The 112,860-nt window shown below is 60.2% G+C and carries 110 protein-coding genes and 1 tRNA gene (2 of these 111 only partly in view); 28 read left to right on the top strand and 83 right to left on the bottom strand.

Translation table 11 applies throughout. The annotated features are described in order from the left end of the window. Positions 1 to 481, bottom strand: partial view of a GDP-mannose 4,6-dehydratase gene (gmd, locus tag J3O30_RS04275; RefSeq protein WP_207583038.1) — the start only. 581 nt of this gene lie to the left of the window's left edge; the window shows 481 of its 1,062 coding nt (coding positions 1–481); it begins with the start codon at positions 479 to 481; the stop codon falls past the left edge of the window. Between the two features lie 181 nt (positions 482 to 662). Here gmd and rfbB point away from each other — a divergent pair, with 181 nt between their 5' ends. After that, the gene (rfbB, locus tag J3O30_RS04270) at positions 663 to 1,718 is read left to right on the top strand and encodes a dTDP-glucose 4,6-dehydratase (RefSeq protein ID WP_207583037.1); all 1,056 of its coding nucleotides are present in this window, start codon (positions 663 to 665) and stop codon (positions 1,716 to 1,718) included. 43 nt (positions 1,719 to 1,761) lie between these two features. Here the strand turns inward: rfbB and J3O30_RS04265 are convergent, their stop codons facing one another. The 22 genes from J3O30_RS04265 to rfbA form a co-directional block, all read right to left on the bottom strand. Beyond that, entirely contained in the window at positions 1,762 to 2,733 is a 972-nt protein-coding gene (locus tag J3O30_RS04265) for a hypothetical protein (protein ID WP_207583036.1), read from the bottom strand. Then, positions 2,730 to 3,542, bottom strand: a complete 813-nt coding sequence (locus J3O30_RS04260; protein WP_207583035.1) for a class I SAM-dependent methyltransferase — start codon at positions 3,540 to 3,542, stop codon at positions 2,730 to 2,732. The genes J3O30_RS04265 and J3O30_RS04260 overlap by 4 nt, the downstream gene beginning before the upstream one ends. After that, positions 3,542 to 4,675: a glycosyltransferase gene (locus J3O30_RS04255; protein ID WP_207583034.1), complete on the bottom strand. Its 1,134-nt coding sequence runs from the start codon at positions 4,673 to 4,675 to the stop codon at positions 3,542 to 3,544. Before J3O30_RS04255 ends, J3O30_RS04260 begins: the two co-directional genes overlap by 1 nt. An 11-nt stretch (positions 4,676 to 4,686) precedes the next feature. Further along, on the bottom strand, positions 4,687 to 5,694 hold the full coding sequence (locus tag J3O30_RS04250) for a class I SAM-dependent methyltransferase (protein ID WP_207583033.1): 1,008 nt from the start codon (positions 5,692 to 5,694) through the stop codon (positions 4,687 to 4,689). After that, the gene (locus J3O30_RS04245) at positions 5,691 to 6,569 is read right to left on the bottom strand and encodes a glycosyltransferase family 2 protein (RefSeq protein ID WP_207583032.1); all 879 of its coding nucleotides are present in this window, start codon (positions 6,567 to 6,569) and stop codon (positions 5,691 to 5,693) included. Before J3O30_RS04245 ends, J3O30_RS04250 begins: the two co-directional genes overlap by 4 nt. A 14-nt stretch (positions 6,570 to 6,583) precedes the next feature. Further along, positions 6,584 to 7,570, bottom strand: a complete 987-nt coding sequence (locus J3O30_RS04240; protein WP_207583031.1) for a class I SAM-dependent methyltransferase — start codon at positions 7,568 to 7,570, stop codon at positions 6,584 to 6,586. A gap of 2 nt (positions 7,571 to 7,572) precedes the next feature. After that, positions 7,573 to 8,433, bottom strand: a complete 861-nt coding sequence (locus J3O30_RS04235; RefSeq protein ID WP_207583030.1) for a methyltransferase, TIGR04325 family — start codon at positions 8,431 to 8,433, stop codon at positions 7,573 to 7,575. Between the two features lie 2 nt (positions 8,434 to 8,435). After that, the gene (locus J3O30_RS04230; protein WP_246762716.1) at positions 8,436 to 9,194 is read right to left on the bottom strand and encodes a hypothetical protein; all 759 of its coding nucleotides are present in this window, start codon (positions 9,192 to 9,194) and stop codon (positions 8,436 to 8,438) included. 104 nt (positions 9,195 to 9,298) lie between these two features. Then, positions 9,299 to 9,931, bottom strand: coding sequence for a PIG-L deacetylase family protein (locus J3O30_RS04225; protein WP_207583028.1), 633 nt, complete (start codon positions 9,929 to 9,931; stop codon positions 9,299 to 9,301). Further along, positions 9,928 to 10,629, bottom strand: a complete 702-nt coding sequence (locus tag J3O30_RS04220) for a WbqC family protein (RefSeq protein WP_207583027.1) — start codon at positions 10,627 to 10,629, stop codon at positions 9,928 to 9,930. The genes J3O30_RS04225 and J3O30_RS04220 overlap by 4 nt, the downstream gene beginning before the upstream one ends. Then, positions 10,626 to 11,591 carry a glycosyl transferase gene (locus J3O30_RS04215; RefSeq protein ID WP_207584256.1) on the bottom strand — a complete coding sequence of 322 codons (966 nt, stop codon included), beginning with the start codon at positions 11,589 to 11,591 and terminating at the stop codon, positions 10,626 to 10,628. The genes J3O30_RS04220 and J3O30_RS04215 overlap by 4 nt, the downstream gene beginning before the upstream one ends. After that, positions 11,573 to 12,250, bottom strand: coding sequence for a glycosyltransferase family protein (locus J3O30_RS04210; protein WP_207583026.1), 678 nt, complete (start codon positions 12,248 to 12,250; stop codon positions 11,573 to 11,575). Before J3O30_RS04210 ends, J3O30_RS04215 begins: the two co-directional genes overlap by 19 nt. After that, on the bottom strand, positions 12,247 to 13,263 hold the full coding sequence (locus tag J3O30_RS04205; RefSeq protein WP_207583025.1) for an N-acetylneuraminate synthase family protein: 1,017 nt from the start codon (positions 13,261 to 13,263) through the stop codon (positions 12,247 to 12,249). The genes J3O30_RS04210 and J3O30_RS04205 overlap by 4 nt, the downstream gene beginning before the upstream one ends. A 102-nt stretch (positions 13,264 to 13,365) precedes the next feature. Then, complete coding sequence (locus J3O30_RS04200; protein ID WP_207583024.1) at positions 13,366 to 14,436, bottom strand: radical SAM protein; 1,071 nt, start codon at positions 14,434 to 14,436, stop codon at positions 13,366 to 13,368. Position 14,437: 1 nt separating this feature from the next. Further along, the gene (locus J3O30_RS04195; protein WP_207583023.1) at positions 14,438 to 15,283 is read right to left on the bottom strand and encodes an NAD(P)-dependent oxidoreductase; all 846 of its coding nucleotides are present in this window, start codon (positions 15,281 to 15,283) and stop codon (positions 14,438 to 14,440) included. After that, positions 15,276 to 15,989 carry a nucleotidyltransferase family protein gene (locus J3O30_RS04190; protein ID WP_207583022.1) on the bottom strand — a complete coding sequence of 238 codons (714 nt, stop codon included), beginning with the start codon at positions 15,987 to 15,989 and terminating at the stop codon, positions 15,276 to 15,278. The genes J3O30_RS04195 and J3O30_RS04190 overlap by 8 nt, the downstream gene beginning before the upstream one ends. Further along, positions 15,982 to 16,962: an NAD-dependent 4,6-dehydratase LegB gene (locus tag J3O30_RS04185; RefSeq protein WP_207583021.1), complete on the bottom strand. Its 981-nt coding sequence runs from the start codon at positions 16,960 to 16,962 to the stop codon at positions 15,982 to 15,984. Before J3O30_RS04185 ends, J3O30_RS04190 begins: the two co-directional genes overlap by 8 nt. Next, positions 16,959 to 18,278 carry an ABC transporter ATP-binding protein gene (locus J3O30_RS04180; protein ID WP_207583020.1) on the bottom strand — a complete coding sequence of 440 codons (1,320 nt, stop codon included), beginning with the start codon at positions 18,276 to 18,278 and terminating at the stop codon, positions 16,959 to 16,961. The genes J3O30_RS04185 and J3O30_RS04180 overlap by 4 nt, the downstream gene beginning before the upstream one ends. Further along, a complete protein-coding gene (locus J3O30_RS04175) occupies positions 18,278 to 19,156 on the bottom strand; it encodes an ABC transporter permease (RefSeq protein WP_207583019.1) in 879 nt (292 codons plus the stop codon). The genes J3O30_RS04180 and J3O30_RS04175 overlap by 1 nt, the downstream gene beginning before the upstream one ends. Then, positions 19,153 to 20,259: a DegT/DnrJ/EryC1/StrS family aminotransferase gene (locus J3O30_RS04170; protein ID WP_207583018.1), complete on the bottom strand. Its 1,107-nt coding sequence runs from the start codon at positions 20,257 to 20,259 to the stop codon at positions 19,153 to 19,155. The genes J3O30_RS04175 and J3O30_RS04170 overlap by 4 nt, the downstream gene beginning before the upstream one ends. A gap of 1 nt (position 20,260) precedes the next feature. After that, entirely contained in the window at positions 20,261 to 20,635 is a 375-nt protein-coding gene (locus J3O30_RS04165; RefSeq protein WP_207583017.1) for an FdtA/QdtA family cupin domain-containing protein, read from the bottom strand. Positions 20,636 to 20,658: 23 nt separating this feature from the next. Continuing rightward, on the bottom strand, positions 20,659 to 21,570 hold the full coding sequence (gene rfbA, locus J3O30_RS04160; protein ID WP_207583016.1) for a glucose-1-phosphate thymidylyltransferase RfbA: 912 nt from the start codon (positions 21,568 to 21,570) through the stop codon (positions 20,659 to 20,661). A 253-nt stretch (positions 21,571 to 21,823) separates the two neighbouring features. Between rfbA and J3O30_RS04155 the strand changes: the two genes are divergently transcribed. Beyond that, positions 21,824 to 22,609, top strand: coding sequence for a glycosyltransferase family 2 protein (locus J3O30_RS04155; protein ID WP_207583015.1), 786 nt, complete (start codon positions 21,824 to 21,826; stop codon positions 22,607 to 22,609). 44 nt (positions 22,610 to 22,653) lie between these two features. Here the strand turns inward: J3O30_RS04155 and J3O30_RS04150 are convergent, their stop codons facing one another. From J3O30_RS04150 to J3O30_RS04140, 3 genes are read right to left on the bottom strand one after another with little or no spacing between them, the layout of a single operon-like run. Next, positions 22,654 to 23,457, bottom strand: a complete 804-nt coding sequence (locus J3O30_RS04150) for an anti-sigma factor (RefSeq protein ID WP_207583014.1) — start codon at positions 23,455 to 23,457, stop codon at positions 22,654 to 22,656. Next, the gene (locus J3O30_RS04145) at positions 23,454 to 24,059 is read right to left on the bottom strand and encodes an RNA polymerase sigma factor (RefSeq protein ID WP_207583013.1); all 606 of its coding nucleotides are present in this window, start codon (positions 24,057 to 24,059) and stop codon (positions 23,454 to 23,456) included. Before J3O30_RS04145 ends, J3O30_RS04150 begins: the two co-directional genes overlap by 4 nt. A 45-nt stretch (positions 24,060 to 24,104) precedes the next feature. Further along, positions 24,105 to 24,641 carry a tetratricopeptide repeat protein gene (locus J3O30_RS04140; protein ID WP_207583012.1) on the bottom strand — a complete coding sequence of 179 codons (537 nt, stop codon included), beginning with the start codon at positions 24,639 to 24,641 and terminating at the stop codon, positions 24,105 to 24,107. 169 nt (positions 24,642 to 24,810) lie between these two features. On the opposite strand from J3O30_RS04140, the gene J3O30_RS04135 reads away from it, so the two are divergent. From J3O30_RS04135 to J3O30_RS04125, 3 genes are all read left to right on the top strand, one after another. Beyond that, positions 24,811 to 25,863, top strand: coding sequence for a type III polyketide synthase (locus tag J3O30_RS04135; RefSeq protein WP_207583011.1), 1,053 nt, complete (start codon positions 24,811 to 24,813; stop codon positions 25,861 to 25,863). Continuing rightward, on the top strand, positions 25,860 to 26,363 hold the full coding sequence (locus J3O30_RS04130; RefSeq protein ID WP_207583010.1) for an isoprenylcysteine carboxylmethyltransferase family protein: 504 nt from the start codon (positions 25,860 to 25,862) through the stop codon (positions 26,361 to 26,363). The genes J3O30_RS04135 and J3O30_RS04130 overlap by 4 nt, the downstream gene beginning before the upstream one ends. Positions 26,364 to 26,437: 74 nt before the next feature. Beyond that, entirely contained in the window at positions 26,438 to 27,685 is a 1,248-nt protein-coding gene (locus J3O30_RS04125) for an FAD-binding oxidoreductase (RefSeq protein ID WP_207583009.1), read from the top strand. On the opposite strand, the gene J3O30_RS04120 is transcribed toward J3O30_RS04125, so the two are convergent. The 8 genes from J3O30_RS04120 to J3O30_RS04085 all read right to left on the bottom strand — a co-directional run bounded on the left by J3O30_RS04120 (position 27,675) and on the right by J3O30_RS04085 (position 36,346). Next, the gene (locus J3O30_RS04120; protein WP_207583008.1) at positions 27,675 to 28,214 is read right to left on the bottom strand and encodes a gluconokinase; all 540 of its coding nucleotides are present in this window, start codon (positions 28,212 to 28,214) and stop codon (positions 27,675 to 27,677) included. The genes J3O30_RS04125 and J3O30_RS04120 overlap by 11 nt on opposite strands. 27 nt (positions 28,215 to 28,241) lie before the next feature. After that, positions 28,242 to 29,195 (bottom strand): peptide ABC transporter ATP-binding protein, encoded by a 954-nt coding sequence (locus tag J3O30_RS04115; RefSeq protein ID WP_207583007.1) that lies wholly within the window; start codon positions 29,193 to 29,195, stop codon positions 28,242 to 28,244. Continuing rightward, complete coding sequence (locus J3O30_RS04110; RefSeq protein ID WP_207583006.1) at positions 29,192 to 30,208, bottom strand: ABC transporter ATP-binding protein; 1,017 nt, start codon at positions 30,206 to 30,208, stop codon at positions 29,192 to 29,194. Before J3O30_RS04110 ends, J3O30_RS04115 begins: the two co-directional genes overlap by 4 nt. After that, positions 30,208 to 31,098 carry an ABC transporter permease subunit gene (locus J3O30_RS04105; protein ID WP_207583005.1) on the bottom strand — a complete coding sequence of 297 codons (891 nt, stop codon included), beginning with the start codon at positions 31,096 to 31,098 and terminating at the stop codon, positions 30,208 to 30,210. Before J3O30_RS04105 ends, J3O30_RS04110 begins: the two co-directional genes overlap by 1 nt. A gap of 9 nt (positions 31,099 to 31,107) precedes the next feature. Further along, positions 31,108 to 32,112: an ABC transporter permease subunit gene (locus J3O30_RS04100; protein WP_207583004.1), complete on the bottom strand. Its 1,005-nt coding sequence runs from the start codon at positions 32,110 to 32,112 to the stop codon at positions 31,108 to 31,110. Between the two features lie 86 nt (positions 32,113 to 32,198). After that, entirely contained in the window at positions 32,199 to 33,794 is a 1,596-nt protein-coding gene (locus tag J3O30_RS04095) for an ABC transporter substrate-binding protein (RefSeq protein WP_207583003.1), read from the bottom strand. A 360-nt stretch (positions 33,795 to 34,154) separates the two neighbouring features. Next, on the bottom strand, positions 34,155 to 34,637 hold the full coding sequence (gene rirA, locus J3O30_RS04090) for an iron-responsive transcriptional regulator RirA (protein WP_207583002.1): 483 nt from the start codon (positions 34,635 to 34,637) through the stop codon (positions 34,155 to 34,157). A gap of 212 nt (positions 34,638 to 34,849) precedes the next feature. Beyond that, on the bottom strand, positions 34,850 to 36,346 hold the full coding sequence (locus J3O30_RS04085; protein WP_207583001.1) for a CoA-acylating methylmalonate-semialdehyde dehydrogenase: 1,497 nt from the start codon (positions 36,344 to 36,346) through the stop codon (positions 34,850 to 34,852). Between the two features lie 176 nt (positions 36,347 to 36,522). On the opposite strand from J3O30_RS04085, the gene J3O30_RS04080 reads away from it, so the two are divergent. Then, a complete protein-coding gene (locus J3O30_RS04080; RefSeq protein WP_207583000.1) occupies positions 36,523 to 36,837 on the top strand; it encodes a putative quinol monooxygenase in 315 nt (104 codons plus the stop codon). Beyond that, on the top strand, positions 36,834 to 37,715 hold the full coding sequence (locus J3O30_RS04075; protein ID WP_207582999.1) for a LysR family transcriptional regulator: 882 nt from the start codon (positions 36,834 to 36,836) through the stop codon (positions 37,713 to 37,715). The genes J3O30_RS04080 and J3O30_RS04075 overlap by 4 nt, the downstream gene beginning before the upstream one ends. Here the strand turns inward: J3O30_RS04075 and J3O30_RS04070 are convergent. The 4 genes from J3O30_RS04070 to J3O30_RS04055 all read right to left on the bottom strand — a co-directional run bounded on the left by J3O30_RS04070 (position 37,712) and on the right by J3O30_RS04055 (position 39,118). Then, on the bottom strand, positions 37,712 to 37,879 hold the full coding sequence (locus J3O30_RS04070) for a hypothetical protein (protein ID WP_207582998.1): 168 nt from the start codon (positions 37,877 to 37,879) through the stop codon (positions 37,712 to 37,714). The genes J3O30_RS04075 and J3O30_RS04070 overlap by 4 nt on opposite strands. A gap of 48 nt (positions 37,880 to 37,927) precedes the next feature. Further along, positions 37,928 to 38,365, bottom strand: a complete 438-nt coding sequence (locus tag J3O30_RS04065; RefSeq protein ID WP_207582997.1) for a DUF4174 domain-containing protein — start codon at positions 38,363 to 38,365, stop codon at positions 37,928 to 37,930. A gap of 96 nt (positions 38,366 to 38,461) precedes the next feature. Next, positions 38,462 to 38,538 (bottom strand) — tRNA-His (locus tag J3O30_RS04060). A 130-nt stretch (positions 38,539 to 38,668) separates the two neighbouring features. Continuing rightward, positions 38,669 to 39,118 carry a phasin gene (locus J3O30_RS04055; RefSeq protein WP_207582996.1) on the bottom strand — a complete coding sequence of 150 codons (450 nt, stop codon included), beginning with the start codon at positions 39,116 to 39,118 and terminating at the stop codon, positions 38,669 to 38,671. Positions 39,119 to 39,332: 214 nt separating this feature from the next. On the opposite strand from J3O30_RS04055, the gene J3O30_RS04050 reads away from it, so the two are divergent. Next, a complete protein-coding gene (locus tag J3O30_RS04050; protein ID WP_207582995.1) occupies positions 39,333 to 43,235 on the top strand; it encodes an ATP-binding protein in 3,903 nt (1,300 codons plus the stop codon). A gap of 255 nt (positions 43,236 to 43,490) precedes the next feature. Here the strand turns inward: J3O30_RS04050 and J3O30_RS04045 are convergent, their stop codons facing one another. Further along, complete coding sequence (locus tag J3O30_RS04045) at positions 43,491 to 45,443, bottom strand: acetoacetate--CoA ligase (RefSeq protein ID WP_207582994.1); 1,953 nt, start codon at positions 45,441 to 45,443, stop codon at positions 43,491 to 43,493. Positions 45,444 to 45,682: 239 nt separating this feature from the next. On the opposite strand from J3O30_RS04045, the gene J3O30_RS04040 reads away from it, so the two are divergent. After that, positions 45,683 to 47,575 carry an AsmA-like C-terminal region-containing protein gene (locus J3O30_RS04040; protein WP_207582993.1) on the top strand — a complete coding sequence of 631 codons (1,893 nt, stop codon included), beginning with the start codon at positions 45,683 to 45,685 and terminating at the stop codon, positions 47,573 to 47,575. Positions 47,576 to 47,593: 18 nt separating this feature from the next. Here the strand turns inward: J3O30_RS04040 and J3O30_RS04035 are convergent, their stop codons facing one another. The 5 genes from J3O30_RS04035 to J3O30_RS04015 all read right to left on the bottom strand — a co-directional run bounded on the left by J3O30_RS04035 (position 47,594) and on the right by J3O30_RS04015 (position 53,220). Next, positions 47,594 to 48,412, bottom strand: coding sequence for an ABC transporter permease subunit (locus J3O30_RS04035; RefSeq protein WP_207582992.1), 819 nt, complete (start codon positions 48,410 to 48,412; stop codon positions 47,594 to 47,596). A 3-nt stretch (positions 48,413 to 48,415) separates the two neighbouring features. Next, a complete protein-coding gene (locus J3O30_RS04030) occupies positions 48,416 to 49,327 on the bottom strand; it encodes an ABC transporter permease subunit (RefSeq protein ID WP_207582991.1) in 912 nt (303 codons plus the stop codon). 4 nt (positions 49,328 to 49,331) lie between these two features. Further along, entirely contained in the window at positions 49,332 to 50,474 is a 1,143-nt protein-coding gene (locus J3O30_RS04025) for an ABC transporter ATP-binding protein (protein ID WP_207582990.1), read from the bottom strand. Positions 50,475 to 50,586: 112 nt separating this feature from the next. Next, on the bottom strand, positions 50,587 to 51,684 hold the full coding sequence (locus J3O30_RS04020) for a polyamine ABC transporter substrate-binding protein (RefSeq protein WP_207582989.1): 1,098 nt from the start codon (positions 51,682 to 51,684) through the stop codon (positions 50,587 to 50,589). A gap of 126 nt (positions 51,685 to 51,810) precedes the next feature. Continuing rightward, on the bottom strand, positions 51,811 to 53,220 hold the full coding sequence (locus tag J3O30_RS04015) for an XRE family transcriptional regulator (protein ID WP_207582988.1): 1,410 nt from the start codon (positions 53,218 to 53,220) through the stop codon (positions 51,811 to 51,813). A 190-nt stretch (positions 53,221 to 53,410) separates the two neighbouring features. Between J3O30_RS04015 and aceA the strand changes: the two genes are divergently transcribed. Both aceA and J3O30_RS04005 read left to right on the top strand, forming a co-directional pair. Further along, positions 53,411 to 54,700, top strand: a complete 1,290-nt coding sequence (aceA, locus tag J3O30_RS04010; RefSeq protein ID WP_207582987.1) for an isocitrate lyase — start codon at positions 53,411 to 53,413, stop codon at positions 54,698 to 54,700. A 21-nt stretch (positions 54,701 to 54,721) separates the two neighbouring features. Beyond that, a complete protein-coding gene (locus J3O30_RS04005) occupies positions 54,722 to 54,958 on the top strand; it encodes a hypothetical protein (RefSeq protein ID WP_003570242.1) in 237 nt (78 codons plus the stop codon). A 48-nt stretch (positions 54,959 to 55,006) separates the two neighbouring features. On the opposite strand, the gene J3O30_RS04000 is transcribed toward J3O30_RS04005, so the two are convergent. After that, positions 55,007 to 55,876, bottom strand: coding sequence for a LysR family transcriptional regulator (locus J3O30_RS04000; RefSeq protein ID WP_207582986.1), 870 nt, complete (start codon positions 55,874 to 55,876; stop codon positions 55,007 to 55,009). 89 nt (positions 55,877 to 55,965) lie between these two features. Between J3O30_RS04000 and J3O30_RS03995 the strand changes: the two genes are divergently transcribed. Beyond that, complete coding sequence (locus J3O30_RS03995) at positions 55,966 to 56,223, top strand: hypothetical protein (protein WP_207582985.1); 258 nt, start codon at positions 55,966 to 55,968, stop codon at positions 56,221 to 56,223. Here the strand turns inward: J3O30_RS03995 and J3O30_RS03990 are convergent. The 4 genes from J3O30_RS03990 to J3O30_RS03975 form a co-directional block, all read right to left on the bottom strand. Then, complete coding sequence (locus J3O30_RS03990; RefSeq protein ID WP_207582984.1) at positions 56,196 to 58,037, bottom strand: methyl-accepting chemotaxis protein; 1,842 nt, start codon at positions 58,035 to 58,037, stop codon at positions 56,196 to 56,198. The two genes, J3O30_RS03995 and J3O30_RS03990, sit on opposite strands and share 28 nt — an antisense overlap. A 146-nt stretch (positions 58,038 to 58,183) precedes the next feature. Next, positions 58,184 to 60,715, bottom strand: a complete 2,532-nt coding sequence (locus J3O30_RS03985; RefSeq protein WP_207582983.1) for a HAMP domain-containing methyl-accepting chemotaxis protein — start codon at positions 60,713 to 60,715, stop codon at positions 58,184 to 58,186. Between the two features lie 313 nt (positions 60,716 to 61,028). Further along, positions 61,029 to 61,172, bottom strand: a complete 144-nt coding sequence (locus J3O30_RS03980; RefSeq protein ID WP_207582982.1) for a hypothetical protein — start codon at positions 61,170 to 61,172, stop codon at positions 61,029 to 61,031. Between the two features lie 248 nt (positions 61,173 to 61,420). After that, positions 61,421 to 62,620, bottom strand: a complete 1,200-nt coding sequence (locus J3O30_RS03975; RefSeq protein ID WP_207582981.1) for an NAD(P)/FAD-dependent oxidoreductase — start codon at positions 62,618 to 62,620, stop codon at positions 61,421 to 61,423. Positions 62,621 to 62,727: 107 nt separating this feature from the next. On the opposite strand from J3O30_RS03975, the gene J3O30_RS03970 reads away from it, so the two are divergent. The 5 genes from J3O30_RS03970 to edd all read left to right on the top strand — a co-directional run bounded on the left by J3O30_RS03970 (position 62,728) and on the right by edd (position 69,692). Further along, positions 62,728 to 64,164, top strand: a complete 1,437-nt coding sequence (locus tag J3O30_RS03970; protein WP_207582980.1) for a glutamine synthetase family protein — start codon at positions 62,728 to 62,730, stop codon at positions 64,162 to 64,164. A gap of 9 nt (positions 64,165 to 64,173) precedes the next feature. Further along, on the top strand, positions 64,174 to 65,472 hold the full coding sequence (locus J3O30_RS03965; protein WP_207582979.1) for an FAD-binding oxidoreductase: 1,299 nt from the start codon (positions 64,174 to 64,176) through the stop codon (positions 65,470 to 65,472). Between the two features lie 134 nt (positions 65,473 to 65,606). Further along, positions 65,607 to 67,082 carry a glucose-6-phosphate dehydrogenase gene (zwf, locus tag J3O30_RS03960; protein ID WP_007633233.1) on the top strand — a complete coding sequence of 492 codons (1,476 nt, stop codon included), beginning with the start codon at positions 65,607 to 65,609 and terminating at the stop codon, positions 67,080 to 67,082. A 10-nt stretch (positions 67,083 to 67,092) separates the two neighbouring features. Further along, entirely contained in the window at positions 67,093 to 67,791 is a 699-nt protein-coding gene (gene pgl, locus J3O30_RS03955; protein ID WP_207582978.1) for a 6-phosphogluconolactonase, read from the top strand. A 77-nt stretch (positions 67,792 to 67,868) separates the two neighbouring features. Beyond that, on the top strand, positions 67,869 to 69,692 hold the full coding sequence (gene edd / locus J3O30_RS03950) for a phosphogluconate dehydratase (protein ID WP_207582977.1): 1,824 nt from the start codon (positions 67,869 to 67,871) through the stop codon (positions 69,690 to 69,692). A 22-nt stretch (positions 69,693 to 69,714) separates the two neighbouring features. Here edd and J3O30_RS03945 read toward each other — a convergent pair whose 3' ends face one another. Beyond that, positions 69,715 to 70,608, bottom strand: a complete 894-nt coding sequence (locus J3O30_RS03945) for a LysR family transcriptional regulator (RefSeq protein ID WP_207582976.1) — start codon at positions 70,606 to 70,608, stop codon at positions 69,715 to 69,717. Positions 70,609 to 70,725: 117 nt separating this feature from the next. Here J3O30_RS03945 and J3O30_RS03940 point away from each other — a divergent pair, with 117 nt between their 5' ends. The 4 genes from J3O30_RS03940 (at position 70,726) to J3O30_RS03925 (ending at position 73,508) form a co-directional block, all read left to right on the top strand. Continuing rightward, positions 70,726 to 71,100 (top strand): DUF2255 family protein, encoded by a 375-nt coding sequence (locus tag J3O30_RS03940; RefSeq protein WP_207582975.1) that lies wholly within the window; start codon positions 70,726 to 70,728, stop codon positions 71,098 to 71,100. A gap of 104 nt (positions 71,101 to 71,204) precedes the next feature. After that, positions 71,205 to 71,924, top strand: a complete 720-nt coding sequence (locus J3O30_RS03935) for a carboxymuconolactone decarboxylase family protein (protein WP_207582974.1) — start codon at positions 71,205 to 71,207, stop codon at positions 71,922 to 71,924. A gap of 91 nt (positions 71,925 to 72,015) precedes the next feature. After that, on the top strand, positions 72,016 to 72,999 hold the full coding sequence (locus J3O30_RS03930) for an aldo/keto reductase (RefSeq protein ID WP_207582973.1): 984 nt from the start codon (positions 72,016 to 72,018) through the stop codon (positions 72,997 to 72,999). An 86-nt stretch (positions 73,000 to 73,085) separates the two neighbouring features. Further along, positions 73,086 to 73,508, top strand: a complete 423-nt coding sequence (locus J3O30_RS03925; protein WP_221116072.1) for a helix-turn-helix domain-containing protein — start codon at positions 73,086 to 73,088, stop codon at positions 73,506 to 73,508. Between the two features lie 102 nt (positions 73,509 to 73,610). Here J3O30_RS03925 and J3O30_RS03920 read toward each other — a convergent pair whose 3' ends face one another. Both J3O30_RS03920 and J3O30_RS03915 read right to left on the bottom strand, forming a co-directional pair. Beyond that, positions 73,611 to 74,513: an NADP-dependent oxidoreductase gene (locus tag J3O30_RS03920; protein ID WP_207582972.1), complete on the bottom strand. Its 903-nt coding sequence runs from the start codon at positions 74,511 to 74,513 to the stop codon at positions 73,611 to 73,613. Between the two features lie 492 nt (positions 74,514 to 75,005). Beyond that, positions 75,006 to 75,941, bottom strand: a complete 936-nt coding sequence (locus tag J3O30_RS03915; protein ID WP_207584254.1) for a LysR family transcriptional regulator — start codon at positions 75,939 to 75,941, stop codon at positions 75,006 to 75,008. A gap of 221 nt (positions 75,942 to 76,162) precedes the next feature. Here J3O30_RS03915 and J3O30_RS03910 point away from each other — a divergent pair, with 221 nt between their 5' ends. The 6 genes from J3O30_RS03910 (at position 76,163) to J3O30_RS03885 (ending at position 80,599) form a co-directional block, all read left to right on the top strand. Continuing rightward, positions 76,163 to 76,732 (top strand): flavodoxin family protein, encoded by a 570-nt coding sequence (locus tag J3O30_RS03910; protein ID WP_207584253.1) that lies wholly within the window; start codon positions 76,163 to 76,165, stop codon positions 76,730 to 76,732. A 35-nt stretch (positions 76,733 to 76,767) separates the two neighbouring features. Continuing rightward, positions 76,768 to 77,067, top strand: coding sequence for a superoxide dismutase (locus J3O30_RS03905; protein WP_207582971.1), 300 nt, complete (start codon positions 76,768 to 76,770; stop codon positions 77,065 to 77,067). A 117-nt stretch (positions 77,068 to 77,184) separates the two neighbouring features. After that, positions 77,185 to 78,234, top strand: a complete 1,050-nt coding sequence (locus J3O30_RS03900) for an NAD(P)-dependent alcohol dehydrogenase (protein WP_207582970.1) — start codon at positions 77,185 to 77,187, stop codon at positions 78,232 to 78,234. 11 nt (positions 78,235 to 78,245) lie between these two features. Then, positions 78,246 to 78,935, top strand: coding sequence for a type 1 glutamine amidotransferase domain-containing protein (locus J3O30_RS03895; protein ID WP_207582969.1), 690 nt, complete (start codon positions 78,246 to 78,248; stop codon positions 78,933 to 78,935). Positions 78,936 to 79,124: 189 nt separating this feature from the next. Beyond that, the gene (locus J3O30_RS03890; protein ID WP_207582968.1) at positions 79,125 to 79,592 is read left to right on the top strand and encodes a lipocalin-like domain-containing protein; all 468 of its coding nucleotides are present in this window, start codon (positions 79,125 to 79,127) and stop codon (positions 79,590 to 79,592) included. Beyond that, the gene (locus tag J3O30_RS03885; protein WP_207582967.1) at positions 79,589 to 80,599 is read left to right on the top strand and encodes an amidohydrolase family protein; all 1,011 of its coding nucleotides are present in this window, start codon (positions 79,589 to 79,591) and stop codon (positions 80,597 to 80,599) included. The genes J3O30_RS03890 and J3O30_RS03885 overlap by 4 nt, the downstream gene beginning before the upstream one ends. Before the next feature lie 270 nt (positions 80,600 to 80,869). Here J3O30_RS03885 and J3O30_RS03880 read toward each other — a convergent pair whose 3' ends face one another. The 6 genes from J3O30_RS03880 to J3O30_RS03855 all read right to left on the bottom strand — a co-directional run bounded on the left by J3O30_RS03880 (position 80,870) and on the right by J3O30_RS03855 (position 87,922). After that, entirely contained in the window at positions 80,870 to 81,223 is a 354-nt protein-coding gene (locus J3O30_RS03880; RefSeq protein ID WP_207582966.1) for a hypothetical protein, read from the bottom strand. A gap of 176 nt (positions 81,224 to 81,399) precedes the next feature. Continuing rightward, the gene (gene ugpC / locus J3O30_RS03875; protein WP_207582965.1) at positions 81,400 to 82,488 is read right to left on the bottom strand and encodes a sn-glycerol-3-phosphate ABC transporter ATP-binding protein UgpC; all 1,089 of its coding nucleotides are present in this window, start codon (positions 82,486 to 82,488) and stop codon (positions 81,400 to 81,402) included. Between the two features lie 19 nt (positions 82,489 to 82,507). Further along, the gene (locus J3O30_RS03870; RefSeq protein WP_207582964.1) at positions 82,508 to 84,160 is read right to left on the bottom strand and encodes an alpha-glucosidase; all 1,653 of its coding nucleotides are present in this window, start codon (positions 84,158 to 84,160) and stop codon (positions 82,508 to 82,510) included. A gap of 34 nt (positions 84,161 to 84,194) precedes the next feature. Then, positions 84,195 to 85,358, bottom strand: coding sequence for a carbohydrate ABC transporter permease (locus J3O30_RS03865; RefSeq protein ID WP_207582963.1), 1,164 nt, complete (start codon positions 85,356 to 85,358; stop codon positions 84,195 to 84,197). A gap of 1 nt (position 85,359) precedes the next feature. Then, on the bottom strand, positions 85,360 to 86,373 hold the full coding sequence (locus J3O30_RS03860; protein ID WP_207582962.1) for a sugar ABC transporter permease: 1,014 nt from the start codon (positions 86,371 to 86,373) through the stop codon (positions 85,360 to 85,362). A 187-nt stretch (positions 86,374 to 86,560) separates the two neighbouring features. After that, a complete protein-coding gene (locus J3O30_RS03855; RefSeq protein ID WP_207582961.1) occupies positions 86,561 to 87,922 on the bottom strand; it encodes an ABC transporter substrate-binding protein in 1,362 nt (453 codons plus the stop codon). Between the two features lie 298 nt (positions 87,923 to 88,220). On the opposite strand from J3O30_RS03855, the gene J3O30_RS03850 reads away from it, so the two are divergent. Next, positions 88,221 to 89,249 (top strand): substrate-binding domain-containing protein, encoded by a 1,029-nt coding sequence (locus J3O30_RS03850; RefSeq protein WP_207582960.1) that lies wholly within the window; start codon positions 88,221 to 88,223, stop codon positions 89,247 to 89,249. Here J3O30_RS03850 and folD read toward each other — a convergent pair whose 3' ends face one another. The 25 genes from folD to J3O30_RS03725 form a co-directional block, all read right to left on the bottom strand. After that, positions 89,250 to 90,149: a bifunctional methylenetetrahydrofolate dehydrogenase/methenyltetrahydrofolate cyclohydrolase FolD gene (folD, locus tag J3O30_RS03845; RefSeq protein ID WP_207582959.1), complete on the bottom strand. Its 900-nt coding sequence runs from the start codon at positions 90,147 to 90,149 to the stop codon at positions 89,250 to 89,252. It lies immediately after the preceding gene. A gap of 120 nt (positions 90,150 to 90,269) precedes the next feature. Continuing rightward, positions 90,270 to 92,069: a succinoglycan biosynthesis protein exop gene (locus J3O30_RS03840; RefSeq protein ID WP_207582958.1), complete on the bottom strand. Its 1,800-nt coding sequence runs from the start codon at positions 92,067 to 92,069 to the stop codon at positions 90,270 to 90,272. A gap of 191 nt (positions 92,070 to 92,260) precedes the next feature. Next, entirely contained in the window at positions 92,261 to 93,100 is an 840-nt protein-coding gene (locus J3O30_RS03835; RefSeq protein WP_207582957.1) for a WecB/TagA/CpsF family glycosyltransferase, read from the bottom strand. A gap of 290 nt (positions 93,101 to 93,390) precedes the next feature. Then, positions 93,391 to 93,930 carry a hypothetical protein gene (locus J3O30_RS03830; protein WP_207582956.1) on the bottom strand — a complete coding sequence of 180 codons (540 nt, stop codon included), beginning with the start codon at positions 93,928 to 93,930 and terminating at the stop codon, positions 93,391 to 93,393. After that, a complete protein-coding gene (locus J3O30_RS03825; protein ID WP_207582955.1) occupies positions 93,930 to 94,295 on the bottom strand; it encodes a hypothetical protein in 366 nt (121 codons plus the stop codon). Before J3O30_RS03825 ends, J3O30_RS03830 begins: the two co-directional genes overlap by 1 nt. Before the next feature lie 123 nt (positions 94,296 to 94,418). Beyond that, positions 94,419 to 94,982: a rod-binding protein gene (locus J3O30_RS03820; protein WP_207582954.1), complete on the bottom strand. Its 564-nt coding sequence runs from the start codon at positions 94,980 to 94,982 to the stop codon at positions 94,419 to 94,421. A gap of 31 nt (positions 94,983 to 95,013) precedes the next feature. After that, a complete protein-coding gene (locus tag J3O30_RS03815; protein WP_207582953.1) occupies positions 95,014 to 95,427 on the bottom strand; it encodes a hypothetical protein in 414 nt (137 codons plus the stop codon). A 7-nt stretch (positions 95,428 to 95,434) separates the two neighbouring features. Continuing rightward, on the bottom strand, positions 95,435 to 96,187 hold the full coding sequence (gene fliR / locus J3O30_RS03810) for a flagellar biosynthetic protein FliR (protein ID WP_207582952.1): 753 nt from the start codon (positions 96,185 to 96,187) through the stop codon (positions 95,435 to 95,437). Then, on the bottom strand, positions 96,184 to 98,271 hold the full coding sequence (gene flhA, locus J3O30_RS03805) for a flagellar biosynthesis protein FlhA (protein WP_207582951.1): 2,088 nt from the start codon (positions 98,269 to 98,271) through the stop codon (positions 96,184 to 96,186). Before flhA ends, fliR begins: the two co-directional genes overlap by 4 nt. A gap of 88 nt (positions 98,272 to 98,359) precedes the next feature. Continuing rightward, the gene (gene fliQ, locus J3O30_RS03800) at positions 98,360 to 98,626 is read right to left on the bottom strand and encodes a flagellar biosynthesis protein FliQ (RefSeq protein WP_009992823.1); all 267 of its coding nucleotides are present in this window, start codon (positions 98,624 to 98,626) and stop codon (positions 98,360 to 98,362) included. A gap of 89 nt (positions 98,627 to 98,715) precedes the next feature. After that, positions 98,716 to 99,168 carry a flagellar hook assembly protein FlgD gene (gene flgD, locus J3O30_RS03795; protein WP_207582950.1) on the bottom strand — a complete coding sequence of 151 codons (453 nt, stop codon included), beginning with the start codon at positions 99,166 to 99,168 and terminating at the stop codon, positions 98,716 to 98,718. Next, on the bottom strand, positions 99,159 to 99,608 hold the full coding sequence (gene flbT / locus J3O30_RS03790; RefSeq protein WP_007633262.1) for a flagellar biosynthesis repressor FlbT: 450 nt from the start codon (positions 99,606 to 99,608) through the stop codon (positions 99,159 to 99,161). The genes flgD and flbT overlap by 10 nt, the downstream gene beginning before the upstream one ends. Next, positions 99,605 to 99,952 carry a flagellar biosynthesis regulator FlaF gene (gene flaF, locus J3O30_RS03785; RefSeq protein ID WP_164006557.1) on the bottom strand — a complete coding sequence of 116 codons (348 nt, stop codon included), beginning with the start codon at positions 99,950 to 99,952 and terminating at the stop codon, positions 99,605 to 99,607. Before flaF ends, flbT begins: the two co-directional genes overlap by 4 nt. A 36-nt stretch (positions 99,953 to 99,988) precedes the next feature. Then, on the bottom strand, positions 99,989 to 101,041 hold the full coding sequence (locus J3O30_RS03780; RefSeq protein ID WP_207582949.1) for a flagellar hook-associated family protein: 1,053 nt from the start codon (positions 101,039 to 101,041) through the stop codon (positions 99,989 to 99,991). A gap of 3 nt (positions 101,042 to 101,044) precedes the next feature. Continuing rightward, a complete protein-coding gene (gene flgK, locus J3O30_RS03775; protein WP_207582948.1) occupies positions 101,045 to 102,532 on the bottom strand; it encodes a flagellar hook-associated protein FlgK in 1,488 nt (495 codons plus the stop codon). 19 nt (positions 102,533 to 102,551) lie between these two features. Beyond that, positions 102,552 to 103,853, bottom strand: a complete 1,302-nt coding sequence (locus tag J3O30_RS03770) for a flagellar hook protein FlgE (RefSeq protein WP_207582947.1) — start codon at positions 103,851 to 103,853, stop codon at positions 102,552 to 102,554. A gap of 126 nt (positions 103,854 to 103,979) precedes the next feature. Continuing rightward, positions 103,980 to 104,651: a winged helix-turn-helix domain-containing protein gene (locus J3O30_RS03765; protein WP_007633267.1), complete on the bottom strand. Its 672-nt coding sequence runs from the start codon at positions 104,649 to 104,651 to the stop codon at positions 103,980 to 103,982. Between the two features lie 280 nt (positions 104,652 to 104,931). Continuing rightward, complete coding sequence (locus J3O30_RS03760; RefSeq protein ID WP_207582946.1) at positions 104,932 to 105,489, bottom strand: lytic transglycosylase domain-containing protein; 558 nt, start codon at positions 105,487 to 105,489, stop codon at positions 104,932 to 104,934. Then, the gene (locus J3O30_RS03755; protein ID WP_207582945.1) at positions 105,437 to 106,885 is read right to left on the bottom strand and encodes a flagellar hook-length control protein FliK; all 1,449 of its coding nucleotides are present in this window, start codon (positions 106,883 to 106,885) and stop codon (positions 105,437 to 105,439) included. Before J3O30_RS03755 ends, J3O30_RS03760 begins: the two co-directional genes overlap by 53 nt. Next, positions 106,882 to 108,177 carry a chemotaxis protein MotC gene (gene motC, locus J3O30_RS03750; protein ID WP_207582944.1) on the bottom strand — a complete coding sequence of 432 codons (1,296 nt, stop codon included), beginning with the start codon at positions 108,175 to 108,177 and terminating at the stop codon, positions 106,882 to 106,884. Before motC ends, J3O30_RS03755 begins: the two co-directional genes overlap by 4 nt. Before the next feature lie 4 nt (positions 108,178 to 108,181). Beyond that, positions 108,182 to 109,519: a MotB family protein gene (locus J3O30_RS03745; RefSeq protein ID WP_207582943.1), complete on the bottom strand. Its 1,338-nt coding sequence runs from the start codon at positions 109,517 to 109,519 to the stop codon at positions 108,182 to 108,184. After that, positions 109,516 to 110,145 carry a hypothetical protein gene (locus tag J3O30_RS03740; RefSeq protein WP_207582942.1) on the bottom strand — a complete coding sequence of 210 codons (630 nt, stop codon included), beginning with the start codon at positions 110,143 to 110,145 and terminating at the stop codon, positions 109,516 to 109,518. Before J3O30_RS03740 ends, J3O30_RS03745 begins: the two co-directional genes overlap by 4 nt. Before the next feature lie 201 nt (positions 110,146 to 110,346). Further along, positions 110,347 to 111,309 (bottom strand): flagellin, encoded by a 963-nt coding sequence (locus tag J3O30_RS03735; RefSeq protein ID WP_207582941.1) that lies wholly within the window; start codon positions 111,307 to 111,309, stop codon positions 110,347 to 110,349. Between the two features lie 300 nt (positions 111,310 to 111,609). Next, positions 111,610 to 112,521: a flagellin gene (locus J3O30_RS03730; protein ID WP_207582940.1), complete on the bottom strand. Its 912-nt coding sequence runs from the start codon at positions 112,519 to 112,521 to the stop codon at positions 111,610 to 111,612. Positions 112,522 to 112,767: 246 nt separating this feature from the next. Then, positions 112,768 to 112,860, bottom strand: partial view of a flagellin gene (locus J3O30_RS03725; protein ID WP_207582939.1) — the 3' end only. Its footprint extends 816 nt past the window's final position; only the last 93 of its 909 coding nucleotides appear in the window; its start codon lies off the right edge, out of view — the gene reads right to left on this strand; its stop codon occupies positions 112,768 to 112,770.

Genomic DNA, 112,860 nt, shown 5'->3' with positions numbered 1-112,860 from the left:
TGGCTGCGGCATAGGGAGAACGCGGGTAAAACGGCGTCTTCTCGTTCTGAGGCACTTCCTGCACAAGACCGTAGAGTTCCGATGTCGATGCCTGGTAGAACCGGGTCTTTCCCTCGAGCCCCAGAATACGGATCGCCTCGAGCAGTCTCAACGTCCCGATACCATCGGCATCCGCGGTGTATTCCGGCGTTTCGAAGCTGACACCCACGTGGCTTTGTGCGGCAAGATTGTAGATTTCGTCGGGCTGCGTCTGCTGCACGATCCGCAGCAGGTTGGTCGAGTCAATCATATCGCCATAGTGGAGGATAAAGCGTGGATGTTCCTCGTGCGGATCCTGGTAGATATGCTCGATGCGGCCAGTATTAAAAGACGATGACCGGCGCTTGATACCATGCACCGTATAGCCTTTGCTCAGAAGCAATTCGGCCAAATAGGCACCATCCTGACCAGTCACCCCAGTGATAAGCGCGGTTTTTGTCATTTTTTACGTCGTCTTTCGATGCAATCTTCGGGATGTGTTTATGGAAACGGCCGAACCAGCGCAACCCCTATGTAACCGAGCTAAGCAAGCGAAATGAGCATTGCGGATCTCTGCGGTTGACGTGGGGCTGGCACAATGAGACTAGAGTTTTCCAAATTATCAGAACTCCAAGGGGGAAAATATGATCCTGGTGACGGGGGGAGCCGGTTTCATCGGTGCGAATTTCGTACTCGATTGGCTTGCGCTTCATGATGAACCGATCGTCAACCTCGATGTGCTGACGTATGCCGGCAACCTGGAGAATCTCGCCTCCATCTGGCACGACCCGCGCCATCTGTTCGTCAAAGGCAGCATCGCAGACTATGATCTGATTGAAGAATTGCTCGGCTCCCATCGTCCTCGCGCAATCCTGAATTTCGCTGCCGAAAGTCACGTCGATCGATCGATCCACGGGCCTGAAGAATTTATCCAGACGAATATCGTCGGCACTTTTCGCCTGTTGGAGGTTATCCGCGGATTTCTTGCCTCACAGGATGAAGCCTTCCGAAACGGCTTCCGTTTTCTTCACGTGTCGACGGACGAAGTCTACGGTTCGCTTGCCCCGGCGGAGGCGGCCTTCAACGAACATCGCAAATACGAACCCAACAGCCCTTATTCCGCAAGCAAGGCAGCGAGTGACCATCTGGTTCGCGCCTATCATCACACCTATGGCCTGCCTGCTCTGACGACGAACTGCTCGAACAACTATGGTCCCCATCATTTTCCCGAGAAGCTTATTCCCCTGGTCATTCACAATGCCCTCTCGGGGAAACAGATTCCAATCTACGGCGACGGGATGCAGGTCCGCGACTGGCTCTTCGTCAAAGACCATTGCAGCGCAATCCGGCGCGTTCTCGAGAATGGTAAGGTTGGAGAGACCTATAATGTCGGCGGCAGAAACGAGCTGACCAATCTATCGGTGGTCCATACGCTCTGCGAGATCCTCGACGAATTGAGGCCCCTGCCACACGGGGCAAGCTATAAAGCGCAGATCTCGTTCGTACGGGATCGGCCTGGTCACGACCGCCGTTACGCCATCGATGCGGCCAAGATCGAGCGGGAACTGAACTGGCGTCCGAGCGAGACCTTCGAGACAGGCATTCGCAAGACCGTCGAATGGTATCTCGCCAACGAAGCCTGGGTGAAAAACGTCACAAGCGGTAGCTACCGCCAATGGATCGACCGCCAGTATCAGTAAGCCAACCGACGCCCTTGATCTTCGTCCCTCAAGCTGCGCTGTCTCAATAGCGCAGGAGACGATGCAGGGCGCGCTTGACTGCGAACGGAATGTAGCGCTGCGCCCATCTACGCCTCGCGACAGCCGCGGCCTCGCGAAGCCCGCCAGAGAAGCCCGGAGAGATCGTTCTTATTTCCGAAAGCGTCCGCATGAGCGCCGCCTCATAGGCTGCATAGACAGCTTCGGGCTCCCTGCAGACCGAAGTGTAGAATGAAGAGAGCCTGTCGAAACCACCACCTGCCAGCAACTGAAACTGATGAAAATGATAGAAGATCAACGGCATGCCTTCGACCAACACCCCGCCTAAAGTCTGCTCGGCGAAATGCAGCTTCTCATAGTTCCAAGGCGCAATTCCCGCTCCTGGATGCGCGATAATGTGGCACTTCGGATACAGGATAGGCCACTCATCCAGATATTTCTGGTCGCCCATTTTGCCGTCTTCGAGGCGATAGTAGCACCACTCAATGCACTGCTCGCGCCAACGAGCAAGGCAACGCATCCCCTCTTCGTCGCGCCGGAAGCTCACCCATTCCACACAAAAACGGCCGTTCACTTCCCTGTCCTGGAGCCGGGGAGCAAAACGATGCTCGATGATTGCGATCGAACTGTCGCCGATTTCCTCCAGGATTGGACGGATCGGCGAATAGAACAGTAGGTCGGAGTCGAGATAGGTGATGAAATTAATCTCTGGATAATGATCCAGCACGAAGGTCGGCAGGCACGGAGACAGGGTCCAGCAATATTCAGCGACGCCGCGTGATTTCTTAGCCTCCAGGAGCTCCGGCGTCTCCAGATCGGCGAGTGGGATACAGGTGATGTAGGATCTGTTGGAGGCGATCAGTATCTCCTGCGCCTTCTGATCCATGCAGAGCACAAAAACATGTGCGTCTGGGCACCACTGGACGAGGCTCTCCATCATCGCCATCCCCTTGATGAGATAGCCGCTGTCGAAAAGAGTACAGAAATAATTCGTCATAGCTGGGATTGTTTCCTGCACAAATAGGTGCGGTTTGCATTGCCCGTGCTGTAGTCGCGCGGATCCGCGCTCTCGTTCAGCGTAAAGGTTGACTGCACTTCCAGGCCATGAACCCGAAAACTGTCCAAGAGATCCGGCTCGGAAAAATGGATCTCTATGGTCTCGACGCCATAGGCCTGCTTACGGAAATACTTGGTCGGCTGTCCATAGACGACCGGAGTGCGGTGAAAAATGACGTATTCTTTGGCGACGCGGGCGCTCTCGGCAATCGCCGCTTTATAATCGGGAATATGCAGGAGGCAGCATCCCGAAACCACGACATCAAACGCATCATTCTGATAGCTGAGCCGCGTTGCATCCTCCACATCGAATGACAGTGCTGGATAGATTCTGCGCGCCATATCGATGAATGCATGGGAATAATCGCAGCCGCTATACCGCAACGGCAAGCCATTCACTTCCAAAACCTCGGAGTAATATCCGCTGGAACAACCGATTTCGAGCAATGAACCGGCAGCCGGGAGATTGTCGATCCTACGCAGCGCAGCGGCAAAAACATCGAATACATCAATGGAAGCGCCGCCGCGATATTCCTTCAACTGGCGCTCGACGAGCTCTCTTTGGCGTGCAGGCAGATCACTCGCTTTCCAGGATGCGGCAAGGCGCGAGCTTTCGCTGTCTCGCCGAGCTGAATCGATCTCGATGTAGTGCGAGGACACCGATGCCGCTGGCAGCAGCTGTTCACGCAATCGCTTCAACCGGCGCTTCAACACCGGAAAGCGGTTGAGAGTCGTATGAATAAATGACATCAGCCCCGCTCCTCCAAATGTCTCTCGAGGATCGGCATCAACTCGTTCATTCTCGTCTTGTAAGTGTGGTCCTTCAGTGTCCTAGCCTGACCGGCCTTCGCGATAAGATCAGCCTCGTCGGGGTGCTTTATATAATAGCGTATGAGTTCCGCGGCTTCCTCAGGGCTGGAATAGGCGACGACTTCCTTGCCGATCTCGAAAATCTCACCAAGGTTGTCTTTCCTGTCGGTTATAAGCAGCGATCCGACCCCCGTCGCCTCGTAAAGCCGCATGTTATTGGCATTGTTTTCGGCAACGTTGATATGCCGGTTGACCGTGATCCGGCTGCGGGCCAGCGCGCGATACATGTCCGGACCCCACACTTCACCGTTATGACGTTTCCGAATTGCAGATGAGCGCGGAAGCGTCCTGGCGCCGTAGCCGAAAAACTGTATCGGCGTGGTATCCGCAAGATGTTCGAGCAGCGGGATCGCTTTGCCATGATGACGGCTTATGCCGCCGACGAAACTCACTGGCACGTCGCGTGGGACATTCCCGAGGATATCGAGCACCCGGGTGTCGAAGCCGATCCGAAAGTATTCAGATCTTATGCCCATCTCGCGGAAACGGGGCACGAAATGGGGAAAGGACGTCAGAATGAGATCATAGGGACGCAGAAAGCCGTCCGGCGGCAACGGACAGGCGATCTGGCCGACGATGAGTGGCACGGTCTTTTTCAGCTCCATCAATGCGTGAGGCGGAAAAAAGCTGAGATCCTGACAATAAAGCACATCGGGCTTGAATGCGCGCACCCGCGCCATCGCAACCTCCAACAGGCCAGGAAGCGCCGCCAGCCGTGCACCGATATAGGGCAATCTGAAAAACCGGTGGGGCAGTTTCATCGCCCATGGGCTGAATGGTTCGTTGTTCTCTTGCGCCCAGGCCGATTGAAGCGGAACACAATTGCCGATGATATCGAGGACATCGCAACCCTGGGCCTTCAGGTGACGGGAATAGAAATCGGACGTGCCGAACGCTGCCTCGAGCAGAGAATCCGTCTGCCTCTGGGAGGAAGCCGACCTCAAATCCCGATTGCGACGATAGTGCGTCCTCAGAAATCGGGAATAGTAGGTATCGAACACGGCAATCCGCATGACGCTAAATCCTAGTTCTTTGCCGCGGAAAGTCGGAGTTCGACCAAGAGACTATCGCCCTGCCCCATTGCGTCCAGAGCCCGGTTTCCAAAGCCCATCATGACACCGGCAAGGCGTGCACCGCGCGAAACAGCAACGTTGCGAACCTTTTGAATAAAGCTCGGTGGCTTCTGAGAATTGCCACTTTCCGACCAGGTATTGGACGCCTTTCCTTCCTGTCGCTGCTCTCCGGAGGTCCTGAGCTGAAGCACCGACCAGAGATTGGGGGTGATCGTCCTGATACGCCCGACATCGTAACCGGATTTCCGGGCAAGTAGAGCAAAAGAAGTTCGATTGAAATGGTTCTGGTGGTAGGGAATGTGCCAGTTGATCCACCGCTCCTTCCACAATTTGCGGTGAAAGGAACCCGTGTTCGGGAAAGCCAGTATGACGCGTCCACCGATGTTGAGACGATCCTTCAGAGCCGCAAGCATCGCGAGCGGATCAGGCACATGTTCGATGACTTGGTTCAGCACGATGAGATCGAACTTCTCATCGGGGAACGGCACGTCATAGATGTTGCCGATATGAACGCGTAAGGCATATTTGTCGGCGATCGTCCGAACGTTCGGATCAGCCTCGACCCCCCAGCATTCGACGCCGAGCGTGCGCATCTCCAGAAGAGAGAGACACGAGCCGCAGCCGATATCCAGCACCTTTTGCCCCCGCTTGGCAACATAATGTCCCTGGTTGTCGGTACCGGCTATCCATCGACGAAATCCGGCGAGCGGTCTTTCGACGAGCGCAGCCTCTTTTTCCAGCGCATCAAAATCGATCTCCCGACGGGGATAATAATTGCTGTAAAGCGCAGGGAGATCTTCTTCCGTCAGCCGTGGCGCAGTCGACATGTGACCGCACGAAACGCATCGGTCTATCGAGTAGACGCCTGGGCAGCCGTATCGATCATCGCTGATGTGCTCGATAAAGGTTTGCATTTTCGATCCGCACGCGATGCACTGCTGATGCTGGCCGCCGCTCATATCGTTCCTTCCTTTCGTTTCGCCAATGACCTCCACGTCGAAAACGCGCGGCTGCACGAGAAATGCGCCATACGGATCGGCGCAGTCATGCGTTGCACCGGTGACCCGACAAGCGAGTAAAAAATAAGACGCTGAACCACGTTGTGAGCCGAACGCCTGCCAAACAACCGCTTTCGCCATGAAAGGCTGGACGCGTCGTTTCCATATACCGGAGGCGAATAGACGATTGCTCTGCTGCTGACAACCAACGGCACTCCGGCACGCGCGAAGCGCATAGCGATTTCGTAGTCAGCCATGTAATGCGGCAGAAGGTGCGGACGCATGCGGCCATGTCTCCGAAACAGGAGCGCCGGGTAAAGCGTTCCTCGGCCACTCAATGCATCGACGCGATATTGGCTGTCAGGCGACCGTTTTTCCGTTTCGCTCAATTCCGAAAGCAGATCCCAGACGGCAAGCCGATTGATGTTGACCTTCGCCCCAATACTGACAAGGGGCGGATCCAGCCCCTCTTCATGGATGACACTTCCGACTGCAGCCCCGCCATTTTCTTTAGACACTTGCACCAGGGTTTCGACGAAATTGTCGTCAAACCAGGTATCGTTGTTCAGAAACAGGATGTAGTCAGCCGGTTGGCAGGCGGGAAGCACATGTTTCAGTCCTTCCTCCATGGCGCCGCCCCACCAGAGATTACCGTCCCCTCGAATTTCGGTCACATCCCTCTGCGATTGCAGGTATTCTGCGGTTCCATCGGTCGAACCGTCGTTGACGACTATGATCCTCAATTTCGCTGCAATGCCTTGAGCACGCAGAGAAGCAAGGACACGCCTTGTGTGTTCGAGACGATTGAAAACCGGGATCAGGACATACACGATCATTTCAGCGTGAGTACCTATTGCTTTTGAAACAGGACAAGATGCGTTTGACCGACCAGCTTGTCTTTGGCACTCTGAAAGGACGTTGCCATTTGCATTTCCGTTATCTTCTCGCCGAGCCTCTTTAATTCGACATCACGCTCATTCTGATAGCCAAACAATCGATAAAGGACGCGATCGAGAAAACTCGGCTTCCGCGGCGGAGGCGGAGGAGCAAGGAAATTGCCTAAATAGGATCTATAATGCGCAAAGCGAAGAGGCTCTTGATGGACCTGCTCCAACTGGAGAGAGAAGAGGGCTTCCATCTTCTTGAACGCTTTCTTCGAAAACCCCATTACATGGTGTGGGGGCATATCGAGGAGGACTTTTTCGGCCTCTGTGAAATATCCTTCCGGATCAGGCACTGCGAACAACAGGTAGCCACCCGGCCTTAAAAGCCGCAGAGACTGTTCAATGAATTCACGTGGCGCAGGCAAATGCTCCAGGACCTCGAAAGCCGAAACAACGTCGAAACTGCCTTCACCCAGCGTCGCCATCTCCTCGCTCGTAACGTCCAGGCCGATGGCTTTGCAATCGGCAATCGCCTGCGGGTTGAATTCCAGGCCCTTCACCTCGTAGCGATTCTTGATTCGAACGAGGAAATGGCCCTGACCGCAGCCGACCTCCAACACGCTCTTTATCCCGTCTAGGCCGGCGAGAATTTGCGCCGCGACGTCAAACTCCCATTTGTCCTTCTCGTAGTACCAGGAAAAACGGCTCGAAAGTTCATTATAAAACTCACCGTCTCCGGCCAGCGTCGTCGCCGGATCGAAAAATCTAAGGTCACAGTCGAAACACCGAAACTGATGCGCTACGCCCTCAATGCCAAGCCGACTGAACGGTTCAAAGCCAAACCCCTTCTGCCAATCGGCTTTCAACGCGTCCACGTCGAACCAGCGATGCAAGCCGATTTGCTTTCCCGCACACAATGGGCAGGATTGGGAATGCTTTTGCAACGAACTCATAGTTAATTCTCGCTGATTATGGGCGACTGCAGGGCAATATCGTATTGCGAACCGGTCAGGACGAACAAATAACCGGACTCCTGCAGGCTCCGATTTTCTCGATCATTTTCGACCGTGGAACAGGACGCCGGAAATTTTGAAACTAGCGTGTAGTTCGACGCCATGTAATTCAAAAACTTGGATTCACTGAAAATCCATGTCGGTATGACGGCCGAGAATATATCGGCCGAAACATATTGGCGCGTGAGGACGTCGTTTAAGCGGCCTGAAAACAGCGTTCTGTCAAATACGACCATCGGAACCTTTGAGGCTTTTATGGCCTCCAGCATATCGTAAGGCCTCTCGACGTATTGAAGGGAACTAGAGAAAAGGACTACATCCGGGATCTCCGTCGCCAAGGCTTCGCGCATATCAGAACAGAAGCTGACTTGGCTATCTCGGAATAGATGTTTTCCTTGTTCAACAAATGTCTGTTGCTCAACGATCACCCAGCTCACCTGAGACACGGCCTGCAGGAAGGGCCGGTTTTGGAAATAAGTCGTCCCGAGGCCACCCCCGAAATCAAGAACGTTAAGCGCCGCGCGCGCACGTGAGGCCCATAATAGGGCAGTTGCGATCGGGAAGGCATATTGTCTGGTCTCGAACGTAATCGAATCGCGTTCGTAAGCCTTGCGTCCGTTCAAGACTTCGGTCGTGCCATAAGCAACTCTTTGGGCGATGTTCGGATCCGAATAGCCAGCCAAGCCCGCCTCTGCTTCTTCCCAGGTGGTGAACTCACCGATGTACCCAGTTTGGGTTTGAAGGCCAGATGGACGTCGATGCTTAAGAAACCGGCGCACCAGCGAAGAAAGACGAGCGCGCATTATCACTGCACCTTGTCTGGCGAGAGCAGCAGTTTCAGCGGAATCCTTTCGAATTCATCGAGCTCGCCACCTATGCCTCCATTTATTATCCGGACGCCATTGGCGGAGGCAATCATCCCCAGCCTGCGATATTGGCGCCAGAGGCGGGCAAGGCTTTGGAATGTGTCGTAGTTGGAAGACAGGATCTTTCCATCTGATGTCACCGAGTAATCCATGTCGGCCTGTGCCTTCAAATCGAAGGCATAGGTATAATATCCGCTCCTCCAACTGTCGTGATCGACGCCAAGCAGGATGATATTCTTGAAGCCCATATGCAAGGCGATCATCAAAGCCAACACTGGCACCGAATCGATTCGGGGGATCGGCTTCGCGATATCGATGATGGATGTGTCGGTGACTTCGTCAATATTCGTGCGAAGGGCCACGTAACGCACTTTCCGGCCGGCAAAAAGATTGCGCTCGGCGACGATGCCAGCTTCAGTCTCATTGAGAAACAGTTCTGCCTCACCAATATTTTCATGCATCTCAGTGAACCAGCGCGCGACCTGATCTTCAGTCATGGTGCCATATGTAATCTGTGGAACGATGTGATATTTCGGTGCGAAGCGCATAAAATGGCCATGAAGATAGCCATTTGACACGCTTATAACGGTTTCACCCTCAAGCACCGTCAGATCCAGAGATTTCACGCTCGGACCATTGGCCAATATGAAACAGCGCCGGCCTTGATGGCATCCCGCTAGTTCTTCGTTGGCTCTCAAGGCCTCCAGCATCGGTTTCGAGAGCTGAACCCGCTGTCTGTGCCTCCGCCTCAATTCATGCACACCGTATGGAAGCAGCATAGAGGCGAGAGTCATTATTTTCCTCACGGCTGCAGCCACTTCACGACCTCGAAGACTTCGGCGTATTTTACACCGATGCGCTGGCCGGCGTTCTCGGCTTCATTGCGGAAGAAGCTCACCCATTTCCGCCCCGTGCGCTCCATCTCGGATTCGTGGGCAAGGATTGCCTTTTCCTTCTGGTCCCAATGGGAGGTGATGTCGACGTAGAAATTCCCCCTGAAATCCACCGTCGAATGATACCAGTTGCTGCGGTACATCAAGAGGCGGGGTACGTGGCGGCAGCTGTGCAGCGATGCGCGCGACAGGGCCAGATGATCATGGTGGATGTCGCCGACCCAGTGGGTATAGACCATATCGATCTTCAGATCCTGCACGAGCTTGAGGATCTCGATATTCAGCGGATCGACGAATTCGATCTGGAGCGTTTTGAACTCGCCGCAAAACATTTTCTGGACGCCGAGAATTTCCATCGCCGCATCCGCTTCCGCTCTGGCGACCTCGCTGCTGCGCACGGACTGATCATACTGGTTTGAAAAGCCCGATACGGTCGCGACATAGACGTAAACCGTGTCGCCGTTTGCAGCATGGCGTGCCAGTGCACCGCCACAGCCCAGTTCCACGTCGTCAAAATGGGCACCGATCGCGAGAATATTCATTTGCAACTCCAGAGCAGGTCACGCGTGCCTGCAATACCACAATTCAGCAGTGTGTCGAGGATGCTGAGATAGGGCATGAACTCGCCGAAGGGCTGTGGATAAACCGGATGGACGAAATGCTGCCATTCGATCTCAATTCCGGCTGCCTCGAACACATCCGGCCGCATATAGTCGCGCGCCCCCAGGCCTGAGAGATAACGTGTTGCTCCCACTTTGCGCAGCAGTTCGACAAGCAATTCGTTCCTATGCCCTTCCGGACTTAATGTGCTCGATCGCACCGTCGGCATCGTGATTTCAAGCATATCCAGAATACCTTCCAGGAAATGCATGTTGAAATCGGCCAGCAGCTCGAACCGCTTGCCGTAGAGGGCTTCGATGCGGGGAAAGACTTCGCTCCAACCGGCGGACTTTCGATAGTTTTCGCGAAGCAGCGAAAGGTTCTGGTCTATCCATCCGGTGCCGGGCGCCAGTTCCACCGCATTGATTGCAGTGCCCAAACTCGGCTTTCTGATGCCGACGGTGAGCCACCGATCGCCTTGCGCCGTCTTTATCTTGTCACGATGCGTCCAGCTTTTGCTCGTACCATGGACGAACTGCACATGGTCCAGAACGATATAGAGGTTGGCGTTCAGGAACCGCTGAAAAAAGCCGAGATATGAAGCAAAATCCGGCTGATGAATAACCGCCGTGATGGTCATGCAGCCAATCTCTCCAGCAAATCGGCAACACGCCCGACCCCGCCAAGACCAACCTTGGTCATGGCGATCTCGCTCATGGCCCTGATGGGAATTGCCGTTTCCAGAATACCGAGATCGAATGCCGAGTGATGCCCGGCAAAAAACGCCGCTCCCAGCTTCTCAAGCGCATGTCCGACGGGGATTTCAAAAGGCTCGTTGGCGATCACCACACAGGGCAGCCCAGCCGCGCAGGCCTCGAATGGGGTAATGCCGCCACCGGTAATCGCCAGATCATGTCGATGCATCTCCGCGGCCAGCGACGGCACCTGGTTGAGTAGCGTGAACCGGCCCGGTGACGCGGCCGAGATGACTTCTTCAAGTTCCGCCATGTGCTGGAAGCTCGGGCCCGTGACGATGGTGACGGCAAACGGCTTGTCCCTCAGCCATTTGGCGACACGGGCGGTCACGCCGTAGGTATCGGCGCCTCCGAGCGTCACAAGTATCGATGCGAGGCTTTGCCGAAGCCTGCGAAACGCCGCGATTTCAGGATTGAGGATCATGTACTCCAATCCCAGCCGAACATCCTTGCCCTTGAGATACTCGGTCTTTTCAAACATCAGAGCGCAGATGTTGATGTCTGCAAGTTCTGCGCCGTCACCACGATCGTCGAAGGTAACAAGCCTGACGCCCAAACGCTTGATCGCCTCGCTGTGGGATCGCTGCGTGTCGAGGCGGTCGTTAATCCAGACTGGAGCCGCTGCGGCGGGTTCGAGGAAGCTGTTCTCCCATCCCGTCACCGAGGCGAGATCGTAAAGCCCCACGTCAAAGCCGCGCTCGCGGATGATCTTCAGCGAGTTCGGATGATCGTTCGCCAGAAATCGGACCGGACGACCGCGCGCGCGCAGTTCGGCTGCGAGCGTCAAAGACCGGAACAGATGGCCCATGCCGCGTGTATGCGAGCTCTCTATGCAGAAGACGAACATAGCCTGATCGCTTCTTCCGTGCCAAGCCAACCCTCGTTCGCCAGTGCGGCGAGCGCACAAGCGCGTTTCCAATCCTCCTCCGTGTCCACCGTCAGACGCAGGCTCGGAGAGATTTTGGTTGGGGGAACATCGAGTTGGCCGATATTGAACAACTCCGGTTGGTCGGTGAAGTACTCGTTCACGTGCTCGCGATGGTGCGGCAACTTTCCCTCGCGATGACTGCGTGACAGCGCTTCGAGCGTAAATATCTCAGCGCCCACGCCAATCGGCAGCTGGCCGAACGCATGCGTATAGTCGTATCTCTGCCTCTGATGCAGATCGATAAGCCTTTCGAGCTCCTCGATATCCGTGAAAGGATTATCTGCGGTCAATCGAACGATGTCAGACATTCCAAATGATTTCGCGCATTGGAAATAGCGATCGAGGACGTCGGTTTCGTCGCCGCGAAAGCAGCTGACGCTGCGCTCAAGGCACCAGGCGTCAATAGCATCGTTCTCGACGGCCGATGATGTCGCTACGACAATCCTGGCCGGCCGCTTCAACATCTGAAGCCTGCCCAGGACATGGCCAAGAAGCGGCCTGCCGGAAATGTCGCGAAGCACCTTTCCCGGCAACCGGGTCGAGCCCATTCGTGCCTGGATAATTATCCCAAGCGTCACGCCAGATCGCTCCACTGCAGCAGCGAGTCGACCTCAAGGTCTCGAGCGACCCTCCGCCCGACAAGGTCTTCAAAGTGTTTGGGTTCAATGCCTCTACCGGGACGCTTCACGGCAATATCGCCGGCCGAAATGATGTCGCCGGCCGTTAGCGAGCGTTGCAGAACGACGCTCTTGCGGTTGTTGAGTCTTGTCGTTGCTTCGCTTGCGGCCGGCTCCTTGCGTCCGCTGCCACGCATGATTTCGAAAGCCCTGATTGCCTCGACCAGCCACTTCATCTCCGCTGGATCGGCGGAAAGCATGTGGTCGGGGCCGTCGGCGTTCTTATCGTAGGTGAAGTGGCGTTCTATCACCCGTGCGCCCATCGCCGCAGCGCAAAGACTGGCGACCGGCGTCAACGTGTGGTCGGAATAACCGACGTCCAGGTCGGGAAAGGTCTGCATCATAGTCTGCATTGCCAGCAGATTCACATTCTCGGGATGGGTGGGATAGCTGGTAATGGCATGCAGCAGAATAAGTTTATCGTTACCCGCCGCCTTGATCGTCTCGACGGATTCGCGCACCTCGTCGAGAGTGCTCATTCCGGTCGACAGCAGGATTGGCTTCCCGGTCTTAGCCAAATAGCGGAGAAAGGGAAGGTTTACCGCGTCGTCGGATCCGACCTTGTGAGCACCTACGCCACACTTTTCCAGCAAATCCACGTCGCTTTCATGGGATGGCGATGAAAACCAGTCCAGTCCGTGGCTCTCGGCATAACGGAAGACAGCTTCATGCAGCTCGTGTCCGATTTCATACTTGCGGAAGAGTTCAAACTGGGAGGTAACGCCGGTATTTTCCATATCGAACATCGCATGCCGGCTTGAAAGCGTTTCAGCCTTGTAAGTCTGAAGCTTCACCGCGTCCACGCCGGACGACTTCGCCTCGTCGATCAGCTGTCTTGCCTGATCAAAAGTCGTAAAATTCCCGCCGATCTCGGCGATGATGTAACACCGGTCAGGTCGGTAGTTCCGGAACATCTGCTACTCCTGCAATGCGCTATGCAGCCGGCATGCGACTAGTGGTAGCGCAGCTCAGTCGGCTCTGTGCGACGTCATCCCGCGCCAACTCCGGCTGCTTCTCTATTTTCCGATTTCCTGAGCCCGGTCGACGTAATTTCGGACGATCACTTTCCGGCCGCAGATTTCGGTCGGCTCATCATCCGTCAGGCGAGGCAGGTAGCAACGGCGGCATACTTCGCTTTTCAAGAAGCCCTGCGGTTCTTTGTGCAAGGCGCGGACCGCATTCATTTTTTCGCCGTGCCAAATCTGATGGACCGTCTCGGCATTGGCATCGCCGATGACCTCGCGATTTTCCTCGTCGTTCGAGCACTTCATTACAAGCCCATCGGCGCCAATAACGAGGCGCTGATATTGCTGTGGGCAGGTGAAGTTATCAAGATATTGAACGTCTGAATCGTTTCCGAGATAGTCGATCAGCGGATTAAAGGCCACAAGATCGACATAAGGCGCAAGGGTCTCGTAATAGAGATCAGGATTTTCCCGGATCGCCGGCCAGATGCCCTGCACCTTGATAACAGGACGATGGAGACCGCGCTCCTCCTTGTACTTCTTTATGTCCTTGATCTTGTCGAGTAGAGCCTGGAACTTGATTGGCTTGCGTATCTTCTCGTAGGTCTCACCGGTGCCGTCGATCGAAATAGTAATCCAGTCGATGCCGGCATCGACGAGCTCAGCGAAATAGTCCCTGTTGAGTTTGAAGCCGTGCGTGAGGGTCGAGACTTCCTTGATCCCGTGATCCTTGGCGTAGCGCACGCAGTCGGCGAAGCGCTTGTGCAGCGTAGCTTCGCCGCGCAGCGACAGACGGATCGCAGGAACCTTGCCGCCGATCTCATCGATGATGCGGCAATAGAGATCCCAGTCCATCCGGGTCGTGTTGACGTTTTTCTTGAACTCGTCGCTGATCGTGTAGCACATCGGGCAACGCAGATTGCAGATCGACGCCAGCTCGAGATCGACCAACAGCGGGTAATCCGAAACCTGCTGGTTCAGGGCATATTCCGACCATTTGCGACGGTAGTCCGCGTATTCGGCTTCCCACCCTTCGCCACGGAATCTGTCGAACGCGGCTTCGCGCTCGTCCGTGTCCATCGAGTAGTTGCCCTTGTTGATCGGAACGTAACGCTCGTTCAATTTACGACTCCTTCATCATCGCGCGGATCCCGGCCGGCAGATCCCATTCCGGCCACCATCCAAGAATGGCACGAGCCCGCGCAATATCGGCCCGCACGTCAGGTATTTCATTCCGCCGAACAGCGCAAGACGACACCACAGGTAGATGAGTGCCGGCGGTCTCCTGCAAGATATCGATTATTTCCTGCACCGAATGCGATGTCCCGGAGCCGATATTAATGCAATGATAGCCTTCCAAAACGTCCATCGCCTTGGCAAAGGCGCTCAGCACATCGTCAACGAATACATAGTCACGCCGCGGGCTCAGATCCAGAACCTTTATTTCCTGCTTCGCCCTTATCTGCTCCAGAAGCATAGGGATCAGAAATTCGGGCCGCTGCCCAGCGCCATATATATTGAAAAGGCGCAATACCACCACTGGTATCTGCTCGTGTGTGGCAGCAAACTCACAGAGTTGTTCGGCAAGGTGTTTGGAAAGTGCGTAGGGATTGTTCGGCCTGGCCGGATCGCTTTCGTGGATCGGCAGTCGCTCCGGCACCCCATAAACATAGGCACTTGCGAATATGAGCTTGGCCTTATGTCGCTTGCACCAGTTCAAAGCATGTTGCGTACCAAGCACATTGGCAGCCATGAAGCTCGGGCCCTGTGTCCAGCTATCCGGCACAAATGTCCTGCCGGCAAGATGAAACAGCGTGCGCGCCGCCGGCAGTTCCTGCCAGAGGCGTTCTTCGGCTATGTCGCCGTGCGTTCGGTCAAGCGCAAGCACGTCAACGCCGGCCTGTTCAAGCCGCTCGACCAGACGCTTGCCGAGAAAACCGCCCGCACCGGTGACGATGGCATCAACCATTCAAGAACCTGGATTTCATGGTTTCGAACTGCTCGATCGCCAATGCATAATCGTCGGGGCGTCCGATATCGAGCCAATAGCCTTGAAAATCGCGCACCGTGGCCGGCTTGTCTGCCGCAAGGAGATCGAGCATCAGCTGGTCAAAGCCGTAAGCGCCGCGTTGCGGTATGTGCTCTACTGCCCTCGAAGACACCATGTAGACGCCCATGCTGACCTTATACTCGGCCGTCGGCTTCTCCCGGAAGCCGGTCAGGCGTCCTGCCTCGCTGGTATCAAGAACGCCGTAATCTATGCGATGCTGACGTGTTTTGGACGAGATTGTGAATATATTGCCGTCGCGGACATGACCGTCATGAAAATCGGCATAATTCAGGTCCGTCAGGATGTCTCCGTTCATCACCAGAAAATTATCAGGCAGATCCTTGATCAACCGTAGCGGACCCATCGTACCAAGCGGCTCGTCCTCCAGCGAATAGTCGATGCGTACGCCCCACTTGTCCCCATCCTGGAAAAACGCCTTGATCAATTCGGCCTGATGGTTGACGGCAAGCGTGATGTGCTGAAAGCCGCGTGATATCAGCTGACGGATGATCACCTCAAGAATAGGATAATCGCCGATCGGCATCAGAGGTTTTGGAAGGACGACGGTATAGGGCCGCAACCGCGTTCCCATTCCCCCCGCCAGAATGACTGCGCGCCTAGACATTGAAAATATCCGCCTTATACCGCGCCAGATTCTGCGGCTGACGCAGCCATTCGATCGTTGCCTTCAAACCATCTTCCAAGCTGTAACGCGGCGAAAATCCCGTCAGAGACTTGATCAGGCTGTTGTCACAGCACAAGCGTTCCACTTCACTGTTTGCCGGACGCAAACGCTGCTCGTCGCATTCGATCTCTACGCTGACGCCAATGATGTCGGCGATGAGCTGAACGGTTTCGCCGATCGATATCTCGCTGCCGGAGCCGATATTGACCGTCTGGCCGACGGCTTGGTCGCAAGCGGCGAGTGCCAAAAAGCCGTCGCACGTATCCTGCACGTAATTGAAATCCCGCGTCGGTGAGAGCGCGCCGAGTTTCAACGACGTTCGTCCGCTCAGAAGCTGCGAAATCACGGTCGGAATAACCGCCCTTGCAGATTGTCTCGGGCCGAACGTGTTGAAAGGCCGTGCGATCGTCACCGGCAGATCAAAGCTCGAATGGTAGCTGTAGGCAATCGCATCGGCACCGATCTTGGAAGCCGAATAGGGCGACTGCGCCTGCAGGGGATGGCTTTCGCTGATCGGCACAAAACGCGCCGTCCCGTAGACCTCGCTCGTCGATGTCTGGATCACTCTTCCCACGCCGGCGTCGAGAGCCCCTTGAAGAACGTTCAGCGTCCCATGCACATTGGTATCGATGTAGCTCGACGGGGCCTGATAGGAATAGGGTATAGCGATCAGAGCGGCGAGATGGAAAACCGTATCGACGCCTTTGGCGACGGAGCGCATCTGCGCCGGATCGCGGACGTCTCCAAGGATCACCTCGAATTGGCCGCGGTATTCAGACTGGTCAAGCCAACCCCAGCTGGAAAACGAGTTGTACTGGCAAAGGGCGCGAACTTCGACGCCCGACCTGACCAGCGTCTCGATAAGATGAGAGCCGATAAATCCATCCGCCCCAGTGACAAGCGCTCTCTTCATTTCAAAACACCTTCAGAATTGCGCAGGAAGAGCTTTTCTATCTCCCAGGGCAATTGGATCGCCGAAATCGACGGCTTTCGTTGCTGGCCCAGCATCTGGATAATTCCGACATTGTCCTCCACGTCGAACCGGATACCCTCGGCGACGGAATAGATCGAGAACCGGCTCGATATGCCCAATCGCACGTAAAAGGTGCCCGTGTTGAGGAGATATCCGGGAAATCTGACGCGAGCTTTGTAATAGCCGGCTGGCCGGGTATCCAGGCGCCCGACGTCGAGCTCGGGATCGGAAAGGCTGATGAGGGGGGTATAGCCGTCCTCCATCATGATCTGCATTCCGACCGAGAGGCCAGAGAGCGGCTCCCTCAACTCGTATTCGACCTCGACAGAGAAATCCTTCGATAGCTCCAACGTTCCGGAAAGCTCGCCTTGAGAATTCAACACCGAAACACGGCAAATGACTGCCTTTCCGTCGACGTCCTCGGGATTGACCGAGTAACTTGCCGTGCCCCCGAATTCCGGGCGATCGAGATAGGCCTTTATCACATCCGCGGTATCGCCCATCGCAGCAACTTTTCCATCAGCCATCAGAATCGATTTCGGGCAGATGCTGCTGATCGCTGTCATGTTGTGGCTGACGAAGATTATCGTTCGGCCGGCCTTGGTGACCTCCTGCATGCGTCCCATGCATTTGTTCTGGAAGTTGACGTCGCCGACGGCCAATACCTCGTCGACCAAGAGTATTTCCGGCTCGAGATGCGCCGCGACGGAGAAGGCCAGGCGGACATACATGCCGGACGAATACCGCTTCACCGGCGTGTCGATGAATTCGCCGATCTCCGCAAACTCGACAATTTCGTCGAATTTCGACCTAACCTCGGCACGGCTCATCCCGAGGATGGCGCCATTCAGATAGACGTTCTCCCGACCGGTGAGTTCCGGATGAAATCCCGTACCTACTTCAAGGAGGCTGGCAATTCTGCCTCGTATACCGATGAAGCCCGAATTCGGCATGGTGATACGCGACATCACCTTCAACAGTGTGGATTTTCCGGCTCCGTTCCTGCCGATAATCCCGACGATCTCGCCGTGCCCGACCTCGAAAGAGACATCATCCAACGCGTGGAAGATGTCTCCCTTGAGTCGCGACTGCGCGCCGCGGTCGGACGTCTGGTCGGATAGGGAAACGTTCGGATCCGGAAGGTTGCGCCACTTCGCCCACCAGCTCTGAAGGTCGCGATAGAGGGTGCCGTGATTGATCACGCCGAGACGATACAGCTTGCTGACGTGCTCCGCTCGAATAACGATATCGTGCATCAGACGGTATCCATCGCGTTGGCTTCCGCCCGCGAGAAAAGTGCCAGCCCGCATAGAGTGATTGCGATAGTCACTGCGAGATTGGCGAGACAAAGACCGACGGGCAAGGCGGGAGCGTCGAATAGCGCCCAGCGGAAGGTTTGAACCGGCGTCGTCATTGGATTGAGGTAATAGAACCAATGATACCGTTCCGGGATCTGGCTGAAGGGGTACACAATCGGCGTACCATACATCCAGAGTTGCGTCATGAACCCGACGGCGTAGACGAGATCGCGAAAACGGACCGTGAGAGCAGAAACCACAAGCCCGGCACCAATGCCCAGCACGGCGATATAGAGAAGCACCAGCGGCGTCAGAAACAGGAACCAATAGTTCAGGGCCAGATCGGGATTGGCAATTTTCAGGACAATGGAAACCGTCAACAAGAGGAGGAACTGGATCGCAAAGGCGACAAGGCCGCTCATCGCAACGGATAGCGGCACCACAAGCCTCGGAAAATAAACCTTGCCGAACAGATTGGCGTTCTTCGAGAAGACTTCAGAGTTGTTGGTCAGACAGGCAGAAAAATAACTCCAGATGATCGTGCCCGACATGTAAAACAGAAAGGGCGGAAGGCCATCCGTGGAAAGATTAGCGATTTTTCCAAACACAACATAATAGGTCATCGCCGTCAGCGACGGTTGGATGATGTACCAGATGGGTCCGAGAATGGTCTGTTTGTAAAATGTGGTGAAATCCCGCTTGAAAAACATCCAGACGAGATCGCGATATCGCCAGACAAGGCCGAGATCCGGCCTATTGCCCTTGGAAGGCTTGATAACGATATCCCAATCGTCATCCGCACGTGCCGAGGCCGGTCCTTTCAGGTGCTCTGTCATGCCGCCAACTTCAGCTTTTCCGGGAGCGCAGCGAGAAGGCTGCAGACACGCTCGATCTCATCGCTGCTATGCCCGGCGGAAATAGGCAGGCTCAGCTCGGTGGCATGCAGTTCATCGGCAATGGGATAATCGCCGGAAAGAATGCCTTGCATTGCCTTCTGCCTATGCGGTGCAATCGGATAATGTATCTCGGTCTTGACACCGTTATCGAGCAGCCACTGACGCAATTCGTCGCGGGCGGGGTGCCGTATCCCGAAGATATGAAATACGTCATACTCGGCAGGTCGACGAAGCGGCTGCGCGAGCCATTTGGGCAGATTGGCAAAATAGATACCGGCCAGGGCCCGTTTATGTTCAGTCACCTCATCGAGGTGACGCAGTTTGACCCGCAGGAATGCCGCCTGCATCTCATCAAGCCTGGAATTTACACCGATATAGACGTTCTCATATTTTTTCTTCGAGCCGTAATTGCGCATGTGTCTGAGGCGATCTGCAAATTCGTCATCATCCGTGACGATCGCGCCCGCATCTCCGAGAGCTCCAAGATTCTTGGTCGGATAGAAGCTGAAGCAGCCGGCGATTCCAAAGGTGCCGGTCAGCTTGCCGTCATAGCGCGCGCCATGAGACTGCGCGCAATCTTCGATCACCTTGAGACCATGTTCGCTCGCAAACGCCGCGATCTCGGTCATCCGGCAGGCTTTGCCGAAAAGATGCGTCACGCAGATTGCCTGCGTGTTGCGTGTGAGCGCAGCGGGAAGGCGCGCCGGATCTATATTGAAGGTTTCGCGTTCGGGCTCCACCAGAACGGGTTTGTGGCCCGCGCGAAGAATTGCCAGGATGGTGGCTATATAGGTATTGGAGGCAACCATGATCTCGCTGCCTTTCGGCAGATCGAGCGCTTCAATCGACAGGATCAGCGCATCCAGACCATTGGCCACGCTGATGCAATGTTTGCTTTCCGCAAAGGCGGCGAATTCGACCTCGAACGAGGAGACCTCGTTGCCAAGTATGTACCACCCGGAACGAATGACACGGGAAGCAACCGCTTCCAACTCTTCCATCAGCGCGCGGTTGGCCTGCGCAAGACTTTCATACTCAATCATCTCAGAGCCGCTCATAAGGGGTGTCGATGTAGTCGTCCTTATCATATCCGCGAGAGGCAAAAACGAGCAGGATCGAACCGGGACCGAACGTCATTTCGTGCCAGTCCCTTGGCTCTACCAACAGGCACTGGTCCGGTGACGACAAGGTGATCTCTTCCCGGGCTTTTCCATCGTCCATCAAAACCATCACGCTTCCCGAAAGCGCGACCAACGCCTGCCGAGTCTGGTGATGACGATGGCCGCCGCGTGTATATCCGTCGGCTCCATAGATCCAGAAGCTCCGGACGACCGGAAATGGCAGTATTCCCTCCATGACGGTCAGCGCGCCTCGTCCGTCGGACATCGTCTTTAACGTAAGCAGGGTAAAAGCAGACAAGATTGGTTTCCAGTTTTGCCGGTTCAGCCGGTTGGGAAATGCGGAGCTGGTTCCCTCACCAGGCTGATGAGGTATCGACCGTAAGAGCTCTTTTCAAGTGGAGCTGCCAGCCTTAGCAACTGCTCGGCATCTATGTATTCCAAATGAAAGGCGATTTCTTCGGGGCAGGCTATCTTCAGCCCCTGGCGCCGCTCGATGGTGGCAATGAACTGACTGGCTTCAAGGAGTGAATCATGCGTGCCCGTATCAAGCCAGGCATGCCCCCTTCCCAGGACGGCAACATTCAGCCTGCCGGCCGACAAATAATGCCGATTGATATCGGTAATTTCGGTTTCACCGCGCGGCGAGGGTTTCAAGCCGGCAGCAATGTCGACCACGTCATTGTCGTAGAAATATAAACCCGTCACCGCATAAGATGAGCGGGGTCTGGACGGCTTTTCCTCCAGGGTGAGGACTTTGCCCTGACCGTCAAATTCCACTACCCCATACCGGTCGGGATCGTGGACTTTATACGCGAAGATCGTCGCTTCGTCCGATTTCTCGGAAGCCGCGGATAAATCATGCGTCAGGAGGTTGCCGTAAAAAATATTGTCTCCAAGCACGAGGGCGGTTGCCTCTCGCCCGATGAATTCCCTGCCGATCGAGAATGCCTGCGGAATGCCTTCCGGCGCGGCCTGCACGGCATATTGAAGATTCAATCCCCATTGGGCGCCGTCACCCAGCAACTGTTCAAAACGCGGCGTGTCCTGCGGCGTAGAGATAATCAGGATATCCCGGATACCTGCAAGCATCAGCGTTGATAGGGGATAGTAGATCATCGGTTTGTCAAAAACCGGAAGAAGTTGCTTCGAAATAGCGAGGGTCGCGGGATGGAGCCGAGTGCCCGAGCCCCCGGCGAGCAAGATGCCCTTGCGCAGCTTTTTCTTCGAAGACAAGAGACCTCCTGCAATTTGGTAATCTGCGCGCATTCACGAGCCTGTCGTGATGACGATCGCTGTTCGACACTGCTCACTACAGATAGATCGATCAGCATGCAATGCACTTACCGAGACGGGAAGTAGCCCAATCGCTGATCAATCCAGCATTGATCGAGGATAATGTGCGGTACCGGATTGCGACGCCGCCTTTCTATCTGCTACGGGTTGGCCAGATTTCGCCCCTCAGAATGTGAGCAAGACACCCGTTAAAATGGCTGCTGACACTGCCGATCCACGCACTCCCCGGATAAGCCTTATCACTGTTTGCTGGAACGCCGAGCAGACCATTGCCGATACGTTGCGGTCCATCGACATGCAAACCTACCGCGATTTCGAGCACGTCATCGTCGACGGTGGCTCAAGCGATTCCACGCTCGCCATCATTGCTTCGGCGCCGGCGGACAACCGCCGCGTACTTTCGGGACGGGACGGGGGTATCTATGAGGCCATGAACAAGGGGATTGGCCTTGCGAGCGGCGACATCATCGGATTCTTGAATGCGGACGACACTTTCGAGAGCAGCGACTCCCTCGAAACCGTGGCGGCCACGCTGGACGATGAAGCCTATGACGGCTGCTATGGCGATCTCATCTATGTTTCCAACCAGCATACCGATCGCACAGTCCGTTATTGGAAATCCTGTCCGTTTGAACCCGGTTCTTTTGGACGCGGCTGGTGTCCGCCGCATCCGACATTCTATGTTCGACGTCACATCTATGACCGGTTTGGGACGTTCGATCTGCGTTATCGGCTGGCAGCCGACGTCGAGCTGATGATGCGATTTCTGGAAGTCGCGCGCATCAAAACCATTTATATCCCCCGCGTGTTGGTCAGGATGCGCTTGGGGGGCGCCACAAACAAAAACGTCCAAAACATATCGCGTCAGAACAAGGAAGTGCTGCGTGCCCTTGCTGACCACGGCTTCAGTGTCTCGACTCCAATGTTCTGGGCATCGAAGCTAGTGAACCGCCTCGGCCAGTTCCTCACACGAAATTGATAGCAGGATTTATCACGTCCAATATCAGGCCGGGCCAATCGCGGTCAGACCGTAACCCTCCCCCGCACCCCCTCCGCAATCGCCGTCATCCGATCCGCCGCCGCATGTCCGATCAGCATGAAGGCGTGCGTTTCGTTCGACCAGTAGACGACATTCATGCCCTTGCGGTTTTCGAGGTCCGGCGCCTTGGGGCCTGCATCTGATCTGACGATGCAGAGTGCCATCGGGCCGGTTTCCGGGTCGAGATAGGCGATCTGGGCGAGCGGTTTGCCGTCATATTGCAGCAGCAAAGCGCGTTTGAAGTCGATGCCCGGAAGCGAGACGGCTTCGGGAGACAGCGACAGGCCGAGCTTTTCGTCGAGGGATCCGAGTTGGGCGGTCTGGACGTCTCTGGCGGGAACGGGGCCAGCCAGCGTTTCCGGCGTATAGAGGGAGATATAGTCGGCGACCACGGCGCGCCATTCGCTGTTTTCGTCCCTTGCCGAAAAGCCTTTGCCGATGCCGATGAAAGCGCGGTCGATGGCGATGCCGGCAATCAGCGAGGCGGCAAGCGCGCCGAGGAAGTGGCGACGGGTGGCGAATATGGGTGCGGAGCCGGATTTTGCGCGCTCTTGCACGGGGATGGCGGCGAGCATCGTCTCCAGTTTCTGGCGCGGGGCCCGCGACAGCAGTGGGGCAAAGGCCCGCTCGAAGGGCAGGCTGGCGCGCGCCAGGAATTCCAGCCGTTCGGCGACGCTCTCGTCTTCATTCACCAGGGTTTCGATGCGCGCGGCCTCTTCGGCCGTCAATTCGCCGTCGATGAAGGCGGTCAGCTCCTCGTCAGAGGGAATGATTTGCTTCGTGTTCATTGCCGTCCCCCTTCCAGGCCATCGCCTGAGAGCTTGGCGCGGGCAGCCGCCAGCCGGCTCATCACTGTTCCGATCGGAATATCCAATATGCTTGCCACCTCGCGATAGGAAAGCCCTTCGACATAGGCGAGGAAAACCACCGTCCTCTGTGCTTCGGGCAGGGCATTGACCCGTTTCAGCACCTGACCGGCCATCACCTGCGTTTCGGTGGCATGTGCGCCGTCGAAGGTCAGCGTCTCCCGGGCATCGACGAAACCCTGGCCCTGGCGCACCCTGCGGGAACGGATCTCGTTCAGCCAGATCGAATGCAGGATCGAAAACAGCCAGCGGTCGAGACGGGTGCCGGGGACGAACTGATCGGCGCGTTCCAGCGCGCGAACACAGGTCGCCTGCACCAGGTCGTCGGCGACATCACGCTGATGCGAGAGAACAAGACCATAACGCCAGAGCCTTGCCAGATTTTCCGTCAGGCCGCTCCTGATATCCGCTTCGCTGGCGATGGCCGCCTCCGCCGATCCTGCATTTTTCGGAACCGCCGGACGAACCGGCGATTCCATTCTCGCGCGACTATAGGCAGGAAATGAGGTAGGCGCGACAGACATTCTCACATGCCTTTCTCTGTTCCGTTTCCCGCCGGTGCCTGCCAATCAGATCTTCGACGGGTCGATGATGGCGGCGTTCAGATCCTGATATTCCTCACAAGCGGTGCCGCAGATCGCCTTGATGGTGCTCAACTGATCCTTGGCGAGGTCGAGCTGACCCTTGATGACATAGGCTTCGCCGAGATATTCGCGGACCTTGGCGTATTGCGGGTCCATCTTCACCGACTTGAGGTAGTAGGAGATGCCCTCGTCGGTGCGGCCGAGCTTGCGGGTGGCATAACCGCGATAGTTCAGCACCTCGGCCGTGTTCTGGTCCTTGACCGTGTCGAGCATGGCAAGCGCCTCCTCATAGCGGCCAGTCTTGGCCAGCGAATAGGCGTAGTCGGTGCGGTTCTCGTCCGAGACGTTGGCGCTCTGCTGCTTGACGCATTTCTTGGTCTTCTGGTCGTAGATCTCACCCTTCTTGCAGGTTGGCATCGTGCTGCTGTCATTGCCGGCTGCAAAGACCGGGCCGGAGAAAACGGAAGCGGCAAGGCAGCCGCCGAGAATGAGGGAAGCAGTACGGACTGTCATGATCGTCATGGGAAAACTCCTCGAAAGTGACGTTGCGAGGAGAAAACACCGCTGCCCCGAGCTTTATTCGGCAGCCTCTCTATTTTCTCCATCACGGCTTCGTGAAGCCACCGAGGCCGAATAAATCGTCGAAACCGCGTGTTCTCAGCGTTACGCCGGGAACGACAAGGAGAATTTAGTGACCGATACCGTAAAACTCGTCAGCCTCGCCGTCGCCGCACCCGAACATGTCATTTTCCAGAAAGAGGCGGTCGAAGCCTCCGGCCGGCTGTTTGCCGACCGTTTCGAGGATTTTCGCCATCTTGCCCGCGTCTTCGACAGCGCCGGTATTCAGAAGCGCCATGCGGCACGTCCGCTTGCCTGGTTCGACGAACCGCATGGCTGGCAGGATCGGATGGAGGCCTATGCGGAGGTGGCGGGCGGGCTCTTCGTTGAGGCCGCCAGCTCGGCACTGCATCGGGCCGGGCTGACGGCCAGGGATGTCGACTGTGTGGTTACGGTCTCCTCCACCGGTTTTACGACGCCGAGCCTCGACGCGCAGATGGCCCGCCGGATGGGCTTCAGGGCCGATATCGAGCGCGTGCCGGTCTTCGGGCTCGGCTGTGCTGCCGGCGTGTCGGGCTTTGCGATCGCCTCGCGGCAGGCGCGGAGCCGGCCGGGCGCCGTCGTGCTGTTCGTCTCGATCGAGCTTTGCACGCTTGCCTTCCGGCTGGACGAACTGACCCGGCCGAACATCATCGCGACAGCGCTGTTCGGCGACGGCGCTGCCGCCTGCGTGCTGCGGTCGGGCGGAGGCGGGATGGCGGAAGTGGAATCGACCGGCGAACACCTCTTCCCCGATACGCTCGACATCATGGGCTGGAAGATCGACGACGGTGGCTTCGGCATCGTGCTGGCGCAATCGCTGCCACCCTTTGCCGAGCGCGAGCTTGGTCCGGCGGTGAGCGCCATTCTGGCGCGAAACGGGCTGAAACCGGCAGATATCGACCGCTTCATATGCCATCCCGGCGGAACGAAAGTGCTGGCAGCGATGGAGAGCGCGCTTTCGCTGGCGCCCGGCTCGCTCGATCACGAGCGTGCGGTGCTTGCCGACTACGGCAACATGTCGTCGCCGACCATCCTGTTCGTGCTGGAACGGGCGATCCGTGCCGGGTTGCCGGCGCGCGCGGCGATGATTGCCATGGGCCCAGGCTTTTCGGCCAGCTGCGTGACGCTCAGGAGGACGGCATGATGTGGCCGTCGATCGCGCTGCTTACCTTCGTGACGCTGCAGCGGCTGGCGGAGCTCGCGCTCGCCCGGCGCAACACCGCCGCCCTGCTCGCCAAGGGCGCCAGAGAGGTCGCGGCGGAGCACTATCCCGTCATGGTGGCGCTGCATACAGCCTGGATTGTCGGGCTCTGGCTGCTTGCTTCAGGCAGGCCGGTCGAGCCCTTCTGGTTTGCCGTGTTCATGGCGCTGCAGGCGCTGCGGCTCTGGGTGCTGGCAACGCTGAAGGGCCGCTGGACGACGCGCATTATCGTCCTGCCCGGCGCGCCGCTCATAACATCGGGACCCTATCGCTTCTTTCAGCATCCGAACTACGCGATCGTCGTCGGCGAGATCGCCGCCCTTCCGCTGGCCTTCGGACTGCCGTTTTACGCGATCGGCTTTTCGCTTCTCAACGCCCTTGTCCTCTATATCCGCGTGAAGGCTGAAAATGCCGCACTGAAAAGCGCAATGATTTTGAAATGAATGCGATTTTTCGTTTGCGCGGCGGTATCCGCACGGGCATTTTCACCCGATAAACAAAGCGGAATGCAGGGGAAATGACGAAGAACGCAATCGTGCTCGGCGCCGGCATCGTCGGGGTGTCGGCGGCCATCCATCTTCAGCGGCGCGGCCGGCAGGTGACGCTGATCGACCGCAAGGATCCGGGCAGCGAGACCTCCTTCGGCAATGCCGGCCTGATCCAGCGCGAAGGCGTCATGCCTTACGGCTTTCCCCAGCAGCTCGGGCTTCTGCTGCGTTATGCACTGAATAACCGCACCGACGCGCATTATCACCTGCGCACGCTGCCGAGCCAGGTCGGCTTTCTCGCCCGCTACTGGTGGAATTCCAATGCGCGGCGCCACGCGGTCATCACCCGGGCCTATGCGCCGCTGATCGAAAATTCAATTGCCGAACATAAGGATCTGGTCGAGGCGGCGCAGGCCGAAGCGCTGATCCGCAAGGACGGCTGGATGAAGATCTTCCGGACTGAGGCCAAGCGTGACCAGGCCCTGGCGGAGGCCGCACTTTGGCAGAATGAATTCGGGGTGGAATATGACAGCCTGACCTCGGCCGATATCGCCCGCATGGAACCGGATATAACAGGCGATTTCGCCGGCGGCATCCACTGGCGCGACCCCTGGTCGGTGCTCGACCCGCATGCGCTGACATCGGCCTATCGCCGCTATTTCGAAAGCCTCGGCGGCCGGTTCGTCAAAGGCGACGCCGCCTCGCTCGGCCAGTTCGGCTCCGGCTGGAAGATCATGACTGCGGAAGGCCCCCTCGAAGCCGACGATGCAGTTCTGGCGCTTGGTCCCTGGGCGGCGGTTGCGACGCGCCGGCTCGGCTATTCCTTGCCGCTCGGCGTCAAACGCGGCTATCACATGCATTATGCCACCAAGGGCAATGCCGTTCTCAACAACTGGATGCTCGATGCCGAACGCGGCTATCTCATGGCGCCGATGCGCCGCGGCATCCGTCTGACGACGGGCGCGGAGTTCGCAACGCTCGATGCGCCAAAGACGCCGGTCCAGCTCGACCGGGCCGAGGCCGTGGCCCGCACGATTTTCCCGCTCGGAGAGAGGCTCGATCCCGAACCCTGGATGGGTGCCCGCCCCTGCACGCCGGATATGATGCCGATCATCGGCAAGGCGCCGCGCCATCAGGGACTGTGGTTCGCCTTCGGCCATGCCCATCACGGGCTGACGCTCGGACCGGTGACCGGCCGCGTGCTTGCCGAACTCATTACCGGCGAGGCGCCGTTCATTGATATTGCCGCCTATTCGCCGCAGCGCTTCAAGCCGTGATACCGAGGGCTGCAAGACCTTCGAGGGCCGTGGCCGAGATGCCGTCGATCGTGTCGTCGATATCGACGGTGACGACGCCATGCTCGCCGGTCGGCGCTTCGAGCGTCGCCAGCTGGCTTTCGAGCAGCGACACCGGCATGAAATGGCCCTTGCGCTCGCCCATCCGTTTCGTCAGCAATTGCCTGGAGCCTTCGAGATAGACGAAGAAGAGATTGCCGCCGGCAGCAGCTCGCAGCCTGTCGCGATAGATGCGTTTCAGCGCCGAGCAGGAGACGATGATGCCCTCGCCTTTCTCAAGCGAGGCCTTCATGTCTTCGCCGATGCGGTCGAGCCAGGGCATCCGGTCCTCGTCGGTCAGCGGAATGCCCTTCGACATCTTCTCGACATTGGCGGCGGGATGCAGCGCATCGCCTTCGACGAAGGCCAGGTGCAAGGCTCCCGCGAGCTTTTCGCCGACGGAGGATTTGCCGCAGCCGCTGACCCCCATGACGATGATTGCATGGGGCCTGCTCGTCTGCTCACCCGGCATGTTTCCTCCTAAAACTTGACTTTCCACTCAATCGAGCGGGAAGTGACAGGCATATTGTTGTGCACCCTCGCCGCTTAGTTCAGGCGAGACCTGGCGGCAATAATCCTGCGCCTTCCAGCAGCGTGGATTGAAATGGCAGCCCGACGGAGGTTTCAGCGGCGAAGGCAGTTCGCCCTGCAGGCGGATGCGGTTCTTGGCGCGGTCGGGGTCGGCGATCGGTGTCGCCGATAGCAAGGCTGCCGTATAGGGATGGCGCGGCCTGGCGAAGACCTCGGCGGCGGGACCGGTTTCCACCGGCCGGCCGAGATACATCACCATCACCTCGTCGGCGATGTGATGGACGACGGACAGGCCATGCGAGATAAAGAGATAGGCAAGTCCCATCTCCTTCTGCAGATCCATCAGCAGGTTCAGCACCTGCGCCTGGATCGAGAGGTCAAGCGCCGATACCGGTTCGTCGAGCACCAGCACCTTCGGCCGTAGCATCAAAGCGCGGGCAATGGCGATGCGTTGGCGCTGGCCGCCGGAGAACATATGGGGATAGCGGCCGTGATGCTCGGGACGCAAGCCGACGCGGGCCATCATCTCCTCCACCTTGCGGCGGCGCGCGGCGGCGTTGAGATCAGTGTTGATCTTCAGCGGCTCTTCGAGGATCGAGCCAACCTTCTGGCGCGGATTGAGCGAGCCGTAAGGATTCTGGAAGACGATTTGAACCTGGCTGCGCAGGCTGCGGTCGCCGACATGGGCGGGCTTGCCGTCAATCAGCAATTCGCCCGACGTCGGGTTCTCGATCATGGTGACCAGGCGAGCGAGCGTCGACTTGCCACAGCCGGATTCGCCGACGACGGCTAGCGTCTTGCCGGAATGGAGGCTGAAGCTGACGCCGTTCAGCGCCCTGACGGTGGCATCGGCTTTGAAGAGCCCGCGATTGACGGTGTAGAAGCGGGCGAGATCCCTGCCCTCGAGAACAGCGCCCGTCATACGAGATCTCCTGCAGTTTCAACGGCCATGATGCCGGGATGCCCGAGCGGCTTGCCGTCCTTCAAAGGATAATTGCACAGCGCCAGCCCAAGCTCCGGCCCCTGACGGACGACACCGCGGTCACATTCGACCGTGGCGTAGCCGCAGCGCGGCGCGAAAAGACAGCCGGTCGGGCGGCCGTGCTGACCGGGAACGACACCGGCGATCGAGGGAAGACGCTGGCCGACTTCTGCGCGTTCCGGCAGGGCGGCGAGCAGGGCTGCGGTATACGGATGATGCGGATCGCGGAACAGCGCCTTCACCGGCTGCTCCTCGACCTTCTGGCCGGCATATTGCACCTGCACACGCTCGGCGGTTTCGGCAACGACACCCATGTCGTGGGTGATCAGCACCAACGCCATTCCCTGCTCTTTCTGTAGACGCACGAGCAGATCGAGGATTTGCGCCTGGATCGTCACGTCGAGCGCGGTTGTCGGCTCGTCGGCGATCAGAAGCTTCGGATTGCAGGCGAGTGCCATGGCGATCATGACGCGCTGGCTCATGCCGCCCGACATCTGATGCGGGAAGTTCGACAGCCGGTCTTCCGGCGCCGGAATTCCGACCAGGTTCAGGAGTTCGATCGAGCGTTCGCGGCGCTCCTTGCGGTTGAGGCCCATGTGAACGCGCAGGGTCTCGCCGAGCTGGAATCCGACCGTGAAGCACGGATTGAGGCTCGACATCGGCTCCTGGAAGATCATCGCCATGTCCTTGCCGACGATCCTGCGGCGCTGGCGGCCGGAAATACCGCGCAGATCCTGGCCGTCGAACTGCATGCGGTCGGCGGTAATCTTCGCCGTCCAGGGCAGAAGCCCCATCAGCGCGAGCATGGCGACAGATTTGCCCGAGCCGGATTCACCGACGACCGACAGGATCTCGCCCTTGTCGCAGGCAAGCGATACGCGGTCGACGGCGCGGAAGAGACCGGACGACGTCTGGAATTCGACGGTCAGATTTTCAATCTCGAGGAGCGGCATCACGACCTCTTCAGCTTGGGGTCAAGCGCATCGCGCAGGCCGTCACCCATCAGATTGATGGCGAGAACGGTGATGAGGATGGCAAGACCCGGGAATGTTACCACCCACCAGGCGCGCGAGATGAACTCGCGGGATTCGGCCAGCATCGTGCCCCATTCGGGTGTCGGCGGCTGGGCGCCCATGCCGAGAAAGCCGAGGGCGGCGGCATCAAGGATCGCCGCCGAGAAGGCGAGCGTCGCCTGGACGATCAGCGGCCCGAGACAGTTCGGCAGGATGGTCTTGAACATCAGGCGGAAGGTGCCGGCCCCGGCGACACGCGAGGCGATCACATATTCCTTCTCGCGCTCCGATATGACCGAGGCGCGCGTCAGCCGCACGAAATGCGGCTGGTTGACCAGCGAAATCGCGATCATCGCATTGGTAAGTCCAGGCCCGAGCACGGCAACCAACACGAGGGCGAGCAGCAGCGACGGGAAGGCCAGGATGATATCCATCAGGCGCATGATCGCCGTATCGACCTTGCCGCGGAAATATCCGGCGACGAGGCCGATCAGCACGCCTGAAATGACCGAAAGCGTGACGACGACGACGCCGATGAAGAGCGAGAAGCGCGCGCCGTATATCAGTCGCGACAAAATATCGCGGCCGACGGCATCCGTTCCGAGCGGGAAGGAGATGCTGCCGCCCTCCATCCAGGATGGCACGGCCAGCAGCACCTGACGGTTCTGCTCATTCGGTTCATGTGGTGCAAAGAGCGGCGCGAGGACGGCGACGACCAGGATGATGGTAAAAACCACGAGGCCGATGACGGCGCCCTTATTGCGGGAGAAATAGTGCCAGAATTCCGCGAGAGCGGATGGCTGGCCGGTTTTGATGGTGACGGTGCTCATGAACCGCTCCTAATGACGAATGCGCGGATTGATGAATCCGTAGAGGACATCAACAATCAGATTGACCATCATGATAACGCCGGCGATCAAAAGAAGGCCGCCCTGGACCACGGCGTAATCGCGCTTGAAGACGGAATCGACCATCCATTTGCCGATGCCCGGCCAGGAGAAGATCGTTTCGGTGAGGATGGCGCCAGCAAGGAGAACGCCGATCTGCAGACCGATGGTGGTGATGACCGGGATCATCGCATTGCGCAGCGCGTGCACGCCGACGACGCGCAGCGGCTTCAGTCCCTTCGAACGCGCGGTGCGGACATAGTCCTCACCCAGAACCTCGAGCATCGCCGAGCGCGTCTGGCGGGCGATGACGGCAAGCGGAATGGTCGCCAGCACGATGGTCGGCAGAATGAGGTAGCTGACGGCGGAGGAAAACGCCCCTTTCTGGCCTGACAGCAGGCTGTCGACAAGCATGAAGCCGGTGACCGGCTTGAAGAAATACATCAGCGAGATGCGGCCGGAAACGGGCGTCCAGCCGAGATAGCCGGAGAAGAAGATGATGAGGAGCAGGCCCCACCAGAAAATCGGCATGGAATAGCCGATCAGGGCAACACCCATCACACTCTGATCGAACCACGTGCCTCGCTTGACGGCGGCAAAGATACCGGCGGGCACGCCAAGACAGACGGCGAGGATGATGGCGCAGAGCGAAAGTTCCAGCGTCGCCGGAAACAGCGTCAGGAATTCACCGAGAACGGGCCGCTTGGTGACGATCGAGGTGCCGAGATCGCCATGCAGCAGTTTTCCGAGATAATCGAAATACTGCACATACACAGGCCGGTCGAAGCCGAGATCATGCATGATCTGGGCATGACGCTCCGGCGCCATGACGCGCTCACCCGACAGAAGCATGACGGGGTCGCCGGGAAGCATGCGGATGAAGGAGAAGGCAATGAGGGAAACGCCGAGGAATGTCGGGATCAGCACCGCAAGGCGGCCGATGAAAAAACGCAACATGGCAGATGTCCAATAGTTTCCGGCGGTCAGGAGATCCTGACCGCCGGCTGCGCCCAGCTCTGCCGGGCATTCTTACATTATTCTGGTTATTCGGAAACGTCGACGCCGTCGAAGCGGTGAATGCCGAGCGGATCCATGAAGAAGCCGGAGACCTTCTTGCTCATCGGAACGAAGACGAGCGAGTGATCGAGGGTCGCCCAGGGAGCTTCCTTCTTGAAGATCAGCTGCGCCTGCTCATAGGCCTTGGTGCGCTCGCCGACATCGGCGGTCAGCTTGGCCTTGGTCATCAGTTCGTCGTATTCCTTGTTGCACCACTGAGCGCGGTTATTGCCGCCGACGGCGTCGCAGCCGAGCAGCGTATCCATGAAGTTATCCGGGTCGCCGTTGTCGCCGGTCCAGCCGAGGATGACGGCGCCGTCACGCTTCACGTCGGAGGAGAGCTTCAGATATTCGGCCCATTCATGGGTGACGATCTCGACCTTGACGCCGGCCTTGGCGAAATCAGCCTGCATCAGTTCAGCGGCACGGCGCGCATTCAGCATGTAGGGACGCGAAACCGGCATTGCCCAGATCTTCATGCTGAGATCCTTGACGCCGGCATCGGCAAGAGCCTTCTTGGCAGCGTCCGGATCATACTTGTCGTCCTGAACAGCGTCGTTATAGGACCACATCGTCGGCGGGATCGGGTTCTTGGCAACGGCCGCGGCACCCTGGAAGACGGCATCGATGATCGCCTGCTTGTTGATCGCCATGTTGAGGGCGCGGCGAACTTCCGGCTTGTCGAACGGGGCCATCTGCGTGTTGTAGGCGAGGAAGCCGACATTGAGACCGGCCTGTTCCATCACCGTCAGTTTGTCATCCTTCTTCAGTTCGGGAACGTCGGCTGCATTCGGATAGGGGATCAGCTGGCATTCGCCGGCCTTCAGCTTCTGGGCGCGGACAGCCGCGTCGGAGGTGATGGCGAAAACCAGATCGTCGATCTTTTCCTTGCCCTTAAAATAGGTTTCGTTGGCCTTGTAGCGGATGACGGCATCCGGCTGGTAGGCGACGAAGGTGAACGGACCCGTGCCGAGCGGCTGTTGGTTGAGCTGCGCCATCTTGCCGTCGGCTGCGAGCTTGTCGGCATATTCCTTGGAAACGATCGAGGCGAAGTCCATGGCAAGATCGGCGAGGAACGGCGCCTCGGGATGGTTGAGCGTGAACTTGACGGTGAGGTCATCGACCTTCTCAACGGACTTGATCAGATCCGGGAAGCCCATGCCGGCTGCGTATTCGTAGGAACCGCCTTCGACATACTTGTTCCACGGATTGTCGGATTTCAGCTGGCGCTCGAAGGAGAACACGACGTCGTCGGCGTTGAAATCGCGGGTCGGCGTGAAGAAGTCGGTGGTCTGGTACTTGACGCCGGGATGAAGCTTGAAGGTGTATTGCGTGCCGTCGGCCGAAACGCTCCAGCTGTCAGCCAGGCCGGGCTCGATCTCTGTACCGCCATGCTTGAATTCGACGAGGCGGCTATAGACCGTGCGCGACGACGCGTCGAAGGTCGTGCCTGCCGTATAGAGGCTCGGGTCGAAGCCTTCCGGCGAGCCCTCGGAGCAATAAACAAGGGTCTTGGACCAGGCCGACGTCGCCATGACCGAAATCAGGGCCGTCGCTGCCAGCATGACAGAGATCTTTTTCATAATATTGTTTCCCGGTTGTTCTTTTTTGATGTCTGGAGACCGCAGATTGGCATCCCGGTCGACGGTCGATGGAACGACATTTATCTACTGAAAGCAACGGGCTACGGAGAAAATTTTTCCAGTTGGACAATTTTAGAAATTTTCCGTCTAAAATCAGCCTCATTCGGAAATATTCGGATAAAAATATCCCGAATTTCGTCGTATTTTGGATAATTGCGCCTCTTAAGCGTGTCGCGATCGATCGGATTCGCTCCCCACGCGAGGATGTTTATCTCTTGCGAGCCGGTGAGACGCACCAAAATGAAAAACCGCGATTGCCGGGGCAACCGCGGTTTCACAACTCTGTCCTGCTCTCTAAATTCAGGCGGCGGGTGCAATGATCGCAGGTTTGCGATATGGCCGCTCGCCGGTAATTCCGAGCAGGAAATTGATCTGCGGACGCGCCTTGACGAGGTCATCGATGGAATATTCCGAAAGCACGGCGAAGAAGGCATTGAGCGCCTTGCGCAGCGCCGAATTCAGGCCGCAGCTGTCGACCAGCGGGCATTCGACAACACCGTCATCCTCGAAGCATTCGGCCATGGCGAAACTGTCTTCCGTCACCCGAACGACGTCGAAGAGCGTAATGTCTGCCGCCGGCTTACCCAAGCGCACGCCGCCATTGCGACCGCGCACGGTTTCGACCAGGCCCGCCTTGTTCAGCGGCTGGAGGATCTTGAAAAGAAACAGTTCGGAAACGCCGTAAGCCCTGGCGATTTCTGGAATCCGGCTTAGGTGCCCGTCATTGGCAGCACAATACATCAACATGCGAACCGCATAGTTGGTCTGCTTCGTCAACCGCATGCCGATCTCCTGACTCGTGCCTGTTCGGACCTATATAGGCGGTTTGGTAGTTTTGAACAATTCCAAAATATGAAATTTGCATTCAGCTTATGAGGCCATTTGCCGCGACGTCGAATCCTGCTCCGGATTGGGTGCCAAATTTCAATCCCAACAGATCGAACAAAACGGGGGCCAAAAAGGCCCCCGAATTGCAGATCGATCTATCGGTCAGGTCACCTCATCGTCGGCATGACGAATTCGGCGCCGCTCTTGATGCCGGAGGGCCAGCGGGCGGTGACGGTCTTGGTCTTCGTCCAGAACTTGATCGAATCCGTGCCGTGCTGGTTGAGGTCGCCGAAGCTCGAGGCCTTCCAGCCGCCGAAGGAGTGATAGGCGAGCGGAACCGGGATCGGAACGTTGATACCGATCATGCCGATATTGATGCGCGAGGCGAAATCGCGGGCGGCATCGCCGTCACGGGTGTAGATCGCGACGCCGTTGCCGTATTCGTGCTTCATCGGCAGCGACAGCGCCTCCTCGTAGTTCTGGGCGCGAACGACGGAGAGAACCGGTCCAAAAATCTCGGTCTTGTAGATGTCCATCTCGGGCGTGACGTGATCGAACAGGCAGCCGCCGACGAAGTAGCCGTCTTCATAACCCTGGAGCTTGAAATCGCGGCCGTCGACGAGGAGCTTGGCGCCTTCCTCGACGCCGCGGTCGATAAGGCCGCGAACACGGTTATAAGCGTCCTTGGTGACGAGCGGGCCCAAGTCGGCCTGGTCGTCGGTGTAGGGGCCGATGCGCAGCGATTCGATCTTCGGGATCAGCTTTTCGACGAGGCGGTTGGCGGTGTCCTCGCCGACCGGAACGGCAACCGAGATCGCCATGCAGCGCTCGCCGGCCGAGCCGTAGCCTGCGCCCATCAGCGCGTTGACCGCCTGATCCATATCGGCGTCCGGCATGATGATCATGTGGTTCTTGGCGCCGCCGAAGCACTGGGCGCGCTTGCCGTTCATCGCCGCAGTGCCGTAGACGTAGCGGGCAATCGGCGTCGAGCCGACGAAGGAGACGGCGCCGATATCCGGATCGCTGAGGATCGCATCGACGGCACCCTTGTCGCCATTGACGACATTGAGGATGCCGGCCGGCAGGCCGGCCTCGATCATCAGTTCGGCAAGACGGATCGGCAGGGAAGGATCACGCTCGGAGGGCTTCAGGATGAAGGCGTTGCCGCAGGCAATCGCCGGCGCAAACATCCACATCGGGATCATGCCGGGGAAATTGAAGGGGGTGATGCCGGCGCCGATGCCGACCGGCTGGCGGATCGAATACATGTCGATCGCCGGCCCGGCACCCTCGGTGAACTCACCCTTGGAGAGATGCGGAATGCCGCAGACGAATTCGCAGACTTCGAGGCCGCGGATGACGTCGCCCTTGGCATCCTCGATCGTTTTGCCGTGCTCCCTGGAGAGCATTTCGGCAAGCTCGTCCATGTGTTTGTTCAGGAGTTCGACGAACTTGAAGAAGACGCGGGCGCGGCGCTGCGGATTGGTGGCGGCCCATTTCGGCTGCGCAGCCTTGGCGTTTTCGACGGCGGCGCGCAATTCCTCGGCGCTTGCGAGTGCGACCGTCGCCTGCACTTCGCCCGTTGCCGGATTGTAGACATTGCTGACGCGGCCGCTGGTGCCGGCAACCTGCTTGCCGCCGATGAAATGACCGATCTCATGCATGGGATGTTCCTCCTGTTTTTGGATGACCCACAATCGCACTTCAATTTGCACAAATCAATGCGCTGATATAAGTAACCGTTGTGCGTATATTATAGCTCTGCCGTTATGTGCGACGCTGCTGCTCCGAACTTGGAACGGTGTGCGGACAAGTCAAACCCGAGGGGAGGACAAAACCGATGCGCCGGGAACCTGTCGTCAGAATGGCAGAGCTGGAGATCGATCCGGACATGCTGGAAGCCTACCGCGTATTGCTCACCGAAGAAATCGAGGCCTCCGTCGCGCTGGAAGACGGCGTAATTTCGCTCAGCGCTGTTTCCATCAGGGACAATCCAAACCGGATCCGAATTCTCGAGGTCTATGCCGACCAGCAGGCCTACGAGGCCCATCTGCAAACACCGCATTTCCTCAAATACAAGACCGCGACGGCCGGCATGGTGACATCGCTGACGCTGATCGAGGTCGATCCGATCGCAATGCGGGCCAAGCCATGAACTGGGACGATGTCCGGATTTTCCTCGCGGTCGCCCGCACCGGGCAGATCCTTGCCGCCTCCAAGCGGCTGGGGCTCAACCACGCCACGCTCTCGCGTCGACTGACGTCGCTGGAAGAGGCGCTGAAGACCCGGCTTTTCATCCGTCGCACCAATGGCTGCGAGTTGACGGCCGAAGGCGAAGTGTTCCTGGCATCGGCAGAGCGGATGGAAACGGAAATGCTCGCTGCGCAGGCCAAGCTCGGCCACACCGATACGGCGATCGCCGGGACGGTGCGCGTCGGCGCGCCGGATGGGTTCGGTGTTTCCTTTCTTGCGCCGCGCATGGGCCGGCTGATCGAGCGCCATCCGGCGCTGAAGATCCAGCTTGTACCGGTGCCGCGCTCCTTTTCGCTGTCTCAGCGCGAGGCCGATATCGCGATAACGCTGGAACGGCCCGAACAGGGGCGGCTCGTCTCCTCCAAGCTCACCGACTACACGCTCGGCCTCTATGCCTCGCGCGACTATCTCGCCTCCAGGGGCACGCCCGGTGATATCGACGCGCTGAAGGCGCATCCGCGCATCGGTTACGTCGAAGATCTGATCTTCACCGCCTCGCTGAATTTCTCCGGCGAGGTGATGCGAAGCTGGGATGCGAGCTTCGAAATCTCGACGGCGATCGGGCAGACGGAGGCGGTGCGATCCGGCGCCGGCATCGGCATCCTGCACGATTATATTGCCCGGCAGTATCCGGAGCTGCAGCGCATCCTGCCGGACGTTTCGATCCGGCGCGCCTATTGGACGACCTATCACGAAACGGCGCGCGACCTCGTACGCGTCAGGAGCGTCGTCGACTTCCTGCAGGAACTGGTCAGCGCCGAACGGCAGATCTTTCTTTAAAGACCGCCAACGTGCTTTGCCGGCTCGTCGTTCTCATCGGGATTGGGAACGGGTGCCTCGTCGGGAAGCCTGTCCGGCTCGGGCTCGGTGATCGGCGGCATCGGCTTCCAGCCGGGTGCCGGCATCGGCGGCTGATCAGGAATGGGTTCGTTGGGCACGGACATGACCGCCTCCCTTTTCATAATGTTCGATTAAGCTGACGTTCGGCCGGGTTATCTGTCCGGCTTCAGCGATTCGGCAGCGCGCATCGGCATGCTGTCGATGATGGCGAAAAGCTCGCCGGCGGTGATCGGCTCGCTGAGCTTGAGCTTCACGGTGCCGTCCTTGCCGACAAGGAAGGCGGCGAATTCCCCGATCTCCGCCACCTCGAAATCGCGGCGGATCGCTTCGCCTTCAAGACCATCCGCGTCACCGAAGAGCGGCCGGACACCCGCGCCGGATATCTTGAGCACCACCAGATCCCGCTCGTCGAGGGCTGAGCGGTCGGCCAACAACTGGTTTTCCTGGCGGGCGGCGCGGGCATTGCCCTTGTCGGCGAAAACAACGAAGACGCGGTTCTTCCACTGGAAGGCAGCAAGGCTTTCGACCGGCGCATAAGCGCTGTTGGTCTCGTCGATTTTGGTCGCGCCGTAGAGAAGGGTTTTCGACATGCATATTCTCCCGTTAACTTGGAGAACGGCGCGAGATGGGATGGGTTCCATCGAAACGGCGGGAACTGGGTTTTCGTTCTGATCGTGTGGGGGAGATGGTACGGTTGGGGGGTCTCGAACCTCCGACCTCAGGTGCCACAAACCTGCGCTCTAACCAACTGAGCTACAACCGCATAAATCGCGCTTGGCGCGACGGGGGTCACATACGAGGACTTGGCGATGAATTCAAGCCCCATTCCTCGTCAATATAGAAAAAGGCTGGACGCGGGGTCCAGCCTTTTGTCTTCGACCGGTCAAGACCGATCAGGCAACCTTGAAAGAAGCCATGGCCTTTTCGGCCGCTTCCTTGGAGGGCTTTGCCAGCTTTTCGGCCACCTGCTTGGTGGTTTCCTGCATCGACTTCGCCTGCTCGACGGTGAGCTCGGCCTGCTTGCGGATGAACGAGGTCTGCAGCTCGAAGAATTCTGCGACGGACTTGACGCCGAGCAGCGCTTCCATGTGCGACAGCGAGTTCTCGGCATTGATCCGCAGAACGTCGATCGCCTTCAGGCCGATCTCGACGGTGCCGGCCTGCGCGGTCTGTACGGTGGCTTCGAGCGTCTTGCCGGCTTCTTCGCCAGCGGTCTTCAGCTTGGCATAGGCGTCCTTCGACTGCTGAGCGCCCTTTTCGGCGAATTCACGGAAGGATTCCGAGAACTTGGACGGGTCGAAAGAAGCGATTGAAAAAACGTCGTCGGTCTTTATGGTAGCCATGGGTCGCATCCTTTGGGCTGAGGCAGTCGCTGCCTGCAATAGTTGGGATGATGCTTATATAAGACATTCCATTGTGCATTGCAACATTTATTGTGCAATGCACAAGACGTTAACCTTGCCGGCCGAAAACCCCCTCCTCTTCTGGACCCGCATGCGCCCCGCAGTTATTAATAAGCCGTTAATTTAAGAAGGCCGACAGCGACAAGGTTTGATCATGCCCGCAGTCCAATATCCGTTCATCGATATCGCCGTGCATGCGCGGGTGCGGGAACGATTTTCACGCGGCGAGGCGATGGTGCTGTTTTCGGCCGATCTTGCCCGCCTGCTCTGGGCGAACGGTGCCGGCGCCGAACTATTCGGCCATTCGGCCGTCTATGATCTGCTCGACCAGGGCGTCGACCGCACCGACATTACCTTCCGCCAGCTGGAAACGGCCGCGCGCCAACTTGCCGATATCGGTGACTCCAGAAGCCTGATGATCCGCGTTGCCAAGGGCTTCCAGCGCGTGCAGGTGCAGGCGGCGGCCGAACTGATCCGGCTTTCCTCAGGCGAAAAGGCCATGCTGTTTTCGGTGCCGGTCTCGGCAAAGCCGCTCGCAGCCAGCGCCTCGGCGGCCCAGATGCTGCAGGGGCTTGATGATCCCGACACGCATATGGCGGTGATCGGCGCCAACGGCGACGTCATCGCCGCCTCGCCAGGTTTTGCCTCGCTCGGGATTTCCGAGCAGACGGCAAAGACCTTGATCAACCTTGCCGGCGCGCATCCCGACCGGCTGGTGAAGCGACCCGTTGCCACCGTCAGAGGCAATCTTCCGGCAGCAGTCGGCAAGCTCAGCGACGAGCCGGCGCTCAACCTCCTCTTTGCCGTGGAGACCGCGATCGGCCATCTCGACCCGACCGACGCAGCCGCGCCCGACCCGATCGATACGCCCGCGCTCGACTCGATCGATGCGCCGGTCCGGGAAGACGCCGTGCCGCCGGCCGAACAGTTGCGCGACGAGCCCATTGCCGACACAGGCTTCACCGAGATCATCGAGGCGGTCTCGGGGATCGAGGACGTCGAGGAAACGCTCGAGGACATCAGCGGCGAAACCGACCTTGCGGCGGAGACGGCAGCGGCATCCGCAGACGAGATGCCCGACGAAGCCGGTCTCGCCGGGAATGCGGAGCCGGAAAGCGACGGCGGCGTGATCGACAGCCGCGCCGATGAGGCCGACGAGCCTGCCGCGATCATCGAGGACGACCTGACCGCCGTGACGGAGACGATGGAAACGGCGGCGACGGCGGAACCGCCTGTCGAAGAGGCGCCGGAAGCGGTTCACGAAGAACCCGCCATCGCACCGCCTATAGCCGCCGACGCCTCCTCTCATCCTGAGCTTGCGGCTGCGCCCGGCTTCGTCTTCAGGCCGAACAGCCGCGCCACGCGCTTCGTCTGGAAGATCGATGCCGAGGGCCGGTTCAACGAGGTCAGCCACGAATTTGCCGAGGCCGTCGGTCCGCATGCATCCGAGATTATCGGTTCTGCCTTCGGTGATGTCGCCGCTCTCTTCAATCTTGATCCCGACGGCAAGCTCGCCGAAGCGCTCGCCCGCCGCGACACATGGTCGGGCAAAACGATCCTTTGGCCGGTCGAAGGCACAAGCCTCGTCGTTCCCGTCGATCTGGCGGCGCTGCCGACCTATACCCGCAACCGCGACTTCGACGGTTTCCGCGGCTTCGGCGTCGTCCGGCTTTCCGATACTCAGGAAGATCCGCTGGCGCTCGGCCTGACGCTCGGCCCGGACGGCGTCGGCCATGATGCGGCAAGCCTCGGCCCGGTGACCGAGACCACTGCCGAGTTGGTCCACGACGTGCCGGCAGCGCATGAAGAGATCCCGAGCGAACCCGCCCTGACAGATGAGGTCGAGGACCAGGCGCTTGCGGCAACCGAGCCGCAGCCGGAGACGGAGCCAGCGCCTGAGGAGATTGCCGCCGAGCAGGCGCCCATTGAGCAGGCGACTGGCGAGCAGGCGCCCATCGAGCAGGCGTCCGGCGAGCCGTCTTTCCAGAAAAGCGCTTCGGAAAAAGCAGACGACAGCGCCGATGCCGGCGATATCTCCGCCGTCGAACCGGCAGCGGAAACGTCGAGCGAGCCGCCGGCGCTTCGCATTTCGGAAACGCCCAACCGCCGTTTCTCCGACAAGATCGTTCAGCTCCATAATAGCGGCGCCGGACTGACGGCCGCCGAGCAGGCCAATTTCCGCGAAATCGCCAAGCGTCTCGAGGCCTTCGGCGCCGGCAAGGACGAACCTGCTGCGCCGGCACGGATAGAACCCGCCGCCACGGCGCCGGCTGAACCTACCGGCGCGGAAACGGCCAGCTTCGAAGAGGCTTCCGGGGAAATACCCATTGCCGATAAGGCGGAAGTGCCGTCGATCGAGGAGATCGCGCCGCAGGAGGCGATTTTCGAGAATGTCGCCGACGCCCAGGGCGACGACGCCGCCAGCGACGACGCCGAGGAGCCTGATGTCATAGAAGAGGATGAGGTGACGGAAGGGCTGGAGGAGACGGTCAGCCAGATCAAGGTTCTGACAAGCTTCATCCCGCCCCGCATCAAGATGACCGACGGGCTTTCGCTGGGAACTGTCGACCAGCTGCCGGTCGCCGTGCTCATCCATGTCGGCGATGCGCTGATCCATGCCAATCCCGAATTCATGCGGCTGACCGGTTACGAGACGCTCGACGCATTGCGCGAGGTCGGCGGCATCGAAGCCCTGCTGCAGCGCCGCGAACTCGAGGAAAAGGCCGCAGGCTCCGGCACCATGATGCTGGTCAAGGCCGACGACAGCCTGGTGCCGGTAACGGCGCGGCTGCAATCGGTGCGTTGGGAAGACGCCAATGCTTTGATGCTGGCGCTGATGCCGGTGGAAGGCAAGGAAGAGGGCCGCGGCGACGCAAGCCGTTCCGAGGGCCGGACAGAAGCGCGGCCCGAGCGGATGGTCGAAAAGGTCGCCAAGCTGCAGATCGAAGTGGAGGAATTGCGCTCGATCCTGGAAACGGCGACCGACGGCGTCGTCGTCATCGGCACGGAGGGCGACATCCGCTCGATGAACCGGTCGGCGAGCGCGCTGTTCAACTACGACGAGCAGGAGACGCGCGGCAAACCCTTCGTCATGCTGTTTGCCCATGAGAGCCAGAAGGCGGTGCTCGACTATCTGAACGGCCTTTCCGGCCACGGCGTCGCCAGTGTGTTGAACGACGGGCGCGAAGTGATCGGCCGCGAGGCCGCCGGCGGCTTCGTGCCGCTGTTCATGACGATGGGCCAGCTCACCTCCTCCAACGGCTATTGCGCCGTCATCCGCGATATCACCCAATGGAAGCGCACCGAGGACGAGCTGCGCAACGCCAAGGGCGCGGCCGAAACCGCCAACGCCCACAAGACCGATTTCCTCGCCCGCGTCAGCCACGAGATCCGCACGCCGCTCAACGCCATCATCGGCTTTTCCGACATGATGGCCGGCGAGCGCTTCGGGCCGATCGGCCATCCGCGTTATATCGAATATGCCAACGACATCGGCCGGTCCGGCCGGCACGTGCTGGATATCGTCAACGACCTGCTCGATATTTCGAAGATCGAGGCGGGCGAGATGGATCTCGATTTTGCCGCCGTCGGCCTCAACGAGGCGGTCGCCGAAGCCGTGGCGCTGGTCCAGCCGCAGGCGAACGGCCAGCGCGTCATCATCCGCACGGCACTGTCGCATGCGGTGCCCGAGGTCGTGGCGGATCTGCGCTCGATCAAGCAGATCGCCCTCAACATTCTGTCGAACGCCATCCGCTTCACCCCATCCGGCGGGCAGATCGTCGTTTCCACGTCCTATGAGGCGAATGGCAGCGTCGTGCTCAGGGTGCGCGATACCGGCATCGGCATGACGCGCAGCGAACTCGACCAGGCGATGAAGCCGTTCCGGCAGGTCTCCTCGACCCAATCGCGCCATCGTGGCGACGGCACCGGACTCGGCCTGCCGCTGACCAAGGCGATGGTCGATGCCAACCGCGCGGTGTTCTCGATCAATTCGGCGCCGAACGAGGGCACGCTCGTCGAAATCACCTTCCCGTCGCAGCGCGTGCTGGCCGGTTGAGCGATAAAAAAAGGCAGCCGAGGCTGCCTTGAATTTGGTGCTGTTCAACAAGAGCTCAGTCGATCACCATCATGTATCGAAAGCCCTCCTGCATAATTCCTTAAATCGGAGATTTAAGGCGCTGTAGGGCTCCAGGCCGCCTCGTTCATACACGGCCCCCAAGTTAGCCTTTAGATTTGACAAACCTTTCTTAACGAAGGGTTTCCATGACAGTGCATTGATCAGTGACAAAAGCTTGCAGCTTCCGGTCCGTTATCAGTCCTTGAGCTCCTCCAGCCCCGCAAAGAGCCGCAAGGCCTCGGGATTGGCGAGCGCCTCCTGATTTTTCACCGGCCTGTTGTGAACGACCTCGCGCACCGCAAGCTCGACGATCTTGCCGGATTTGGTGCGGGGGATATCGGCGACCGGGATGATCTTTGCCGGCACATGCCGCGGCGAGGCGCCGGTGCGTATGCGTGTCTTGATCGCCTTGACGAGATCCTCGGTCAACGTCACGCCGGGGGCAAGCCGGACGAAGAGGATGACACGCACGTCGTCGTCCCACTCCTGGCCGATGCACAGCGCCTCGGCCACCTCCTCCATCTGCTCCACCTGATTGTAGATCTCGGCCGTGCCGATGCGCACGCCGCCGGGGTTGAGCGTCGCATCCGAGCGGCCGTGGATGATCAGACCGCCATGCTCGGTCCATTCGGCAAAATCACCATGGCACCAGACATTGTCGAACCGGTCGAAATAGGCGGCGCGATATTTGGCGCCATCAGGGTCGTTCCAGAACATCACCGGCATCGACGGGAAGGCCTTGGTGCAGACGAGCTCACCCTTCTCGCCGCGCACCGGTCTGCCATCATCGTTCCAGACATCGACCGCAAGGCCGAGGCCGGCTCCCTGGATCTCGCCGCGCCAGACCGGCTGCAGCGGATTGCCGAGCACGAAGCAGGAGACGATATCGGTGCCGCCCGATATCGAGGCGAGCTGCACATCCTCCTTGATGCCCTCATAGACGAAGGTGAAGCCCTCGGGCGACAGCGGCGAGCCGGTCGAGGTCATCAGCCGCAGGCTGGAAAGATCGTGGCTCTTGCGCGGCGTCAGTCCGCTTTTGCGCACCGCATCGATATATTTCGCCGAGGTGCCGAAGATCGCGAAGTTCTCGGCCTCGGCATAGTCGAACAGCACGTTGCCGTCAGGCGCAAACGGCGAGCCGTCGAACAGGCAGAGCGTGGCGCCGCTGGCAAGACCGCTGACCAGCCAGTTCCACATCATCCAGCCGCAGGTGGTAAAGTAGAACAGCTTCTCGCCCGCCTCAAGGCCGCAATGCAGCCGCTGCTCCTTGAGGTGCTGCAACAGCGTGCCGCCGGCAGAATGGACGATGCATTTCGGCACGCCTGTGGTGCCTGAGGAAAACAGGATGTAGAGCGGATGGGCAAAGGCAAGCGGCGTGAACTCGACCTCTCTTGCCTGATAGGGCGCGACGAAGGCATCGAGCGTCGAAGCGTCAGGCGTCTTGCGCGCCACCGCTTCCGCATCGCCGGCATAGTGGACGACGATCGTCGGGACGCCCAAGCTCTTTGCGACCGCGGCGACCTTGGCGCCGACATCCTGCAGCTTGCCGGAATACCAATAGGCATCGCAGGCGATGAACAGCCTCGGGCCGATCTGGCCGAAGCGGTCGAGCACGCCCTGCTCGCCGAAATCAGGGGAGCAGGACGACCAGATGGCGCCGATCGAGGCGGCCGCCAGCATGGCGGCGACGGTCTCCGGCATGTTCGGCATCATGGCGGCGATGCGGTCGCCTTCGGCGATGCCCTGCGCCTTGAAAGCCTGCTGCAGCTTCGAGACCAGCGCGCGCAGCCGGTCCCACGACCAGCGATCCTCGGCCTTGTCTTCGCCGCGGAAGACGATGGCGTCGCCCTCGCCGCGGCCGGCCAGCAGGTTCTCGGCGAAGTTCAGCGTCGCATTGGGAAAGAAGCGGGCCTCCAGCATGCGGTCGCCATTGGCCAGCACCTCTGCGCCGCGTTCGCCCTTGACGCCGCAGAAATCCCAGACGGTCGACCAGAAATTCTCCCGCTCGGCCACCGACCAGGCATGCAGATCCTCAAAGCCGGAAAGCGAAAGCCCGAAATCGGCGTTGCAGCGCTCCATGAAGGCATGGATCGGGCTTCTTGCAACGGCATCCTCCGAGGGCACCCAAAGTGGTCTATTATCCTGCATTCAATTCCTCCTCCCCAATGCCGTCTTATATCATGCTGCATTGCATTATAAAGTGCGGAACCAACGCGATCCCAGCCTATGCATGCAGAAGAACGATGCGTCGCCTCAAAGTGCAACAGCGTCCTTTGCACGTCTGAAAAGACGCGCGGCGCTGTAGGGCATTTGCATATGCCTGATATTTCCTATATCCGCGAAATCAGCGCATAACGGGATGACCGGCTGAATTGCCGGCGGAGATCATGAGCACGTCAAGACATCGCAGGTGGCGCAGGAAGATCGGACCCGTTTCGCGCTGGCTTCCGGCCTTCGCCCGTTTGTCGACAGTCTTCCTGCTGATCGCGCTTGCGCTGTTCGTGGCGTTGAGGGTCGCCGCACCCTATCTCATTTCGACCGGTTTCGTGCGCTCGGGCATCGAGGACGCGCTGTCGAAATGGACGGGTTATCATGCCGAGATCAAAGGTAGTCCGGTTCTGGAATTCTGGCCGACGCCGCGCATCACCCTCAACCAGATCACCATCCGCCAGCCGCGCAAAAGCGGCGACAAGCTGCTCGGCAGCATTGACAGCCTGTCGGCCGATTTCAGCCTCATCGATGCGCTGAGAGGTCGGACGAGCTTTCACGAATTCCACCTGTTGCGCCCCAACCTGGCGTTGACGCGCGACGAGAATGGGCTGATCGACTGGAGTTATGCCGGCCTGCTCGCCCGCGCAATCAGCGGCGTGCGCACCGAAAACGGCGCTGAGGTGCTCGATCCGGATCTCGATGCCGAGATCGGCGCGGTAACGGTCGAAGACGGCACGCTCACGGTCACCGACATCAAGACCGCCAAGGCCTATCATTTCGACAGCGTCACCGCAGATATCGCCTGGCCGAGGCTATCCGGCGCGATCTCCGCGGTCGTCATCGCCCGCATCAATGGCGAGGACCTGAAGGTCGATTTCGCTTCGCGCCAGCCGCTGCTCGCCTTTGCCGGCAGGAATGCCGAGACACGGACGTCGCTCACATCAAACCTGCTGACGGCGCACTTCCAGGGGATTGCCAGCATCGCCAGCCTTTCGGCGCTTTCCGGCAATATCACCGCCAGCATTCCCGATATGCCCGCGCTTCTGACCTGGTCGGGCAAATCGATACCCGGCATCGCAACGCTGAAGAGCGCCTCGCTGGAATCCGACATCATGTCGTCGGGCAACGGGCTGCGCTTCAACAATCTCAGCCTGTCGCTCAACGAAGCGAGTGCCACCGGGGTGATGGACCTTTTCACCCAACCCGGCAAACGACCGAAGATCGGCGGCACGCTCGCCTTCGACGAGATGAACCTCAAGCCGTTCCTCGATGCCTTCGCGCTCAGGCTCGCCGCTGGCGAGGCGGAGGAAATCTCCGCCGGCATAAGCGGGCCGCTGCGGCTGCTCGATGTCGACGTCAGGCTTTCGGCGCGGCGTGCGCAGATGGGTCTCTTCGAGCTTTCCGATGTCGGCGCCAGCATGATCGTTGCCGGCGGCGAAGCGAAATTCGATATCGGCGACAGCCGGTTCGAAGGCGGCGAGATGACCGCGCATCTCGAAGCGACCCAGCGCGACTTCGACGGTGGCGGCAAGCTGCAGCTGTCGATCCGCGATGCCGACTTCGCAGCCCTTGCCGAGCGCCTGCAGCTGAAGGGGCCGCTGCCGCTGGCGACAGGATCGCTCGATCTCGACCTGCAGTCGCCGAAGGCGATCTGGACGACCGGCCTAGCCGACGTCACCGGCAGGCTGCACTTCTGGACAAAGGAAGGCACGATACCCGGCATCGATTCCGCAGCGCTGAGGACGCAGGCAGCCGAAAAACCGTTCTTCCCGCTGAGCGCGGCAGCAGGCGGCGCCTTCGCTTTCAACCAGCTGAACCTTCAGGCCGATTTCGCCAACGGCTCCGCCGAGATGCACGACGTCCATATCGCCGGCACGTCCGAGACGCTGACGCTTTCCGGGGTCATCACCTATCAGTCGAATGGGCTGGCGCTTTCCGGATCGCTTGATTCGACCGATCCGGCCAAGGCGGCAGAGCTGCCGCTTCTGCCGTTCTTCATTGGCGGCTCATGGCCGAACCCGGTGATCTCGCCGGTTCCGCTTCTCGGCGCCACACCGCACGCGCAATAATCCGTTTTCTTCGAATCATCAGGCGCCGGCAGCCGCCGCACGCTCGTCCCGCTGGCGCTGGATTTCCCGGCGCTTGGTGACGATCGAGGCGCAGATGACGCCGACCGCGACGATGGCGATCAGGATCGTGCACACAGCGTTGATCTCCGGCGTCACGCCGAGGCGGACCTGGCTGTAGATTCGCATCGGCAGCGTGGTGGCGCCCGGCCCCGAGGTGAAACTTGCGATCACCAGATCGTCGAGCGACAGGGTGAAGGCAAGGATCCAGCCGGAGAGCACCGCCGGCGCGATGATCGGCAAGGTGATCTCGAAAAAGGTGCGCACCGGCGGCGCGCCGAGATCCTGCGCCGCTTCCTCGATCGAATGATCGAAACTCAAGAGGCGCGACTGCACGACGACGGCGACGAAGCACATGGTGAGCGTCGTATGCGCCAGCGTGATCGTCCAGAAGCCGCGGTCGAAGCCGATCGCGACGAAGAGCAGCAGCAGCGACAGGCCGGTGATGACGTCGGGCATGACAAGCGGCGCGTAGATCATGCCCGAAAACAGCATGCGGCCGCGAAAGCGCGTATAGCGCACCAGCGTCAGCGCCGCCATCGTGCCGAGGATGGTCGCGAAGGTCGCCGACAGCAGGGCGACGCGAAGCGTCACCCAGGCGGCGTCGAGCAGCGCCTCGTTGGTCAGCAGCGATGCATACCATTTCGTCGAGAAGCCGCCCCAGACGGTCACGAGCTTCGACTCGTTGAAGGAGAAAACGACGAGAAGCACGATCGGCAGATAGAGGAAGGCGAAACCGAGTGTGACGGAGGCGATGTTGAACCGGGTCCATTTCAGCATGGCTTATTTCCCCCGCTCTTCGGCCTTGGCCTGGACATTCTGGAAGAAGACGATCGGGATCACCAGGATCAGCAGAAGGATGGTCGCCACCGCCGAGGAGACCGGCCAGTCGCGGTTCGAGTTGAACTCGCTCCATAGCGTCTTGCCGATCATCAGCGTCTGCGATCCGCCGAGCAGGTCGGGAATGACGAATTCGCCGACGGCCGGGATGAAGACCAGCATGCAGCCCGCCACCACGCCGGGAAGCGACAGGGGGAAGGTGACGCGCCAGAAAGCCCGGATCGGCGTGCACCCAAGATCCTGGGCAGCCTCGATCAGCGTATCGTCCATCTTTTCCAAAGCTGAATAGAGCGGCAGCACCATGAAGGGCAGATAGGAATAGACGATGCCGATATAGACGGCGGTGTTGGTGTTGAGGATGATCAGCGGCGTGTCGATTATGTGCAGCGACTGCAAGAGCTGGTTGAGCAGGCCTTCCGGCTTCAGGATGGCTATCCAGGCGTAGACGCGGATCAGGAAGCTCGTCCAGAAGGGCAGGATGACCAGCATCACCAGGGTCGGGCGCAGGCCGCGGGGCGCCTGCGCCATGCCGTAGGCGATCGGATAGGCGATCAGCAGCGTCAGGAAGGTAGAAATCCCGGCGATCACCACGCTCGAGACATAGGCGTTGAAATAGAGCGGGTCGTCGGTGAGGTAGCTGTAATTGTCGAAGGAGAGATCGCCGATTTTGCTCCAGAGGCCGGCCCAGCCCTCGGTGAAAGAGAAGACGGGCTCATAGGGCGGCATGGCGATCGCCGTCGCCGATACCGAAATACGGAAGACGATGAAGAAGGGCGCCAGAAAGAAGAGCAGCAGCCAAGCATAAGGGATGACGATGACCAGGCGATTGTAGAGGCCGGACGTGAGCTTGCCCATGATGTCAATCCTTCAGCAGGACGCCGGCATTCTCGTCGAAGGAGACCCAGACGTCCTGATCGTAGGTGAAGGGGTCGTCGACGGAGCGCTGCGCATTGAGGGATGAGGCCTTGACGATGTTGCCGCTCTGCAATTTCACATGGAAGACGGTCATGTCGCCGAGATACGCGATATCCCAGAGTTCGCCTCTGGCGGCGTTGACCGAAGCGTTGATGGGAGGCGTCCGCCCGACCCGCATTTTTTCCGGCCGGATGGCGAAGCCGGCGGCGCTGCCCGCCGAGGGTGTTTCGGAAGCGGCGACACGCACGCTGAAGCCGCTATCGACGGCAATCTCGACGGTGCCGTTGCCCGATGAGGCAACTTTTCCGTCGAAGATGTTCACGTCGCCAATGAAATCCGCGACGAAACGGCAATTCGGCGCCTCGTAGATCTCCGCCGGCGTCGCCACCTGCACGACCTTGCCGTGGCTCATGACGGCGATACGATCGGCCATGGTCATCGCCTCTTCCTGGTCGTGGGTGACGACGACGAAGGTGAGGCCGAGGCTCTGCTGCAGGTCCATCAGTTCGAACTGGGTTTCCTCGCGCAGCTTCTTATCGAGCGCGCCGAGCGGTTCGTCGAGCAGCAGCACCTTCGGGCGCTTGGCAAGCGAACGGGCCAGCGCCACGCGCTGGCGCTGGCCGCCGGAAAGCTGGTTCGGCTTGCGGGAGGCGAACTGCTCGAGCTTGACGAGCTTCAGCATCTGCGAGACGCGCTCTGATATCTCGTCCTTCGCCATGCCGTCCTGCCTGAGGCCGAAGGCGATGTTCTTCTCGACCGTCATGTGCGGGAAAAGCGCATAGGACTGGAACATCATGTTGACCGGGCGGCGATAGGGCGGCGTGCCTGCCATGTCAGTGCCGTCGAGCACGATTTCGCCCGAGGTCGGTTGCTCGAAACCGGCAAGCATGCGCAGAAGCGTCGACTTGCCGCAGCCGGAGGCGCCGAGCAGTGCAAAGAACTCGCGGTGATAGATATCAAGCGACAGGTTATCGACGGCGGTGAAATCGCCGAAACGCTTGGTGACATTCTTGATGGAAATGAAGGGCTTGGCGGACGGATCGGTCCAAGGTGCGAAAGAGCGGCGAATATTGCCTAAAGACTTCATATTGTTCCCCGGAAATACATTCTTTGCTTTTGTTCTCGGCTTTTGTTCCCGGATTCGCCCAGCCGGGATCGTCAAAAAAGGCCCGGACGTTTCCGTCCGGGCCGCGATCAGATCATTGGCCGGTGACCACGGTGGTCCATAGCCGCGTCACGAGTCGCTGTGTCTTCGGATCGAGCGGCGGAACGGTGAAGAGCTTCGCCATCACCTCCGGCGTCGGGTAGATCGCCGTATCGTCGAGGACCTCCTTGTCGAGGAACTGCTGCGACGCCTTGTTACCGTTGGCGTAGAAGACGAAGTTCGAGGCCTTGGCGATCACCTCCGGCTTCATCATGTAGTTGATGAATTCATGGGCTTCGGCGACGTGCGGCGCATCCTTCGGAATGCCGAAGACGTCAAAGAAGATCTGCGCGCCCTGCGACGGGACCGAATAATCCACCTTGACGCCGGCATTGGCTTCCTTAGCGCGGTCGCGGGCCTGGAACATGTCGCCGGAATAACCGAGTGCTATGCAGATATCGCCGTTCGCCAGGGCGCTGATATATTCCGAGGAATGGAACTTGCGCACGAAGGGACGAACCGCAACGAGAACCTCCTGCGCCTTCTTCAGATCCGCGGGATCGGTGCTATTGGGATTGCGTCCGAGATAGGCGAGCACGGAGGGCACGACATCCGTCGGGGAATCCAGCATATAGATGCCGCAATCCTTCAGTTTGGCCGCCTTCGCCGGGTCGAACAACGCATCCCAATTGGGCTTTTCGTCGGTGCCGAGGGCAGCCTTGACCTTGTCGACATTGTAGCCGATGCCGGTCGTGCCCCACATGTAGTCGACGCTGTATTCGTTGCCGGGATCGAAGGACGCGACACCCTTCATGATGACGTCCCACATGTTGACCAGGTTCGGCAGCTTCGACTTGTCGAGCTTCTGGTAGACGCCGGCGGCGATCTGGCGCTGCATGAAGGAGACCGTGGGAACGACGACGTCGTAACCCGAACCGCCGGCCAGCAGCTTGGTTTCCAGCGTCTCGTTGGAATCGAAGGTGTCGTAGACGACCTTGATGCCGGTTTCCTTGGTGAAATCCTCAAGGATGGAACTGTCGATATAGTCCGACCAGTTGTAGACGTTGACCACACGCTCCTGCGCAAGGGCCGGCGCGGCGGCAAGGAGCGCGGCAACGGCGGCGGCCGTCACGCTTGGAATGATTGACCTCATGACTTCTCCTGTTTGTTCAAAGCGCCCGCACCCCCGGACGTCTTTTCCCTCTGGTTTTGGCTGCAGACTAAGAAGGAATTTCACAGCTCACAAGCGCAAAATCCTGTGCGCTCAATGATTTCACAATCACTGGAAATCGAAGGCGCTGAGCCCCGCCACCATCTCGTCGAGCCCGAGCGGCCGCGTCACCGGCGGTTCGGCGCGGGAAAGGCAGCCGCGCCGCTCGCAAAGGCGACAGGCCGGACCGATCTCAACCGCATCGAGCGCCGTCGCCTGGCCATAAACCAGAGCCTCGCCAAGGGCGGCGTCGCAGCCGATCAGGATCGCCGTGCGCCGCAGCCTTTCGCCGAATTCGACGCTCGGCCCGTCCAGGGTGCGGGCGACCGTCAGGAAGGATGCGCCGTCAGGCATGACCACCGTTTCGGCCAGAATCTGGCTCGGCTGCAGGAAGGCAGCGTGGATGTTGAGCTTCGGACAGCCGCCGCCGAAACGGGCCTGCGGAAAGCCCTGGGCGCCCGCCCGCCGCAGCCTGTGGCCCGCGGCATCGATCTCGATCAGGAAGAAGGGGGTGGCGGCCGCGCCGGGCCGCTGCAGCATCGTCAGGCGGGCGGCGGCATGGCCGAAGGAGACGCCGAAGCGCGCCCTGAGAATATCGATATCGCAGCGCGTTGCCTTCGCCGCAGACAGAAAGGCTTCGTAGGGCATTGCGAGTGCTAAGGCCGCAATGCGGGCAAGCTCGAAACGGGCGATGCGGCGGGCCTCGGCCGAGGAGAGAGAGAGATCGTCGAGTTCGGCATCGATGGCCGGCAGCAAAGCGAGGGTGGCGGCCTCAACGGCGATCTCGTGCGCGCGGTCGGCCGGTGACAGGCGTTCCGAGATGAAAAGCCGCATCGAGTGGCGATCGAAACGGCGGCGCAGATCCGGCATGACGTGGACGGGCAGGACACGCACCGCGATGCCGCGCTCGGCGCGCAGCCAATCCTTGAGGCCGGCGGCAAGATCGAGGCCACCGGGGAGCGTCGCGGCAAAGGCTTCCGCCGCCGTCTCGATCCGCCCGAAATAGGCAGACCTGCGCTCCAGCGTCTCGCGCACCTCGTCGAGCGGCAACCGGCCGGCAGCGACAGGCGCATGGCCTTCGGCGGCCATCAGCGCCGTCAGGTCCGACAGCCTTGCCGCCTGCTCGCGATAGGCGCGGTAAAGCTTGATCATGCCGCTTGCGGCATTGGGTGCAGCCTCGGCCACCTCGACCAATTCCTGGTCGCCGGGCAATTCGCCCGAAAGCAGCGGATCGGCAAAGACTTCCTTGAGCTGGCCGAGACTGCCGCCGGTCTGCCCGCGCAACTCCTCCAGGTCGACCCTATAGACGCTTGCAAGCTTGAGAAGGAGCTGCACCGTCAGCGGCCGCTGGTTGCGCTCGATCAGGTTCAGATAGGACGGCGATATTTCAAGGGCTTCGGCCATGGCGGTCTGGGTCAGCGCCAGCGCATTGCGGATGCGCCTGACTTTCGGGCCTGCGAATATCTTCCGTTCCGCCATGGCACACCCTTTGACAAGGGAGGGGCGCTTTATTTACAATCTTTTACAAATTCACAGCGCCGCTCTGTCAATCCTCGTCATCTTAACCTCTTTCCGTCCAGGAAATCAAAGGTTTTTCTGGCTATATTGCGTTCCGTTGTCAATCTTGTCATCAGCACCCTTTTGTCGGGTTTTTAGTGAGGAGAGCAGCATGACGGATTTTTACAAGCTTGTTCCAAATTCATCGGCAGGCCGCTTCGACGGCATCGAAAGGCCCTATTCGGCCGATGACGTGCAGCGGCTCAGAGGTTCGGTGGCGCTCCGCCATACGCTAGCCGAATTGGGGGCGGACCGGTTGTGGCGGCTCCTGCACCAGGAGGATTTCGTCAATGCGCTTGGCGCGCTTTCCGGCAATCAGGCCATGCAGATGGTGCGTGCCGGGCTGAAGGCGATCTATCTCTCCGGCTGGCAGGTGGCGGCCGACGCCAACACGGCATCGGCGATGTATCCGGATCAGTCGCTCTATCCGGCCAATGCCGGGCCGGAGCTTGCCAAACGCATCAACCGCACGCTGCAGCGCGCCGATCAGATCGAGACCGCAGAAGCCCAGGGGCTTTCGGTCGAGACCTGGTTCGCGCCGATCGTTGCCGATGCGGAAGCCGGCTTCGGCGGACCACTCAACGCTTTCGAAATCATGAAGGCCTATATCGAGGCGGGTGCTGCCGGCGTTCACTTCGAGGACCAGCTCGCCTCGGAGAAGAAATGCGGCCATCTCGGCGGCAAGGTGCTGATCCCGACCGCCGCCCATATCCGCAATCTTGACGCCGCCAGGCTTGCCGCCGACGTCATGGGCGTCGCGACGCTCGTCATCGCCCGCACCGATGCGGAAGCGGCAAAGCTTTTGACCTCCGATATCGACGAGCGCGACCAGCCCTTCGTCGACTATGATGCCGGGCGCACCGTCGAAGGCTTTTATCAGGTCAGAAACGGCATCGAGCCCTGCATCGCCCGGGCTGTGGCCTATGCGCCGCATTGCGATCTCATCTGGTGCGAGACCTCGAAGCCGGACCTCGATCAGGCACGGCGATTTGCCGAAAGCCTGCACAAGGTCCATCCCGGCAAGCTGCTCGCCTATAATTGCTCGCCGTCCTTCAACTGGAAGAAGAACCTCGACGACGCGACGATCGCAAAGTTCCAGCGCGAACTCGGGGCGATGGGCTACAAGTTCCAGTTCATTACGCTCGCCGGCTTCCACCAGCTGAACTTCGGCATGTACGAGCTGGCGCGCGGCTACAGGCAGCGGCAGATGTCGGCCTATTCCGAGCTGCAGCAGGCGGAATTCGCCGCCGAGGTCAACGGTTATACCGCCACCAAACATCAGCGCGAGGTCGGCACCGGCTATTTCGACGCCGTGTCGCTCGCCATCACCGGCGGCCGGTCGTCGACCACGGCGATGCACGGCTCGACCGAACACGCGCAATTCAAACCGGCTGCGGAATAACCCAACGAGGAGGAGAAGATCATGGCATCCATTTCACGCGTCCGGGAACGGGCCGAGGAACAGGCGACCAGCATGAGCGAGGACCAGCAGACGACGATCCGCATGCTCGCCAACGACCTGCATCGGCTGAACCAATCGGTCATGAAAGCCGTCGAGGCCGGCGTCTCGGTCGAGCTGGTGCGCTCGGCCCGCCATCATGGCGGCGACGGCAACTGGGGCGATCTGCTCATTCCCGTCGTTGTCACCAACCGTCATTGAGGAGAACGCCCGCGCATCCTGGAAAGGGCGCGGGCGCTTCAAAGTACGTCAGCCGCGGCTCGGACGTTTTCCGGCGAAGAGATCGGCATAACTTCTGATCAGCTTGGTCATGCGGTCGGCGACTGTGCGGATCTCCGGGCGATGGCGATCCTCGGCGTTCATGACGATCCATTGGGCGTGGCGCAGTTCCGGTAACTCGCCGCCCTGGCGCTGCAATTCAGGGTCGAGATCGCCGACGAAACAGGGAAGCACGGCCTTGCCGGCGCCGGCGCGCACCAGATCCGGCAGCGAACGCGGCCGGTTGACGGTGGCGACGATCCCGGCTGTGGCATTGGCGTGCGGCCAGCGCAGGTAGGCCGATATCGCCTCCTCCTCGGCAACGGCAATCCAGCGTTCATCGATCTCGGCGGCGTTGCGTCTGATATAGATGGCATAGGCCACCTCGCCGAGCCGGCGGGCGGCAAGATTGGCCTCCTCCGGCTCGAAGGCGCGAATGCCGATATCGCTCTCGCGATAGGCAAGGCTCGCCCGCGCCTCACCGATGGTGAGCGAAATCGCAAAGCCATCACCCGGTATGCGGATGGCGGCGAAATTCTCCGTCAGCAGCCAGGCGACCCAGGTGCCGGCGGCGATCCTCACGGTCGTGCCTCCCTCGCCGGATTGCCGCCAGGCTTCCACCTTGCGGGCGGCGGCCTCCATCTCCTGAAGGTGATCGAGCAGCGCCTGGCCATCCTGGGTCAGGCGGTAGCCGGTCTGGCTGCGCGAAAATAAAGCGCGGCCGACCTCCTGCTCGAGATCGAGCATGCGCCGGCCGACGGTCGCAGGGCTGAGCCCGCTTGCCGTGCTTGCCCCCGTCAGGCCGCCGAGCCGGGCGACCTGCAGGAAAAGCTGATAGGAATCCCAACTCGCGTTTTTCATCGATGAAAAACATAGCGGGATTTTCCCTGTTTATGAAGAGATATTCGATGCCTAAATCAGGAGATGTCTTCTACAGAAAGGACATCGCCATGATCGACTTGATCACCATCGCAGGCATCCAGGGATATCGGCACATCCGCAGGCCAGGCGGCGGCAGGGCGGACGAGGATCAATTCTACGCCGAGTTCGGAGACAACAGCCTCATTCGCTTCGGCGCCTGGTTGACCTCGCTCGACATCAGCCCAAAGCGCGTCGTATCAAAAGTAGGGCGGCGGCGGAAAGCTGCGGCGCAATCCGGCGGCGGCTGCCGCCACGTTTCTCAGGCGACTTTCCTTGTCCCCAGGTGAGCGGGCTCTGCGATGATGCGGAAGCGGTCGATCAGCGCCATCAGCGTATCGGCCTCGCCGGCAAGCAGGCGGCTTGCCTGGGTGGTCTCGGCCACCATCGAGGCGTTCTTCTGGGTCATCTGGTCCATGGCGTTGACGGAACCGTTGACCTCCTGCAAGGCGGCCGACTGATCGCGGCTTGCAGTGGCGATGGTCTCGACATGGCCGCTGATCGCGATGATCTCCTGGCTGATCGAGGCAAGGACGCTGCCGGTCTTCTGGACTAGTTCGGAGCCGACCGTCACTTCCCGGCTGGATGTTTCGATCAGCGACTTGATCTCGCGCGCCGCGTCGGCCGAACGCTGGGCAAGTTCGCGGACCTCCTGGGCGACGACGGCAAAACCCTTGCCTGCCTCACCGGCCCGGGCCGCCTCGATGCCGGCATTGAGCGCCAGCAGGTTGGTCTGGAAGGCGATATCGTCGATCACCTCGATGATTTGCTCGATGCGCTGGGAGGCCTCTTCGATGCGGTCCATGGCGGCGACGGCATCGCCGACGACGGCGCCGGAATTGTCGGCCGTCTTCTTGGTCGCGGCGACGACATTATTGGCTTCGCGGGCACGCTCGGCGGACGAGCGAACCGTGACGGTGATCTCCTCGACAGCCGCGGCGGTCTCCTCGAGGTTTGCCGCCTGCGCTTCGGTGCGTTTCGAAAGCTCGCCGGCGGAGGCCGAGACGGCGCCACTGTTACGCTGGATGGTCGAGGCGCTGTCGCGGATACCGGACAGTGTGTCCTGCAGCCGCAGGAGGGAGGCGTTGAAATCGACGCGCAACTGCTCCAACCGGCCGACGAAGGGCGTGCCGATCGTTTGCGAGACATCGCCCTGCGACAGGCGTCCGAGGCCGGCGGCAAGCTGGTTGACGGCAAAGTCGATCTGGCCGTCGAGCGAGCGCTTGTCGGCGTCGTTCCTGGCGCGTTCGGCATCGCTCAAGGCACGCTGTTCGGCAGCCTGCGTTTCCAGGTCGCGCCTGGCGCGGGCGCTATCGCGGAAAAGCGCCAGGGCCCGGCCGATGTCGCCGAACTCGTTCTTCTTGCCGACACAAGGGATCGCTCCATCGAGATCGCCGGAGGAGATTGCGTGAACGCTCGCGGTCAGCGCCTGCAAAGGCTTCACCGACAGGCGGATGGCATAGAAGGCGAGAACACCGACAATGAGCATGACAATGGCGCCGACGCCGAGAACCAGCATCTGCAGCTCATACATACGCTGGTAATAGACCTCCATCGGAATGCCGATGAAGAGAATGCCGACATTGGCGTTCGACGTGTTCTTGATCGGGAAATAGCCGGTCATGAATTTGCGGCCAAATAGCTCCGCCTGGCCGTAATAGGCCTCGCCCCTGGCGAGCACGGGCTGAGCGGGATGCTCGGCAACGAGCTTGGTGCCGACGGCGCGGTCGCCGTTTTCCTTCTTGACGTTGGTGGAGATGCGGACGTAGTCGCCACCCTGCTTCTGGAAGATCGTGGCAACGCCGGCGATCGACTGCGCGGTCCGGTCGACCAGCGAGTGATCGGCGAGGGCCGGAATGGCGTCTTCCGTGACTGTCGAGAGCCGGTCATCCTTCAGCTCGACCCTGGCGCCCTGATCGGCCGCGCCGTAGAGCACGGCCATGGCGCGGGTGGCATCCCTGGCATCGGCGACGGCGCCGTCCATGACATAACGGCTCAGATTGTAATAGGTCACGCCGACAATGGCGGCGGTGCTGATTGCCAGCAGAAACAGCGTGATCGCAACGATCTGGCGGACGATCGACGTAGAGAAAAGGCGCAGCATCAAAACCCCCGGCAGAAGACCGGGGCTAAAGTAGACGAAAAGCGTTAAGGAAAATTTTCCGTAAATCAGGGCCACAGCATGCCCCTATACGAAACGCGAAACGGCCCCGGAAGCCAGGGCCGTTCTCGTGATGATGGGATCGACGATCAGGCGGCGCGGTAGACCTGCGCCTCGCCCGCCTCGCCATCGATCTTGAACTGCTGGATGAGACGCCGCAGCGAACCCGCCTCGTCGGCCAGTTCACGGCTGGCAGCTGTCGTCTCTTCCACCATGGCGGCGTTCTGCTGCGTCATCTGGTCCATCTGATTGACCGTCGCGTTGACGCTCTGCAGTGCATTGGACTGGTCGTGGCTGGCGCGGGCGATCATCTCGACATGCTGGCTGATCGTGACGATCTGGGCGCTGATCTTGGCGAGCACCGTGCCGGTCTCCTGCACGAATTGCGAGCCGGAACTGACCTCGTTGGTCGACTTGTTGATCAGACCCTTGATCTCCTGCGCCGCGGCGGCGGAACGCTGGGCCAATTCGCGGACTTCCATCGCGACGACTGCAAAGCCCTTGCCAGCTTCACCGGCGCGGGCCGCCTCGATGCCGGCATTCAGCGCCAGCAGATTGGTCTGGAAGGCGATCTCGTCGATGACGCCGATGATCTGCTCGATCTGGCGCGAGGCATCCTCGATGCGGCCCATCGCATCGATCGCATTGCTGACGACGACGGCGGAATCGTCGGCGCTGCGTTTGGCCTGGCGAACGATCTGGTCGGCATCCTTGGCGCGTTCGGCAGAGGAGCGGACTGTAACGGTGATCTCGTCGACGGCGGCTGCGGTCTCTTCGAGCGAGGCAGCCTGCTGTTCGGTGCGCTTGGAGAGATCCTCGGCCGACTGGGCCATCTGGTTGCCGTTGCCCTGGATCAGTTCGACATTGTCGCGGATCTGGCTCATCGTCGCCTGCAGGCGCATCATCGAACCGTTGAAATCCTGGCGCAGCTGTTCGAGACGGCCGATGAAGGGCGTCTCGATCGTCGTCGATATATCGCCCTGCGACATGCGTTCGAGGCCGGCAGCGAGCGCGTTGACGGCGAATTCGATCTGGCGATCCATCTCGCGCTTGTCGGCGTCGTTGCGCTGGCGCTCATGTTCGGCAGCGGCGCGTTCCTCGTCACTCTGCTCTTCGATGCGGATCTTCGAAATGGCATTTTCCTTGAAGATGCCGAGCGCGCGGGCCATGTCGCCGATTTCATCGTGACGCTGCTCGCCGGAGATGCTGGTCTCCAGCGCCCCTTCGGCGATGCGGCGCATGGCGGCTGTGATCTGGCTGATCGGGCGCTGCAGCGTCAGAACCAGGGCGATGCCGCCGAGGATCGACAGGAGGATACCGAAACCGGTAGTGATGACGGAGATGCCGTTTGCCTGGGTGCGCTCGGTACCGGCCGTCTGCTTCTGCAGCTCGGCGAAATCGGTCAGCTTCGTCCAGATCTGGTCGAGCTCCTGGCGGGCAGCGGCATAGGCGGTGACGCGCTCGCCGATCGTATCGACGATCTTCGAGCCGCCGCCGGAGATGGCGTCGAGTGCAGGCTGGATTGCGCCGGATATGCCTTCGGCAAAGCCCATGCCCTTGGCGCTGGTGATCAGCACCTGCATGTCCTTGCCGAGCGTGCCGGCCTGCTGCTGCAGACGCACGAGATTTTCCTTGCTGGAGTTGGCGAGGAAATCGGAAAGCACGATCTGCAGCGAATAGACGGAATTTTCGAGACGCCGGGTATCCTGAAGGACGGAGTTGGTCTGGCCGATGCGGCCCTCGAGCTCGGCGAAACGCTGTGTCGCTTCGCGCATCTTCTGCGTCGCGGTCAGCTGCGTATAGGTCGAGGTCTGGCGGAAGCGCGACACGAGACGGCCGAGTTCGGCGATGTTCTCGTCGGTCGGAGCGGGCATCGCAGTGATTGCCTTGATACTGTCGATGGTCGCGGCCAGGGCGTCGATGACGTTCTTCTGGTTGGTCGGAACCGAGATGGCGATCAGCCGCTGGGATTTGACGATCGCAGGCATCTGTTCGTTGATGAAGGCGATCTTGTCCTCCGGCGTCTGCGGCTTGCTGTAGCCGCTGGCGACGGTGCCGAGGAAATCGCCGCCCTTCAGCAGCCGGTCGGCGGTGCGAAGGGTGATGGTGGCGGCACCCTCGTCGTTCTGAAGCGCGGTCTGCAATTCCTCAGCCTGGTAGGAGACCGTGAAGCGGGTGCTGATCAGGCTCTTCTGCGCCGCGTCGATCTGCTCATGCAGCGCCTGCTCCTGCTCATGCAGACCCCAGAGTTTGCCGACGACGCCAGAAATGTCCTTGGTGCGGCGGGCTGCTTCGGCAAGACTGTCGCGGCCGGCGGCTTCTTCACCAACCTGATTCAGCGTCTGTTCGAGCACGCCCTGCTGGGTAGTCAGATCGGTAAGCAGCTTGTCGCGCGCCTGCTGGCTGGTGACGCGCAGGAAATCGTCCATCGAACCGTAGAGATCCTTGAAGCCGCTCAGCGACTGCAGCACGCTGTTGGATATTTCCATGCGGCCCTGAAGCAGTCCCGAAGCGTAAAGGCCCGTCAGGCCCACCGCCGAAATGGTGACGACGAAAGGCAGAACGAAGATCAGGACTTTCGTCTTGATCCTGAAGCGGGAAAGAATCTTGTCAATCAACATGGCGTTCCGGGCCTTTCATACACCACTCCTCCCGCAGGCGGCCATTTGGCGCCAGCCGGGTGCACATCGAGCTATTCTTAATTTACATTGGGGAACCCGGAGGCCAGGCGGCAGTCATTGCCAGTTCATGTCCAAACAACTTGGAGATGCCCAAATATTCGCGGGCAATTGTGTCAGATTAGATATTAATTTTCGGATAAGCGGTTGCGGCGGATTAAGCCAAGGCGGTGAAATAGTTGCAATTTTGTAAGCCGCAATGCGGCGAGGCGGTAACGCCCGTGCCGTGACATTCGTTGCAGGCCTGAAGACAGGGTCAGATGAAGTGCGAGAGCAGCAGCGCCAGGCTGGCGGCGGTGGCGCCGACTGCCAGCATCAGATAACGCAGGGTGACCATCCGGGCGTTCGGCTTTGCCTCGGCAATTGCGATGGCGCGGGCGCGTCGTGTGTTTCTGGTCATGCTGGAAACCTCACTTCTGTCTGACACAACAATCCAACAAAACGGCTTGCTGGTAAAGCTTATTTAGGAACAGCTTTGCAGACCGCCAATTGAGACAGGATGGCGCACCTCTATTAAGAAGTTTTGAATCGGTATTTCCTTAAAGCGCGTCGCGTCAAATTTGATTCATGCGACGCGCTTTAGTCCTTTGTTTTATGCATGTCGTTGTCCCGGAACCGCTACAGACTTCCGGGCGACATGCATTCGGTTTACGCGCATTCGCCGGCGGCAAATCCGGAGGCCCAGGCCCATTGGAAATTATAGCCGCCGAGCCAGCCGGTGACGTCGACGCATTCGCCGATGAAATAGAGCCCAGGCACGGTTTTTGCTTCCATGCTGCGTGAATCAAGCGTTGCCGTATCGATACCGCCAAGCGTCACTTCGGCGGTGCGGTAACCTTCCGAGCCGGACGGCTTGACCGCAAAGTTCTGGGCTCCAGCAGCAAGGCGCAGCAGCGCCTTGTCGGGAAGGTCGGCCATATTGCCGGCGATTTTCTCACGCTCGACGAGAAATTGCGCCAGCCGTTTCGGCAAGATCTCGGCAAGCGCCGTCTGCGGCGACTGGCGGCCATTACGCTGCTTTGCCGTCTTCAGATGTGTTGCAATGTCGATATCCGGCTCGATCGAAACGACGACCTCGTCGCCTTCGCGCCAGTAGGAGGAAATCTGCAGGATGGCGGGTCCGCTGAGGCCCCGATGGGTGAACAGCAGCGCTTCGCGGAAGGCGGTCCTGTCATGGCGGATTTCGGCCGGGGCGGAAATGCCGGCGAGCGGGGCGATGGCCTCGAGCAAGCCGGGATCGAGCGTCAGCGGCACGAGGCCGGGGCGGGTTTCAAGCACCGGAAGACCGAACTGTTCGGCGAGGCGATAGGCAAAGCCGGTGGCGCCCATCTTCGGGATCGACTTGCCGCCAGTCGCGACGATCAGCGACGATGCTTCAAAACTATCGTCACCGGTCTTGACGCGAAAACCCGCCTCCACCTTTTCGACGGCTGATATCTCGGTGCCGAGATCCAGCTGCACGCCGGTGCTGCGCATCTCAGCGAGCAGCATGCGGATGACGTCTTTGGCGCTATCGTCGCAGAAGAGCTGGCCCAGGGTCTTTTCGTGCCAGGCAATGCCGTGCCGGTCGACCATGGCGATGAAATCGGCGGGCGTGAATCGAGCGAGCGCCGACTTGCAGAAATGTGGGTTGGCGGAGAGGAAATTCTTCGGTCCGGCGTGGATATTGGTGAAATTGCAGCGGCCGCCGCCCGATATGCGGATCTTCTCGCCGGGCGCCCTTGCATGGTCGAGGATCGCGACCGAGCGGCCGCGTTTTCCGGCCCGGATAGCCGCCATCATGCCCGCCGCCCCGGCGCCGATGACGATGACGTCGCTTTTGCGCTGCAAATCCGTTTCCTCGATCAAGACAGCGTCTTCTTTTCCATCAAAGGGCGAAAGTCAACGTTCTCAACCTCTCGCCAATTGGCAAAGTCCGGTTATGATGGCGCCACGATCAACCAGACCGGTGTGTCATGTCCCCAAAAAAGACGACGCTGAAGCCTGCCAGAAACGTACCCGCCTCGAAGAAAACTCCTCCGGACCCCGGATCCCTGCGCGGCGTTGCGAACTGGAAGGAAGCAGCGCGGTGGCTGAGGGACAGGGGCATCGAAGACATCGAATGCATCACGCCGGACCTTGCCGGCGTTCCGCGCGGCAAGATGATGCCGAGCTCGAAATTCACCTCGAACACCTCGCTGGCGCTGCCTTCGGCGATCTACCGGCATACGATTTCGGGCGAGTACCCGGAGGAGACGGAGAGCTTCCGCTACGAGCCGCGCGACAGCGACCTGAAGCTGATGCCCGACCTTTCGACGCTTTCGGTCGTGCCCTGGGAGACCGACCCGACGGCGCAGGTGATCTGCGACATCGTCGATTCCGACGGCGGCGAAGTGCCCTATACGCCGCGCAACGTGCTGAAACGGATCCTGAGCCTCTATCACGACCGCGGCTGGAAGCCGATCGTGGCGCCCGAGATCGAATTCTACCTGGTCGCCAAGAATGTCGACCCCGACTATCCGCTGCACCCGCCGAAGGGCAGGTCCGGCCGCTCGATCCTCGGCGGCCAGGGCTATTCGATCGCCGGGATCAACGAATTCGACGAGTTGATCGACGACATCTACCATTTCTCGGAGAAGCAGGGGCTCGAGATCGATACGCTGATCCACGAAGAGGGACCGGCGCAGCTCGAGATCAACCTGCGCCACGGCAATCCGATCGAACTTGCCGACCAGGTGTTCCTGTTTAAGCGCACGATCCGTGAGGCGGCGCTGAAGCACGACATCTATGCGACCTTCATGGCCAAGCCGATGCAGGCCCAGCCGGGTTCGGCGATGCATATCCATCAATCGGTGGTCAATATCGAGACGGGTAAAAACGTATTCTCCAATGCGGACGGATCGGCTTCGAAGGAATTCTTCCATTTCATCGGCGGCATGCAGAAATTCGTGCCGAGCACGATGGCGATGCTTGCGCCCTACGTGAATTCCTATCGGCGCCTGCAGCCTGATATGTCCTGCCCGGTCAACAATGCCTGGGGTTACGACAACCGGACGACGGCCTTCCGCGTTCCGGTTTCCGATCCGCAGGCGCGGCGCGTCGAAAACCGGCTCCCGAGCTCGGACGCCAATCCCTATCTGGCGCTTGCCGCCTCGCTCGCCGCCGGCCTGCTCGGCATCATGAAGCAGATTGAGCCGACGGCGCCGACGGAGGATTCGGCCAATGAAGGCTCGATCGACCTGCCGCGTGGCCTGCTGGAAGCCGTGGCGCTGCTCGAGGACGAGCCCGCCTTCGAGGAGATTTTCGGCAAGCAGTTCATCGGCCTCTATACCGGCGTCAAGCGCGGCGAGTTCGAGACCTTCATGCAGGTGATCAGCCCCTGGGAGCGGGAATTCCTTCTGCTCAACGTGTGAGGGACCGTCATGGCATCGCAGGAGATGTGGCAGAGCCCGATCTCGCCGGGACTATCCTGGTATCAGGCAACCATCGGGGAGCGGCCCACTTATGCCGCCCTCGACGGCTCGAGAACAGTAGACGTCGCCATCATCGGCGGCGGCTATACCGGCCTGCAGGCCGCCTATAATCTTGCCAAGGCAGGCGTCTCGGTGGTGCTGATCGAAGCCTGCCGCTTCGGTGACGGGGCGTCCGGGCGCAATGGCGGCCAACTTGGCACCGGCCAGCGATGGTGGCCGGAAGAACTCGAGGAGAAGATCGGCTACGAACGCTCGAAGGCGCTGTTTAATCTTGCCGAGGCGGCCAAGCGCCATCTCATCGATTTCGCCCGCGAGCACCAGATCGAGATCGACTATGTGCCCGGCCAGCTCAACGTCGCGCACAAGGCGAGCTACAAACGCGCCTATTACGAAAATGCCCAGATCGCCGCGCTGCGTTACGACTATCCGCACATCAGTTTCATGGATGAGAAGGAAACGCAGGAGCGGCTCGGTTCGAAGCGGTTTCATTGCGGCGTGCGCGATGTCGGCACCGGCCACATCCATCCGCTGAAGCTGCTGGTGGGGCTGGCCCGGGTCGCCGCCAATGCCGGTGCTGCGATCTTCGAGATGACCGCGGCAAAGGCGATCCGCCAGGGTGGCGGCAAGGTGACGATCGAAACCGAAAGGGGAACGATCACCGCCGATCGGGCGCTGATTGCCTGCGATGGCCATATCGACGGCCTCGAACCGGTGACCGCAAGACATGTTATGCCAATCCGCTCTTTCATCGGCGCCACAGCCCCGCTCGACGGGCATCCCGATGTCCTGCCGGGCGGCGAGGCCGTGGCCGATTCGCGCTTCGTCGTGCGCTACTTCCGCAAATTCGGCGACGGCCGGCTGCTGTTTGGCGGACGCGAAGCCTATACGTCGGACAATCCGAAGGACATTTCCGAGCACATCCGCCGACAGATCGCCGAGATCTATCCCGCCCTGAAGGATATCGAGATCACCCATGCCTGGGGCGGCAGCGTCGGCATCACCATGCCGCGCCAGCCATTCGTGCGCGAGGTCATGCCCGGCGTCATCTCGATCGGCGGTTATTCCGGCCATGGCGTCATGCTGTCAAACTACTGTGGCAAGCTCTACGCGGAAACGGTGCTTGGAAAATCCGGTGATCTCGACCTCTTCACATCGCTCGATATTCCTGCCTTTCCCGGCGGCGCCGGCATGCGGGCGCCGTTGCTTTTCCTCGCCTTGTCGTGGTTTGCGCTTCGCGACAAATTTTAGTCCGATTGCGGATTTCCTCTTCCGGAAATTCGCTCTAAAACCGGCGCCTGAGAGATTCATTGCACCGCACACTGGCTTTTTTAAATCGATTAGATTAAAAGAGCCGCCAACCAGCCTGATTGAGAGACAAGCTCATGAGCAGCCAGATCATTCCCGTTGAGCCTTTTGATTATGTCGTCTTCGGCGGCAGCGGCGACCTTGCCGAACGCAAGCTTCTGCCCGCGCTGTATCATCGCCAAATCGAAGGCCAGTTTACGGAACCGACCCGCGTGATCGGCGCCTCGCGCAGCCCGTTGACGCACGAGGAATACCGCAAATTCGCCAAAGACGCGCTGAACGAGCACCTGAAGAAGGGTGAATACGACGAAGCGGAGGTGGAGAAATTCTGTGCCCGCCTCTACTACGTCTCGGTCGACGCCCGCACGGATACCGGCTGGGATCAGCTGAAGAAGCTGCTCGACGAGGGCAAGGATCGAGTGCGCGCCTTTTACCTCGCGGTCGCGCCCGGTATCTTCGGCGACATTTCGCAGAAGATCCACGACCACAAACTGATCACCAAGTCGACCCGCATCGTCGTCGAGAAGCCGATCGGCCGCGATCTCGCCTCGGCGCTGCAGCTCAACGACACGATCGGCCGTGCCTTCAAGGAAGAACAGATCTTCCGCATCGACCACTATCTCGGCAAGGAGACTGTGCAGAACCTGATGGCGCTGCGTTTCGCCAACGCGCTGTACGAGCCGCTGTGGAATGCCAACTACATCGATCACATCCAGATCACCGTGGCTGAAGCAGTCGGCCTTGAGGGCCGCGCCGGCTATTACGATACGGCAGGCGCATTGCGCGACATGGTGCAGAACCACATCCTGCAGCTGCTCTGCCTGACGGCGATGGAAGTGCCATCGTCGATGGATTCGGAAGCCGTTCGCGACGAAAAGCTGAAGGTGCTGCGCGCGCTGAAGCCGCTCAATGCCTCCAATGTCGAGCAGGCGACGGTCCGCGGCCAGTATCGCGCCGGCGCATCGGGCAGCGGCCCGGTCAAGGGCTATCTCGAAGAGCTCGAAGGCGGCGTCTCGAACACCGAGACCTTCGTCGCCATCAAGGCGGAGATCAACAATTGGCGCTGGGCGGGCGTTCCCTTCTACATCAGAACCGGCAAGCGCCTGACCGGACGCATGTCCGAGATCGTCATCACCTTCAAGCCGATCCCGCATGCGATCTTCGACCAGGCGGCCGGACGCATCGTTGCCAACCAGCTGATTATCCGGCTGCAGCCGGATGAAGGCGTCAAGCAGTCGCTGATGATCAAGGATCCGGGCCCGGGCGGCATGCGCCTGCGCAACGTCTCGCTCGACATGAGCTTCGCCCAGGCGTTCAACGTGCGCAATCCCGACGCATACGAGCGTCTGCTGATGGATGTGATCCGCTCCAACCAGACATTGTTCATGCGCCGCGACGAAGTCGAAGCCGCATGGAAATGGGTGGATCCGATCCTCAAGGGTTGGGAAACCACCGGCCAGCAGGTGCAGGGCTATACGGCCGGCACCTGGGGTCCGAGCCAGGCCATCGCGCTGATCGAGCGCGACGGCCGCACCTGGCATGACGATATCTAGGACGAAACCGATGGCATCGACCCTGCATTCCTTCGCCAGCCCCGCAGATCTCGCCGGCAGTCTCGCCGACAAGGTCGCCGATACGCTTTCGGCGGCGATCGCCGCCCGCGCAACGGCGTCCATCGCCGTTTCCGGCGGCTCGACCCCGAAGCTGTTCTTCCAGGCACTGTCGACGCGCGATATCGCCTGGGACAAGGTGACGATCACACTTGTCGACGAGCGTTTCGTGCCGGCCGACAATGCGCGCTCGAACCATCTGCTGGTCGATGCCAATCTCCTACAGAACAAAGCCAAGGCGGCGCGTTTCCTGCCTCTCTATCAGGACACGGCCTCCGCGGAGGAGGCCGCAAGGCTTGCGACCGAGAAGACCAGGGCAATCAGTTCCCCCTTCGACATCGTCATCCTCGGCATGGGTGGCGACGGCCACACGGCCTCGTTCTTTCCCGGCGGCAGCAATCTTGCCAAGGCGCTCGATGCATCGACGCCGCGCGGCATCATCACCATGGAAGCGGAAGGGGCCGGCGAGCCGCGCCTGACCTTCACCTTCTCCAGTCTTGAGGATGCCGCACTCCTGGTTCTCCATATTGAGGGCGAAGGCAAAAAAGACGTTCTCGCCAAAGCAGAGGGCAAAGGTGAAGAGGCAGACATGCCGATCCGCGCCGTTCTGCGCCGGGCCACTTCCCCGGTCGAGATCTACTGGGCTCCCTGATCGGCCGTCAATCCGGATCGACATTCAGGCCAGAGCCGCCGAAACAGATAAGACAACGAACAAGGCAGGGATCTTCCATGTCCGCCCACGCACGCATTTCTGCGATCACCGATCGCATTGTCGAACGCTCGAAACCAACCCGCGAGCGCTACCTGGAACGCCTGCGCGCCGCCGCCTCCAAGGGTGTCGCGCGTTCGGTGCTGGGCTGCGCCAACCTTGCCCATGGCTTTGCGGTCTGTTCCCCCGCCGACAAGGATGCGCTCGCCGGTGATCGCATCCCCAATCTCGGCATCATCACCGCCTATAACGACATGCTCTCGGCTCACCAGCCGTTCGAGACCTATCCGGCGATCATCCGCGAGGCGGCCGCCCAGGCCGGCGGCGTGGCGCAGGTGGCAGGCGGCGTGCCGGCGATGTGCGACGGCGTCACCCAGGGACAGCCGGGCATGGAGCTTTCGCTGTTCTCGCGCGATCTGATCGCCATGTCGGCGGGCATCGGCCTGTCGCACAACATGTTCGACGCCGCCCTCTTCCTCGGCGTCTGCGACAAGATCGTGCCGGGCCTCGTGATTGCGGCCCTGTCCTTCGGACACCTGCCGTCGATCTTCGTTCCCGCCGGTCCGATGACGACAGGCCTGCCGAACGACGAGAAGTCGCGCGTGCGCCAGCTCTTCGCCGAGGGCAAGGTCGGTCGCGCCGAGCTGCTGGAAGCCGAATCGAAGTCCTATCACGGCCCCGGCACCTGCACCTTCTATGGCACCGCCAATTCCAATCAGATGCTGATGGAGATCATGGGCTTCCACATGCCCGGCTCCTCCTTCATCAATCCGGGCACGCCGCTGCGCGAAGCGCTGACGCGCGAGGCGGCCAAGCGGGCGCTGGCGATCACCGCGCTCGGCAACGAATTCACGCCGGCGGGCGAGATGATCGATGAGCGCTCGGTCGTCAACGGCGTCGTCGGCCTGCATGCCACCGGCGGCTCTACCAATCACACGCTGCACCTCGTCGCCATGGCGCGGGCGGCCGGCATCCAGCTGACCTGGCAGGATATTGCCGAGCTTTCGGAAATCGTCCCGCTGCTGGCCCGCGTCTACCCGAACGGACTTGCTGACGTGAACCATTTCCAGGCGGCCGGCGGCATGGGCTTCCTCATCAAGCAACTCCTGAAGCACGGACTGGTGCATGACGACGTGCGCACCGTCTTCGGCCAGGGTCTCCAAGCCTATACGGTCGACGCCCGGCTCGGTGAAAACGGCGCCGTCCGGCGCGAACCGTCGCCTGAGAAGAGCGTCGATCCCAAGGTTCTCTCCAGCATCGAAACGCCGTTCCAGGCGAATGGCGGGCTGAAGATGCTGCGCGGCAATCTCGGCAAGGCGGTGATCAAGATCTCCGCCGTCAAACCGGAACGCCACATCATCGAGGCGCCGGCGATCATCTTCCACAGCCAGCAGGAGCTGCAGGACGCTTTCAAGGAAGGCAAGCTCAACCGCGATTTCATCGCCGTCGTGCGCTTCCAGGGGCCGAAGGCGAACGGCATGCCGGAACTGCATAAGCTGACGCCGCCGCTCGGCGTGCTGCAGGACCGCGGCTTCCGCGTGGCGCTGTTGACCGACGGGCGCATGTCCGGCGCCTCAGGCAAGGTGCCGGCCGCGATCCACGTGACGCCCGAGGCGGTCGACGGCGGCCCGATCGCCCGCATCCGCGACGGCGACATCATCCGCCTGGACGCGATCAAGGGCACGCTCGAGCTGCTCGTCGATGCAGCCGATATGGCCGAGCGCGAGCCGGTGACCGTCGATCTCTCCGACAATGAATTCGGCATGGGCCGCGAACTCTTCGCGCCGTTCCGTCGCGCCGTCGGACCTTCGGATCAGGGCGCCAGCGTGCTCTTCCACCACTAGCTACAGCTATTTGGCGGGATACCTAGTCGTGATGCCGCAACGCCTCCACCAGCAAGGTAAATGCTGGAGAGGAATGCCGGCGTGAAGGATAGTACAAGTGATACCCGGGAAACGGCGGCGACCAGTCGTCCAGCACCTGCACGAGCCGGCCATTCTCAAGGTCCTCTCGGACGACATCCTCGTGGACGTAGGTGAGGCCATATCCGTCAAGAGCGGCTTTCACGATCTGTGGAACGCCATTGAAGGCGACCTGTCCATCCACCCGGACCCGCACCTCATGGCCGTCGCGTTCGAACTCCCACGGGTAGAATCCGCCGTAACTCGGCAGGCGTATGTTGATGCAGCGGTGTGCCGTCAAGTCCTGCGGCGAACTCGGCGGCGGCTGATCTTTGAAGCAGGAGGGCGCAGCCACCACGATCATGCGTGCCAGCGGGCCGATGCGGACGGCGATCATGTCCTTCTCAACCTGGTCGCCGAGCCGGACACCGGCGTCGAACCGCTCGGCGACGATGTCCGTCAGCGCCGACTCTGCGACCAGTTCGACCTTGATGTCGGGATAGTGACGAAGAAACGCCGAAAGCTTCGGCCATAGGATGGTGTCGATCGCGTGCTGACCCGCGGTGATTCGGAAACTCCCCGCCGGCTTGTCCCGAAACTCACTGAGCGCAGCCAATCGGGCTTCGATCGTACCTAACGCCGGGGCCAGGGTCGACAGCAGCTGTTCGCCCGCATCGGTTGGTGCAAGACTTCTTGTCGTGCGGGTCAATAGCCTGACCCCCAACCGCTCCTCAAGGCGCTTGATGATGAGGCTGAGCGAAGACTGAGACGTCCCGAGCCGGGCCGCCGCTCTGGTGAAGCTCTTCTCTTCGGCAACAGCGAGGAAGGCCATCAGGTCGCCCAGTTCTTCGCGACGCATTTATTGATCTCCGAGATAAGTTCAATCTTATTTTAGCGTCTAATCGAAAGAAATGGCAGATACTATAATGCCTTTCGATGGCCGCATGGATGCAGCCGCATAGGCAGAGGCGGACCGATGGCTTGGTCAGAACCCGAACTTGCGCAGATCGCGGACAGCGACGACCTGCACATCTCTCCCTTCCGCGAGGATGGCGCTACCTATGGCACTCCAACCTGGATCTGGTCCGTCGTAGTAGAAGGAGAGCTCTACGTGCGCGCCTATCATGGCCAGCGGTCGCGATGGCATCAGGCCGCGGTCAAGCGGAGGGCCGGACGTATCATTGCCGCCGGAATGACCAGAAACGTGGCATTCGCGCCCGTCGAGGGTGCGATCAACGCGGCGATCGATGATGCGTACCGGAGCAAATACGCGACGAGCTCGTATCTCGGCGCCATGATTGGCGAACGTGCCAGATCAGCCACTATCCGGATCACGCCGCTCGAACAGTAGGGCTGATCTCGCCGGCGATTTTCGACAGCGACGGTCGTCAATCAGTGAAAGAGAGACGCAAGTCCTGGCCATGAACCCATCTTAAAACATCGATCGGAAGAACAATGTCACCCTCAACGCCTATTCGCAGCGCACTGACCGACGACGACGTCCGCGCCGTTTCACCAGCCTTGGCGAACTATACCCGGAATGCCATCGTCGGCGACCTCTGGAAACGCCCGGACCTGTCTTCGAGAGACCGCAGCCTAGTAACGGTCTCGGCATTGATTGCGCGCGCCCAGACGATCGGCATGACCCATTACTTCAACCTGGCTTTGGACAACGGCATCACACCGACCGAGATCTCAGAGATCATAACGCATCTCGCGTTCTACAGTGGATGGTCGAACGCATTCTTCGCCGTGGAAATCATGAAGGGCATCTTCGCCGAGCGCGGCATCGGAGAAGGCCAGTTGCCACGGGAGCCTGTTGCCCTCCTTCCCCTCGACCAAGCGTCGGAAGCAAAACGCGCCGAGGCCGTCCAAACCAATTTCGGCGACGTATCCCAAGGCGTGGTGGACTTCACCGGCGAACTTCTGTTCAGGGATCTCTGGCTTCGCCCTGGGCTCGCACCGCGCGACCGAAGCCTCGTCACAGTAAGCGCGCTGGTAGCATCCGGTCAGGTGGCGCAAATCACCTACCATCTCAATCGCGCGATGGATAACGGGCTGACCAGGGCGCAGGCATCGGAAACCTTGACGCATCTTGCCTTTTATACCGGCTGGCCCTGCGTTTTCTCGGCGATGCCCGTCGTCAAAGACGTGTTTGCAAGTCGGGACAAGTAGACCGAGAGGAGGCCCAGCATGAAGTCCCGCCGCGGACCGACTTGCATCCGCACTCCATTGAACTTGAATCATGCAGCTGGAGGATATTTTTATGCAGAAACGTAAGCTAGGCCAAGGGCTGGAAGTCTCGGCGCTATCGCTCGGTGCAATGGGATACGGCAAAGCCCGTGAACTGCCGGACAGGGCGGACATGATCGCTCTGATCAGGGCCGCCGTCGAATGCGGCATGGACTTCTTCGACACGGCGGAAGTCTATGGCCCATTCACCAACGAGGAGATGGTCGGCGAGGCGCTCCAGCCGGTTCGCGGCAAAGTCAAGATCGCGACCAAGTTCGGCTGGGATGTCGATCCCGATACCGGGGTTCATCACGGTGGTGTCAATAGCAAGCCCGACCATATTCGCCGGGCTGTGGAAGGCAGCCTCAAGCGCCTGCGCACTGACCACATCGATCTTCTCTACCAGCACCGCGTCGATCCGGAAGTGCCGATGGAGGACGTGGCAGGCGTGGTGAAGGATTTGATCGGCGAGGGCAAAGTCGGCTGGTTCGGCCTGTCGGAAGCCGGGCCGTCGTCGATCCGTCGTGCCCATGCGGTCCAGCCGGTGGCGGCGCTGCAAAGTGAATATTCGCTCTGGACACGCGAGCCAGAGGCGGAAATCCTGCCGACACTCGAAGAACTCGGCATCGGCCTCGTGCCCTTCAGCCCGCTCGGCAAGGGCTTCCTTACCGGCAAGATCGCCGCGGACACCACGCTAGACACATCGGACATGCGCAACTCTATTCCGCGCTTCTCGCCGGAGGCCCGCAAAGCCAATCAGCGGCTCGTCGATCTCATCAGGGCCATCGGCGACAGGCACGGCGCAACTCCGGCGCAGGTGGCGCTGGCCTGGTCGCTTGCACAGAAGCCCTGGATCGTCCCGCTCTTCGGCACTCGAAAGCTGGAGCGCTTCGAGGAAAATGTCGGCGCACTCAAGGTGCAACTGACGGCCGAGGACCTCGGCGAGATCCGGTCCGCAGACATTCATATCGAAGGAGCACGTTATCCCGAGGAACATCTCAGCCGGGTCGGCCTCTGATCCACGTGCCACGCTTGTCGGTTTCTGTTATAGGCTTTGCAGGTTTGCTACATGTATCGCCAACAGGCCGACGAAGAGAAAGTGACATGGCACACGCTGACACGGCGCTTACTCCGCATCATCTGCAACTCGCGCGGATGTTTGCGGAGCGTTCTGGAACGACCCACGAGCCACCCACCTGCGCGGTCAGGGATATTCTTGATCGCGTGGGAGACAAATGGACGATGCTGGTGCTGATTGCACTGGCCGAACGTGCCCGCCGATTCAGCGACGTGAACCGCGCAGTTCCCGATATCTCGAAGCGGATGTTGTCGCAGACCCTGCGGACGCTCGAGCGGGATGGGCTGGTTCTGCGCACAGTCTTCCCAACCAATCCCCCGAGTGTTGAGTATGAGCTCACGGAGCTCGGCCGCACCATCTTCGAACCGCTCACGATGCTGGTGCGCTGGGTGGAGCGGAGCCAGGAAGTGATCGGTATGGCGCGAGATCGATACGACACGTCGCCCTAATAGCGATTGTGTGGCAAGAGCGTCAATTTGCCAGCATGAACGCAGGATAGTCGTCCCAGCCAAAGATCGTAAAGCGAGGCGCAGAGCGCCTCGCGATTACAGTCAAGCGACCGTGATGATAAGGCGTCCCGTGACGTGCCCCTTGGCGCTTAGTTCCTGCGCGGCGCCGACTTGGTCGAGCGGAAATGTCCGTTCAACCGGCAAGCGGAAGTGTCCCGCCTCAAACAGTGCTACGGCACGTTCCAGGGCGGGCACCGCGTCCCTTGGATCGAACGAGTTTCTGACGCCATGTTCCGCGGCCGCGAAGTCGGCGATCGATATGACCTTGGAAGGGTCACCGGTGATCGCCACCAGGTCCGGAATGGCACCGGAGGCCACGATGTCGAGCGCACCCTGCACGCCATCAGGTGCAAGCGCAGCCACCCGTTCGCGCAGGCCGGGACCATAGGTCGTCGGCACAGCGCCCAACGAACGTAGATAACCATGCTTCGGCCCGCTCGCCGTGCCGATCGTGGGGATGCCGGCGCTGGCGGCCAACTGGATCGCCGCAGATCCAACCCCTCCTGCGGCGCCGCTGACCAGCAGCGTCTCACCGGGCTTTACGCCGACCTCGTCGATGATCCGCGACGCCGTCTCGACTGAAATCGGGAACCCTGCCGCCTCCTCGAACGAGAGGCCATCCGGCTTGCGCGTCCATTCGTGCAGGATCGCGAAATCGGCCATCGTGTCATGGCCCTTGCCGAACACGGCATCGCCGACCGACACGCCGGTCACGCCCTCACCGATGGCATCGACCACGCCTGACGCTTCCAAACCGGTCCCGGCGGGGAGCGTGAGCGGCATGTGCTCGTGCATGTAGCCTGCCCGGAGCTTCCAATCGATGGCATTGACGCCCGCGGCCTTGACGGCGATGCGCACTTGACCTGCCCCCGGTTCGGGTATTTCGACCTCATCGACCGTCAAAACGTCCGGGCCACCATATTCATGAAAACGTACAGCCCTCATCTGAGTGCTCCTTGTCATATTGTTAAAAGCGTTGGCAGGAAGGCATCAACAGGCAAAGGGATCGGCACGATGACCAACCGTGTTGTCTGCTTTTCAAGACGCCGCATTGGCAGATCTGAGCCGGGTCATGGTCGAAGCGGCGGTCGCTTGCCGGCCGGTTCATTCCGATCATGAAAACTCACGTTGCTAGTTGTCGCCATGACCATTCCTCTTCGGCTAACTGCCGTTCGAGATATCTAGACGAGACCGCAGAGGGCGTGAAGGAGGCAGTATTTCCCAACCAGGTGACGGCGCAGTAACCGCTCCGCGCTGCGTGGGCCAACTGGGCTTCTAATCAGCGTCGTTTGAGCCTCAGAGAGGATGGTTCCCAACCGCGTCATGTTCAATAGAGGGCGTCAGGGCGAGGTGCCACGAACAAGGCGGAGAGAGTCGGGCGCTCAAGACGGATCATTTTCGCAGGCGGCTGATGGTCTTAGCTTCACAGCAAGCGATCTAAGGCCGTGCGTTGTGCAAGTCCGGCGTATCGGGACCGAATCGCTTTGGCAATTCTACAGCAAGTGCATCGATCGCCAGGCGTGACCGCAGCGGCAGATACTGGGTGCTCGGCCAGACCGCATAGCATTCCATCGTGGCGCTCGGGCGGTCTCCCCACAGTTCGATGAGATCCCCTGCTCGCATCCGATCCCGCACCAACCAGTGGGGAAGCCAGGCAAGCCCCATTCCATCGATCGCGGCATCCGCGATGACTTCAAGGTCGTCGAAACGCAGCCGGGATGTAACGGAGATATCGATGAGAGCCCCGCTCGTGTCGGGCAGTTGCCATGCGAGGCCATGATCGCCCCGCCAGTAAACAAGCAGGTCATGCTCGGCGAGATCTGCAACGGAGCGAGGTTCCCCGCGTGCAATGAGATAAGCAGGTGAGGCGCACAGCACCTTGCGCTGGCTGACCAGCCGTCGGGCGTGCAGCGAGGTTCCGTTGCCAAGGGAACCGTTGCGCACGGCAAGATCGAAGCCGTCGGCGATCAGATCGATCTGACGGTCGTTGAAGCTGAGTTCAAGTTCAAGCTTCGGGTACTGGCGAGCATAGCTGCGTAAAATCGGCGCCGCGCAGTAGCGGCCGAATAGAACCGGAAGCGAGACGCGCAGCCTGCCGGCGACCTCGCGCCGGCCAGATTCCAGGAGAGACTCGCCGGCGCGCAGTTCGTCGATGGCACGAATGCAACGCTCGTAATATTGCTGGCCATCCTCCGTCAGGCTTTGTGTGCGGGTCGTCCTGTGAAACAGCCGAACTGAAAGGCGCTCTTCCAGGCGCGCAATAGCCTTGCCGACGGCGGAGCGTGTCAGCTTCAGCCGGTCAGCCGCTTTTGCAAAGCCACCCGCTTCGACCGCCTCAACGAAGATCTGCACACCATCGAATCTGTCACGCATGCCGGGCAGGGCCTCCAGAATAGCAAATCCATTGATTGTAGAATCACAGGAACCAAAGAAGAGAAAACTTATTTCTAATGGCCTTAGGTATTCTACGATACAACCGCTGCGAAGCAAACGATATTTTCGAGACGATCCCAATCCAAGTGGTCATCGCTGACTTTGGATCAGCATCATCCTCCCGTCGTGCGCGAATCTCGGTCAAATGGAAGGGCGTGAGAATGCTAATATCGATCGTATATGACAGCGGTTATGGCCATACCGCGCGTGTAGCGGAAGCCGTCGCTGAAGGCGTTTGGGAAGTCCAGGGGGCGGAAGTGAACATCGTCGCCGTCGCCGAAGGTCCGGTAGATTGGACGGCGCTGGAAAAGAGCGACGCGATCATCTTCGGGTCGCCGACCTACAGCGGCATGATCAGCGCAAGGTTCAAGCAGTTCTGCGAGGATTCCACGAAAACGGCGTGGTTTGAACAGAAGTGGCGCAACAAGATCGCTGCCGGCTTCACCAATTCGGGCGCGCAGCACGGTGACAAGCTCAACTCACTCGTCTCAATGGCGCTGTTTGCGGCCCAGCACGGGATGATCTGGGTTGGTCTCGACATTATGCCTGGTAACGCCAGCAGCACCGGCAGCGTGGACGATCTCAACCGTCATGGAAGCTGGCTCGGCGTCATGACCCAGTCGAACAACGATCAGGCAGCCGAGGTCACGCCTATCCAGAGCGACCTCAAGACGGCCACTTACCTGGGCCGTCGCGTGGCGGAGACCACAGGCCGGTTTCAGCTCGCATAAACTCAGCCCTACAATCCCCACCAAGGAGTATGATCATGAAACTGCTTTGCCTCGACGTCCCGCAGCCCGGCGCCACGATCGAACAGTACCAGCCGCATATGCAGGATGAAGCCCGCCACGCCTGGCAGATGTACAAGGGCGGCATCATCCGGGACATCTATTTCCGACAGGATCGCCCTGGCGTCGCCATCATTGCCGAGGCCGAGTCTATCGAGGCGGCCAAGCAGGCGCTCGCCGAATTTCCCCTCGCCAAGGCCGGGCTCATTGACTGGGACGTTATCCCGCTCGGTCCCTTCCTGAATTGGGAAACGCTGTTCGCCCCTGGAAACGCTTGAGGCTAAAACGCCTGAGGCTGGGGTTCGCCAAACCGGCTCCCGGCTGCGCTTGAGAGGCGCGGTCGGGTCCAGCAGGCCAAATCAAAGGCGCCAGGCGCGAGAATAAGGGTACCAACCATGACAGTAATGGGCTTCGCTGCTCGATCGGCCACCGGCCCGCTCGAACAGTTCGCGTTCGAACGGCGCGCACCGCGTCCGGACGACGTCGTCATCGACATCCTCTTCTGCGGTGTCTGCCATACGGACCTGCACCTTGCCCGCAACCATGGCGGCTTCACGACCTATCCGATCGTCCCGGGTCACGAGATCATCGGCCGCGTGCGCGAGGTCGGGACCGGCGTTTCCGGCTTCAAGGCTGGCGACCTGGTCGGCGTCGGCTGCATGGTCGACTCCTGCCAGCACTGCAAGCCGTGCCTGAAGGGCTGGGAACAGGATTGCGTCGAAGGCTCGACCTACACCTACAATAGCGCCGACCGGCAGGACGGCAGCGTCACCTATGGCGGCTATTCCAATTCCGTCGTCGTGCGCGACAAGTTCGTCCTATCGATGCCCGACGGGCTCGATCCGGCCGGCGCGGCGCCGCTCTTGTGCGCGGGCATTACCACCTGGTCGCCGCTGCACCGCTGGAATGTCGGCAAGGATAGCAAGGTCGCCGTGATCGGCCTTGGCGGCCTCGGCCACATGGCGCTGAAGCTCGCCAAGGCGCTCGGCGCCGACGTCACGCTGTTCACGCGGTCGGCCGGCAAGGAGGAGGATGCTTTCCGCCTCGGCGCCGATCATGTTGTGCTGTCGGGCGATCCGAAGCAGATGAAGGCTGTCGCCGGGCGCTTCGACGTCATCATCGACACAGTCCCCTACGATCATGACGTCAACCCCTACATGCCGACGCTGGCGCTGGAGGGCGTTCTGGTGCTCATCGGCTACATGGGGCCGCTCGGCACACCGGTGAATGCCGACGGGGTCGTGCGGGGTCGCCGGGCAATCTCCGGATCGTTCATCGGCGGCGTGGCCGAAACCCAGCAGATGCTCGATTTCTGCGGGGCCCATGGCATCGTCTCCGACGTCGAAATCATTCCCATCCAACAGATCAACGAAGCCTATGAGCGCATGTTGAAGAGCGACGTGAAGTATCGCTTCGTCATCGACATGGCCTCGCTCAAACCCTGAGGAGCATGAACATGGCAGACAACATCAAGCCTATCCTTTGCGTGGTCACCAGTCACCCGATCCGCGGCGACAGCGGCGAGCCGACCGGTTTCGCGATGGTCGAACTCACCCATCCGCTCGATGTCTTCAAGGCGGCCGGCATTCCAGTCGAGATCGCCTCGATCCGCGGCGGCCATCCGCCGATCGACTTCTTCGACCTTTCCGATCCGGTCAACGACAAATTCTGGAAGGATAAGGAATTCCGCGCCGACCTGGCCGATTCCAAGATCCTTGCGGATCTCGATCCCTCGCGCTATTCGGCGGTCTTCTTCGCCGGCGGCCACGGCACGATGTGGGATTTCGCTGATAGCTCGGCCGTGCAGAAGGTGATCCGCGACATCTGGGAGAGCGGCGGCATCGTTTCCGCTGTCTGCCACGGTCCCGCCGCCCTGGTGAACGCCAAACTGTCTGACGGCAGCTATCTCGTCGCCGGCAAGAAGCTTGCCGCCTTCACCGACGAGGAGGAAGCCGAGGTCAAGTACACCAAGGTCGTGCCCTATCTGCTCGCCACCACGCTGAAGGAGCGGGGGGCGCTGCACCAGCCGGCGCCGAACTGGTCGGAGAATGTCGTGGTCGATGGGCGGCTCGTCACCGGCCAGAACCCGGCTTCCGCGCATGGCGTCGGAAAAGCCATCCTCGACCACCTCACGCAGAAAGCCTGACAACAACGGTCGCGCGCCTGCAGCCCGCAACACGGTTCGGTGTACTCAGCAAAAACACAGACGGGGCGCCCCGCGAAAGCAGAGCGCCCCGTCTTCAAGCCGGCAACAGCGCTCAGGGAACCGGTTTTTCTCTGATCCTCGGTGCGCTAATCCCGGTACGGTTGCGTCCAAAATCCCGGAGAACTGCCGATGGAAACAATTGCTGGTACAAGCAGTTCTCAACAAGCCGGTATTGATTCTGAGGTCATGGCACGGCTCGCCGGACCTTGGCACCTCGTGACGATCGAGCAGCCGGATGCCAACGGGGTGATGGGGGCGCTGAAAGTGGCCGGTTTCCTCGTCCTTACTCCCGACGGGCATATGACGATCCAGGTCCGCAACATGGAGTCGTTCGACCTCGATAACCCCTATAGTAGCGGCGGCTACGAAGCGAGCTATGGAACACTCACACTCGATCCCGCCAACAGCACCTTCGTCTATCATGTCGAAGGTGCATTGGTTCAAGCCTTGGTAGGCCAGGATTTGCCGCGGTCCTATCGCTTTGTAGACGATCGGCTCATCCTCACGTCCACACGTGCTGATGAAGAATGGCGAGTCGTGTGGCGCCGCAGCGGCAATGACAGCCTGAAGCCACCAGCGAGAGGATTTCAAAGATGAAGATCATCGCGATCGAAGAGCATGTCCTTCCCAATGACGTGCGGCACGCGTGGAACACTGTATCTGGCGCCGATGATGGAACGCTCGGGCTCAATCCCGGTGTGATCGGCGAACGGCTCGCGGATCTTGGAGAACAACGGCTGGCCCTGATGGACGAGACGGGCGTCGATGTTCAGGTTCTCTCCTTGACGACACCGGGACTCAACAACCTTGGTCACCACGGCATCGATCTCGCTCGTCGTGCCAACGATTTGCTGGCTGAAGCAGTCGGTGCCAACCCGTCTCGTTTTCAAGCTATGGCGGCTCTGCCATCCGCGGATGCCGACGCGGCGGCTCTGGAGTTGCGGCGATCCGTCGAGGAACTCGGCTGCAAGGGGGCCGTGCTTTTTGGGCGGGTCGGCGACAAAAATCTGGATCATTCAATTTTCGAACCGACATTCGCTTGTGCGGCCGAACTCAATGTGCCGCTCCTGATCCATCCGCAAATTCCGCAGACGAACGTGCGCGGCTCCTATTACGCGGGCTTCGGCGCCCCCATCGATCTCGCCTTGTCCACATTCGCCCTCGGATGGCATTTCGAGGCGGGTATCCAGTTCGTGCGTCTGATCTTGGGAGGCATCTTCGACCGCTATCCGAACCTTCAGGTGATCCTTGGCCACTGGGGCGAACTGGTGCTTTTCTACCTTGAGCGGTTGGTCATGCTTGATCGGGTGTCCGGGCTGCAGCGGCCATTCATCGATTATGTCCACGGCAATCTTTATCTGACGGCAAGCGGTATGTTCAACCCGGCCTATCTGCAGCAGGCGGTCAATGCCGTCGGGATTGACCGAATCCTATTCTCGACAGACTACCCCTATCAATACCGCCCCGGAGGCGATGCACGGCGTTTCGTAGACGTTCTGGAGCTCGACGATGTCAGCAAATCGAAATTCGCTTATCGGAATTGGGAGCGCTTGACCGGAGGCGGCAGCGGGGATCTTAGCACCTCCGCATTCAGGAGCCCTTGACGAGCGGCAATGTAAACGCTCGCACTTTTTGCTTGTCGACGCCACTGCTGGGACTGAGAGCCAGGCGTTTGAGAATGACGGAGTTTAGTCAGCGCATCGGCCCGAAAATCGGAATCGGTCTTAGGAAAGCATGATGCGAGGATTGAAAGTGCTAAAGCGTCCTTTGTGCGTCCGAAAGGACGCACGGCGCTCCAGGCTTAGTCGCCGGAGACAAACAAAAACCCGCGGCGCGCGAAGCACCACGGGTTTTCGATATCAGGTCTTATACCGTCAGGCGCGGATATCGAGAACGTAATCGCGGTGCGCCGGATGGGTGCTGTAGACGAAGATCTTGTTCAGTTCCTTCTGCGTCAGCAGGCGCAGGAAGCGGACTTCGACCGTATTGTTGGCGTTGACCTTCATCAGCAGGCAGCCGACCTTGGTGATGCGGGCATCCGGAATATCCAGATAGAATTGCTTCGGCAGGTTGAACTGGGTGAGGATCGCGAGTGTAGCGCTGCTCATCGAGATCCGGACAATATCGCAGCGGCGCGAAGCCGCGTGCATGACGCCCTTTTCCGTATATTCGATGCGCGCGGCATTCATGGTGTCCTCCATCTTGAACCGCTGCTCGCGGTCATACATGAAGGATTCTTCCTTGCTCAGGAAATGAGATTTTGGCTGTGACGGATTGGAAGCGGCCACTTGCTTATCCCCCTCGTAAATCGATGGGAAAAAGGTAGCAGCCGATCTTTAACAGAAAGTGAGAATTCGGCCCGTCACACACAATTCTTAGGGCCATTACCCCAAAAATGGCCGCCTCATTTCCGGTAGGTATGGCCGGTTGCGTTAAACAGATGCAACTTCTGCCTGTCGGCGGCAAACCGCATCCTCTGACCCTTCTTCACATCGTAGATGCCGGGCAGCTTGACGACGATCGGCTCGCCCGGGACCAGGCCTTCGATATAGAGCAGCGTCACTTCGCCGAGTGCTTCGACGATCGACACCTCGCCCTCGAAAAGATAGTCGGCGCCGTCGGCGACCCTCAGATCCTCCGGACGAACGCCGAAGCTTGCCTGCTTGCCCTTTTCGGATGCGTCGGTCGCAACATCGAGGGTCACCGACATGCCGCCGGTCAGCGTCACCGTCGTCTGGATTCCGGTTCCGGCGACCGTCGCCGGGATGATGTTCATCGCCGGCGAGCCGATGAATTTCGCGACGAAGAGGTTGGCCGGACGCTCATAGAGATCCAGCGGCGCGCCGACCTGCTCGATATTGCCGGCCGAGAGAACGACGATGCGATCGGCGAGCGTCATCGCTTCGACCTGGTCGTGGGTCACGTAGATCATCGTCGTATCGGCCATCTGTTCGTTCAGGCGGGCGATCTCGATGCGGGTCGCGACGCGCAGCGCGGCATCGAGGTTGGAGAGCGGCTCGTCGAACAGGAAGACCTTCGGATCGCGGCAGATGGCGCGGCCGATCGCCACGCGCTGGCGCTGGCCGCCGGAAAGCGCCTTTGGCAGGCGATCAAGATAGTTGGTCAGCTGCAGGCTCTCGGCTGCCGCCCGGACGCGGCGGTCGATCTCCTGCTTGCTCTCGCCGGCGATCTTCATGCCGAAAGCCATGTTGTCGAAGACGGTCATGTGCGGGTAGAGCGCATAGGACTGGAAGACCATGGCGATGCCGCGCTTGGAAGGCGGCACGTCATTGACGAGATGGCCGTCGATATACATCTCGCCGCCGGTGATCGCCTCGAGACCGGCGATCATACGCAGAAGCGTGGACTTGCCGCAGCCGGACGGACCGACGAAGACGATGAATTCGCCCTGCTTGATATCGAGATCGATGCCGTGGAGAACGTCCACGGAACCGTAGGATTTGCGGATATCCTTCAGCGTCAGTCCAGTCATGTCTCTCTCCCCTTGGTCCTTAGGCAAGACGGGCGAAATACGCCCCCCAGGCCGGAATATCGATCTTGTCGCCATAGTTGTTGCTGGTAAAGCCGTGCCCCGTCAATGCCTGCCATTCTCCCGCCGGCAAGGCGACGCAGGCCTCGGCCGGGCTCATGTTGAAGATGCAGAGCAGCTTCTCGTTGCCGTATTCACGGGTGAAGACCAGGCTGTCGCCCTGCGGCTCTTCGAATTCGATCTCGCCCTTGGCAAAGGCCGGATGCAATTTGCGGAAGGCGATGAAGCGGCGATAGTGCTCCAGCACCGAAGCCTCGTCGCCCTGCTGAACGCTGACGGCACGCAGAATATGCTCGACCGGCACCGGCAGCCAGGGCTTGACCGTCGAAAATCCGCCCTGGGCGACCTGGCTGTCCCAGACCATCGGCGTGCGGCAGCCGTCGCGGCCCTTGAATTCCGGCCAGAACTGGATGCCATAGGGATCCTGCAGATCCTGATAGGCGAGATCGGCCTCGGTCAGCGCCAGTTCCTCACCCTGATAGAGGCAGACGGAGCCGCGCAGCGTCATCAGCAACGAGGCATAGAGCTTGGCGAAGGCGTCGTGATCGGCGACCAGCCCGCCCCAGCGGCTGACATGGCGCATGACGTCGTGATTGGAGAAGGCCCAGCAGGCCCAGCCATCGGGTGCTGCAGCTTCGAAATCCTGCATCACCTCTTCGACGCGCTCCGCCGTCAGCGGATCGGGCGCCAGGAACTCGAAGGCATAACACATATGCATCTTGTCGTTGCCGGAAGTGTATTCGCCGACAATTTCAAGGCCACGCTGACTGTCGCCGACCTCACCCACTGCGGCGATTGCTGGGAACTCCTCGAGGACGGCGCGGAAGCGCTTCAGGAAGGCAAGGTTCTCCGGCCGGTTCTTGTCGTAGATATGCTCCTGGAAATTATAGGGATTGACTGCCGGCGCCGTCGAGGCGTTGCGGCGTTCTGGAGCAAGTGCGGGATTGTCGCGCAGTTGCGTATCGTGGAAATAAAAGTTGATGGTATCGAGGCGGAAGCCGTCGACACCGCGGTTGAGCCAGAAGCGGACGACATCAAGCAGACGGTCCTGCACCTCAGGATTATGCAGGTTCATGTCCGGCTGCGAGGTCAGGAAGTTGTGAAGGTAATACTGCATGCGCGTCGGATCCCACGCCCATGCCGAGCCGCCGAAGATCGACAGCCAGTTGTTCGGCGGCGTCCCATCCGGCTTGGCGTCGGCCCAGACATACCAGTCAGCCTTGGCGTTGGTCTTGCTGGAACGGCTCTGTACGAACCAGGGATGCTGATCCGAGCTGTGGGAGATGACGAGGTCGATCATCACGCGGATGCCGAGGCGATGGGCCTCGGCGATCATCGTGTCGAAATCCACCAGCGTGCCGAAGATCGAATCGACATTCTCGTAGTCGGAAACGTCATAACCGAAATCGCGCATCGGCGAGGTGAAGAAGGGCGAGATCCAGATGGCATCGACACCGAGGCTTGCCACATGCGGCAGGCGGGCGGTGATGCCCTTCAGGTCGCCGATGCCGTCACCGTTCGAATCCTGGTAGGAGCGCGGGTAGATCTGATAGATCACCGCGCCGCGCCACCAGTCCTTGTCGGGAGTCGAGATCGATTGGGGAGCCACGTTCATGGAATATCCTGTTTGAAGTCACGGTCGAAAATGGTCAGCCTCCCTTGACCGAACCCGCCAGCAGGCCACGCACCAGATAACGCTGCAGCCCGAAGAAGACGAGCAGCGGCACGATGATGGTGACGAAGGCCGACGCCGTCAAAATCTCCCAGTTGCCGCCGCGTGAGCCAAGCAGCGCGTTGAGGCTGCCGGTCAGCACGAGGTGGTCCTTGTCGGTGCCGAGGAAGACCATGGCAACGAGCAGGTCGTTCCATACCCACAGGAACTGGAAGATGGCGAAGGAGGCGAGCGCCGGGAAGGACAGAGGCAATACGATGCGGACGAAGATCTCGAAGTCGCTGGCGCCGTCGACGCGGGCGGATTCGATGATCTCCTTCGGCAGGCCGGCGATATAGGCCCGCAGGAGGTAGATGGCGAGCGGCATGCCGAAGGCGGTATGGGCCATCCAGATGCCGGGATAGGTTTTGGACGGCTGGCCGAGCATGGTGCCGATCTCGTTATAGAGGCGCAGCAGCGGGATCAGCGACATCTGCAGCGGCACGACGATGAGGCCGACGACGAGCGCAATCAGCAGCCCGCGGCCAGGAAACTCCATCCAGCTGAGCGCATAGGCGGCGAACGCGGCAATCAGGATCGGGATGATCGTCGCCGGGATCGTCACGGTCAGCGAGTTGATGAAGGATTGGCCGATGCCCTCGCCGGTCAGAACCGTCTTGTAGTTCTGCATCGTGAATTCCGGCGGCGCAGAGACGGATGCATAGATGCGCCGCGGGCGTTCGTCGGGCGAAAAGGCGGCGTTCTTCATATAACGGTAGCTGCCGTCGCCGTTGATCTGCAGGGTTTCGCCGTCGCCGAGATCGGCAGTCTCGCCGGCCTTGAAGGCGGCGGGCTGCTGCACGCGGTTGCCGAAGGCCTTCACCGAGCGGCCGGTCTGGCCTTCCAGCACATTGCCTGAAATGACGTAAGCCGCACCTTCCTGCTGCTGCTGATCGGCTGTGCCGAGGCGGACAGCGACCGTCTGCGTCGAGCCGACGAAGGATGTCCACCAGCCGGAGACGACGATCTGGTCCTTGTCGCGCAGCGCGCTGACGAAGATTCCGAGCGTCGGGATCAGCCAGACGATGACGATCAGCAGAACGGCGGCGTGAACGAAGAGACGGGCGGGGCCGATCTTGAAGTAGCTTCCGACAGCGGTCATCTCAGTGGCCCTTCAGTTCGCGATTGGCGCGTCGCACGTTCCAGACCATGATCGGCGTGACGGCGAGCATGATGATGATGGCGATGACGGCGCTTCGGCCGGAATCGCCGCCGCCGCGGAACAGCCAGTTGAACATCAGATTCGCCAGCACCATCGACTGCCACTGGCCGTTGGTCATGGTCAGCACGATATCGAAGACCTTGAGGACGAGGATGGTGATCGTCGTCCAGACCACCGCGATCGAGCCCCAGACTTGCGGTACCATGATGCGCCAGAAGATCTGCCAGCCATTGGCGCCGTCGATGACGGCGGCCTCGATGGTCTCTTCGGGAATGCCGCGAAGGGCGGCCGACAGAATGACCATGGCAAAACCGGTCTGGATCCAGATCAGGATGACCATCAGGAAGAAATTGTTCCAGAAGGGAACTGAGATCCACACCTCAGGTGTGCCGCCGAACGTCTGGACGATGGCGTTCAAGAGGCCGATCTGGACGTCGTTGCCGCCGCGATATTCATAGATGAACTTCCAGATGACCGAGGCGCCGACGAAGGAGATCGCCATCGGCATGAAGACGATGCTTTTGGCGATATTGCCCCACCAGATGCGATCGGTCATCACGGCGATGACGAGGCCGAAGAAGGTACAGGCGGCCGGTACAACGGCAAGCCAGAGGATGTTGTTGAAGATCGACTGGCGGAATTCGCGGTCGCCGAGTGCCCATTTGTAGTTCGCGACGCCGACGAATTGCTCGCCGGCGCGGTCGTAGAAGGAGAGGATGAAGGTCGCAACGACCGGATAGACGAGATAGACAATGAGCAGGAATAGCGCCGGGCCGACGAACAACCACGGGCGCACGAGCGCACGGCGGTTGAGATTGCGCGATGCGGCGCGGATGTCGCCATCCTTCACCGGCAGAGCGAGATCCAGGATCTTGTTCGAAAAATAGAAATAGGCCGAGCACGCGAAAACGGCGACGACCACGACGGCCAAAGCGGACACTATCTGCGACAGCATTTCGTCCCTCCCCTGCTTCCCCTGATCTTATTGCGACCGGTTGTTGTTCTGACGGGTCAACGCCGGTCATCGTCAATCTGTTTGTATTGCCCAATCACAATAAATCCTGCGATGGCCGGGGTCTTTGCGAACCCGGCCAGTCATGCAAGCGATGCCGCCGGCAAGCCGGCGGCATAATTTTTGAGGATTACTTGATGCCGTCCCAGGCGCTCTGGATTTCGCCAGCAGCATCTTGAGCCGACTTGCCGCCGACGAAATCGACCATGCCCGTCCAGAAGGCGCCGGCGCCGATCTTGCCCGGCATCAGGTCGGAACCGTCGAAACGGAAGGTGGTGGCGGAGGTCAGGATCTCGCCTTCCTTCTTCATTTGCGGGTTGGCATAGGCCTCGGTGCCGACACCCTTGTACGGCGTCAAGAAGCTCGACTGCGCCATCCAGACCTCATGCGCGATCGGGGTCTTCAGGAAGTCGATGAAAGCACGAGCCGCCTTCGAATCCTTGGTGATCGAAACGAGCGTGCCGGCGCCGAGAACCGGCTTGCCGAGTTCTGGGTGGGAAGCAAAGGTCGGCATGTAGAAGAAGTCGGCATCCTGGCCGAGCTTCGTGCCCTCGGGGAAGAAGGATGGGATGAACGAGGCCTGATGGTGCATGTAGCATTTCGGCGGAACCGCGAAGAGGCCCTTCGGGCTATCGCGGAAATCGGTCGAGGCCACAGCCGCGACGCCGCCATCGACGTATTTCTCGTTCTTGGCAAACTTGCCGAACTCGTCGATCGCGGCAATAACGGCCGGATCGGTGAACTTCAGCTCGTTGGTCGTCCACTTGTCATAGGCTTCCGGCGGCTGGGTGCGCAGCATGATGTCCTCGACCCAGTCTGTGGCCGGCCAGCCAGTGGCGCCGCCTGAGCCAAGACCGATGCACCAGGGAACGCCGCCATCCTTGACGATCTGGTCGGTCAGGGCATGCAGCTCTTCCATGGTCGTCGGGATCTTGTAGCCGGCTTCCTCGAAGTTCTCCGGAACGTACCAGACCAGCGACTTCACGTCGGCCTTATAAGGGAAGGCGTAGAAGGCTTCCTTGCCGTCCTTGCCCTTATAGGTGCCGTAACCGACCCAGCTGTCGCCGGCGCCGTAATTGTCCTTGATCCACTTGGAGTTTTCGTCGCCGAGCGGCGTCAGGTAGCCCTTGCTGGCGAGGTCGGCGAGGAGGCCGGGCTGCGGCAGAACGGCGATGTTCGGTGGTGAGCCTGCCTGCGTGTCGATGACGATCTGCTGTTCGTAGTTTTCGGAAGAGGAGTATTTGGCTTCGATGCCGGTCGCTTCGGTGAAATAGGCAAGAACGCTCATGAAGAACGCCTCGTCCTCGCCGCGCCACGGCCCGAAGATCGTCAGGGGCTGCCCCTTCAGATCGGCATGAGCGGCCTTGAATTCGTCATAGCTCTTCCAGTTGAACTTGGAATCCTGTCCCGGGGCAAATTTCAGATCGGCCGCGGACGCAGCACCGGCAAAAAGCGCTGCCACGGCAACGCCCATCAAAAATGACTTTTTCATGTGATCAACCTCCCATCACAATCCCAACCGCGCCGAATTCCCTTTAAAAGGAAATTTCAAAGCGCTTTGACACCTAACTCATTCCATTTTCGGTGGAATGGAGTCAAGTCATTTCACGAGAACCCCGCCGTGAACGCGCCTGTACGGTGGCGCAACGGCGGTTATCGGGAAATATGGAGCGATTTTTCTTGAGTCAATCGCACCAAATGCTACATAATTGAAAGCGCTTTGGATGCCACTGGGAGGCGGCAGGCCTTTTGAAGACGGCCGACGGGCGGGCCGGGAGGAAGCATAGCAGGTGAATCTCAAACAGCTATCGGAATTGCTGGGGCTGTCGCAGACGACGGTGAGCCGAGCGCTCAACGGCTATCCCGAGGTCAACGAGGCGACCCGGGAGCGCGTGCTTCAAGCTGTCAAGGAAACCGGATACCGGCCGAACAAGGCGGCGCAGAGGCTTGCGACCGGCAAGGCCGGCTCGATCGGCCTCGTCATGCCGACGGCGCCCGGCCACCAGTCCGACGTGCATTTCGGTGAATTCCTGGCCGGGCTCGGCGAAGAGGCCGTGCGCCACGACTTCCACTTCGTCATCATGCCGGCCGACCCGGACGACGAGGTTGCGGCGCTCAGGCGCCTTGCGATCAGCGGCAATGTCGATGCGCTGTTCGTCGCCTATATGCGCGGCCACGACCCGCGGCTCGCCATGCTGAAATCGCTCTCCATGCCCTATGTCGTGCACGGCCGATCCTTCGGCTCGGAGCCCGACTATCCCTATCTCGACATCGACAATGAGGGCGCCTTCTACGATGCGACGCGGCTCTTGCTGCAGCTCGGCCATACGCGCTTTGCGCTAATGAACGGGCCAATACATCTCGATTTCGCCATCCGCAGGAAGAACGGCATCATATCAGCGCTTGCCGAGCGCGGGCTGACGCTCGACGAGGATTGCGTCAGCCATGCGCTGATGACGGACGAGCAAGGTCTGCTGGCGATGGAACACTTCCTGCAGCTGCCGGAGCGGCCAACGGCCATCCTCTGCTCCAGCACGGTGCTGGCGCTCGGCGCCATCCGCGCGGTCAACCAGGCGGGATTGCGGCTCGGCGAGGATATCTCGCTGATCGCCCATGACGACGTGCTGCCGCTGTTGAAGCCGGAAAACTTCTCCGTGCCGCTGACGACGACGCGCTCCTCGCTCAGGGCCGCCGGCGTTCGCATCGCGCAGCGGCTGATCGGCACGGTGAAGCAGGCAGGCCCCTTTCCCGATCAGGAGCTCTGGAAGACGGAACTGATCGTCAGAGCCTCAACCGGCCCTGCCCCGCAGCAGCCATAATCAGAACTGCGGCGGGGTCTGTCCTGCAGCGCGATGGGCGGCGATGACGGTATTGGCCATCAGCATGGCGATGGTCATCGGCCCGACGCCGCCCGGAACCGGGGTGATGGTGCTGGCGACCGCAGAGACCTCCTCGAAGGCGACGTCGCCGACGAGCCTGGTCTTGCCCTCGCCTCTTTCGGGGGCTGCCACGCGGTTGATGCCGACGTCGATGACCGTCGCACCCGGCTTGACCCAATCGGCCCTGACCATCTCCGGCCGGCCGACGGCGGCCACCAGGATGTCGGCATTGCGGCAGACCTCGGCGAGGTTCTTGGTTCTCGAATGCGCGATCGTCACCGTCGCATTGGCGTTGAGCAGCAATTGCGCCATCGGCTTGCCGAACAGGTTGGAGCGGCCGATGACGACGGCGCTGAGGCCGGAGAGGTCCTCGCCGTGGGTGCGGCGGACGAAGACCATGGCGCCGGCCGGCGTGCAGGAAACCAGTCCGGTCTTCAGGTCGCCGATGGCGAGCTTGCCGGCATTGGCGATACTGAGGCCATCGACATCCTTTTCCGGCAGGATCGCCTGAATGATCGACTCACTGTCGAGCGGTTTCGGCAGGGGCAATTGCACCAGGATGCCGTGGATCGTCGGATCGGCGTTGAGGGTGGCGACGAGGGCTGCCAGCTCCTCCTGGGTGGTTTCGACCGGCAGCGTGTGCTGGACTGATTTGAAGCCGCATTCCTTGGCCATGCGGCCCTTCGAGCCGACATAGGCGTGGCTTGCCGGATCGTCGCCGACGATGACGACCGCGAGGCCGGCGGTGACGCCGCTGCTCTTTTCCAGCGCTGCCGTCGCGCTCTTGACCGTCTGAATGACCGATGCAGCTACGTTCTTGCCGTCGATTACTGTCGCCACGCGTCTCTCCGCCCTGTTTAGCGTCAATCTATGGATAGTCGGCGAGCGTTAAATGCCCGCTAACGCCCTATCCTGTCGGAAAGCAGCAATGCAATATCAAAAATGCAAGGAAGTGTTCGTTCAGCGCAGCGGCTGCCGCGCTTCGAACGTATGAACACGAAGCCGGTCGCGCAGGCCGGAGATCTCCGAGCGCAGCACCTCCATCTCGTCGACCGTGGTCGGGACCGCTTGCAGTGCCGGCGGCGCGGAAGACAGCGGTGAGGATGCCGACATTTCCTCTTCGGATGCCGCAATGGGTTTGCGGAGGCGCAATAGGAAAGCCGCAGCAAGACCGGCGACGAGACCCGCGGCAGCGCCGGCCAGCGAGCCGCCGGTCAGGCCATCGGGCGCCGATACCGCCGTTGCCAGCGCCGGCTTCATGAGAGTGATATGACCGTCGGTGACCGTCCCCGCCGACGCGGAAGCCGAATCATCCAGGCGAGAACGCGCGGCCGCCGCCTTGTCGCTGAGCTCGGTCAGCCGGGAAAGATCGACACCGGTATCCCGGCTTTGAGCGATCAGCGTGTTGCGGCGGTCGTTCAAGGCCTTGCGCGCATCGACGGCGGCCTTGGCAGCGACGTTGGCGGTCTGGGCAAGACGGGTCAGTTCCTTGCCCATATTCTCCTTCAGACCATCGGTTTCGGCCTGCTGCTGCAAGAGGCGTGGATGGCGCGGGCCGAGCTCGGCCGAAAGCTGCGCAAGCGCTGTCTTGGCGACCGCATATTTGTCGCGCCAGTCCTGCAGCGCCGGCGAGAGCATATCGGAGGGGAACGAACCGTCGAGCACCCCGGCAAGTTTTGCGGCCTTGAGCCGGTCGGCCTGCGCCTTGGCGTCCAGGATAGTCTGGTCGGCCTCTTTCAGATCGGCATCGAGCCCGTCGATCTGACGGCGAAGATCGACCGCCACCTTGACGTTGCCCTCGCCGCTCTTAGCCGTGAAAGCTGTCAGTTCCGCTTTCGCCTCGTCATAGGCCTTGCGCAAGGCGGCGTCGGTTGCGGCGTTGCCGCCGGATCCGTCCGGCGGGGAAACCGCTTCGGCAAGCCTTGCGGCAATGCGCATGGATTTGCCGCTGTCGCCGGTCGTCACCCTCACGAGGATCGTCCCGGCGGCGGCATCGGGCAGTATCTCGACCGCATGCTTCAACGTCGCCTCGGCGCGCGAGGTCGGATCGGCAGCAGCCCCGGTCGCAGAGAGGAGATCGAGCGCAACGCCAAACGCATTGGCTCTGGGGCCGGCAAATTCGGGATCGTGATCGAGTTTCAGGGCGGCGACCGTCGAAGCAACCACCCGCGCCGACATCAGCCCTTTCGCCGCGACCTCTGTGAAGGCGGCCCGGCTTGCGGCATCGGTCTTCACCGCAAGCGTCGCTTCGGCGCGGTAGAGGGTTGGCGAAGCCGGCATCAGTGCCGGCAGGCCCGCGCCGATCGTCGTCGCCGCGGCCAGCATCATTGCAACACCAATGCCGCCGACGCGCCGCCGTGGCACTACCGGGCGAGGCTCGGCCGGTTTCTTAATGATCGCGGTCAGCGGTTCGAGCGAGATCATCGGCTCGCTGGCCGGAGCAGCCGGTTCTTCACGGCGCGCCTGTTCCTGAGGAAGCGCATGGCCGACGTCGTTGGCGGCTCGCAGGCGATTGCCGAGGATGGTCTCGATGCGATCAACCAGCGGCGCCGGGGCCGCCGCTTTTGCGCGCTGTTCTTCCAGCGCGCGGCCGATGGCGCGCAGCAGTTCGGCCTCGGGCGGCGCGATATCGGGCCGGTTCGACGGGGGCGCTCCCCGGGGCGATCCATAGGGACCGTCATGGGCGCGCGCCAGTGCGGGCGCCGCCGGCCGGGCGGCTGCGCGATCGTGAAAACTGCTTCTGGCCCTGATATCGTACATTTGCGCCACATCTCATGCACATGATGGCCGAATTCGCTCATCCGCGCGGATGCAGATGATTAAACCAGTCTAAATAATCATGGCAAAGAAATGGTTAACCGCAGCGTGTAAGAATTATGCATCATTCCTTAAATCGGAATCGATCTAAGGATAAAATTTGCGCGCCTTAAAAGACGCGCGGCGCTGTAGCGTCAGCTCGCTTTCTTGTGGTCTGACCGCGGCTGCAGCGTGGTCACGACCTCTTCCGGATGGCTGAGTATCCTTTCGCGCCGGCGGAAGCGGTAGCGAAGGACATGGAAAAGAAAGATCGGGATGCCGACGATGTAGCGGCGCCAAAGGCGCGTCGGCTCCTGCAGCAGGCGATAAGCCCATTCCATTCGCATCATCCGCACCGTCTTCGGCGCGCGCGGGACGGCGCCGGAGACGAAGTCGAACAGAGCGCCGACCGTCAGCACCAGGCGCGCATGATCGGCACGGATATTGTCGTGGACCCATTTCTCCTGCAGCGGCGTTCCCATGCCGACAATCAAAATATCGAGCTTCTGGCGCTCAAGCTCGTCGGTAACGACAGCGGAATCGACCGTGTCGAAGTAACCGTCGGAAACAACGACGAATTCATGCCAGGGTGTATGCCGGCGGAAATTTTCCGCCGCCGCCACGACGACCGAACGTGTGCCGCCGATGAGGCCGATGCGGCGCGGGGCCTCCATAAAGGTGAGGAAGGCCGGGACGAAATCGGTGCCGTTCAGATTGGCGGGAAACGGCGCACCATGGGCGATCTGCGATGCAATGTTGAGGCCGATGCCGTCCGGCAGCACCAGATTGTGCGACATGATCCGGTAATATTCGTCGTCGTGAAGCGCGGTCAGCATGTTGTGGGCGTTGACGAAGCAAACCACGGTCTGGCCGACGGGAATGGAGGCCAGCTCGTTGATGAAAACGAGGGCGTCGTCCCAACCGAGATCGCAGACCGGCAGATCGAAGATCGTCCGCCGCGATGCGAGCACCGCGAAGTTTGCAATCAGATTCATTCCTACCTCCTGCCGAGGGTGCTGCATGCGCCCGACATCCCGGAAAACAAGCCCATAATTCCGCACCGGAGGTCTCGAAAGGACCGGCCGCGTCCAGCCCGGACGGCGCTGCCCCGATTTTGGGAGGCAGCATACGCCAAGCTGTGACACCTGATATAACAGGACGGTTTCAAACAACCCTTAGGAAAATTCCTTGAATTTTTATGCGCGTATAAGTAGTTTATTAACCACGTGCGCCAACGAAAAACGGCGCCTTGCGGCGCTGTTTTTCGTCGACGACAATATAACGCTTAGTGGGCGGCTGCCGCCGGCGCTTCGCCGGCCGGTGCGGTCTCGACGATCTTGATAGGTGCGCCCATCTTCTTCGGCTGCCCGGCGGAGCTTTGCTTGACATCTTCCTTGGAGAGATAGTCGAGCTGCTCCAGCATCACGTCGGCGACATACTCGCCGCCGAGGCGCTCGTTCATGCCCTTCTTGATCTCTTCGCGGAAGGCCTTCGGATCGAAGGATTTGATGTGGGCGATATCGACCGTCTTGTTGCCGACGAGCAGGCTGAAAAGCTCGTCCGTCGTCATCTCGGCCAGCGGCAGCGTCACGCCCTTCAGCATCTCCTTGTTCATCATGAAGGAAACGCGGCCAAGAAAGTAGCCGGTCACCGCGCCGTTACCGATGATCGGCACCGTGATCGTTTCACCCTTCACCAGTTCGAGCGCGCTCTGCTTGGAGTCCGTTGCCGCGGGCGCCGGCGCGGTCGCCAGGTACACCGAGAAATAGACCGATGCCAAGGTAATGGCGCAAACCCAGACACCGGTGAGGACGAGCTTGATCATCAGTTTCCACGCACGGCGAATTGTTCCTGGGAATAGGTGCCGTCGGCATCGGCGTCCTGAACGGCGTTCTTCAGGAGGTCGGCGACGGCGCGAACCGCTTCGAGGTGCGCCTCGACACGACGGGCATTGAGAACCAGCTTCTTCTTCAAGCCGTGCAACTGATCGAGATGGGCAGCGGCGAGCTCGGCCGGATCGGTGTCGCGGAACAGCATCGACAACTCGTAAAGGCAGCGGCTCTTATGCGCATTGGAGACCTTGAGATCAAACTGCGGGTCGTTGCCGATCCGGGTGTTCTCATTGTCGATGATCATTTCGAGGCGTCCGAGAACGGATTTGATCCTATATTCGTTCGAAACTATTTCCATGGTACCCCCGGTTATGCGTCGTTTAGAGATTACGCCGAAAAGTGTGCGCGGTTTTCGGACGATATCATGCTCTAACTATCTGATTGAGAACAGGATTCACATTTTAGGTCAATGGGCCTAAATTCATCCTGTTTTATCGGTCTTGGCTTCGGCGGTCGGCGTGCCAAATGTCTTGCGCTGGAAGTCGTCGATCATGCTGAGCGCAATGTTGCGGTCATCCTTATCGGTCGAAGCATTGACGATCTTGCCTTCCTGCCGGCGCAGCTGCTCGCTGTACATCTGCTTGGCGATGCCGATGCCGTCACCCTTGGCCATGACGTTGCCGAGCTGCTCGGCCATCATGCCTTTCCAGATATCGCCGGTCGCACCCTTACCGTAGACGTCGTCGCTTTCGCTCGGCAGCATGTTCTTGACGAAATTCTGCAGAACCATGGCCTCGAATTTCCGGTAGCTTTCCGGCACTTCCTCAGCCTTGGTGCGGTTCTGGATATTGTTGACGCCGCTCTTCTGGCCGATATGGTCGAGAATATCGACCGTATTGGCGAAGCCCTTGCCGTTCTCGGCGAGGCTCGTTGCAGCAAAGGCCGCACGATTTGCCTTCAATTTTTCCTGGGCTGCCTGAACCTCCATGGGGTCGGCAGCTTTGACAACATCCAGGACCAGATCACTGGGGGGCGAAATAGCCACGTTACAATCCTCTAAATTAAGATCGTAACGACTATGGATTTCGAAGCTTGCTGGAGGCTGGCGTTGCGAATTGCTGATCGATGACATCGTAGACGGCATTGTCATCGGCCTCGCGGCGCTCGGCCTCAAGGGCCTCTTTCATGCCTTCTTCGAAACGATCCCCCTTGGCGCGTTCGCGCGCCAGCCGCATCTCGTGGACCTGCTGCATGCCGGTCAGCTGCTGGTCCTTGATGCTGAGCCTGCCGAATCGATCGGCGTAATTCTGCGAGAAGGCGTGGTGGACCGGGTCCATCGAGCCGAGCGCGAGGATGACGTCGTCCATCGCCGCATTGACCTCGACGCGCTGGCGGCTGGTTTCGGCCAGATCGTTCTCGGCCATCCTTTCGATATGCCGCTGCACCGAGAGCAATCGCTTGAGCTTCTGGGAGCGGTTCTTTTCGATCATGGCAGCCTCATCGCCCGATATAGATCGAGCCGAAGGACTGGCCGAACTGGCTGACCATCGCCGCAATCGAGAAATAGATCAGGAAGAGCCCGCCCATCAGCAGATAGGGCGTCGAGATGAAGTAAACCGGTATCTGCGGCGCCAGCTTGTTGATGAAGCCGATCGAGACATTGAAGATCAGGCCGTAGATCAAGAACGGGCTCGACAGCCGCAGCATGATGTAGGTGGTCTGCTCCAGCGTGTCGGTAAAGGAGATCAGCGTCGCGCGCATCTGCATCAGACCGCCGAACGGCATGGTCGTGTAGGAATCGATCAGTGCGCGGAAGACGATGTGATGAAAATCCATGATGAACAGGATCATGATGCCGGCAAAGGTGACGAAAGCGGAAAGGCTGGTCTCCGGCGTATCTTCGAGGATGTCGGCGGAGCCCGGCTGGGAGTAGCCGACCATCATGGCGAGGATCGAGGCGGCGAACTGCATGCCGAGCGTGTAGATCCTCGCCAGCATGCCGTACATCACGCCGATCAGCGATTCGCTGACGATCAGGCCGATATATGTTCCGGAACCGGTGTGAACGGCCGGATAGACAGTGTCCCAGAGCAGCGGCATGACGGCGATCGAGAGCGCGCCTGCGATGAAGACGCGCAGTTGGTCGGGCACGCGCGCCGAGGAAAAACCCGGAAGAGCCAGCACACACCCACCGATTCGGCAGAAAACCAGAAACAGCGCGAGAACGGTCCCTTGCGCGTCTGTTATCATGAAATGGAGCCCAAAATCTTTATCTCGATGCCCTTGGCCAGTTCGACATGCGACAGGACCGGCAGCGTGGCAAACAGCCGTTCGATGATCATGCGCACATAGGAGCGTGTTTCCGGCGACGTGACAAGTACGAATGGCAGGCCGCGATCCATGAACTCACGGATAACTTTGGTGGCTTGCTCGCTGAACTCCTCGAGGCTGCGCGGATCGATGTCGAATTCGATCACTTCGCCCTTGGCGTCGCGCTTCAATGCCTGATGGAAAGCCAGATCCCATTTGCTACCCAACCTGAGGACGCGCAGCACGCCGTTGTCGGCGAGGTCGCCGCAAAGCTGCTGGGCCATGCGAATGCGGACATGCTCGACGATCTGCTCGGTCTTTCTGACATGCGGAGCGAGCTCGGCCACCGCTTCGAGAATGAGGTGCAGGTTGCGGATCGACACGCGTTCGGCAAGCAGAAGCTTGAGCACCGCCTGCAGGCCCGAATAGGACATGTGCGACGAGCAGATCTCGTCGGCGAGCTTCTTGTATTCGGGATCGAGCCGGTCGATCAGCACCTTGACGTCCTTGTAGGACAGAAGCTGCGGCAGGTTGTTGCGGATGACCTCGCTCATATGGGTCAGCACGACAGAGACGTTGTCGATCGGCTGGAAGCCCTCGCGTTTCAGATCGTCGGTGAAGTTTTCGAGGATCGAGACGGCAGGCATGCCGAAGGCGGGTTCGCGGATTTCATCGCCGGGGATGCTTGGCCGGCGGCCGGCACCGGTGACGACGAGGACTTCGCCGACGCGCAGCAGGTTGGAGGCGACCGTCGTGCCGTGAATGCGGATCTGGTAGGATTTCTCGGCGATGGCGATATCGTCGGTGACCTTGATTTCGGGCACGACGAAACCGTATTGCGTGGCGAACTTCTTGCGCATCTTGCCAACGCGGAAGGCGAGTTCCTGGTGGGCGCCGAGCAGGCGCGTCGAGACCATCTTGCCGAGTGCGAGCTCGATCTCCGAGGTGCGCAGTACCGCCTTGACCGAATCCTTTTCCAGTTCCTTGCTTTGGACGACCTTATTTTCCTCCTGCTCGCGGCGAAGCTTGTTTTCAGCCTCGACCTTACGCGGTATGAACCAGGCGCCGAAGGCGAGAAGACCGCCGAGGATCGTGAAAGGGACAAACGGCAGGCCCGGCATCAGCGCCAGGATGAACATCAGCACGGCCGAGACGGAAAGCGCACGGGGGTAACCGCTGAGCTGATTGACGACTGCCTGGTCGGTGGAGCCGGTGGTGCCGCCGCGAGAAACGAGAAGGCCGGCGGCGAGCGAGACGATCAGGGCCGGCATCTGCGAGACGAGGCCGTCGCCGACGGAGAGCTTGACGAAGACGTCGGCCGCTTCGCCGATCGGCATGCCGTGGCGGAAATAGCCGATGATGATGCCGCCGAAGACGTTAATGGCGGTGATGATGAGGCCGGCGACGGCATCGCCACGCACGAATTTCGAGGCACCGTCCATCGCACCGAAGAAGGAGCTTTCCTCTTCGAGTTCTCTGCGCCGGCGCTGGGCTTCCTTCTCGTCGATGATGCCGGCCGAAAGATCGGCGTCGATCGACATCTGCTTGCCGGGAATGGCATCGAGCGTGAAACGCGCGCCGACTTCGGCGATGCGCGTGGCACCCTTGGTGATGACGATGAAGTTGATGGTGATGAGGATCAGGAAGACGATCAGACCGATGACGAAATCGCCGGACATCACCAGGCTTGCGAAACCGGCGATGACGCCGCCCGCCGCATCGTGGCCTTCATTGCCGTGGGACAGGATGACGCGCGTCGTCGCGATGTTCAGCGCCAGCCGGGTCATCGTTGCGATCAACAGAATGGTCGGGAAAGACGAGAAATCGAGCGGTTTCTGGATCCACAACGCGACCATCAGGATCAGCACCGAGAAGGCGATCGAGAAGGCAAGTCCCATATCGATCAGGAATGGCGGAATCGGCAGGAAGAGAATGCAGATGATGCCGATGATGCCGAGGGCAAAACCGACATCGCGCAGGCTCGGGGCGACTTTCGGAAGGGGGAGTGCAGGTGGTTGCGCCATAACAGTTCCGTCTCTTCATGAGAGGAGGCGGACTCGGTCCACCCAATTCGGATCGAGAGTTAAATGGCGAAGCTTGCGCGAAGGTGGCTCAGAAGCCGGACTGGATGCGCGAGAAGACCAGATTGGTGAAAATCGAGATCTGCGAGCCGACGAAGGGTGCTGTGACGCCGACGGTGATCAGCACCGCGACGATTTTCGGCACGAAGGTCAGCGTCGCTTCCTGCACCTGTGTCAGTGCCTGGATCAGGGCGATGACGAGACCCACCACCATCGCGGCGATGACCGCGGGACCGGCGGCAATCAGCACGGTCCAGATCGCGGCCTGGAACAGATCCAATGCATCAGCTTCATTCATCTGAAGGCAACCTCATATCGCCTCGAAGCAGCCCCTCCATTGCCGGGCCGCTGTTGGTTGGTATCACCCGACGCGTCTTCGCCGCGGTATCAGGTATCAGTGTTGTCGCTGGTCGTGGTCGTCGTGGCCGGCGCCTGGCTGGCAACAGTGATTCCCGCCTGCACGAGTATCTTACCCCCATCCTTGGTCGTCGCAATCACGCCGTCGGAATAAACTTTGACGGAATCGATGATGCCTTTGACGGTGCCGTCGGCGCTTTCCATGTATTTGCCGACGTAGCTGCTGGCCTGGGTAAGGCTGGAGCTGGACAGCAGCGTGTCCAGCTTGGTGTTGGTCTGGATCGTCTGCTCGACCTGCGAGAAGCTTGCCAGCTGCGACATCTGCTCGCTGGCATCGACCGGGTCGGTCGGATCCTGATTCTTCATCTGCGCGATCAGCAGCTGAAGGAAATTGTCGTAGTTCAGCGTCGCTTTTTGCTGGGCCGAATTCGTCGTGCTCGTCGTGCTCGTGTTGGTCACGCTTGATGTTGCATCTACCGCCATGGTGCAATCTCCCTGCGAATCTGCTCGACCATCGTCGGCGGCATTTCGTGGTTGTTGAGGATATTGTCTTCGATCGCATAGAGGCCGCGGATCGCCTTCAACGCATCAAAAGCGCGGCCGGTCGAGACGAGCGCATCGATGCGCTTCAGTTCCGCGAGGATTTCCTCGTTTTTGAAGCAGCTGAGCAGCATGGTGATCGACTTGCGGAACATCGCCGTCGAGTGGTCCTTGCCCTCGGGATTGATGAGGATCATCTGCGCGATGAAATAGAGCTGACGCAGGGGCGTGGTGGCCGCTTCCGGCTGGAGGACGTGGTTTTCGAGAAGGAACGTCACGTCATTCAGGAATTCCAGCGCGACCTTGCGGTCGACGCGCAGGACGGCGCCGTTGATGAAGATTCTTTCTCCGGCTTTCAGAGAAATGCGAAGTGTACTTTTCATTTAAGTCCATCCCTGATGATGGTGGTAACGTCGATGATGCCCTGGTAGTTATTCGACAGACGCTTTCGTATCCTGTCGCATTCCTTCAATATCCAGATCGCGATCGAGATGAGGTTGGCCCTGAGCTGGATCTCCAGCTGATTGTCGGGATGTTTCAGATCCTCGATGAAGCTGATCCACACCCTGCGCGTATAAAACAGGGCTTCGATGGCTTCCCGGCCGTATTTTTCCTTTTCGCGCGCCAACGACAGCAGGTCTATGGACCGGTCAAGAACCTGCCATTCCCGCTCTTTCGCGTCGGCCACCGAGTCCTGCATGACTTCGGCATATGAGAACTGATACATTCATGCATCCTTCTTTATACTGCGCGCCTTTGCTCATCAAAGGTAGTTTACGAGACTCAACTGCTGGATCTTCGAGACGATCGTGTAAGCCGTTTCAAGCTGTGTTTCCAAAGTCTTGACCAGGGTCGAGGCTTCGTAGGGATCAACGCCCTGAAGATCGACCAGCTTGTTCTTGATGATATTCGACTGGGCGTCGAGAGCGTCGTTGGACTTCTTGACGCGCTCCTGGGAAAGGCCGAGCTGGCTTGCCTGCGTCACGAGGCCGCTGGTCGCCTTCGTCGTGTAGGTGATCGCCTGCTTGGACACCGTGCTCATCGCATCGCTGCTGAGGTTCTGGCCGAGCAGCGCCGAGGTCATCACCGAGGCGAGCGCCATGTAGCGCATGCCTTCGGAATTGGCGTTGGTCGAGGATTCGATCACTTCGGAATTGCTGATGCGGCTCGTCATGTTCTGGCTGGATGCCTGCGACCAGCCGGTCGTCGGGTCGGTCCAGGCAGTTTCGCTGAACATCGGCTCCACCGTCGTCGTGATGAAGGTGCTCATCTCGGTGCCGGTGAGGTCGCTGACCGCCTTCGGCGGGGCGAGAGCGGCTGCATAGCTGTTCAGTGCCGTAACGATGGCGGCACTCGTCGCGGTCGTCTTGTCGGTCAGCGGCTGCACATCGGTGTTGATGCCCGAGAACAGATATTCACCGTTCACCATGGTATTGGCCGTGTCCATCATGGTGGACAATGCGCTGGTTGCCGACTGGATGGCGACGGTGATGCTGCCGGGATCATGGCTGCCCTGGAGCGCTGTCAGCTTCGAAACGAGGCCGTCGCCGACGTCCTTCATTTTGGAAAGGCCGAGCTGCGAGGATTCCATCCGGGCGGTGACCAGGGAATTGCTTGCTTTGATCGAGTCGATCCTGTCGACTTCGCGGCTGAAATCGACGCTTCTCGCGGCATTGCCGCCGAGCGAGATGCCGATATCCGCATAGACTCCCGTCGTTGCTTCCATCGTCGCCTTGGTCATCTGGTTCTGCGCCTGACGGATCGTCAACCGCATCGCATTCTGAATGGCCGAACTTGAAATAAATGAGCTCTTCATGGCTTAACTCGCAATATCCAGCAATGACTTCAGCATTTCGTCGACGGCGTTGAGGATCTTGGTCGCCGCCTTGTAGGACTGCTCTATGTCGAGGAGCAGCGTCAGTTCCTCGTCGAGGTTGACGCCGGTCTCATTGGAATAGGCCTCATCGGAGCGTGACAGCGCCGCCGAGGTGTTTTCCGCCGCCGTCGTGGCGTTGCTGCGGTATTGTTCGAGCCAGCCGAGGGAATTGGTGGCGAATTCCATGATGCTGACGTTCGAATCGATGCCCGTTGTGGCGTCGAAACCGACCGCTGGTCCCGCTGCCGGGTCGAAATCGATGTCGGAGCCCAGTGCCGTATAGAGGCGATCGAGTTCCGTCGTATAACCGCTGACGCCGGTGGGATTGAGGACAAGGCCTGTGGCGTTGACGCCGCCATCGCGCAGGCGCATCGGATCGCCGCCCTGCGCGGTGATGACGCGGCTGCTGACGGTGATGGTCGCCGCCATGCCCGCGACCGCGGTGGCGCCGGTATCGACCGTGCCGCCGCTCCAGGTGAAGAGGCCGGGCACATAGGCCGGGCCGGCTGCCGTGTTCTGCTCCTTGAAGAGCGAGACCAGACCGCGGGCGACTTCATCGAGCTGCTTCTGGAAATTAGGGGCGATCTCGTCACGGACCTGGAGGAGCGACTGGAGGCTGCCCTGCCCCGTTGCCGTCGATCCGCTGCCGCGCGCAAGTGCGACACCGTCGATATAAACCGAATTGCCGGCGATGGTAGCGTTGTAGACATCCTGAGACTTGAACGTCACCTTGCGCGGGATCGTCTCGAAGAGGATCGTCCCGTCAGATGTGCTCAGCACCATGTCGTTATTGTCGCGCGTCGTCGTATTGACACCGACGATCTGCGAAATCTGCTTGAGAGCCTTCTCGCGTTCATCGAGAGCGCCTGAGGCATCCGCACCCGAGGCCGTGGCGGTCTTCACCGCATTGTTGGCTTTCTCGAAGTCACTGAGGAGCGTATTCAGCTTATCGACGTCGGTGGCGATCTGCTTGTCGGCGGTGGCGCGGACGTCCTGAACGGATTGCGAGGCATTGTTCAGCGAGTTGGCGACATCCTGGGCGGCAGTGATGGCGCCCTGAGCGGCGACGGTGCTGCCCGGCGTCGTGCGGAAGGCCTGAAGCTTCTGCTGGAAAACACCGAGATAGGTGGATGGCGACGTTTCGTAGTCGTTGCCACCCATGATCGACTTCAGGTCCTCGAGACCGCCCAGCAATGCCTGCTGGGCGCTGTCCTGCGAGGATGTCTTCAGATATTGGCGCAGCAGGGCATCTTCCTGTGCCCGGTCGATCTTGACGACCTGCGCGCCGTTCAAGGACGTGGTGAGCATCGCCTGTCGGCGCACGTAATCTTTGTTGCCCGCATTCGAGATATTGTTCGATACGACACTGCTCTGCGTGCCGGTATTGTTGAATATGTTCTGCGCGGTATTAAGTGCGGATGTGAGCGACATGGCTTACCCGTTACCCTGCTTATCTCTTGAGGTTGACGAGGACGTCCATGATGTCGGAACCCGTCTGGAAGACCTTGGAATTGGCGGTATAGCTGCGTTGCGATTCGATCATCTCGGTCAGCTCGCCGGCGAGGTCGACATTCGAACCTTCGAGAGCGCCCGATTTGATCGTGCCGAGACCGTTGGTCTGCGGGAAACCGGTGACGGTGACACCCGACTGGCCGTTGGCGCTGTAGACGTTGCCGCTCATCAGGGTCAATTTGTCCGGGCTTGCGACATTGGCAAGGGGAATACGGTAGAGGGGCTTCGTGCTGCCGTCTTCATACTTAGCGTAGACAATGCCGTCGCCATCGATCGTGACGTCTTTGACCGGGGTCGCCGCCTGGCCGTTCGGCGTACCGGTGCCGGAGAAGTCGGCGCCGAGCTGGGTGAAGCCGGAGAGGTCCATGGCGATCGACTGGCCGGTCACCGTATCGGCGATCGTGACGGCGCCGGTTGAGGTCATCTTGCCGTTGGCGTCGAAGGTGAGCGTTCCCGTGCCGACAGAACCACCGGCGCTATAGGGGAAGGAGGTCGTGCCGCCGACCGCCGCATTGGCGTTGCGGAACATCGCCACTTCCCAAGTGGCTGCAGTAGCGGGAGATGCCGGTGGCGGCGTCACGACCGAGCTCTTCGTGAAGTAGAAGTCGTACATCACCTTGTTGCCGAGACGGTCGTAGGCGACCATCGAGACCTTCTTGGTGTCGGCCGTCGTTGTGGCAAGGTTGGCGCTCGGAGCCGTCGCGGGAGCGACCGGAGCGATCTTCGCATTGGAATCGAGGTTGCCCTTGAAGATGCCTGAGGTCGAAGCGATGGCGGTCAGGCCATCCTGGTTGACGTTGACCGGAACGAGACCGTCGAAGCCGTTGACGACGACGGCGGGGGCGCCGGAGTCGTAGGAATAGCCCATCAGCTGAAAGCCGGCGGCATTGACGAGGTTGCCTTCGTCGTCCTTGGTGAAGTCGCCGGCGCGGGTCAGAACCGGCGTGCCGTCAGCGCCCTGGACGATGAAGAAGCCGTCGCCCGAAATCGCGAGGTCGGTGCCCGAGGTGGTGTAGGAAATGTCGCCCTGGTCGGAGACGGCCTGGCGGACCGAGGTCTGGACGCCGCCGGAATTGTAATTGCCGCCCGAGGAAGGCAGGACCAGCGACGAGAAGCTCGTCGACACGGCCTTGTAACCGGTGGTGTTCACGTTGGCGATGTTATCGGCAACGGTGCTGAGGCGGTTCGCCTGTGCGTTCATCCCCGATACTGCCGTCTTCATGCTGCCGAAAATGCTCATCTGAAAACCTCGTTTTACCTGTTAAGCTCGAGAGTATTTGTCGGGCCTTGCGTGAAGCTGTCTGTCAGGGCGAGCTGCGAGGCCAATATCGAGGTTCAGCCGGGCGCCGCCGCCCGGCCGGAAAAATCAGGCCCAATCGATGCAGTAGCCAAGGAAGCGCTTGGAATCGACCGGATCGACGCCGAGCTTCTTGCGCAGCTTCTTGCGCAGCTTCGAGATGTGGCTTTCGACGACGTTCTCCTCGACCTCTTCATCGAAGATTCCGTAGATGGCGTTGAAGATCTGGGTCTTGGTGACCCTGCGACCGCGATTGGCGATCAAATATTCGAGGATGCGGCGCTCGCGCCGGGGAAGCGCGAAGACTTCGCCGTTGATCTCGGGGTCGCGGCCATCCGAGAAAACACGGATCCCGCCGATCTCGGTGTAGTTGGAGATCGCCTTCAGCCGGCGCCGGATCGCGGCCGCCCTTGCGAGAATTTCGCGGGGATGCACCGGTTTGCGCACTACGTCGTCGACGCCGCAATCGAACAGTGCAAGGGTGTTTTCCAACGAGTGCTGGTCGCTGACTGCAATCACCGGCGCCATTGACCGGTCCCGGATCGCCCGGGGCAATTCGTAGTTACGCTGACCCTGACCGATCAGGAAGGCCTCGACTGCCGCTATATCGGAATCGGCAGCGGTCTGTACCCACTCGCCAAATTCCGTCGGATCAAAGCCGGTGGAGGGAATGCCCTCACGGCCAAACAGAGATGTGTATCCATCTTTTACGAGCTCACGCTCATCAACCACGACGATCATTCGTCCGCCTCCGAATCAGTGTGGCACTTCGATGATCTATGGGTACGAATCGCAGGAATCGGCGACAACTCGTTAAAGTTAATGGCAGAAACTAATAATTGATTAAGATCCTTGTGGCGATTTGATCTATATCTAGTGGGTACTATTGTTTATGCACACCAAAATTTCGTGGAAAAGTTAACGGTCTCTTAATTATGACTTGCGCAGGTGATTCACGCCGGATTCCCGCCATATTGTGACACAGTTTCGTCACAATATGCCTACTCCATCTTTGGTTGAATCAATTTCGACAAAAGTTACTCGCATTGGGAGTCCACTTGCCGTAGCCCGTGGCGACCAGATTGGCGATGACGCGGCAGACATATTGCTTCTGCGCGGGGTCATTGTTAGGACCCGCATGGTATCTGGCTACCGCCATCGTCCATGTCTCGTGACGGTCATGCAGGTTGCGGAGGAATTTTGCCGCATACTCCACATTGCGATGCGGGTCGAACATATCTTCGGCCGAGCCGAAGTTTTCGCCATGATAGTAGTGGTTGATCTGCATGCAGCCGATGTCGATAAGCTTGGCGCCGCTGCTGCGGGCGACATCGAACTGTCTCATCGCGTCCTGCTCCGAGGGCGGAAAGACCGCCCTGCCTTCGACGTTCATGGCGTAGGGATAAAGCGAGCCCTTGCGGCCAGTCTCCGTCAGGCCGACCGAATAGAGGATGCCTTCCGGGATGCCGTATTTGGCAGCTGCCGACTGGATCTCACGCTCGCAGGCGCCGGTGGAAGCGATCGCCTCAGAGGTAAACGCCGCCAATGCCGCTGCTGCGGCCAGCAGAAACGTCTTCAATACCGGTCTCGCCTGCGCCATTGAAGCCCCCATCCGTCCGCTGTGCCGTCTGATTGTGGCGCTCGCGCGCCTCGCCGCCCTGCCCCTGCTGGGGGAGCGACTGCTGCTGAGAGGCCTGGCTTTGGCTGCCGGCCTGGTTGCCGGCGTCGCTACGCTCGACCGGCGCCATGCTGATGGTGACGTTGTCGACGGCGTAGCCCTGGCTGCGCAGAGCTTCGAGAATCTTGCCGTGATCTTCCTTCATCTGACGGTACGCCGCGCCGGTTTCGACCTTGAGGTCGATGTTCAGGGCGTCGCCGGACAGGCGCATAGTCGCCGTCACCAAGCCGAGATCGAGCGGGTTCATCTGGATCTTCAGCGTATTGACCACCTTGCCGGTGCTCGTCCATTCCGCCGCGTTGGAGAGTGCCGAGCTCGGCTCCATGGCGCGCGCCCATTCGGAATCGCCGGAGAGAGCGGCAGTGACGGAGGCGGAATTCGAATTCTGCATCAGGCCGATATAGCGGCGCGATTCAAGGACCGAAACATTTTCGACATCGGCCTTCTTCGAGCCGTCCTTCGGCCCGGCCTGATCGGTGCCGAGGTGAACATCCATAGAGACACCACGGCCATCGGCGCGGCTGATCCTGAACGTCCTGCCGTCGGCGGATTCGGCATTCTCCGATCCGGGAACCTTGACGTCATCCGCCTTGCCGCTGTCGACGTTGCCGCTGACGACCGCCAGGGCGTCCGACGCATGGCCGCCTGCCTTGGCGTCGATACCATCGAGTTTCTTGCCGTCAGGTTTGACTTCATCGGCTTTGGCGGAAGTGTGATGCGCGCCTGCTGCCGCCGATAAAGCGACCGCGCCGTCGGTCGGTTCCTGCTTCAGCAGGCCGAGGACATCGGAAATGCCGCCGTCATCAACGTCGCCGTCGTTGTCGGTGTCGGTTTCCAATGCGTCGGCCCTGGCGTGTTTGCCGCCTTTAGCCGCCTGAACGACCTCGTCTGCCGAGCGGTCCTTTGGGTCGAGCTTGCCGAAGGCGAGATCCGCCGGCATTTTGACCGCGGCCTTTCCAGGCTTTGCCGCGACCTTTTCGGCATTGGCGATCGTTTCCGGCTGCACCTCAGCCTGTGCCTTCAGCGCGGCGTCGCCGAGATCGATCAACGGTTTTGCGCCGTTGCGGCCGCGGATCGTCCGCGCCACTTTCTCGGCGCTGCCATCAGCAACCGCACCCTGATCCGGCTGCGCATCGTCGGCGTCGTCATTGGCGGTACCACCACTTGCCTTGGCAAGTGCGTCGGAGAAGCCATTCTTTTGGCCGGCCGTATCGTCTTTACCGGCCGGTCGCGCAGATTTCGTAATCGCGGCGGACTCCGCACCGGCGGCTCCGCCGGAGACGCTCATATCCATCATTGTTCGTTGCCTTCCTGCGCCAGAAGACCGTCGATCTCGTCGAGCTTGGACCGATTGGTCGTCACAAATGCGTTGAATGAGGGGTCGGTACCCTGGCTCTGGCCAGTCGATGCCACACCTCCCGGAACAGGCTCGGGAAGCGCGCCTGGCGCTCCCGGTTGCGTCTCTATAGCCGCAGCCTTTTCAGAAGTGATTTCTTGATTAGAAGTGTTAGGGTTCGAGGCTTGTGTCAGGCTTGCCGGATCGGGAGCGCGCAGGATCTGCTCGGCAATCGATCGCGCCGCCTCCTGCAGCGCCTGATCGCGCGGTGAAAGCGTGTTGCCAGCGATGTCGCTGACATTCTTCGCCGCCCGGTCGATATCCTCGGTGGGAAGGCCGGCCATGCCGCCATAGAAATTCGCCAGCGGACCGAAGGCATTGTCGGTGCCGCCGCCAAGCGACTGCACACGCTCGACCGCCATGTGGGCCAGCTCCGGCTTACCCGCGATCGCGGCAGCGCGGGCGATGCGCAGATAGACCTCGCGTTGGCGCGGCGCGTCCATGAAGGACAGGATGTCGATGACATCCTGCGGCTTCACGTCGTGATCGTGGCCGACGACGAGCGTGACGAAAAGATCGGCGAACTGGCTGGCATAGGGCGAATGCAGGAAGCGCCTGATATAACGCTGCGAATAGGCCATTCCCCGGTCGAGCATCCCCTTGTCGACGCAGATGGCGACCGAGCGGCGCAGCGCCGCTTCCTCGACGATCGTGCCCGGCGCCGCAAGGCGCGCCTGGTCGTAGAGATCGAGTGCGTCTGCCGGCTTCGTCGCGATCAGCACGTTGCCGCCGATCAATGCAAGGTAAGGGCCGATCTTCTTGTCGCGGTATTCCCTGGCGGTCTCCTCCAGCGTCTTGGCGACGAGCAGCCCCTTGCCGCTCAGATATTTTCTGAGCACATCGGTAACACGGTTGTCGAAATAGCCGTTGACGTCGTGGACGATCAGATATTCCAGCGTCTGCGGATTGCCGCCGCTCATCGCGTAGATCAGCGCTGCGTCGACATTGCGGTCGTCATCGAAGACCGACGTATCGACGCTGCGCAGCCGCTCGTCGATCGTGCCCAGCATGAAGCGCTGCATCTCACCGGCCGAATGATCGCCGGAGACCACGGAATCCTGCACGAACTGCAGCGACCGCATCATCTTGTACGGCTCGAGATCGTCCGGATCCTGCGCCCTGCCTGCGGCCGACGAAAGCAACGCCAGGCCGAGGGCCACAAATCCGACATAGCGATACTGCCGACGCGCCATCCTGTTATCCTTGATCCGCCTGCACCAGAATCTCAATCCGGCGGTTGGTCGCGTTGAACGGGTCGGACGGCAGCTTCAGCCGACGGTCGGCGAAGCCCGAGACCTGGGAGATGCGCTTCTCGTCGAACCCGCCGCGCACGAGCATGTAATAGGCGCTCTGGGCGCGGTCCATCGAAAGCCGCCAGTTCTCATTCTGCCCGCCCTTGTACGGGCGCCCGTCCGTGTGGCCGCGGATGGCGACCGCGCCACCCCTCTCCTTCAGGATTGCGCCAATCTTTTCCATGGCGAGCACCATCTCCTGGCGTGGAACCGCAGAACCGATATTGAACATCGAATCGTCGTTCTGGTCGGAGATGCTGACCAGCAATCCGCCTTCGGATGCCGTCACGGTCAGGCCTTCGGCAAGCTTGCCGGCAACGCCGCCGATCTGCTGGGCGATCTGCTCCTGCAGCTGCTCGGCTTCCTTCTGCTGCTGCTCGGTCTCTGCCGCGCTCTTGTCGGCATCCTTCCGATGATCGGCGTCCTTTTGCGCTTCGGCCTTCTTATCGCCAGCCTTCTTGTCGCCGGACTTTTTGTCACCCGGCGCCTTGCCGTCCTTGGTCTCGGCCGCGGTCTTGGTTTCCTTGGGTTCCTGACCGGTGGCCTTCTGATCGGTGGTCAGCGGCATCGGCTTCATATCCTCGACCTTGGCGATCTCGGTTGTCCCGCTCTCGGCCGCCTGCTCGTCGTTCTTGCCCGGAGGGGTGGACTTGCCGGCTGTCGTGACCTCGACCTGCTTCGTCCAAAAATCTGGATCGAAGGGATCACGATAGGCCTCGCCGCCATCGGCGCCGGTGGCCGGGCCGGAATCGGCGGCACCGCCATCGCCCTTGGCGCTGACATTGGCCTGCTGGCCGACTTCCTGCGCGATTTCGGCGAGAACCGAATAAGGATTTTCGAAGAAATCGGCCTCGGAATAATTGGTCTGGTCACCTGATGTCGATGTCTGATCGTCACCATCCGCCGCCGATTTGCCGTCGTTCGGGTTTTCTTCCTTCTGTTTCGACTTTTCCTGCTTCTCCTCGCCTTCGGCGTTGTCGACGGGCTTCTTCAGTCCCTTTTCGGTCGGCTTTTCGTCGGAGAGCTTGATCGGATTGAAATAGGTCGCGACCGAGGCCTTGGTCTCCTCATTGGCGGCATTGACCAGCCACATGACCAGGAAGAACGCCATCATCGCCGTCATGAAGTCGGCATAGGCAATTTTCCACGCACCGCCATGGGCGCCATCGTGATCACCGCCGCCATGTCTCTTGACGATGATGATCTCGTTCTTGCCGTGGTGGTGGTTTTCGCCTTCGCTCATTCGAGAACTTTCTTCAAGCTGGCCGCCCAGGCGGACATACGGGTGACGATGACGGATTCACCGATTTCGACGGCAAGATCGATATCGTCAGTCTCAACGTGTCGAACCGCCCCAGCATGTTCGCCGAGTTCGGCCGTTAGGAGTTCGAAAAGCCGGGTCGGCCCGCGCATGACAATCGGGCCGGCGGCACCCTCGAGGATCGCGTCACGCAGCAGGACGGCGAGGCTTTCGGCAGCCTTGGCGGCCAGCGCTTCGGTCATCACAGGTGCTAAGGCGACGGCGGCGCCGGCGCTGACCAGCTGTGCGACCTCTTCGGCGATATCGCGAATGCGGGAGCCAATGACCGCCGCCGCCTCGACTTCGTAGCGAAGCTTCAGCTCCTCGAACTCACGCGCATGGACCTCGGCCAGCGCCCGCGCCTCGGCTTGGAATTTCTCGGTCAAATCAGCGGTGGCTGCGGCATGACCTTGCGCATAGGCTTCGCGGCGCTCCGCCTCGACGTCGATTGGCGGTTCGCTTGGCATTTCGGGAAAACCGTCGCCGCCGAAATCGTCGATGTCGATGATCGGCGCTGACGGTTCCGGTTCACCGAAGTCCTTCAAATACCGGGAAAGCGTAATGCTCATAAAAAACCATCCAGCATTCGGGAGGCATGCAGCATATCCACCCCCGCTCAAAACGACCTTGCGCGCCGGCATGTCGCTTCGAAACGGGCAAGGGCTTCACCTTGCGCCGGCACGGATTCGGACGATGCCTTCGTGCCGGAAACTAGGAAGTCAAACTTGCGCGAGGATGAATGGCGCCGCCATCCGCGATCGCGCTCACCTTTATTCCAGCAGAATCAGAATCTTGCTCGAAGCCGTGTTGAGGATCGAGATTGCTTCGACAGCCATCTGCTTCTGGGTTTCGATCGCCTTCTGCCGGATCGAAGCCTCGTCCATGTCGGTATCGACGAGCGCACCGACGCTCTTGTCGATCGAATCGGCGAGATCGGCAGTGTAATCTATCTGATCGTCGATACGCGTCTTCATCACGCCGATCGAAGCAGCCGTCGTCGTCAGCGAGGAGAGCAGCGAGTCGGTCACATCAAGCATATCGGTGAGTTGCGCATCGGTCGTATTCTGGCCGATCGCAATTTCCGTCCCTGTCGTCGGCGTGGCCGAGTTGGCGTTCAGCAGATAGTAGTTGCGCGCCGTCGCGCCGTTGTTGTTGATCGCATTGGCGTCGACCGCCTTGGTGAACAGGCCACCGCTCGCATTGTTCTCGTCGATGAGGATGGTCTGCGACGACGGGAAATCGATGGTCCGGGCCTGATATTCGCCGGTCGGAGCGCGCACGAAGCTTGAGATGACCGACCATGTCGGGGGCGCCGTGGTATTGCCGTTCAGCAGCCAGTTCTCGCCCGCAAACGAGGTCGATTCAACGACCGTCTGCAGTTGCTGTTTGTATTCGCTGATCTCGGCGTTGATCTTGTCCTTGTCGGTGCCCGGCTCTTTCGCCGACACAAGCTTGGCACGAATCTGGCCCATGAGATCGATCGCCGAATTCATCGCCGTGTAGGTCGCGTCCACCTTGGCCGCGCCGAGACCGAGCGCATCCCCGATCGTCCCGAGATTGGTGCTGTCCGAGCGCATGACGGTCGCAACCGACCAGTAGGACGCATCGTCGGCGGCCGTCTCGATACGATATCCCGAGGACACTTGCTGCTGGGTCTGGCCGGCTTCTTTGTTGATGCTGCGCAGCACCGCAAGCGCATTCACCGCGGCCGCGCTGGTAATCTTAACGGTCATCGACAGGCTCTCGGAGTAAGGTAAAAGGGCAGGCCGGATTGCCGGCGGCGACTAAAGTGGCGTCATGCCTCCGGCAGCGTTTCTACCGGCGTGTCGCAAAAGCAAATCAACTCAAAGCGAGGTTAACTCGATATCAACCTGTTCGGCAAGAGCGCGGCGCTGAACTCGCCGCGCCGATCACGGCGGCAGGCAAGCTATTGATATAAAAGAAAAAACCGCGCCGTTTCGGGCGCGGTCCGGGAGGCTTTCTGCTTGCTGCCGAACGATGGCGCAAGATTCGGTCCAGCTTCAGCGCCTGGCTTAGCTGCGGAACAGCGTGAGGATGTTCTGCGCGCTGGAGTTGGCGATCGACAGCGACTGGATAGCCAGTTGCTGCTGCGTTTGCAAGGCCGTCAGCTTGCTCGATTCCTCTTCCATATTGGCGTCAACGAGGCGGCCGACACCCGAGTCAATCGAATCACTGAGTGCTCCAACGAAGTTTTCCTGCAGTTCGATGCGCGTGGAAATAGAGCCGAGCTGCGAGGCAGCCTTGGTCATGGCATCCAGGCCAGCCTCGATCGAGGTCAGGGCCATGGAAATCTCAGGCGAACCGAAGGTGCTGATGTCCATCGAGTAGATCGAGCCGATAGTGCCGTATGATGTGCCGATAATGCCGGAGCTCGTGTCGATCGTGCCAGTCGAGGTCATGCCGAAGAGAACGTTGCCCATGGAGCTCGTGTCCAGGATGTAATCGGTCGTCTTGACTGAGACATTGCCGCTGCCATCGCGCACGAAAGTAGAAACGACGCTCTTGGTGCCGTCAGCACCAGCAACCCAGTTTTCACCGGAGAAGGAAGCCGACTGCGCGATGCTCAGGAGCTGCTGTTGCAGCTGGCCGATTTCTTCCTGGACCTTGGTCTTGTCGACGCCCTTTTCGGTCGCGGCGACGATCTTCGCCTTGATTTCGCTGATGATGTCGATGGCGCTGTCCATGGCAGAGTAAGCGGTGTCGACCTTGGCGGCGCCGAGGCCGAGGGCGTCGGAGACGGCGGAGAGTGCCTTGTTGTCCGAACGCATCGTCGTTGCGATCGACCAGTAAGCCGCGTTGTCGGCTGCCTTTTCGACGCGGTAGCCCGATGATACGCGATTCTGCGTAGCCTCAAGGCCGTCATTGATTCCGCGGAGTGTCTGAAGCGCGGCCATGGCCGCGACGTTGGTCAAAATGCTGGTCATGAAATGATTGCCCCTTGTCGGCAGATGGAAAAAAGGGACATTCCGGAACGCTACCGGGAACGGGGACCAGCCTCATGCCTGTTAACCGATTCTTAGATTTGGTTAACCCACCGTCTCGTTGACCTGAGAAAACAGCATTATGGTTAATCGATCGTTAACGGACATTAAAAAAACCGCGCTCCATAGAAGCGCGGCTCGTTGCTGGGGGCTCGCCGGAGACCGGCGGGCCGATGTTTTCTGCGGTTATTAGCCGCGGAACAGCGTGAGGATCGTCTGCGAAGAGGAGTTCGCGATCGACAGCGATTGCACGGCCAGCTGCTGCTGGGTCTGCAGAGCGCT

It is taken from the genome of Rhizobium sp. NZLR1 (assembly GCF_017357385.1).
Lineage (GTDB): Bacteria > Pseudomonadota > Alphaproteobacteria > Rhizobiales > Rhizobiaceae > Rhizobium.
Note: the sequence above shows the minus strand (reverse complement) of the source record. Positions and strands in the feature narration are given on the sequence as shown.

Excerpts from the sequence above, each read along its gene's own strand:
- J3O30_RS04190 (WP_207583022.1), bottom strand. The coding sequence starts at position 15,989 with ATGTCTAGGCGCGCAGTCATTCTGGCGGGGGGAATGGGAACGCGGTTG.
- J3O30_RS03745 (WP_207582943.1), bottom strand. The coding sequence starts at position 109,519 with ATGAGCGAAGGCGAAAACCACCACCACGGCAAGAACGAGATCATCATC.
- J3O30_RS03970 (WP_207582980.1), top strand. The coding sequence starts at position 62,728 with ATGTCCCCAAAAAAGACGACGCTGAAGCCTGCCAGAAACGTACCCGCC.
- J3O30_RS03880 (WP_207582966.1), bottom strand. The coding sequence starts at position 81,223 with ATGTATGACCGCGAGCAGCGGTTCAAGATGGAGGACACCATGAATGCC.
- J3O30_RS04215 (WP_207584256.1), bottom strand. The coding sequence starts at position 11,591 with ATGTTCGTCTTCTGCATAGAGAGCTCGCATACACGCGGCATGGGCCAT.
- J3O30_RS04015 (WP_207582988.1), bottom strand. The coding sequence starts at position 53,220 with ATGGCGGAACGGAAGATATTCGCAGGCCCGAAAGTCAGGCGCATCCGC.
- J3O30_RS03855 (WP_207582961.1), bottom strand. The coding sequence starts at position 87,922 with ATGAAAAAGTCATTTTTGATGGGCGTTGCCGTGGCAGCGCTTTTTGCC.
- J3O30_RS03815 (WP_207582953.1), bottom strand. The coding sequence starts at position 95,427 with ATGATCGAAAAGAACCGCTCCCAGAAGCTCAAGCGATTGCTCTCGGTG.
- rfbB (WP_207583037.1), top strand. The coding sequence starts at position 663 with ATGATCCTGGTGACGGGGGGAGCCGGTTTCATCGGTGCGAATTTCGTA.
- J3O30_RS03740 (WP_207582942.1), bottom strand. The coding sequence starts at position 110,145 with ATGAGCATTACGCTTTCCCGGTATTTGAAGGACTTCGGTGAACCGGAA.
- aceA (WP_207582987.1), top strand. The coding sequence starts at position 53,411 with ATGACGGATTTTTACAAGCTTGTTCCAAATTCATCGGCAGGCCGCTTC.
- J3O30_RS03755 (WP_207582945.1), bottom strand. The coding sequence starts at position 106,885 with ATGATGGATATGAGCGTCTCCGGCGGAGCCGCCGGTGCGGAGTCCGCC.
- J3O30_RS03780 (WP_207582949.1), bottom strand. The coding sequence starts at position 101,041 with ATGAAGAGCTCATTTATTTCAAGTTCGGCCATTCAGAATGCGATGCGG.
- J3O30_RS03985 (WP_207582983.1), bottom strand. The coding sequence starts at position 60,715 with ATGTTGATTGACAAGATTCTTTCCCGCTTCAGGATCAAGACGAAAGTC.
- J3O30_RS04255 (WP_207583034.1), bottom strand. The coding sequence starts at position 4,675 with ATGCGGATTGCCGTGTTCGATACCTACTATTCCCGATTTCTGAGGACG.
- J3O30_RS04070 (WP_207582998.1), bottom strand. The coding sequence starts at position 37,879 with ATGTCCGTGCCCAACGAACCCATTCCTGATCAGCCGCCGATGCCGGCA.
- J3O30_RS04225 (WP_207583028.1), bottom strand. The coding sequence starts at position 9,931 with ATGAATATTCTCGCGATCGGTGCCCATTTTGACGACGTGGAACTGGGC.
- J3O30_RS04235 (WP_207583030.1), bottom strand. The coding sequence starts at position 8,433 with ATGCGCGCTCGTCTTTCTTCGCTGGTGCGCCGGTTTCTTAAGCATCGA.
- J3O30_RS04195 (WP_207583023.1), bottom strand. The coding sequence starts at position 15,283 with ATGGTTGATGCCATCGTCACCGGTGCGGGCGGTTTTCTCGGCAAGCGT.
- J3O30_RS03860 (WP_207582962.1), bottom strand. The coding sequence starts at position 86,373 with ATGCTGTCGCAGATAGTGTCCGCTTTGGCCGTCGTGGTCGTCGCCGTT.
- J3O30_RS04185 (WP_207583021.1), bottom strand. The coding sequence starts at position 16,962 with ATGAAGAGAGCGCTTGTCACTGGGGCGGATGGATTTATCGGCTCTCAT.
- J3O30_RS03825 (WP_207582955.1), bottom strand. The coding sequence starts at position 94,295 with ATGGAAATAGTTTCGAACGAATATAGGATCAAATCCGTTCTCGGACGC.
- J3O30_RS03920 (WP_207582972.1), bottom strand. The coding sequence starts at position 74,513 with ATGAGGGCTGTACGTTTTCATGAATATGGTGGCCCGGACGTTTTGACG.
- J3O30_RS03935 (WP_207582974.1), top strand. The coding sequence starts at position 71,205 with ATGTCACCCTCAACGCCTATTCGCAGCGCACTGACCGACGACGACGTC.
- zwf (WP_007633233.1), top strand. The coding sequence starts at position 65,607 with ATGAGCAGCCAGATCATTCCCGTTGAGCCTTTTGATTATGTCGTCTTC.
- ugpC (WP_207582965.1), bottom strand. The coding sequence starts at position 82,488 with ATGACTGGACTGACGCTGAAGGATATCCGCAAATCCTACGGTTCCGTG.
- J3O30_RS04100 (WP_207583004.1), bottom strand. The coding sequence starts at position 32,112 with ATGTTGCGTTTTTTCATCGGCCGCCTTGCGGTGCTGATCCCGACATTC.
- J3O30_RS03940 (WP_207582975.1), top strand. The coding sequence starts at position 70,726 with ATGGCTTGGTCAGAACCCGAACTTGCGCAGATCGCGGACAGCGACGAC.
- J3O30_RS04150 (WP_207583014.1), bottom strand. The coding sequence starts at position 23,457 with ATGAACACGAAGCAAATCATTCCCTCTGACGAGGAGCTGACCGCCTTC.
- J3O30_RS04050 (WP_207582995.1), top strand. The coding sequence starts at position 39,333 with ATGCCCGCAGTCCAATATCCGTTCATCGATATCGCCGTGCATGCGCGG.
- J3O30_RS03915 (WP_207584254.1), bottom strand. The coding sequence starts at position 75,941 with ATGCGTGACAGATTCGATGGTGTGCAGATCTTCGTTGAGGCGGTCGAA.
- J3O30_RS03965 (WP_207582979.1), top strand. The coding sequence starts at position 64,174 with ATGGCATCGCAGGAGATGTGGCAGAGCCCGATCTCGCCGGGACTATCC.
- J3O30_RS04245 (WP_207583032.1), bottom strand. The coding sequence starts at position 6,569 with ATGATCGTGTATGTCCTGATCCCGGTTTTCAATCGTCTCGAACACACA.
- J3O30_RS04115 (WP_207583007.1), bottom strand. The coding sequence starts at position 29,195 with ATGACGGGCGCTGTTCTCGAGGGCAGGGATCTCGCCCGCTTCTACACC.
- J3O30_RS04080 (WP_207583000.1), top strand. The coding sequence starts at position 36,523 with ATGCGCCGGGAACCTGTCGTCAGAATGGCAGAGCTGGAGATCGATCCG.
- J3O30_RS04130 (WP_207583010.1), top strand. The coding sequence starts at position 25,860 with ATGATGTGGCCGTCGATCGCGCTGCTTACCTTCGTGACGCTGCAGCGG.
- J3O30_RS04110 (WP_207583006.1), bottom strand. The coding sequence starts at position 30,208 with ATGCCGCTCCTCGAGATTGAAAATCTGACCGTCGAATTCCAGACGTCG.
- J3O30_RS04105 (WP_207583005.1), bottom strand. The coding sequence starts at position 31,098 with ATGAGCACCGTCACCATCAAAACCGGCCAGCCATCCGCTCTCGCGGAA.
- J3O30_RS04260 (WP_207583035.1), bottom strand. The coding sequence starts at position 3,542 with ATGTCATTTATTCATACGACTCTCAACCGCTTTCCGGTGTTGAAGCGC.
- flaF (WP_164006557.1), bottom strand. The coding sequence starts at position 99,952 with ATGTATCAGTTCTCATATGCCGAAGTCATGCAGGACTCGGTGGCCGAC.
- flhA (WP_207582951.1), bottom strand. The coding sequence starts at position 98,271 with ATGGCGCAACCACCTGCACTCCCCCTTCCGAAAGTCGCCCCGAGCCTG.
- J3O30_RS04125 (WP_207583009.1), top strand. The coding sequence starts at position 26,438 with ATGACGAAGAACGCAATCGTGCTCGGCGCCGGCATCGTCGGGGTGTCG.
- J3O30_RS03830 (WP_207582956.1), bottom strand. The coding sequence starts at position 93,930 with ATGATCAAGCTCGTCCTCACCGGTGTCTGGGTTTGCGCCATTACCTTG.
- J3O30_RS04205 (WP_207583025.1), bottom strand. The coding sequence starts at position 13,263 with ATGTTCCGGAACTACCGACCTGACCGGTGTTACATCATCGCCGAGATC.
- J3O30_RS04170 (WP_207583018.1), bottom strand. The coding sequence starts at position 20,259 with ATGATTGAGTATGAAAGTCTTGCGCAGGCCAACCGCGCGCTGATGGAA.
- J3O30_RS04095 (WP_207583003.1), bottom strand. The coding sequence starts at position 33,794 with ATGAAAAAGATCTCTGTCATGCTGGCAGCGACGGCCCTGATTTCGGTC.
- J3O30_RS03895 (WP_207582969.1), top strand. The coding sequence starts at position 78,246 with ATGGCAGACAACATCAAGCCTATCCTTTGCGTGGTCACCAGTCACCCG.
- J3O30_RS04145 (WP_207583013.1), bottom strand. The coding sequence starts at position 24,059 with ATGTCTGTCGCGCCTACCTCATTTCCTGCCTATAGTCGCGCGAGAATG.
- J3O30_RS03945 (WP_207582976.1), bottom strand. The coding sequence starts at position 70,608 with ATGCGTCGCGAAGAACTGGGCGACCTGATGGCCTTCCTCGCTGTTGCC.
- J3O30_RS03730 (WP_207582940.1), bottom strand. The coding sequence starts at position 112,521 with ATGACCAGCATTTTGACCAACGTCGCGGCCATGGCCGCGCTTCAGACA.
- J3O30_RS03865 (WP_207582963.1), bottom strand. The coding sequence starts at position 85,358 with ATGACCGCTGTCGGAAGCTACTTCAAGATCGGCCCCGCCCGTCTCTTC.
- J3O30_RS03840 (WP_207582958.1), bottom strand. The coding sequence starts at position 92,069 with ATGTACGATATCAGGGCCAGAAGCAGTTTTCACGATCGCGCAGCCGCC.
- J3O30_RS03925 (WP_221116072.1), top strand. The coding sequence starts at position 73,086 with ATGGCACACGCTGACACGGCGCTTACTCCGCATCATCTGCAACTCGCG.
- J3O30_RS04085 (WP_207583001.1), bottom strand. The coding sequence starts at position 36,346 with ATGCATGAGATCGGTCATTTCATCGGCGGCAAGCAGGTTGCCGGCACC.
- J3O30_RS03885 (WP_207582967.1), top strand. The coding sequence starts at position 79,589 with ATGAAGATCATCGCGATCGAAGAGCATGTCCTTCCCAATGACGTGCGG.
- J3O30_RS04240 (WP_207583031.1), bottom strand. The coding sequence starts at position 7,570 with ATGAGTTCGTTGCAAAAGCATTCCCAATCCTGCCCATTGTGTGCGGGA.
- J3O30_RS04220 (WP_207583027.1), bottom strand. The coding sequence starts at position 10,629 with ATGACCATCACGGCGGTTATTCATCAGCCGGATTTTGCTTCATATCTC.
- J3O30_RS03905 (WP_207582971.1), top strand. The coding sequence starts at position 76,768 with ATGAAACTGCTTTGCCTCGACGTCCCGCAGCCCGGCGCCACGATCGAA.
- flgK (WP_207582948.1), bottom strand. The coding sequence starts at position 102,532 with ATGTCGCTCACATCCGCACTTAATACCGCGCAGAACATATTCAACAAT.
- J3O30_RS03930 (WP_207582973.1), top strand. The coding sequence starts at position 72,016 with ATGCAGAAACGTAAGCTAGGCCAAGGGCTGGAAGTCTCGGCGCTATCG.
- J3O30_RS04250 (WP_207583033.1), bottom strand. The coding sequence starts at position 5,694 with ATGAGCGGCGGCCAGCATCAGCAGTGCATCGCGTGCGGATCGAAAATG.
- J3O30_RS04175 (WP_207583019.1), bottom strand. The coding sequence starts at position 19,156 with ATGACAGAGCACCTGAAAGGACCGGCCTCGGCACGTGCGGATGACGAT.
- J3O30_RS03995 (WP_207582985.1), top strand. The coding sequence starts at position 55,966 with ATGATCGACTTGATCACCATCGCAGGCATCCAGGGATATCGGCACATC.
- J3O30_RS03990 (WP_207582984.1), bottom strand. The coding sequence starts at position 58,037 with ATGCTGCGCCTTTTCTCTACGTCGATCGTCCGCCAGATCGTTGCGATC.
- J3O30_RS04000 (WP_207582986.1), bottom strand. The coding sequence starts at position 55,876 with ATGAAAAACGCGAGTTGGGATTCCTATCAGCTTTTCCTGCAGGTCGCC.
- J3O30_RS03735 (WP_207582941.1), bottom strand. The coding sequence starts at position 111,309 with ATGACCGTTAAGATTACCAGCGCGGCCGCGGTGAATGCGCTTGCGGTG.
- J3O30_RS04065 (WP_207582997.1), bottom strand. The coding sequence starts at position 38,365 with ATGTCGAAAACCCTTCTCTACGGCGCGACCAAAATCGACGAGACCAAC.
- flbT (WP_007633262.1), bottom strand. The coding sequence starts at position 99,608 with ATGAAAAGTACACTTCGCATTTCTCTGAAAGCCGGAGAAAGAATCTTC.
- J3O30_RS03765 (WP_007633267.1), bottom strand. The coding sequence starts at position 104,651 with ATGATCGTCGTGGTTGATGAGCGTGAGCTCGTAAAAGATGGATACACA.
- J3O30_RS04120 (WP_207583008.1), bottom strand. The coding sequence starts at position 28,214 with ATGCCGGGTGAGCAGACGAGCAGGCCCCATGCAATCATCGTCATGGGG.
- fliQ (WP_009992823.1), bottom strand. The coding sequence starts at position 98,626 with ATGAATGAAGCTGATGCATTGGATCTGTTCCAGGCCGCGATCTGGACC.
- J3O30_RS04005 (WP_003570242.1), top strand. The coding sequence starts at position 54,722 with ATGGCATCCATTTCACGCGTCCGGGAACGGGCCGAGGAACAGGCGACC.
- J3O30_RS03835 (WP_207582957.1), bottom strand. The coding sequence starts at position 93,100 with ATGAATCTGATTGCAAACTTCGCGGTGCTCGCATCGCGGCGGACGATC.
- J3O30_RS04040 (WP_207582993.1), top strand. The coding sequence starts at position 45,683 with ATGAGCACGTCAAGACATCGCAGGTGGCGCAGGAAGATCGGACCCGTT.
- J3O30_RS04155 (WP_207583015.1), top strand. The coding sequence starts at position 21,824 with ATGGCTGCTGACACTGCCGATCCACGCACTCCCCGGATAAGCCTTATC.
- J3O30_RS04075 (WP_207582999.1), top strand. The coding sequence starts at position 36,834 with ATGAACTGGGACGATGTCCGGATTTTCCTCGCGGTCGCCCGCACCGGG.
- edd (WP_207582977.1), top strand. The coding sequence starts at position 67,869 with ATGTCCGCCCACGCACGCATTTCTGCGATCACCGATCGCATTGTCGAA.
- fliR (WP_207582952.1), bottom strand. The coding sequence starts at position 96,187 with ATGATAACAGACGCGCAAGGGACCGTTCTCGCGCTGTTTCTGGTTTTC.
- J3O30_RS04020 (WP_207582989.1), bottom strand. The coding sequence starts at position 51,684 with ATGAGGTCAATCATTCCAAGCGTGACGGCCGCCGCCGTTGCCGCGCTC.
- J3O30_RS03890 (WP_207582968.1), top strand. The coding sequence starts at position 79,125 with ATGGAAACAATTGCTGGTACAAGCAGTTCTCAACAAGCCGGTATTGAT.
- pgl (WP_207582978.1), top strand. The coding sequence starts at position 67,093 with ATGGCATCGACCCTGCATTCCTTCGCCAGCCCCGCAGATCTCGCCGGC.
- J3O30_RS03900 (WP_207582970.1), top strand. The coding sequence starts at position 77,185 with ATGACAGTAATGGGCTTCGCTGCTCGATCGGCCACCGGCCCGCTCGAA.
- flgD (WP_207582950.1), bottom strand. The coding sequence starts at position 99,168 with ATGGCGGTAGATGCAACATCAAGCGTGACCAACACGAGCACGACGAGC.
- J3O30_RS04035 (WP_207582992.1), bottom strand. The coding sequence starts at position 48,412 with ATGCTGAAATGGACCCGGTTCAACATCGCCTCCGTCACACTCGGTTTC.
- J3O30_RS04045 (WP_207582994.1), bottom strand. The coding sequence starts at position 45,443 with ATGCAGGATAATAGACCACTTTGGGTGCCCTCGGAGGATGCCGTTGCA.
- J3O30_RS03980 (WP_207582982.1), bottom strand. The coding sequence starts at position 61,172 with ATGACCAGAAACACACGACGCGCCCGCGCCATCGCAATTGCCGAGGCA.
- J3O30_RS04265 (WP_207583036.1), bottom strand. The coding sequence starts at position 2,733 with ATGACGAATTATTTCTGTACTCTTTTCGACAGCGGCTATCTCATCAAG.
- J3O30_RS04030 (WP_207582991.1), bottom strand. The coding sequence starts at position 49,327 with ATGGGCAAGCTCACGTCCGGCCTCTACAATCGCCTGGTCATCGTCATC.
- J3O30_RS03870 (WP_207582964.1), bottom strand. The coding sequence starts at position 84,160 with ATGAACGTGGCTCCCCAATCGATCTCGACTCCCGACAAGGACTGGTGG.
- J3O30_RS04140 (WP_207583012.1), bottom strand. The coding sequence starts at position 24,641 with ATGACGATCATGACAGTCCGTACTGCTTCCCTCATTCTCGGCGGCTGC.
- J3O30_RS03910 (WP_207584253.1), top strand. The coding sequence starts at position 76,163 with ATGCTAATATCGATCGTATATGACAGCGGTTATGGCCATACCGCGCGT.
- J3O30_RS04180 (WP_207583020.1), bottom strand. The coding sequence starts at position 18,278 with ATGCACGATATCGTTATTCGAGCGGAGCACGTCAGCAAGCTGTATCGT.
- J3O30_RS03770 (WP_207582947.1), bottom strand. The coding sequence starts at position 103,853 with ATGAGCATTTTCGGCAGCATGAAGACGGCAGTATCGGGGATGAACGCA.
- J3O30_RS04025 (WP_207582990.1), bottom strand. The coding sequence starts at position 50,474 with ATGAAGTCTTTAGGCAATATTCGCCGCTCTTTCGCACCTTGGACCGAT.
- rirA (WP_207583002.1), bottom strand. The coding sequence starts at position 34,637 with ATGCGGTTGACGAAGCAGACCAACTATGCGGTTCGCATGTTGATGTAT.
- J3O30_RS04055 (WP_207582996.1), bottom strand. The coding sequence starts at position 39,118 with ATGGCTACCATAAAGACCGACGACGTTTTTTCAATCGCTTCTTTCGAC.
- motC (WP_207582944.1), bottom strand. The coding sequence starts at position 108,177 with ATGGCGCGTCGGCAGTATCGCTATGTCGGATTTGTGGCCCTCGGCCTG.